This is a genomic window from Streptomyces sp. NPDC104381 (assembly GCF_055583745.1).
The window spans coordinates 756,944-872,286 of the sequence record NZ_JBVJNK010000004.1; the positions used below are offsets into that span (position 1 = coordinate 756,944).

Consider the following 115,343-nt stretch of genomic DNA (forward strand, 5'->3'; position numbering starts at 1 on the left):
TGTCCCGCGAGGCGTGACCCAAGAGGTTCTGGACCATGAACCACGGATCGCCGTAGAGCAGACGGAAATCCCTGCGTTCCTCAGGCGTCAGCCCGTAGCGCTGATCCATCAGATGGTTCAGGACAACGAGCATGAACAGGGCGAAAGAGTGCCGTGCGGCATGCGGGGTCGCGTAGGGCGCGAAGACCTGGTGCGGGTCCTTCCGCAGGTGCTCAGGCGGGGTGAGTATTCGCTCGCAGCGTTCGTTGGCCGTGCGGAAGACGCTCTCCCACGAAGGGGGCTGAAAGGGCAGACCCCGCTCGTTCAGCCAGAGCCACAACGGCTCAGGACCATGCGGGCCTTCCTCGAACAACAGCATCCTCTCCTGCCAGGTCAGCAGGTTGAGTTCCCGTTCCCCGATCACGCCCCTCTGGTCGCACCAACGGACCTTCGGCTTCAAGCCGCGGGTCACCTCCAGCAGCATCCACATTTCGGGGAGGCGGTCGTAGCGGCCGGCCTTCTGGGCCTTCCGCACTGCCCAGGCCCGCGACGACGCGACGTACGACTCCACGTCCCCGATCGCCTCGGAGGCCACGTAGTACATCCGCTGCTTCTTCGATCGCGTCACCTCGGAGGCCACCTTCCCCCGGTAGTAGCGGCCCCCGCCCAGCCTCCGCTTCGGAACCTCGAAGGTCAGCAGCGATCCGCCCTCACCCAGCCGCAAGCCCGAGGAGACAAGTGTCCGCACGAACGCGACGTTGCGGTCCTCCAGCCGACCCACCCAGCCCGGCTCTACTGCCCCCTCCCGGGTGTGCCCCCGCAGCCCGACGTCGATCCACCGCCTCCAGGCCCGCGGCGTCAGCCAGTGCACGTTGCTCGACCGGGCGTCATCAGCCCTCTGCTCGGGGACCATCACGGTCTCCCCGTTCCGCCCGACCACCTGCTTCATGAGCACCGGATTCCGGGTCAGGTAGCCCGCCTTCTTCGCCCACGAGTACAAACTCATGATCGCGGACAACTCCCGGTCCCACTTCGATCCGCCGATGCGGTCCGGATTCGTCGGAGCGAAGCGGCGCCAGTCCTCGTAATCCTCCAGATCCTTCGACGTGACCTCCGGCCACGTCTTCCCTCGGGCCCACAACGCGGTCAACAGCAGGGCAATATCCGTCGAGTAATTCCTCTTCGTCTCCGCCGTGTACCTGCTAAAAGGACGCGACTGCACGTACAGAGACAGCAACGGATCCACCTGAAAATCCGGGGACAAGAAGATCGGGTCGCCAGCCCGTATCCCCACCGCGTCCTCACGCGTCGGCAGATCCTCCCATCCGCCCAGCACGGCCTTGCGTACACCACCTCGTACCGCGTCCCGCGGCACCCAGAACACACGCCAACCCACTCGACGACACACCCCTCTTGATCGGCTTCAACATGCTGATCAAACAGGGAACTGAGCAATTCCGGGGCCGAGTGGCCGCAGAAGAAGCTCACGGTGGGGCTGTCGCCGGCCTCCGTGCCCAAAGGCGGATCGGGTTTCGACCTCGCTGTGGCGTGTGCGGTTCTCGGTGCGGCGGAGCGGATCGACCCGGCCTCCATCGCCGATGTGGTGATGATCGGGGAGCTCGGCCTCGACGGCAGGGTGCGCCCGGTGCGCGGGGTGCTGCCCGCGGTGCTCGCGGCGGCGGAGGCCGGATACCGGCAGGTCGTCGTCCCGGAACAGACCGCAGGGGAGGCGGCACTCGTGCCGGGCGTCTCCGTCCTCGGCGTACGGAGCCTGCGCCAGCTGATCGCGGTCCTCGGCGACGAACCCGTTCCCGAGGAGCCGCCCGCCGACCGGGGCCGCCCGGACTCGATGCTCGCCGGACTCATGGTGCCAGGAGCGGGCCTCGGCACGGGACTGGCCTCCCTGTCGGCCGACGGCACGGCACACCGGCCCGACCTGGCCGATGTCGCGGGTCAGGAGCGGGCGCGCAGGGCCCTGGAGGTGGCTGCGGCGGGCGGACACCACCTCCTGCTGTCCGGGCCGCCCGGGGCCGGGAAGACGATGCTGGCCGAGCGGATCACGGCGATCCTGCCACCGCTCTCACGACAGGAATCCCTCGAAGTGACGGCGGTGCACTCGGTCGCCGGCATCCTCCCCCCGGGTGAACCCCTGATCAGCAGAGCGCCGTACTGCGCCCCGCACCACTCGGCGACGATGCAGTCGCTCGTGGGCGGGGGAAACGGCCTCCCGAGGCCGGGAGCGGTGTCCCTGGCGCACCGGGGCGTCCTCTTCCTCGACGAGGCGCCCGAGTTCTCCGGGCGAGCCCTCGACGCGCTGCGCCAGCCCCTGGAGTCCGGACATGTGGTGGTCGCCCGCGCGGCCGGCGTCGTCCGGCTGCCCGCGCGCTTCCTGATGGTGCTGGCCGCGAACCCCTGCCCGTGCGGACGGCACACCCTGGCCGGTGCCGGCTGCGAATGCCCGCCCTCGGCGGTGCGCCGCTACCAGGCGAGGCTGTCGGGGCCGCTGCTCGACCGCGTGGATCTGCGCGTCGAGGTCGAGCCCGTCGGACGGGCGGACCTGATGGGCAGCGGGGGTCGCGGGGAGTCGTCGGCCGTGGTGGCCGCGCGGGTGCGGGAGGCCAGGGAGCGGGCCGCCGGGCGGCTCACGGGCACCCCCTGGACCACCAACAGCGAGGTCCCCGGGCACGAGCTGCGGACCAGGCTGGTCGCGGCGCCCGGCGCCCTGATGGCGGCCGAACGGGACATGGAGCGGGGCGTCCTCACCGCCCGGGGCCTCGACCGGGTCCTGCGTGTGGCGTGGACCGTCGCCGACCTGAGGGGTGCGGACCGTCCGGACGCCTCGGACATCGCGGTCGCGCTGGAGCTGCGTACGGGCATCCAGCGGGGGGTTCCGATGCAGGCGGGCGCCCTGTGAGCGCCCCGCCCGCCCACGGTGAGCGGGAGCGGCTGGCGCGTGCCGCCCTGACCAGGGTGTTCGAGCCCGGGGACGAGCGCGCCGGCCGCTGGATCCGCGAGGTCGGGCCCGTCGAGCTGATGCGGCGCCTCACCGGCGCGGACTGCCCGGCCCGGGTGCTCAAAGGGATGACGGCGACCCGGCTCGCCGGCTACCGCCTCCGGGCGTCGAGCGCAGCCCCGGGGAAGGACCTGGCGGACGTGGCCGCGATGGGAGGGCGTTTCGTCTGCCCGGGGGACCGGGAATGGCCCAGCCAGCTCGACGACCTGGGTGACGCGCGGCCGATCGGGCTCTGGGTGCGCGGCCGCTCCGACCTGCGGCTCTGGGCGCTGCGCTCGGTCGCCCTGGTCGGCGCCAGGGCGTGCACGCCTTACGGGGCGCACATGGCGGCGACACTCGCAGCGGGGCTCGCCGAGCGGGGCTGGGTCGTGGTCTCCGGCGCGGCGTTCGGGGTGGACGGGGCGGCCCATCGCGGGGCGCTGGCCGCAGGAGGGGCGACCATGGCGGTGCTGGCCTGCGGGGTGGACGTGGCCTATCCCCGGGGACACGCCGGGCTGATCGGCCGCATCGTGGAACAGGGCATGGTCCTGGGCGAGCTGCCGCCCTCGGACCACCCGACGCGCAGCAGGTTCATCCTGCGGAACAGGGTGATCGCGGCGCTCACGCGGGGCACCGTCGTGGTGGAGGCCGAGTACCGCAGCGGCTCCCTGGTCACCGCGAGAAACGCGCAACGGCTGGGCCGCTTCACGATGGGCGTGCCGGGCCCCGCCACCAGCGGTCTCTCCGCCGGGGTCCATGAACTCCTGCGCGGTGAGGGCGTCCTGGTCACCGATGCCGCCGAGATCACCGAACTGGTGGGGGAGATCGGCGAGATCGCCCCGGCCAGAAGCGGCCCCGTCCTGCCCCGGGACCACCTCGACGCCGCCTCCGCCCGGGTGCTGGAGGCACTGCCCGGGACCGGTGCCATGGACGGGCGCGACGTGGCCCGGAGCGCCGGGGCGTCGATGGACGAAGCACTCGGGCGGTTGTACGAACTCCACTCACTGGGGTTCGTCGAACGCGAGGGCGACAGATGGCGGTTGACGCCGGGACCCACACGCAATGGGGGCGTGCGGCGAGGCGGTACTTGACCCGGAGCATTCGGGTGAAAAGGTGATGCAGATGACTTCGGCAGTACCCGGACGGGCCCACGGGGGGCTGTGCGAGCGATGACGACCCGCGTCGTCGGGCCCGTCCGACAGCGGCAGAACGACGAGAGATGTGGAAGGCGATCGCACCGCACGGTTCCCTTGTCCTGAGCGCACCGCAACGCCTCCGTCACGCTACGCTCACAAGGATTCCGCCCCAGAGACACGTCCCAGCACTTCACAGCAGAACGGCTCAAGGCACCACATGCCCCAGCACACCTCCGGGTCTGACCGCGCGGCAGTACCACCGGCTGCGCGTGGCACTGTGCGTCCTCCCGCGCCCTCCTCGCTCGACGAGTTGTGGCGTTCGTACAAGACCACCGGCGACGAGAGGCTGAGGGAGCAGCTGATCCTGCACTACTCGCCGCTGGTGAAGTACGTCGCCGGCCGGGTCAGCGTGGGACTGCCGTCCAACGTGGAGCAGGCGGACTTCGTCTCGTCCGGGGTGTTCGGGCTGATCGACGCCATCGAGAAGTTCGACATCGAGCGGGCCATCAAGTTCGAGACCTACGCGATCACCAGGATCCGCGGCGCCATGATCGACGAACTCCGGGCGCTGGACTGGATTCCGCGGTCCGTGCGGCAGAAGGCGCGCAACGTCGAGCGGGCCTACGCCACGCTGGAGGCGCAGCTGCGGCGCACGCCGTCGGAGGCGGAGGTCGCCGCGGAGATGGGCGTCGCCCTGGAGGAACTGCACGCAGTTTTCAGCCAGTTGTCGCTGGCCAACGTGGTGGCCCTGGAGGAACTGCTGCACGTCGGCGGCGAGGGCGGCGACCGGCTCAGCCTGATGGACACCCTCGAGGACACCGCGGCCGACAACCCGGTCGAGGTCGCCGAGGACCGCGAGCTCAGACGGCTGCTCGCCCGCGCCATCAACACCCTCCCCGAGCGGGAGAAGACGGTGGTCACGCTCTACTACTACGAAGGCCTCACCCTCGCCGAGATCGGCAACGTCCTCGGGGTCACGGAGAGCAGGGTCAGCCAGATCCACACCAAGTCGGTGCTGCAGCTCCGCGCCAAGCTGGCCGACGCCGGACGCTGAGCCCGGGCGGCTTCGGCCACCGGTCCCGGACGCGGACCTCCCCTCCGGGCGGCCCCGCCGTAGAGTGGAGGCGTGCCCAGGATTCGAGCGGCCTCCGTGGCCGAGCACCGGACCATGCAGCGCGGCGCCCTCCTGGACGCCGCACGCTCCTTGCTGTCCGAGGGCGGTACGGAGGCGCTGACCTTCCCCGCCCTCGCCGAGCGCACGGGCCTCGCCAGGTCCTCCGTGTACGAGTACTTCCGCTCCCGCGCGGCCGTGGTCGAGGAGCTCTGCGCCGTCGACTTCCCCGTCTGGGCCGCCGAGGTCGAGAGCGCGATGGAGCGGGCCGGCACACCCGAGGCCAAGATCGAGGCCTATGTACGACGGCAGCTCGATCTGGTCGGGGACCGGCGCCACCGCGCGGTCGTGGCGATCTCCGCGAGCGAACTGGACGCGGGCGCCCGGGAGAAGATCCGTGCCGCGCACGGAGGTCTGATCGCCATGATCGTCGAGGCGCTCGCCGACCTGGGGCACACCGAGCCGAGGCTCGCGGCCATGCTCCTGCAGGGCTCCGTCGACGCCGCGGTGCGCAGGATCGAGCTGGGCGCGGCCGAGGAGCCGGGCATCGTGGCGGACACCGCCGTGGCCATGGTCCTGCGCGGCGTACGGGGCTGAGCCGAATCCCCGCCCGCCCCCGGGAGCGGCACGCCGAACACCGGCAGCAGCCTGGCGGGGCCCCGTCGCAGCAGTGACGGAGGCAGCAGCGTCAGCGGATCCAGATAGACGTCCCCGCGCCGCAGCCCCCAGTGCAGACAGCCGGAGGCGCAGTGGGACGGCTCCGGGCCGACCACCCCCACCACCTGCCCGGCGGCCACCTCGTCGCCGGCCGAGACCCGCGCCCGCACCGGTTCGTACGTGAAGCGCAGCGGCGGCTCCCCGCTCCCGGCCACATCGACGGAGACCACCCCGCGCCCCGCCACCGGCCCCGCGAAGGCGACCCGGCCCGGGGCGGCGGCCCGCACCGGGGTGCCCGGCGGGGCCGCGAGGTCGACCCCCCGGTGGCCGGGACCGTACGGACCGGCGGGCGGCTCCCAGCCCCGTACGCCCAGGGGCCGGCCGGCGAGCGGCCAGGCACGGCCGTCGGCGGGCGGGGCTCCCTCCGCGGCCCGTGCGGAGGCGGGCCACAGCAGGACCAGCAGGACCGCCGCCACGGGCGCGGCCAGCAGCGGCCAGAGGACCGCGGGCCCCGGTGAGGCCGGCAGGGCGGCCACATACACCGCCCGCCTCCGGGGCGGCGGCGGAGCGGCCGGTGAGCGCCCCGGACAGGGCGGCCGGGCCGGACGGGCGGCACGGGAGCGGACAGCGGTTCTTCCAGGTGAGCGGCGCATGACGCAACGATCTCCCGGAGCCCCGATCCGCGGGGATCATGGACCGGATCTGTGGACGACCGACCGGTTGTGGACATCGCCGTCACCCCGCACCCGGCGGGTCCCGTACACTTCTTCTGGCGATCCGGGTCACCGGGTCGACTTCGCACGCCCCTCCACCCCCTCTCTGCGGACGGTGGCCGCGCCTCTCGGTCCCTTGTGGCACGGCGCGTCGGGGCGTCAGGCGCGACAGCAATCCTGCGGTCGCGACAACCGAGTACCTCAAGGAGTACGGCCATGGCCGTCGTCACGATGCGGGAGCTGCTGGAAAGCGGCGTCCACTTCGGTCACCAGACCCGTCGCTGGAACCCGAAGATGAAGCGCTTCATCTTCACCGAGCGCAACGGCATCTACATCATCGACCTGCTCCAGTCGCTGTCGTACATCGACCGCGCCTACGAGTTCGTCAAGGAGACCGTCGCCCACGGCGGCTCCATCATGTTCGTCGGTACCAAGAAGCAGGCGCAGGAGGCCATCGCCGAGCAGGCGACGCGCGTCGGCATGCCCTACGTCAACCAGCGTTGGCTCGGCGGCATGCTCACCAACTTCTCCACCGTCTACAAGCGCCTTCAGCGTCTGAAGGAGCTCGAGCTCATCGACTTCGAGGACGTGGCCGCCTCCGGCCTCACCAAGAAGGAGCTCCTGGTCCTCTCCCGCGAGAAGGCCAAGCTGGAGAAGACCCTCGGTGGTATCCGCGAGATGCAGAAGGTGCCGAGCGCCGTCTGGATCGTCGACACCAAGAAGGAGCACATCGCCGTCGGTGAGGCGCGCAAGCTCCACATCCCGGTCGTCGCGATCCTCGACACCAACTGCGACCCCGACGAGGTCGACTACAAGATCCCGGGCAACGACGACGCGATCCGCTCCGTCACCCTGCTCACCCGCGTGATCGCCGACGCCGTCGCCGAGGGCCTCATCGCCCGCTCCGGTGCCGCCACCGGTGACTCGAAGCCGGGCGAGAAGGCCGCCGGCGAGCCCCTCGCCGAGTGGGAGCGTGACCTGCTCGCCGGCGACAAGAAGGCCGACGCCGAGGTCCAGTCCTCCGTCGAGACCGAGAAGGACGCCGCCGAGGACGCCAAGCCGGCCGCCGTCGCCGAGGAGCAGGCCGAGGCTCCCGCCGCCGAGGCCCCGGCCGCGGACGAGCAGGCCTGACACCCGTCAGTCACGGCTGAATGACGGCGGGGGCCGGTGCACCGGCACCGCCCCCGCCGTTCACCCGTAGATCTTTCAGACTTCGAGAGAGAAACAGACTCATGGCGAACTACACCGCCGCTGACGTCAAGAAGCTCCGCGAGCTCACCGGCGCCGGCATGATGGACTGCAAGAAGGCGCTCGACGAGGCCGACGGCAACGTCGACGCCGCCGTCGAGGCGCTCCGCATCAAGGGCCAGAAGGGCGTCGCCAAGCGCGAGGGCCGTTCCGCCGAGAACGGCGCCGTCGTCTCCCTCGTCTCCGAGGACAAGACGACCGGCGTCCTGGTCGAGCTGAAGTGCGAGACGGACTTCGTCGCCAAGGGTGACAAGTTCCAGGCCGTCGCCAACACGCTCGCCGCCCACGTCGCCGCGACCTCCCCGGCCGACATCGAGGCGCTCCTCTCCTCCGAGATCGAGCCCGGCAAGACCGTGCAGGCGTACGTCGACGAGGCCAACGCCAACCTCGGCGAGAAGATCGTCCTGGACCGCTTCGCGCAGTTCAAGGGCGCCTTCGTCTCCGTGTACATGCACCGCACCATGCCCGACCTGCCCCCGCAGATCGGCGTGATGGTCGAGCTGGACAAGGCCGACGCCGAGCTGGCCAAGGGCCTCGCGCAGCACATCGCCGCCTTCGCCCCGAAGTACCTGTCCCGCGAGGACGTCCCCGCCGAGGTCGTCGAGGCCGAGCGCCGCGTCGCCGAGGAGACCACGCGCGCCGAGGGCAAGCCGGAGGCCGCGCTCCCGAAGATCGTCGAGGGTCGCGTCAACGGCTTCTTCAAGGAGGCCACCCTCCTCGGCCAGCCGTACGCGCTGGACAACAAGAAGTCCGTCCAGAAGGTCCTGGACGAGGCCGGTGTCACCCTGAAGCGCTTCACGCGTATCAAGGTCGGCATCTGAGTCCGTCCGCGAACAACGGTGGACCCCGATAGGGTCTGGTGCAGTCGTAGGCCGCACTCAGCCGGACGACCGCAGATCTGACGAGGAGGCCATTGCCGCTGAGGGACGACAGACCCACCGGCAATGGCCTTCTTCGTATGTGCACGAGGAGAATCTCCATGAACAAGGGCGCGGACGCCCCACAGGGTGACCACAAGCGCGACGACGGCACGATTTCCGGCCGCTTCATGCTGAAGCTGTCCGGCGAGGCCTTCGCCGGCGGCGGAGGTCTGGGAGTCGACCCCGACGTCGTGCACGCCATCGCCCGCGAGATCGCGGCGGTCGTACGCGACGGAGCGGAGATCGCGGTCGTCATCGGCGGCGGCAACTTCTTCCGTGGCGCCGAGCTCCAGCAGCGCGGCATGGACCGGGCGCGGTCCGACTACATGGGCATGCTCGGCACCGTCATGAACTGCCTGGCGCTGCAGGACTTCCTGGAGAAGGAGGGCATCGACTCGCGCGTCCAGACCGCCATCACCATGGGCCAGGTCGCGGAGCCGTACATCCCGCTCCGTGCCGTGCGGCACCTGGAGAAGGGGCGCGTCGTGATCTTCGGTGCCGGTATGGGGATGCCGTACTTCTCCACCGACACGACCGCGGCCCAGCGCGCCCTGGAGATCGACGCCGAGGCGCTGCTGATGGGGAAGAACGGCGTGGACGGGGTCTACGACTCCGACCCGAAGGCCAACCCCGACGCGGTGAAGTTCGACGCCCTGGAGTACGGCGAGGTGATCTCGCGGGACCTCAAGGTCGCCGACGCCACCGCCATCACGCTCTGCCGTGACAACCAGCTCCCCATCCTCGTCTTCGAGCTGACCACGGAGGGCAATATCGCCCGCGCGGTGAAGGGTGAGAAGATCGGCACGCTGGTGAGCGACCGGAGCACCCGGGCCTGACGGCCCAGAAGACGCAGGATCCGCAGGACCCGACGATGCCGGGTCCGCTCAAGACACGCAGGAGCACGTGGTGATCGAAGAAATCCTCCTCGAGGCCGAGGAGAAGATGGAGAAGGCCGTCGTGGTCGCGAAAGAGGACTTCGCCGCCATCCGTACCGGCCGTGCGCATCCGGCGATGTTCAACAAGATCGTCGCCGACTACTACGGCGCGCTGACCCCGATCAACCAGCTCGCCTCGTTCTCGGTCCCCGAGCCGCGGATGGCCGTGGTGACCCCGTTCGACAAGACCGCGCTGCGCAACATCGAGCAGGCGATCCGCGACTCCGACCTCGGCGTCAACCCGAGCAACGACGGCAACATCATCCGTGTGACGTTCCCGGAGCTCACGCAGGACCGTCGCAAGGAGTACATCAAGGTCGCCAAGACCAAGGCCGAGGACTCCAAGATCTCGATCCGCTCCATCCGCCGCAAGGCCAAGGAGTCGCTCGACAAGCTGGTCAAGGACAAGGAGTCCGGCGAGGACGAGGTCCGCCGCGCCGAGAAGGAGCTCGACGACACCACCGCGAAGTACGTCGCGCAGGTGGACGAGCTGCTCAAGCACAAGGAAGCCGAGCTGCTCGAAGTCTGATGAACGACTCTTCCCGGGGGGCCCCGCAGGGAGCCGGTTACTGGAGCGCGCCCGAGATGGGGGGCGCTCCGGCGGGTCCTGCCCACGATGTGCACGGCGCCCAGCAGACTCGGCCCATGCCCATCGTGCCGGACGTTCCCGACGCAGGTAGAGACGCTGACGACCGCGATGACCGGAACGGGGACGCCGCGCGCGTCAGCGGCCCCCTGTTCCGTGACGAGAAGCCGCAGGAGCCCATGTCCACCCCGCTGCCCTCCCCGCCGCCCAAGAAGCGCGCGGGGCGTGACCTGCGCGCCGCCATAGGGGTCGGTGTCGGTCTCGGCGCCCTCGTCGTCGGCTCCCTGTTCATCGTGAAGGCCGTCTTCGTCGGTGTGGTCGTGCTGGCGGTGGTGGTGGGGCTCTGGGAGCTCACCTCCCGCCTCAAGGAGCGCAAGGGCATCAACGCTCCCCTCGTCCCGCTCGCCGTCGGCGGCGCCGCGATGGTGGTCGCCGGCTACGTGCGGGAGGCGGAGGGCGCCTGGGTCGCCATGGCGCTCACGGCCCTCGCGGTGCTCGTGTGGCGGATGACGGAGCCCCCCGAGGGCTACCTCAAGGACGTCACGGCGGGTGTCTTCGCCGTGTTCTACGTGCCGTTCCTGGCGACGTTCGTCGCGATGATGCTCACCGCGGACGACGGCGCCTGGCGCGTGCTGACGTTCCTCCTGCTGACCGTGGTCAGCGACACCGGGGCGTACGCCGTCGGCTGGCGCTTCGGCACGCACAAGCTGGCACCCCGCATCAGCCCCGGGAAGACCCGCGAGGGTCTGTTCGGAGCCGTCGGCTTCGCGATGGTGGCCGGTGCCCTGTGCATGGAGTTCCTGATCGACGACGGGAGCTGGTGGCAGGGCCTGCTGATGGGCCTGGCCGTCGCCGCCAGCGCCACGCTGGGGGATCTCGGTGAGTCCATGATCAAGCGTGACCTGGGGATCAAGGACATGGGCACGCTGCTCCCCGGCCACGGCGGCATCATGGACCGGCTCGACTCGCTGCTGCCGAGCGCCCCGGTCGTATGGCTGCTGCTGGTGCTGTTCGTGGGATCCGGCTGAGCCGGCCGGAGACTTCGCGCGTCGCGCGGTCGCACTGATGGGGCCCGCCGTCCACCGGACGGCGGGCCCCATCAGTGTGCTCGGAGGGTTGGACCACGGCCCGGGTGACTGCTTCCGGCTCCCGGCGGTGGGTCGGCCCCCGCGGGGTACCCGGGAGGGACAGGCATACCCCGTCACTCCGAGGAGGCTGGTGGCCGTGCGCGCGTGGAAACTCTGGCTGGACCGTAGTCTCACCGCGCAAGCGGTGCTGATCTTCGTCCTGGGGGTGGCAGGCAACGCCCTGTTACGCCGGGACGGGCAAGTCGGCTGGTGGGTGATCCAGACAGCGATCTTCACCGCCGTCGCCGTGGGCATCGTGGCGGCTCAGCGCCGCAGGGTCGGCCGAGCGGCCGGCGTCGGCCCCCGGGGGATCGCCGAGCTCAACCGGCAGATCCGGTACGGCGAGGTGCCGAGCGATCCGGAGACGCGGGCGACCATGCGGAAACTGGTCGCCGAGCAGCTGGGGAAGATGGAGCGGGGCGGCCGGTGGCTGCCGTACTGGCTGGCCTGCATGGGCCTGATCGCGGCAGGCATGCTCGCACTCGGAATCGTCACCGGCTCCCCCGTGTTCCCGGTGATCTTCGCGGTCGGCGTGGCCGTGTTCTGTGCCTGGATCCTCTGGATGCGCCGCCGCGCACTGGAGCGCCACCGCCACATGAGGTCCGCCCTGCAGAGCCACGGCTGACAGGGGTATGCCGTGGGGCGTCCACCGTGGTCTCGGTCACGGTTCCCGTGCGGCCGGGCCGTCGGAGGCCCGCCGACCACGGCCGACGCCGGCGTCCCAGCCCCCTGCGTGCCGCCCGGTCCCTCGGCGGACCTGAGGACCACGGCGTGTCTGCGACACTGGATGAACCATGCCTAAGCCCGGAGAACTCACTTTCGTCGCGCCCCGTGGAGCCAAGCGGCCGCCGCGGCACCTCGCCGACCTCACACCCGACGAGCGCAAGGAAGCAGTCGCCGCGACCGGCGAGAAGCCCTTCCGTGCCAAGCAGCTGTCGCAGCACTACTTCTCGCGGTACGCGCACGACCCGGCGGAGTGGACCAACATTCCGTCCGCGTCGCGGGAGAAGCTCGCCGAGGCGATGTTCCCCGACCTGATGTCGGTGATGCGTCACATCAGCTGCGACGACGACACCACCCGCAAGACGCTCTGGAAGCTGCACGACGGCACGCTCGTCGAGTCCGTGCTCATGCGGTACCCGGACCGGGTGACCATGTGCATCTCGTCCCAGGCGGGCTGCGGGATGAACTGCCCGTTCTGTGCGACCGGGCAGGCGGGGCTCGACCGTAATCTGTCGACCGCCGAGATCGTGCACCAGATCGTGGACGGCATGCGGGCCCTGCGCGACGGGGAGGTCCCGGGCGGGCCCGCGCGGCTGTCCAACATCGTCTTCATGGGCATGGGCGAGCCGCTGGCCAACTACAAGCGCGTCGTCGGGGCGATCCGCCGGCTGACGGACCCCGAGCCGGACGGCCTCGGGCTCTCGCAGCGCGGGATCACCGTGTCCACCGTCGGCCTGGTGCCGGCGATGCTGCGCTTCGCCGACGAGGGCTTCAAGTGCCGCCTCGCGGTGTCGCTGCACGCCCCGGACGACGAGCTGCGCGACACTCTCGTGCCCGTGAACACCCGCTGGAGGGTCCGTGAGGTCCTCGACGCCGCGTGGGAGTACGCCGAGAAGTCGGGCCGCCGCATCTCCATCGAGTACGCGCTCATCCGCGACATCAACGACCAGGCCTGGCGAGGTGACCGACTGGGCCGGCTGCTCAAGGGCAAGCGGGTGCACGTCAACCTCATCCCGCTGAACCCGACGCCCGGCTCCAAGTGGACCGCCTCGCGGCCCGAGGACGAGAAGGCGTTCGTCGAGGCGATCGCCGCCCATGGCGTGCCGGTCACCGTCCGGGACACCCGTGGCCAGGAGATCGACGGGGCCTGCGGGCAGCTGGCGGCCGCCGAGCGCTGAGACGGCCCCGGCGGGAGGGCGTGATCCGGCCGGTCCGGTGTGATCCGGCCGGTGTAGCCTGGCCGGGAAATCAACTTCATATTCCGACAGGGGAGCGCCACAGCGCTGAGAGTGCGGCACCGAGGACAGGTCGGCCGCAGACCCTCTGAACCTCGCCCGGGTCATTCCGGGTAGGAAGTTCGGACCTTACTCAAGCTGTTGCGCCCTGCCCGCTCGCCGAGCGGGCAGGGCCGCGTCTCTTCCTGGTCACCTCCAGGAGGAATTCACCATGAACACCACGACGAAGTACGCGGCGACGGCGCTCGCCGCCGCGCTGGGCGTCACCGCGCTCGCGGGCTGCGGCGGCTCCGACGACCAGGCGTCCGGCGACACGGGCGCCGGCTCCAAGACCGTCACCCTCGTCAGCCACGACTCGTTCAACGCCTCGGACGCGGTCCTGAAGGCGTTCACCGAGCAGACCGGCTACAAGGTCAAGGTGCTCAAGAGCGGTGACGCCGGAGCGGCGCTCAACCAGGAGATCCTGACCAAGGGCTCCCCTCGCGGCGACGTGTTCTTCGGCGCCGACAACACCCTGCTCTCCCGCGCCCTGGACAACGGCCTGTTCACGCCGTACAAGGCCAAGGGACTGGACCGGGTCGCGGCCGACACCCAGCTCGACGCCGACAAGCACCGGGTCACGCCCGTCGACACCGGTGACATCTGCGTCAACTACGACAAGAAGTACTTCGCCGACAAGAAGCTCGACCCGCCGAAGACCTTCGACGACCTGCTGAAGCCCGCGTACAAGAACCTCCTGGTCACCGAGAACGCCGCGACCTCGTCGCCCGGCCTCGGCTTCCTCCTCGGGACGGTCGCCGACCAGGGCGAGAGCGGCTACCAGGACTACTGGAAGAAGCTGAAGGACAACGGGGTCAAGGTCGTCGACGGCTGGGAGCAGGCCTACAACGAGGAGTTCTCCGGCTCCGCGGGCGGGAAGAAGGCCAACGCCGACCGGCCGCTCGTCGTCTCGTACGCCTCCAGCCCGCCCGTCGAGGTGCTGTACGCCGACCCGCAGCCCACCGAGGCCCCGACCGGCGTCGCCACCGGCACCTGCTTCCGCCAGATCGAGTTCGCCGGGCTGCTGGACGGCGCGAAGAACGAGGCCGGGGGCAAGGCGCTGCTGGACTTCCTGATCAGCAAGCAGTTCCAGGAGGACGTGCCGCTGAACATGTTCGTGAACCCGGTGGCGAAGGACGCGAAGCTGCCGGAGCTCTTCACGAAGTTCGGCGCGGTCGTCGACAAGCCGGCGACCGTCTCCCCGGAGAAGATCGCCAAGAACCGTGAGCAGTGGGTCCAGTCATGGTCCTCGCTCGTCGTGAAGTAGTCGCGCGGTCCCCGTGGAGGGGGAACGCGGTGCGGCTCGGTCTCATGGCCGTGCCCGTCGCGTTCTTCGCGCTGTTCTTCGCCTACCCGGTCGTCGCGATCGTCGGCCGGGGGCTGAAGGCGGACGGCGACTGGCAGTTCGGCCGGATCGGCACGGTGCTGAGCCGGCCGGACGTCCTCGACGTCCTCTGGTTCACGACCTGGCAGGCCCTCGCCTCGACCGCGCTCACCCTGCTGATCGCACTGCCCGGCGCCTATGTCTTCGCCCGCTTCGACTTCCCCGGCAAGCAGCTGCTTCGGGCCGTCGTGACCGTGCCGTTCGTCCTGCCGACCGTCGTGGTGGGCACGGCGTTCCTGGCGCTGCTGGGACGCGGCGGGTTCCTGGACGACCTCTGGGGGGTCAGGCTCGACACCACGGTGTGGGCGATCCTGCTCGCCCATGTCTTCTTCAACTACGCGGTCGTCGTACGCACCGTCGGCGGCCTGTGGTCCCAGCTCGACCCCCGCCAGGAGGAGGCCGCCCGGGTCCTCGGGGCCGGCCGGTTCGCCGCTTGGCGGCGCGTGACCCTGCCCGCACTGGCCCCGGCCGTCGCCGCGGCGGCCCTGATGGTCTTCCTCTTCACCTTCACCTCCTTCGGGGTCGTCCAGATCCTCGGCGGCCCGGCCTACGCCACGCTGGAGGTGGAGATCTACCGGCAGACCGCCCAGCTGCTGGACCTGTCCACGGCCGCCGTGCTCACCCTGGTGCAGTTCGCGGCGGTCGGCGGGATCCTCGCCGTCCACGCCTGGACCGTACGGCGGCGGGAGACGGCCCTGCGGCTCGTCGACCCGTCGCAGACCGCCCGGCCGCCCCGGGGAGCGGGGCAGCGGGCGCTGCTCGGCGGGGTGCTGCTGACCGTCCTGCTGCTGATCGTCGTGCCGCTCGGCGTACTGGTGGAACGGTCGCTGGACACCTCCGGCGGCTACGGCTTCGGCTTCTACCGCGCGTTGCAGTCGGCCGACGCGAGCGGCTCCACCTTCCTGGTGCCTCCGCTGGACGCCATCGGGAACTCCCTGCGCTACGCGCTGGTCGCGACCCTGATCGCCCTCGTGATCGGCGGTCTCGCCGCGGCGGCCCTGACGAGGAAGGCCGGACGGCTGGTCCGGGGCTTCGACGCCCTGCTGATGCTGCCGCTCGGAGTGTCCGCCGTCACCGTGGGCTTCGGCTTCCTCATCACGCTCGACAAGCCGCCGCTGGACCTGCGTACGTCCTGGATCCTCGTGCCGCTCGCCCAGGCGCTGGTGGGCGTCCCCTTCGTCGTACGGACCATGCTGCCCGTCCTGCGCGCGGTGGACGACCGGCTGCGGGAGGCCGCCGCCGTGCTCGGCGCGTCGCCGCTGCGGGCCTGGCGCGAGGTCGATCTGCCGCTGGTGCGGCGGGCGGTGCTGGTGGCCGCCGGGTTCGCCTTCGCCGTGTCGCTCGGTGAGTTCGGCGCGACCGTGTTCATCGCGCGCCCCGACAACCCCACCCTGCCGGTGGCCGTCGCCCGGCTGCTCGGGCGCTCCGGAGAGCTCAACTACGGCCAGGCGATGGCCCTCAGCACGATCCTCATGCTCACCTGCGCGGTGTCGCTGCTCGTGCTCGAACGTATCCGCACCGACCGATCCGGGGAGTTCTAGAGATGCTGGCAGTGGAGGCGGCGACAGTCCGGTTCGGGAAGCGGGCCGCGCTGGACGCGGTGGACCTGGAGGTCGCGGACCACGAGATCGTCTGCGTGCTGGGGCCGAGCGGCAGCGGCAAGTCGACGCTGCTGCGGGCCGTGGCCGGGTTGCAGCACCTGGACGCCGGGCGGGTGTTCCTCGACGGCGTCGACCAGGCGCCGCTGCCCGTGCACCGGCGCGGGCTCGGCCTGATGTTCCAGGACCACCAGCTCTTCCCGCACCGGGACGTCGCCGCCAACGTCGCCTTCGGACTGCGGATGCACGGTGTTCCCCGCGCCGAGCGCGACCGCAGGGCGGACGAACTCCTGGACCTGGTCGGCCTCCCCGGGGCCGGCCGGCGGGCCGTCGCGGCCCTGTCCGGCGGCGAACAGCAGCGCGTGGCACTCGCCCGTGCCCTGGCGCCCCGGCCCAAGCTGCTGATGCTGGACGAACCGCTGGGCCAGCTCGACCGGAGCCTGCGCGAACGGCTCGTCGTGGAACTGCGCACCCTCTTCGGCCGCCTGGGCACCACGGTGCTCGCCGTCACCCACGACCAGGGAGAGGCCTTCGCCCTCGCCGACCGGGTCGTGGTCATGCGGGACGGAAGGATCGCCCAGGCCGGCACCCCGCTGGAGGTCTGGCAGCGGCCCGCGTCGGCGTTCGTCGCCCGCTTCCTCGGCTTCGACAACCTGGTGGACACCACGGTCACGGGCACGGCCGCCGACACCGTCTGGGGCAAGGTCCCGGTGCCCGAGGACTCGCCCCAGGGCGAGCGCGAACTGCTCGTGCGGCCGGGCGGCGTGATCATCGGTGGCCCGAAGGACGGCCTGCGCTGCACGGTCGGCGTACGCACCTTCCGCGGCCACCACGTCACCGTCACCCTGCACCCCGACGACGGGCCGCCCCTGGAGGCGGAGTGCGCCCTGCGGGACACCCCGGAGGAAGGGGCCGTCGTGGGCGTGACCTTCGACCCGGCGGAGACGGTGGTCATCCCCCGGTAGGGCTCTCAGCGGCGGTGATTCTCCCGGCCCGCGACCACCAGCCCCAGCTCGTACGCGAGGATCACCGCCTGCGCCCTGTCGCGGAGCCCCATCTTCGCGAAGAGCCGGTTGATGTGCGTCTTGACCGTGTGGTCCGTGATGGCGAGACGATCGGCGATGCCGGCGTTCGACAGGCCACGGGCGATGAGGACGAGCACCTCCGCCTCCCGCGCGGTGAGCCCCTCCACACCGGGGTGCGGCTCCGTGCCGGGCCTCTGCCGTACGAACTCCGCTATCAGCCGTCGTGTGATCTCGGGGGCCAGCAGCGCGCGGCCGTCCGCCACGACCCGCACGGCGTGCAGCAGCTCCGGGAACGTGGCGTCCTTCAGCAGGAAGCCGCCCGCTCCCGCGGCGAGCGCGTCGTACACGTACTCGTCGAGGCCGAACGTCGTCAGCATCAGGGCCTTGGTGGCGCCGCCCGACGCCCCGACGATCTCGCGCGCCGCCTCGATGCCGTTCACCCGGGGCATCCTGATGTCCAGCAGCACCAGGTCCGGGGCGAGTTCGGCGGCCCTGCGGATGGCCTCGGCACCGTCCTCCGCCTCGGCGACCACCTCGATGTCGGGCTGCGTGCCGAGCAGCCCGACGAATCCGGTCCGTACGACCGCCTGGTCGTCGGCGACGAGCACTCTGATCACCACGGGAGCTCCGCCTCCACGAGAAAGCCGCCGGCCGGGCCCCGCCCCGCCGTGAGTCTGCCGCCCAGCAGAGCGGCCCGTTCCCCCATGCCCACCAGGCCGTGACCGCGGCTGTCCGTCCCGCCGTCGGGCGGCCCGGGCCCGTCATCGGCGACACGGACGCACAGAACGCCGGGCCGGTGGTCGATCTCCACCACCGTGTGCGCGCCGGCGGCATGACGGCGGGCGTTCGTCAGCGCTTCCTGGACGATCCGGTACGCCGACAGCTCCCAGGACGCCGGGACCGCCGCCCGCTCGCCGAGGACACGCAGATCGGCGGAGCCTCCCACCGCGCGGTGCTGCTCCACGAGCTCCTCCAGCCCGGCCAGCGACGGCTGGGGCGTCCGCAGCGCCGCCGCCCCGGACCCGGCCCGCAGCACACCGAGCAGCCGGCGCAGCTCCGCCATGGAGGAACGCGCGGTGCCGGCTATCTGCTGGAAGGCGTCCCGGGCCGGTCCGGGCAGATCCGGCGTCGTGTAGGTGGCGCTCTCGGCCTGCACCGCGATCATCGAGACCGAGTGGGCGATCATGTCGTGCAACTCGCGGGCGATGGCCGCCCTCTCCGCCTCCGCCGCCTGGCGGCGCTCCATCGTCAGGAGCCTGGACTGTGCGGCCGCCCGCTCGTGGCGGGTCTCCTCCCGGCTCCGTATCGCGTCCCCCATGCTGACCGCCCCCAGGACGATGACGGTCAGCACCAGCGTCTCCGCGTAGAGCCCCAGGGTGAACCGGTCGCTTCCCTGGAGCACCGGCAGACCCGGTGCCCCGTCACGGGCCCAGCGGTCGATGTGGACGAGATTGACGGTGAGCGAGGCGAGGGCCCCGCAGACCACCAGCAGGGCCGGGTGCTGCACCCGGTGGCGCCCCAGCGTGTAACTGCCCATCAGGGTGCCCGCGACCGTCGCGTAGGCCATGTTGCCGTCGGTCCCGAAGCTGAGCAGCGCCGCACCGACCGTCAGGAAACCGACGGCGGGGTGGGCGCGGCGCCACATCAGGGAGAGGGCGCAGACCAGCACCCCGAACGCCGTGACCGGCGAACCCGGTACGACCGTCAGCTCCACGGCGGCGAGCAGGGTGACGGCGCCACCCGTCACCCATGGATACGGGGGTGCGGCCGTCCAGCGGCGCAGCCGCCGCCGTGCTCGTCCGGTCAGGGTGGTTCCCCGATCCGCGGTCGTGGCGCTCATGGGGCAATTCTTCGGGAGGAGGGGGCGGTCGCGCATCGGAGCGGAGGTGGATATCGCGACGCGGTCTCATGCCACGGGTTGACGGAGAGGACCGGATCCTGGTGTGACGCCCCGTGAACAGGGCTTTCCTAGCCTCGAATCCATGGTCAGACCAGCAGGTGTCAGCGTGCTCGGCCGGCGTTCCGCCCGGGTGCGGACGGGAACGCCCCCGCCCCGGTGGTGGCGGGGAACGCGCCCGCTCCGGTGGGCGGGAGCCGGAGGCGACGCGCGGTGGTGGGCCCTCTGCGCGGTCGCGGCCCTCGGGCTCGCGGGCTTCTCCACGCTCGCTCCGCACCGGGTGTGGGGCGTCGCCGCGGCGGCCGGATACACGGCGGCGGCCTGGCTGTCGGCGCGCCGTGGCGCCCGGAGTCCCGTGCCGTACGCCGTGGCGGTGGCCGGTGCCGTCCTGCTGCCGCTGCTGGTCCTCCTCGGCACGGGCAGGGCGCAGCTGGAGGTCGACGTGATCAGGCGTTCCGCCGGCCTGCTGCTCGCCACCGGCAGCCCGTACCTCCCGCACCCGGAGGAGCCGGCGGACTTCAACCCGTACCTGCCGGGCATGTCCGTCTTCGGGATGCCCGACGCCCTGTCGGGAGGCAGCCCGTTCACCGACCCCCGGCTGTGGACGGGCGCGGCGTTCCTCGGCGCGCTGGCACTCTCAGTGCGCGGGCTGCCGCTCCTGTGGATCACCGCCTGCCCCCTCGTCGCGCTGCCGCTCGCCGTCGGCGGGGTCGACCTGCCGGCCGTCGGCCTGATGTGTCTGGGACTGGCGTCGGCGGGGCGCGGCGAGGGAGGCCGGGCGGGGCTCGCCCTCGGTCTGGCCGCCGCCCTCAAATGGACGGCGTGGCCCGCCCTGCCGGTGGCCCTGGCCCTGCTGGTCGTGCGGAACCGCCGGGCGGGGGAGCCGTCCGGCCCCGGGGCGCGCCCCGCGCTGCGGTGCGGCGCCACGGCGGTGACGACGGCGGCGGTGCTCGTCCTGCCGGCCGCGCTGAGCGACCCCCGGGCCTTCACCGCCCATGTCGTCGGCTTCCCCCTCGGCCTGACCGACGCCGTGTCCGCCGCGGCGAGCCCGCTCCCCGGGCACCTCCTCGCCGCGCACCTGCCCGGCGGCCGGGCCGTCGCTCTCGCCCTGCTCGCCGTGAGCGCGCTGGCCATGGCGGCCTCCCTGGTCGGGCGGCCACCGGCGAGTGCGCCGTCCGCCGCGCGCCGGCTCGCCCTCGGGCTGCTCCTGGCCATCGCGTTCATGCCCGCCAGCCGGTTCGGCTATCTCGTGTACCCGCTGGTCCTCGTGGTCCTGGCGGCCCACGGGGAGCCCGCCCCGCCGCGAAAGGTCCGCCCATGACCCGCACCCTCGTCGTCACCAACGACTTCCCGCCGCGCCAGGGAGGCATCGAGACGTTCGTCCACGCGATGACCGGCCGCTTCCCCGAGGGTTCCGTCGTCGTGTACACCTCCGCGGAGCCGGGATCCGCCGACCATGACGCGGCTCTGCCGTATCCCGTGATCCGGGATCCGTCCCGGACGCTGCTGCCGACCCCGCGCGTCGCGGCACGCGCGGTGGACCTCGCCCGGCGACACCACTGCGACCGCGTGTGGTTCGGGGCCGCCGCGCCACTCGGCCTGATGGCGGACCGGCTGCGCCAGGAGGCGGGAGTGCGCCGGATCGTCGCCACCACGCACGGCCACGAGGTGTGGTGGGCCAGGACACCGGGAGCCCGCGCGCTCCTGCGCCGGACCGGGGAACGGGCCGACACCGTCACCTATCTCGGCGAGGCCACGCGCGCCCCGATCGCCTCCGCGCTCGGACCGGCCGCCGCCCGCCGCATGGTGCGCCTCGTACCGGGCGTCGACAGCGGCGCGTTCCGTGCCGCGCCCGGCCACGGCCCCGATCCGGCGGGCATCAGGGCGCGTTACGGGCTGGGGGACCGGCCCGTGATCCTCTGCGCCGCCCGGCTCGTCCCCCGCAAGGGCCAGGACATGCTGATCCGCGCGCTGCCGGCGGTACGCCGTGCCGTGCCCGGCGCCGTGCTCCTGCTGGTCGGCGACGGTCCCCATCTGCACTCCCTGCGCCGCCTGGCCGAGGCCACCGGGGAGGAGGGCGCCGTCGTCCTGGCGGGCGGGCAGCCGCACACCGCCATGCCCGGGTTCTTCGCCGCGGCCGACGTCTTCGCGATGCCGTGCCGCACCAGACGCGCCGGCCTGGAGGTGGAGGGGCTCGGCATCGTCTTCCTGGAGGCGGCCGCGGCCGGACTCCCCGTCCTCGCCGGGGACTCGGGCGGCGCGCCCGACGCCGTACGCGACGGGGAGACCGGCCACCTCGTCGACGGCCGGGACGTGTCCGCGATCGCCGCCCTGCTCGTCGGACTGCTGAGCGACCGCGCGGGCGCCGCCGCCATGGGGGAGCGGGGGCGGCAGTGGGTCCGTACGGAGTGGGGGTGGGACCGTACGTACGACCGGCTGGCGGCGCTTCTCGGGGCGTGATCCCCTGGACACGGAGACCTGGGAAGGGGAAGGGACCATGACGCAGCCGGCCCGCGAGGGCATCGACATCACCCGCGTCGTCGCGGCACCGAGGGAACGGGTCTTCGAGGCCTGGACGGACCCCGAGGACTTCGCCGCCTGGTACGGCGGCGACGCGGACGTACCGCTCGACCGGGTGTCGATGGATGTCACGCCCGGCGGCGAGTGGAGCCTGGTCATCGTGGTGCCCGGAGCGGAGATGCCCTTCCACGGCGTCTACCAGGAGGTGTCGGCCCCCGAGCGGCTCGTGTTCACCCTCAAGGACCGGAGCGCGCCCGCCGACACCGAGGGCGAGACGGTCACGGTCACCCTCACCGAGAAGAGCCGGAAGTCGACCGAGATGGTCTTCCGGCAGCGGGGCGGCAATCTCACCCCCGAGCAGTACGCCGCGGCCGAGGACGGCTGGGAGGCGTTCTTCGACGCCCTCGATGCCCGGCTCGCCTCCCCCTGACCCCCCGGAAGCTGGGTGTCAGCCCGTCAGCCGGGCGAGCGCGCCGGCCGCCTCCTCCACCGTGTCGACGAGCGCGATACGGGACTCCATCGCCCGGCCCGCCGCGAGCGCGTTGAGCAGCGGCCAGGCGGGCAGCTTCTCCGTCCAGTGCGCACGGTTCACCAGGACCATCGGGGTGGGCGCCGACCGCGACTCGTAGTAGTTGGGCGTCGCGTTGTCGAAGATCTCCTGCACGGTCCCGGCGGCACCGGGAAGGAAGATCACCCCGGCGGTCGAGCGGGCCAGCAGCCCGTCCTCGCGCACGGCGTTCGCGAAGTACTTGGCGATGTGGTCCGCGAAGGCGTTCGGCGGCTCGTGGCCGTAGAACCAGGTCGGGATCGCCACCGAGGAGCCTCCCTCGGGCCAGCGCTCCCGCACGGCGAAGGCGGCCTGCGCCCAGTCGGTGACCGACGGGCTGAACGAGGGTGCCGCGGCGAGGAGTTCGCAGGCCTTGACCAGCATGGCGTCGGAGTGCGGCGCCGCGTACGCCCCGAGGTTGGCCGCCTCCATGGCCCCGGGGCCGCCGCCCGTCGCCACGGTCAGGCCGCCGCGCGCCAGCTCCCTGCCGAGCGCGGCGGCGCCGGCGTACTCCTCCGTGCCGCGGGCCATCGCGTGACCGCCCATCACGCCCACCACCCGGGCCCCGACGAGGTGTTCGTCCAGCGCGTCGGAGACCGCGTCGTCGTGGAGCGCCCGCAGCATCGAGGCGAAGACGTCGCCGTTCGTCTTGGTCAGCTGGAACCAGTCGTACGCCCGTGCGTCAGGGGTCGCCTCGTAACCGCCCTCGGCCAGACCCTCGTACAGGGCGTCGGGGGTGTACAGCAGCCCGCGGTACGGGTCGAAGGGGAGGCCGGGGACCGGCGGGAAGACGAAGGCCCCGTCCGCGCGTATCTTCGCGTCGGCACGGGGCTCCATCCGGCAGCCCAGGAAGACGGCGCCCCGGGTGTCGGTCGTGAGCAGGGCGTCGGCCCGGTCCGTCAGGTCGACGGACTGGATCCGGTGACCGGCCAGGGTCCCGGCGGCGACCGCCTCGTCGAATGCGGTGAGCGTCTCGATCTCGACGCCGGGTGCGTACGTGTTCTCGTCCGGATTCTCCACGCCGCCATGCTACGGACCGCCCCCGCGAACGAGGCCACCCCGTCGGGGACTGGATCGCCCCGGTAGGGGTGTCACCCCGTCAGAGGCAGCGCCGCCAGCTCCGCGATCGCCCAGGTCAGTGGGGCGAAGACGGCCAGCAGCACCAGTGCCCGCAGGGCGGCGGCGATGCGGAGCGAGGAGGCCGGGGCACCGAGCCGCAGCAGGGTCCCGGCCGTACGGGCGCGGGCCTGCCTGGCCTCCAGCGCGGTGGTCAGCAGCGTCGCCGTGGTGCAGCCGAGGACGAGCACGGCGCCGAGTGCGGTGAGCGGGCCGAAGGGGCGGTCCCCGCCGGTCCAGAGCGCGGTGGCCGCGATCACCCCGGACAGCACCGCGCAGACGATGCCCAGCGGGCGGCCGATCCGGCACGCCTCGTCCATCAGGACCCGGCCGGCCAGCAGCCGTACGGCTCCCGGACGCACAGCCTGGAGCAGCCGCCCGCACAGATGGGTGAGGCCGGGCCCCGCCATGGCCAGGCCGATCGCGGTGAGGGTCCAGCCCGCGAGGACGGCCGCGGGGGTGGAGTCGAGCCGGCCCGGCAGCGGGAACGGGTTGCCCGCCGAGCCCCGGCTGGCGTACGCCTCGACCGCGAGTCCGGCGGCGGTGAGCGCGACTCCCCAGGGAAGCCCCTTGGGCACCGGGGCGGGCGCGAGGTCGTCCTCGTCCGCCTGGGCCTCGGAGGGCGCGACCGGCCTGGAGCGCAGCGCCAGCCCGCCGGCCGCCGACGCGGCGAGCGGCACCACGGCCAGCAGCGTGAGCGCCGCGGCGAGGGGCAGCGGGGTGCCGGCGCCCAGGAACTCGGCCGCGCCGCCGTCGAACGGCAGACCGGTCAGATCGCCGCGCAGGTGCAGGAAGAAGAGCAGCGCCACCACCGAGCCGAGCGTGGTGGAGACCGCCGTGGAGATCGCCGCCAGCAGCGCGAGACGGGCGGGCCCGAGCCCGGCGGCGAAGAGACCGGGGCGCGGCCTGGTGCTCGGATCCGTACGCGCGACCGCCACCGCGAACTGGACGGTCGCGGCGAGCGGAACGGCGCACCACAGCAGCCGCAGCACGGAACCCGAGGCGTGCGCCGGATGCCCGGCGGCATACCCGAGGGTGCACAGGAGCAGGAAGCCCACCCCCGCCGACGCGGCGGCGAGGGCCAGACGCCGCACCAGGACCAGGGGATGGGAGCCGCGGGTCAGACGGAGAGCGAGCACGCCGAGCGGCCTTCCGTATCGGGCGCGGCGGGCAGGGAGACGGTGGTGACGCGGCGGCCGTCCAGCAGGCTGACCACACGGTCGGCGAGCGCGGCCACCTCCGCGTCATGGGTGGCGAGCACCACGGTGATCCCGTGGGACCGCGCCGCGGTGGTGAGGGTGCGCAGCAGCTGGGCGCGCTCGGCGTGGTGCAGCGAGGCGGTCGGTTCGTCCGCGAAGATCACGGACGGCGAGGCGGCCAGCGCCCGCGCGACGGAGATCCGCTGACGCTGAGACTGGAGCAGGGCGTGCGGTCTCTTCTTGGCGAGCGGACCGATGTCCAGCCGCTCCAGCCACTCGGTGGCCGCCTTCTTCGCCGCCCGGTGCGAGACACCCCGCAGCAGCAGCGGCAGGGCGGCGTTCTCCCAGGTGCTGAGCTCCGGCACGAGCTGCGGCTCCGCCGCGATCCAGCCGAACCTGTCCCGGCGGAGCTGCTCGCGCAGCCGGGGGCCCATGGTGTGCACGGGCACGCTGTTGAACCAGACCTCGCCCTGCTGGGGGACCAGCTGGCCGGAGAGGCAGTGCAGCAGCGTCGTCTTACCGCTGCCACGGGGGCCGGCCACGGCGAGGATCTCGCCGTCGCGGATCCCGAGGGAGACACCGCCGAGCCCCGGCGATCCGTTGTGGGAGTGGTGCAGGGAACGTGCCCAGATCACATCGTTGTCGGGCGGGGCCACCATGGCGTACACCTCGGTTCGGATCAGTTCTCCTGTCCCCCGTACGGGGGACGAATACAACGAACGAAAGGCCGATCGGTCACTCGGCACGCTAGGCAGCCGGACCGGGGTGTCGGGACAGTACGCGGCCCGGATACCCCTGTTCTCACTCGAACGGGTGTATCCGGGCCGCGTATGCCCTATGAAATGACTGCCGGGGGCGTCTGTCGGTGGCAGCCGGTGGCGTCGGTCAGAGCTTCGCCCAGGCCTCCGTCAGGACACCGCGCAGGATGCCCTCGATCTCGTCGAACGTCGACCGGTCGGAGATCAGCGGGGGCGCGAGCTGGATCACCGGGTCGCCGCGGTCGTCGGCCCGGCAGTACAGGCCGTTCTCGAACAGCGCCTTGGAGAGGAAGCCGTACAGGACGCGCTCGGTCTCCTCGTCGGTGAAGGTCTCCTTGGTGGCCTTGTCCTTCACCAGCTCGATGCCGTAGAAGAAGCCGTTGCCGCGGACGTCGCCGACGATCGGCAGGTCGTGCAGCTTCTGCAGCGTCGTCAGGAACGCGTTCTCGTTGTCGAGGACGTGCTGGTTGAGGCCCTCGCGCTCGAAGATGTCGAGGTTGGCGAGACCGACCGCGGCGGAGACGGGGTGGCCGCCGAAGGTGTAGCCGTGCAGGAAGGTGTTGTCGCCCTCGTAGAACGGCTCGGCCAGCCGGTCGGAGATGATGCAGGCGCCGATGGGGGAGTAGCCCGAGGTCATGCCCTTGGCGCAGGTGATCATGTCCGGGACGTAGCCGAACTTGTCGCAGGCGAACATCGTGCCGAGGCGGCCGAACGCGCAGATGACCTCGTCGGAGACGAGCAGCACGTCGTACCGGTCGCAGATCTCACGCACCCGCTGGAAGTAGCCGGGCGGCGGCGGGAAGCAGCCGCCGGCGTTCTGCACGGGCTCCAGGAAGACCGCGGCGACGGTGTCCGGGCCCTCGAAGAGGATCTGCTGCTCGATCTGGTCGGCGGCCCAGCGGCCGAAGGCCTCCGGGTCGTCGCCGAAGAGCGGGGCGCGGTAGATGTTGGTGTTCGGCACCTTGTGCGCGCCGGGGACCAGCGGCTCGAACGGCGCCTTCAGCGCGGGCAGGCCGGTGATCGACAGGGCTCCCTGCGGGGTGCCGTGATAGGCCACGGCCCGCGAGATGACCTTGTACTTGGTCGGCTTGCCCTTGAGCTTGAAGTACTGCTTGGCCAGCTTCCAGGCCGTCTCCACGGCCTCGCCGCCGCCGGTGGTGAAGAAGACCTTGTTGAGGTCGCCCGGGGCGTGGCCGGCGAGGCGCTCCGCGAGTTCGACGGCCTTGGGGTGGGCGTAGGACCACACCGGGAAGAAGGCCAGCTCCTGCGCCTGCTTGTACGCCGTCTCGGCGAGCTCGTGGCGGCCGTGCCCGGCGTTGACGACGAACAGGCCGGAGAGGCCGTCGAGGTAGCGCTTGCCCTTGTCGTCGTAGATGTAGGTGCCCTCGCCACGCACGATGGTGGGAACGGGCGCGTTCTCGTAGTCCGACATGCGGGTGAAGTGCATCCACAGGTGGTCGTACGCGGTTCGGCTGAGGTCCTTGCTCACGGCTATCGGGTTCCCCACATGTAGGTCTGCTTCTTGAGCTTGAGGTAGACGAAGCTCTCGGTGGAGCGCACACCGGGTATCGCCCGGATGCGTTTGTTGATCGTCTCCAGCAGGTGGTCGTCGTCCTCGCAGACGATCTCCACCATGAGGTCGAAGGAGCCCGCGGTCATCACCACGTACTCGCACTCGGCCATGGCCGACAGGGCCTCGGCCACGGGGTCGAGGTCGCCCTCGACGTTGATGCCGACCATGGCCTGCCGCCGCAGCCCCACGGTGAGCGGGTCCGTGACGGCGACGATCTGCATGACGCCCTGGTCGAGCAGCTTCTGCACGCGCTGGCGTACGGCGGCTTCGGACAGGCCCACGGCCTTGCCGATCGCGGCGTACGGCCGGCGTCCGTCCTCCTGGAGCTGCTCGATGATTGCGAGGGAGACGGCATCGACCGCTGGGGACGATCCGTTCCCGGTCCTGGAGTCTGCGCTGCGACTGGCCACACCTCCACTCTGCACCGCGCCTCCTCCGTCTGGCAAGCCCGAATCGATGAAATTCGTTGTCTGGGAGCCCGTATCTCACTGAATCCGAAGTTCACGGCGGGTGGGTATGTCGAAAGCGTCACCCAACGGTCTAGTCTGGAAGTCTCACCCATCGGACAGCCGACAGGAGGGGTGGTTGTGACCACCGAGGTGCGCCGTCTGCGCAACTACATCAACGGAGAGTTCCGGGACGCCGCGGACGGGCGGACCATCGATGTGGTCAACCCGGTGACGGAAGAGGTCTACGCGACCTCGCCGCTCTCCGGAGGGGCCGACGTCGATGCCGCCATGGAGGCCGCGGCCGCGGCCTTCCCGGCCTGGCGTGACGTGACGCCCGCCGAGCGCCAGAAGGCCCTGCTGAAGATCGCGGACGCCTTCGAGGAGCGGGCTGAGGACCTGATCGCCGCCGAATCGGAGAACACCGGCAAGCCGCTCGGGCTGACCCGGAGCGAAGAGATCCCGCCGATGGTGGACCAGATCCGCTTCTTCGCGGGCGCCGCCCGGCTGCTCGAGGGCCGTTCGGCCGGCGAGTACATGGAGGGCCTCACCTCCATCGTGCGGCGCGAGCCGGTGGGCGTCTGCGCCCAGGTCGCGCCGTGGAACTACCCGATGATGATGGCCGTGTGGAAGTTCGCCCCGGCGCTCGCCGCGGGCAACACCGTCGTCATCAAGCCGTCCGACACCACGCCGGCGTCGACGGTCCTGATGGCCGAGATCATCGGCCAGATCCTGCCCAAGGGCGTCTTCAACGTCCTGTGCGGCGACCGGGACACCGGTCGCGCCATGGTCGAGCACCCGGTCCCGGCGATGGCCTCCATCACCGGCTCGGTACGGGCCGGCATGCAGGTCGCCGAGTCCGCGGCCAAGGACGTCAAGCGCGTCCACCTGGAGCTCGGCGGCAAGGCGCCCGTCGTGGTCTTCGAGGACGCCGACATCGCCAAGACGGTCTCGGGCGTCTCCGAGGCGGGCTTCTTCAACGCGGGCCAGGACTGTACGGCCGCCACCCGCGTCCTGGTCCACGAGTCGATCCACGACGAGTTCGTCACCGCGCTCGCCAAGGCCGCCGCCGACACCAGGACCGGGCAGCCGGACGACGAGGACGTGGCGTACGGCCCGCTCAACAACGCCAACCAGCTGAAGCAGGTCAGCGGCTTCATCGAGCGCCTCCCCGCCCACGCCAAGGTCGAGGCGGGCGGCCACCGGGTCGGCGACAAGGGCTACTTCTACGCCCCGACCGTCGTCTCCGGTCTGAAGCAGGATGACGAGATCATCCAGCACGAGGTCTTCGGACCCGTCATCACCGTCCAGTCGTTCACCGACGAGGCCCAGGCCGTCGCGTACGCCAACGGCGTCGAGTACGCCCTGGCCTCCTCGGTCTGGACCCAGAACCACTCCCGCGCCATGCGCATGTCCAAGAACCTCGACTTCGGCTGCGTGTGGATCAACACCCACATCCCGCTCGTCGCCGAGATGCCGCACGGCGGGTTCAAGAAGTCCGGCTACGGCAAGGACCTCTCCGCGTACGGCTTCGAGGACTACACCCGGATCAAGCACGTCATGACGTCGCTGGACGACTGACCGGCGCGCAGGCGGGATCGCGGCCCCGGGCCCGCCCGGGGCCGTTCCGCGTTCCCGGGCGCCGTCCGCCCGTGTTCCGCCATGGACATGGTGTGCGGGCCCGGCCGCCCTCGCTGGACGGTTGGTCCATTGCCCGCCGTGGCGGCGGACGGCCATGCTGCGCGGGTGCGCTCGATTCCGGACCACCTCATGTCCCGTCGTTCCCTGCTGCGTGCCCTCGGCGCCGGATCGGCCGGTGCCGCGCTGGCCGGCTGCGGCGTGCCCGCCGCCTATGTGGAGCCCGGCGACCGCTCGGGCCCCGACCGCTCGGACAGCGACCGCTCGCTGCACTTCGCCAACTGGCCCCTCTACATCGACACGGACGACGAGGACGAGTCGAAGCGGCCCACTCTCGACGCGTTCTCCCGGCGGACCGGGATCTCCGTGACGTACACCGAGGAGATCAACGACAACGACGAGTTCTTCGGGAAGATCAGCCCGGCGCTGATGAACCATCAGCCGACGGGCCGGGACCTCGTGGTCATCAGCGACTGGATGGCCGCCCGGTTCGTACGGCTGGGCTGGGTGCAGGAGATGGACCGCTCGCGCCAGCCCCATGTCGCCGCGAACCTGGACCCCCAGCTGCGTTCCCCCGCGTTCGACGAGGGGCGGCTGTACAGCGTGCCCTGGCAGTCCGGGATCACCGGTATCGCGTACAACCGGGCGAAGCTGGGCCGGGAGATCCGGCACACGAGCGAGCTCTGGGCCGACGACCTGCGGGGCAGGGTGACCCTGCTGTCAGGGCTCGACGAGGCCTTCGCCCTGCTGATGCAGGGCAACGGCGCCGACATCACCCGCTGGACCGCCGACGACTTCCACGAGATGTGCGAGCAGGTGGCACGGCATGTGAGATCCCGTCATATCCGCCGCTTCACCGGCAACGACTACATCAAGGACCTGGCCAACGGTGATGTGCTCGCCTGCCAGGCCTACTCGGGGGACGTCATCCAGCTCCAGGCCGACAACCCGGGCATCGAGTTCGTGGTGCCCGAGGAAGGCGCCGAGCTCTGGTCCGAGTCGCTCATGATCCCCGACCTCGCGGACCACAAGCGCAACGCGGAGAAGCTCGTCGACCACTACTACGAGCCCGAGGTGGCGGCCGAACTGGCCACCTGGGTCAACTATGTCTGCCCGGTCCCCGCCGCCCGCGAGATCCTGGCCTCCTCCAAGGACGAGGAGACCGCCGCACTGGCCGAGGACCCCTTGATCTTCCCGGACGACGCGATGCGCCAACGCCTGGCCATCGCCCGGGACATCACCTCCGAGGAGCGCACCGGGTTCGCGAAGAAGTGGAACTCCATCGTCGGTCTCTGAGCGTCGGCCGGACGCCCGCACCCCACTTTTTGAACGCGTTCATGACCGGCGTACGCTGCGTCCATGAGCGAGCGAGCCCTGTTGCGGCGCATACGCGTGTGGTTGGTCGTCTTCATCGTCTGTCTGGTGCTCAGCGGGCTCACCGCCTTCCCGCTGGTCACCGAACTCCACTGGGCCGAGGCCCTGTTGACCTCCTCCGCCTCTCCCGTCCCCGAACACCTGCCGGCCCTGGCGGAGTGGATCACCCGGGTGCGGACCGGCCTCGACGAGGCCGATGCCTCCTATCCCTTCGTGCTGTACGGCACCGACTGGCTGGCCTTCGCACACCTCGTCATCGCGGTCGCCTTCTACGGTCCCTACCGCGACCCGGTCCGCAACATCTGGGTCATCGAGTTCGGCATGATCGCGTGCGCCGGGATCATCCCGCTCGCCCTGATCTGCGGGCCGATCCGCGACATCCCCTTCTGGTGGACGGTCATCGACATGTCCTTCGGTGTCTTCGGCGTCATCCCGCTGCTCGTCGTCCACCGCATGATCAAGCGCCTGGAGACGGCCGCCGTGCCGGCGTGAGGCTCAGCCGGCCGACGGGGCCCCGAAGGCGGCGACCACGACGGCCGTCGCCGTGGCGTTCATGTCCTGGCCCTTCGCGTCGGTGGAGTTGACGCTGTACACCAGCGTTCTGGAGAGATCACGGGTGGCCGCCACGAGCGAGTTGTAGCCCCAGCGGCCGCCCGACTTCCCCCAGACCTCACGCCCGCCCAGGGTCTGCACACTCAGCCCCGCGCTGAACTGGGCGGGCTTCCCCGTCCCGTACGTGCGCACCGAGGGGTCCGGCAGCGTGAACATCTCCTCCAGCAGGGGCCCGCGCACGACCTTGCCCGTGAAGAGCGCCCGGGTGAAGCGCTCCAGATCCGCCGTGGTGGAGACGATGTCCCCGGCGGCCCAGGTGTCGGTCACGCCCCACACGGTCACGTCCCGCAGCTCCTTGCCGCCGTCCGGGGCGGTGAAGACCTGGTAGCCGCGGTTGTGCGGTCCCCGGATGCCCGTCTCCGCGCCGGGGAACGACGTGGAGCGCAGGCCCAGCGGGCGCAGGATGCGCTCGCCCACCTGGTGCGCGTAGGTATCGCCCGTCACCTTCTCCACGAGCAGCCCCAGCAGGGTGTAGTTGATGTTGAGGTAGTGCTGGCTCCGGCCGGGGGTGAACTCAGGGGCCTGAGCCATGGCCGAGGCGGCCATCTCGCGCGGTGTGTGCAGGTCGAAGCGGTGGGCGTACACCTCCTCCAGGGTGGTGCCGGGCATCGGCGCCGCCGGTATCCCGCTGGTGTGGTCGAGCAACTGCCGGACGGTGACCGCTCCGTACGCCGCGGGGACCAGGTCCGGAAGGTAGTGCCTGGCCGTGCGGTCGAGCTCCAGCTTCCGCTCCCCGGCCAGCTGCAGGACCGTGGCGGCCGTGAACACCTTGGTCACCGATCCCGCCCGGAAGCGGGCCGACGGGTCGGCCGGACGCCTCGAGACCAGATCGTGCACGCCGGAGCTCCCGTGCCAGCTGCCGCCGGTGCCGCCGACCCGTACGAGCGCGGCGGTCGCGTCGTCGGAGGGCAGCCCGGAGATCGCCGCGCGCAGGGCGGCGGCGTCGGCGGCGGGGACCGGGCGGGTGCGTGCGTCGGTCGCGTGCGCCGGGGCCGCGGTGCCGTTCGCCAGGGCGGCCGGAGCGGCGGGGCCGGCGGCGATGCCCAGGACCAGGGCCGCGGCCAGGAGCGTGCGGGCGTGCGTGTTCATGGGATGCCTCCGGGAGGGATGAAGTCCGTAACCGCTCTACGGCTCCATCCTGTTGATCCGGAGGCCCGAACGGATCACCCGAGCGAGGGGTCGTGCGGGGGAGTCCGCCTCACCCGCGCGGGGGAGACGGCGGCGGTCCCTCCCCCGGGCGAGGGAGCGACCAGTCCCGTCTCGTACGCGCAGATGACGGCCTGGATACGGTCCCGGAGGCCCAGCTTGGACAGGACGTTGCCCACATGGGTCTTCACCGTGTGCTCGCTGACCACGAGGGCCGCGGCGATCTCCGCGTTGGACAGCCCCCGCGCCAGATGCAGAAGGATCTCCCGCTCCCGGGCGGTCAGCACGTCCAGCAGGGCCGGCTCCCGCGCGGGCCGGGTGGCCACGGGGCGTGAGGTGTACTCGGCGATGAGCCGGCGGGCCACCGAGGGCGCGACCAGGGAGTCCCCGGCGGCCACCACCCGTACCGCGTGCACCAGATCGTCCCGCCGCACGTCCTTCAGCAGGAATCCGCTCGCGCCCGCGTGGAGCGCCTCGTAGACGTACTCGTCCGAGTCGAAGGTGGTCAGCATCACCGTGCGGCAGTCGGTGCCGGCACCGATCGCCCGGCAGGCCTCGATGCCGTCCATGACAGGCATCCTGATGTCCAGCAGGGCCACATCGGGCCGCAGCGCGCGCACCGCGCGGAGAGCCTGCGCGCCGTCCGCCGCCTCGGCGAGGACCTCGATGTCCGGCTGCGCGTCCAGGATCATCGCGAAGCCGCTGCGCACCAGCTCCTGGTCGTCGGCCACCACCACACGGATCGTCAACTCCCCACCCCCTTACGGGAGATTACAAGGGGGAAGGTGGCGAGCACCTGGAATCCACGGCCACCGGGGCCCGCGCCGGCCGTGGCCCGCCCGCCGTGTGCGGCGGCCCGCTCCCTGATGCCGACCAGCCCCAGCCCGGTGGCGCCGACGGGCCCCCGGCCGTCGTCCGTCACGGTGACGGTCAGTTCATCGGGGGCGTGGGCCAGTTCGACCGTCACACGGCTCGCGCGAGCGTGTCTGACGACGTTCGTCAGCGCCTCCTGCACGATCCGGTAGACCGTGGCCCCGGTGTCCGCGGGGAGCGTCCGAGCGGCTCCGGTCACCGTGTACGTGACCTCGATGCCGCCGGACCGCACCCGTTCCAGCAGGGCCGGCAGCTCCGCCACCGAGGGCAGCGGAGCACGGGGCGACGGCACGTCCTGCGGGCCGTCCTCCCGCAGCACCCCCAGCATCCGGCGCAGCTGCACCATCGCGTCCCTGCCGGTCTCCGAGATCGCGTCGAAGGCCGCCTCCGCGCGGTCCGGCGCCGAGCGCACGGCCACCGGGCCGGCCTCCGCCTGCACGACCATCAGGCTCACCGCGTGGGAGAGGATGTCGTGCATCTCGCGGGCGATCCTGGCCCGTTCCCGCGCCGCCGCCCGCTCGGCCTCGATCCGGTGGGTCAGCTCCAGTTGGCGCGCCCGGTCCTCCACGGCCCGGACGTACGCCTTGCGGGTGTCGGTGAACCGCCCGAAGGCGTACGCGGCGGCGAACACGAAGAGCGAGAACAGCAGCTCCCTCGCCTCGCCCGTGTTCCACGCCACCGAGGGGAACACCGCCGCCGCCACCAGCACGGCGACCACCAGCCGCCGCCGGGCGGAGGACAGCTCGGCCACCGTGTAGAACGCCACCAGCCCGGTGTACGGCAGCGGCTGTCCCGGACCGTCCACGGTGAACCTGTAGAGCGCGCCCGCCGCGAGCACCGCCAGCAGTACGGCCACCGGTGCCCGACGGCGGGCCACCAGCGGCAGCACGGTCAGGGTCGTCAGCCCGTACGCCGTCCAGGTGGCCGGCGGCAGACCGGCCGAGCGGGGCACCACGAACGGCATGGTCACCGCGGCCTGCACCAGCAGCGCCACGCCGATGTCGGCGGCCAGCGCCGTGCGCGGGAACCCTCGCGTCCCGGGCCAGGATCCGGGCATCAGGGCTTCCGGCCCACAGCTCCGAACTGGGCGACCTCGGGGATCCGCCCCGCGGCGCCCGCCCGCCAGCGTGAACAGGAGACGATGCCCGGCTCCAGGAGGTCCAGCCCGTCCAGGAACGACGCGAACTCGGCACGGCTGCGGGCGGTGATCGGCGGGGTGGCGTTCTCGTTCCAGAAGCGCATCGCCGCCTCGTTGCCCTCGCCGCCCAGCTCCAGCGTGGGATGGGTGAGCACCAGATGGCTGCCGGGCGGCAGGGCGTCCATCAGCGTGGTCACGATGCCCCGCGCCTCGCCCGTGTCCAGCACGAAGTTCAGGATGCCCAGCATCATCACCGCGACCGGGCGCCGGAGGTCGAGGGTGTGCCCGGCGGCGCGCAGGATCCGCTCCGGGTCCCGGGCGTCCGCGTCGATGTACTCGGTGGCGCCCTCGGGCGAACTGCTGAGCAGGGAGCGTGCGTGCGCCAGGACGATCGGGTCGTTGTCGACGTAGACGACGCGTGCGTCGGGCGCGGTGTGCTGGGCCACCTCGTGGGTGTTGTCCACGGTCGGCAACCCGGTGCCTATGTCCAGGAACTGGCCGACCCCCGCGTCACCGGCCAGATGCCGCACCACCCGCCCCAGGAACGCCCGGTCGGCGCGGGCCACCTCGCCGATGCTCGGATACAGGCCGGTCACCCGGTCGCCCACCTGCCGGTCCACGGGGTAGTTGTCGCGGCCGCCCAGCCAGTGGTTCCACACCCGGGCGTTGTGGGCGATGTCGGCACGGACACGGGAGGGCACGGTGCGGGGGCCGGGCTCGGTCACATCTGCTCCAGGGATCACGGGCGGTACGGACCGCCCATGATGCCGGACCGATCAAGAGGGGCCAGGGGAAGGGGAGTTCGCCAACTGGTGCCGTAGGGCGTCGATCCGGTTGGTGGTGATCGAGTCGGCGCCGTACGCGATCAGCCGTCGCATGGTGCGCCGGGTGTCCGCCGTCCAGGTGGAGACCAGCAGCCCGTCGGAGTGGACGCGGTCGGCCAGTTCGCGGCTGAGCAGCCCGAAGCGGTAGTTCAGCCAGCGCGGCCGCACCGCGTCGAGCAGGACGGGGCGGGGAGGGGCGAGCGTGGTCCAGGTCAGCGCGATCTCGGCGGACGGATCGGCCGCGCGCACCTTCAGCATCGCGTGGGAGTCCGCGCAGTAGTACACGCGCTCCTGCGCCCCGCACTCCCGCACCACCCCGACGGTCTCCCGTACGGACGTGCCGGTCGCGCCGGGCAGGTCGATCATGACCCGGCGGCCGCCGGCGGCGGACAGCGCCTCACGCAGGGTGGGCACACCGCCGCCGGTCCTCTCCCGCAACTCCTGGTGGTCCAGCCGGTCGAGGCGGACGTCATGGCCCCACAGCCGCTCCAGCGTGGAGTCGTGGAGCAGCACGGGCACCCTGTCCCGGGTGAGGCGGACGTCGATCTCGACGGCGTCCGCCCCCCGTTCCACGGCGGAGCGGATCGAGGGGAGCGTGTTCTCGCGGGCACGGTAGGGATCGCCGCGGTGCGCCACGGCGGTGACAGTGGTGGTCATGGGGCCATTGTGTCCGCCCGGGTTCACCGGCCGGGGGCCTCCAGCCAGTTCGTCGTGTACGTGTCGATCTCGGCGGCCAGCGTCCGCTTGCCGGCCGGGTCCAGGAAGGAGGCCTCCACGGCGTTCTTCGCCAGATCGGCTACTCCGCGCTCGTCCAGGCCGAGCAGCCGGGCCGCCACCCCGTACTCGTTGTTGAGGTCGGTGCCGAACATGGGCGGGTCGTCGCTGTTGACCGTGACGAGCACGCCGGCCTCGACCATCTCCTTCATCGGGTGCTGGTCGAGGTCCGCTACCGCCCGGGTGGCGATGTTGGACGTGGGGCAGACCTCCAGGGCGATGCGGTGCTCGGCGAGGTGGGCCAGCAGCTCCGGATCCTGGGTGGAGCTGGTGCCGTGGCCGATGCGCTCGGCGCGCAGCGCGGTGAGCGCGTCCCAGACGGTCCCCGGGCCCGTGGTCTCCCCGGCGTGCGGGACGGAGTGCAGGCCCGCGGCGATCGCCCGGTCGAAGTAGGGCTTGAACTGCGGACGGTCCACCCCGATCTCGGGCCCGCCCAGGCCGAAGGAGACGAGCCCCTCGGGACGCAGGTCGACGGCGAGCCGGGTCGTCTCCTCGGCGGCCTCCAGGCCGGCCTCGCCCGGGATGTCGAAGCACCAGCGCAGGACGGTGCCCAGCTCGGCCTCGGCCGCCTTGCGGGCGTCCTCGATGGCCTCCATGAAGCCCTGCTCCGGGATCCCCCGGCGGGTCGAGCTGAACGGGGTCACGGTCAGCTCCGCGTACCGGATGTTCTGCCGGGCCATGTCCCGGGCGACCTCGAAGGTCAGCAGCCGGACGTCCTCAGGGGTGCGGATCAGGTCCACCACCGAGAGATAGACGTCGATGAAGTGCCCGAAGTCGGTGAAGGTGAAGAAGTCCGACAGCGCCTCCGGATCCGTGGGGACCTTGGAGTCGGGGTGGTGGGCCGCCAGCTCGGCCACGATGCGCGGGGAGGCCGAACCGACGTGGTGGACGTGGAGCTCTGCCTTGGGCAGCCCCGCGATGAAGGGGTGCAGATCGTTCATCGGATACTCCCGGATCTCTGGTGTCAGGCCGGGTGCACCGGCTGCACCGATCATCGTAGGCGGGGCCCTGCGGCCCGGAGCCGGGCCGTAGCATGGCGGGACCACGATGGGGGAGGCCCATGTCAGACAACACACAGCAGCCCGGGGACGAGGGCGCGCGGCGCGACCCCTGGGCTCCGCCGGACAGCAGGGTCGAGCTGGGCAAGCAGCAGCCCGCGGACGCGGTTCCGCCCGCCGTGCACGACCAGCCCACGGTCACCGCGATGCCGGGCGCCGACCCGTCCACCGGGCCCATACCGAGCCAGGCCGGATCCTTCGGACCGCAGCAGCCCCCCGTGCCCGCACCGCCGGTCGGGCCGAACGGTCCCGGGGAGCCCGGCCAGTACGGCTACCCGGCCGCTCCGGCCGCGCCCTCGGCGGCGTACGGCTACCCGGGATACCCCGGTTACGGCGGCCAGCCGGGCTGGGGCCCCGCGCCCTCCAACGGGCTGGGTATCGCGGCGATGGTCCTCGGCATCATCGCCGTGGTCGGCTTCTGCATGTGGGGACTGGGCATCGTCCTCGGCATCCTGGCCCTGATCTTCGGCATCATCGGCCGCGGCCGCGCCAAGCGGGGCGAGGCGACCAACGGCGGCATGGCGCTCGCCGGGATCATCCTGGGCTCGGTCTCGATCGTCATCAGCGCGATCTTCCTCGGATTCCTGATCTGGGCCGTCGCCAACGACGAGTCGGGCAGCACCTACGACTACGACGACCCCTACTCCTCGTCGCTGGTCGTCGGCGCCTCCCGCTGACCCCTCGGTGACCGGCCGCCCGTGGCCGGGACGGGGGCACGCGCTCCCGGCCCGGCCACGCGCCGTCACCCCGTGCGCAGGCGCGTGCGCGCCTCCATGAGCGCGAAGCCCAGCAGATTCAGCCCACGCCAGGACGCGGGGTCCGCGGTCCGCGGATCGTCCTTGGCGAGTCCGATGCCCCATATCCGGTCCAGCGGGCTGGCCTCGACGAGCACACGCTCCCCGGTGCCCAGCAAGTACGCACGCAGCGCCGGGTCCTGGCCGAACTTGTGCACGCTGCCCTCGACGACCAGGCCGAACCGCTCCCGCGTCCATACGGCGTCGTCGAAGCCCCTGACGAGCCGGCCCACCTTCTTCGCCGCTGCCGGAGTGCGCGCCGCCACCGCCCCGGCCTCCGCCTCCGCGTCCCCGAAGAGCCGCGCCTTGCCGGCCATCATCCAGTGCTCGGCCGAGGCGTAGGTCACCGCGCCGACCGTGAACGGCGCCGGCCACCACTGACTGAGGCAGCTCTCCCCGAGCCTGCCGTCCGGCCGGGGCCGATGTCCCCAGAACGGCAGGTACTTCACGTGCTCCCCGCGTGCCGCGCGCGCCAGGAGGGCGTCCATGTGTTGCTGTCCCATGGCAGCCGAGTCTGGCATCCGCCACTGACAGCCGGTACAGGGATTTCCGTACGCACGAGACACATCGTCGACAGATTCCGTCGCGTAACCAAAAGGAAACAACGGAATCACTTGTTGGCGGAGGTCCCCTCTGTCAGGATCGGCACTCAATTCGACAAGAAGCTACGCCGCCCCTGGTCACGGGGGCAGCGGAGGAGAACGTCATGGGCAACGGTTTCCAGGCGCAGGACCGCTTCGCCGCGGGCGCGCAGTACATCGGCGGCCGGCTGCGCCCCGGCACATCGGGACGCCACCAGGACGTGGTGGACCCCGCGACGGGTGCCACGGTCCTGCGCTACGAGCTCGCGGGGCCCGACGACGTCGACGCCGCCGTGGCCGCCGCCCGCGAGGCGTTCCCCGGCTGGTCCGGGCGTTCCCCGGCCGAACGCTCCGAGGCGCTGCACCGCTTCGCCGCCGTACTCGCCGATCAGGCCGACGACCTCGCGTACGCCGAATCCCTCCAGTGCGGCAAGCCGCTCAAGCTCTCCACCGAGTTCGACGTCCCCGGTACGGTCGACAACGCCTCGTTCTTCGCCGGGGCGGCCCGCCACCTCGAAGGGAAGGCCGCCGCCGAGTACAGCGGCGACCACACCTCCTGCGTACGCCGCGAGGCGCTCGGCGTCATCGGCTCGATCGCGCCCTGGAACTACCCGCTCCAGATGGCCGCCTGGAAGATCCTCCCGGCGATCGCGGCGGGCAACACCATCGTGCTGAAGCCGGCCGAGATCACGCCGCTGACCTCCCTGATGTTCGCGCAGGCCGCCACCGAGGCCGGCATCCCCGACGGCGTGATCAACATCGTCTCCGGCGCCGGACGGGACGCCGGCGAGCACCTCGTGAGCCACCCGGACGTCGTGATGACCTCCTTCACCGGCTCCACCGCCGTCGGCAAGCGGGTCGCCGCGCTCGCCACGGCCACCGTCAAGCGCCTGCACCTGGAACTCGGCGGCAAGGCGCCCTTCCTCGTGTTCGACGACGCCGATCTCGACGCCGCGGTCCACGGAGCGGTCGCCGGAGCCCTCATCAACACCGGTCAGGACTGCACGGCCGCCACCCGCGCCTACGTCCAGCGCCCCCTGTACGACGCGTTCGTGAGCGGGGTCGCCGCCCTGATGGAGAGCGTGCGGCTCGGCGCCCCGTTCGCCGCATCCACGGACCTGGGGCCGCTGATCAGCCATCAGCAGCGCGACCGCGTCGCCGGATTCGTCGACCGCGCCCGCGCCTACGCCACCGTCGTCACCGGCGGTGAGGCCCCCGGCGGCGAACTCGCCGACGGTGCCTACTACCGGCCGACCCTCATCACGGACGCCGCCCAGGACAGCGAGATCGTCAGCGCGGAGATCTTCGGCCCCGTCCTGGTGGTCCTGCCCTTCGACACCGACGACGAGGGCATCCGCCTCGCCAACGACACCCCGTACGGACTGGCCGCCTCCGCCTGGAGCACCGGGCTGTACCGGGCCAACCGCGCCACCCGGGAGCTCAGGGCGGGCTGCGTGTGGATCAACGACCACATCCCGATCATCAGCGAGATGCCGCACGGCGGATACCGGGCCAGCGGCTTCGGCAAGGACATGTCGTCGTACTCCTTCGAGGAGTACACGCAGGTCAAGCACGTCATGTACGACAACACCGCGGTGGCCAGGAAGGACTGGCACCGCACCGTCTTCGGGGACCGATAGCAGCGGCCGGCGGCCCCACCCACCCGGAAGGGCATACGCGTATGGAGCAGTACGAGCCCGAACCTCTCTCCGCACCACAGCTGGCCGCCCTGCGGCGCAGCCTCAGGGACGGCAGGGGCGCCCTCACCCGCCGTTCGCTTCTCCGGGCGTCGGGCACGGGAGCCCTCGCGCTCGGCGGCCTCGGGGTGCTGAGCGCGTGCGGCATCCCGCCGGCCGCGCGGGCGGGGGAGGCCTCGGCCTCCGACGACCACTCGGCGGCGGAGAAGGAGGTCGACTTCTCCAACTGGACCGAGTACATGGACGTCAGCGAGGACGAGAAGAGCCGTCCGACCCTGGACGACTTCACGCGACGCACCGGAATCAAGGTCAAGTACACCGAGGACATCAACGACAACGTCGAGTTCTTCGGGAAGATCAAGCCGCAGCTCGCCGCCGGCCAGGACACCGGCCGCGACCTCATCATCGTCACGGACTGGCTGGCGGCCCGGATCATCCGGCTCGGCTGGGCGCAGAAGCTCGACCACGCGAACCTCCCGCACGCCTTCGCCAACCTCTCCGCACAGTTCCGCAGGCCCGACTGGGACCCGGGACGCGCCTACTCCTATCCGTGGACCGGCATCCCGACCGTCATCGCCTACAACGAGAAGGCGACCGGCGGCCGGAAGGTCGACTCCGTCACCCAGCTGCTCGACGATCCCAAGCTCAAGGGCAAGGTCTCCTTCCTCTCCGAGATGCGCGACTCGGTCGGCATGACGCTCCTCGACATGGGCAAGGACCCCGGATCCTTCACCGACGCCGACTTCGACACGGCGATCGGGCGGATGCAGAAGGGCGTCGACACCAAGCAGATACGCCGCTTCACCGGCAACGACTACACCGCTGACCTGAGCAAGGGCGACATCGCGGCCTGTGTGGCCTGGGCGGGCGACATCATCCAGCTCCAGGCCGACAACCCGGCGATCAAGTTCTCGATCCCGGCCGCCGGCTACATCACGTCGAGCGACAACATGCTGATCCCGGCGGGGGCACGGCACAAGACGAACGCCGAGAAGCTCATGGACCACTACTACGAGCCCCCGGTGGCGGCCCGCCTCGCCGCCTACATCAACTACGTCTGCCCGGTGGACGGGGTCGCCGGTGAACTCGCCAAGATCGACGCGTCGATGGCATCCAACACGCTGATCCTCCCCGACAAGGCGATGGCCGCGAAGTCGCGGGCCTTCCGCTCCCTCAGCCCCGACGAGGAGACGGCGTACGAGGAGAAGTTCGCCAAGCTCATCGGCGCCTGAACGGCCCGTCCCCCTCCCGATCTCCCCCGACACCACTGGGACCGCGACCCATGACACAGCAGCAGACAGAGGGCGGCGACGTCCGTCTCACCGGGATCAGCAAGACCTACGGCTCCTTCACCGCAGTGCACCCGCTCGACCTGACCGTCCCGCAGGGCTCCTTCTTCGCGCTGCTCGGCGCGTCCGGCTGCGGCAAGACCACCACCCTGCGCATGATCGCCGGGCTGGAGGAGGCCACCACGGGCACCGTCTCGCTCGGCGGCCGCGACATCACGGACCTGCCCCCGTACAAACGGCCCGTCAACACCGTCTTCCAGAGCTACGCGCTCTTCCCGCACCTCGACGTCAGCGAGAACATCGCCTTCGGACTGCGACGGCGCGGCATCAAGTCCGTGAAGAAGCAGGTCGGGGAGATGCTGGACCTCGTCCAGCTCGGTGACTTCGCCCGGCGCAAGCCGCACCAGCTCTCCGGCGGCCAGCAGCAGCGCGTCGCCGTGGCCCGCGCGCTCATCAACCACCCGCAGGTCCTCCTCCTCGACGAGCCGCTGGGCGCCCTCGACCTCAAGCTGCGCCGCCAGATGCAGCTCGAACTCAAGCGGATCCAGACCGAGGTCGGCATCACGTTCGTCCACGTCACCCACGACCAGGAGGAGGCCATGACCATGGCCGACACCGTCGCGGTGATGAACGGCGGACGGGTCGAACAGCTCGGTGCCCCCGCCGACCTGTACGAGAACCCCCGGACCACCTTCGTGGCGAACTTCCTCGGCACCTCCAACCTCATCGAGGGCGAGATCGTCTCCACGGGCACGGACGTCGTCGTCTCGGCCGGCGGCGGGAAGCTCAGTCTGCCCGGCGGACGCTGTCCCTCCCCGGCGGAGAACGGGGGCAAGCTGCTCGTCGGCGTCCGGCCCGAGAAGATCTCCCTGACCCACACCGACGACGCCGCCGCGATACCCGACGGCCGCAACCGGGTCACCGGCCGCATCACCGACTCCAGCTTCATCGGCGTCTCCACGCAGTACGTCGTCGAGAGCCCCGCCGGCACGGCGCTCCAGGTCTACGAGCAGAACATCGAGCGCGACGGACGGCTCGTCCCCGGCGCCGACGTCGTCCTGCACTGGAACCCGGAGCACACCTTCGGGCTCGACGCCGCCCAGTCCATCGACGCGGGCGTCGCGGAAGGCATGGAGGACGCGGCGTGAGCGCGAGCGGGACCGGAGGAGGAAGCGGCGTCGGCGCGGGCGAGCCCCGTGGAGGCGGTGTAGGCGTGGCCGAGGCGCCACCGGTGCGCCCCGAGGAGGCCGAGGTCCGCAAGCCGTCCACCCGCAGGCGGCTCGTCCCCTACTGGCTGCTGCTCCCCGGCATCCTGTGGCTGCTCGTCTTCTTCGCGCTGCCGATGGTCTACCAGGCGTCGACCTCGGTGCAGACCGGATCGCTGGAGAAGGGCTTCGAGGTCACCTGGCACGTCCGCACGTACTGGGACGCCCTGGCCGACTACTACCCGCAGTTCATCCGCTCGCTGCTCTACGCAGGCACCGCCACACTCCTGTGCCTGCTGCTCGGCTACCCGCTCGCGTACCTGATCGCCTTCAAGGCGGGCCGCTGGCGCAACCTGGTGCTCGTGCTGGTCATCGCGCCGTTCTTCACCAGCTTCCTGATCCGGACGCTGGCCTGGAAGACGATCCTCGCGGACGGCGGCGCGGTCGTCGACGTGCTGCACACCCTGCACGTCCTGGACGTCACCTCCTGGCTCGGCTGGACCGAGAACAACCGGGTCCTGGCCACCCCCATGGCCGTCGTCTGCGGTCTGACGTACAACTTCCTCCCGTTCATGATCCTTCCGCTCTACACCTCGTTGGAGCGCATCGACGGCCGGCTGCACGAGGCCGCGGGCGATCTGTACGCCACACCCGCCACCACCTTCCGCACGGTGACCCTGCCGCTGTCCATGCCCGGAGTCGTCTCGGGCACCCTGCTGACGTTCATCCCCGCCAGCGGCGACTACGTCAACGCCGAACTCCTCGGCTCCACCGACACCAAGATGGTCGGCAGCGTCATCCAGACCCAGTTCCTGCGGGTCCTGGACTACCCGACGGCCGCCGCGCTCTCGTTCATCCTCATGGCGGTCGTCCTGCTCGTGGTCACCGTCTACATCCGCCGCTCCGGGACGGAGGACCTGGTCTGATGTCGGTACTCCGTACGCTCCGCAGGAACCTGGTCGTGATCGCGGGTCTGCTGACCCTGGCCTACATGATCCTGCCCAACGTCGTGGTGATGGTCTTCTCCTTCAACCGGCCCAAGGGACGCTTCAACTACGCCTGGCAGGAGTTCTCCCTCGACGCCTGGAAGGACCCCTGCGGCGTCGCCGACCTCTGCGGCTCGCTCTCCCTGTCGCTGCGGATCGCCGTCTGGGCGACCGTCGGCGCGACCGTGCTCGGCACGATGATCGCCTTCGCGCTGGTCCGCTACCGCTTCCGGGCGCGCGGCGCGATCAACTCGCTGATCTTCCTGCCGATGGCGATGCCCGAGGTCGTCATGGCGGCCTCGCTGCTCACGCTCTTCCTCAACATGGGCGCCGAACTCGGCTTCTGGACCGTCCTCATCGCCCACATCATGTTCTGCCTCAGCTTCGTGGTGACCGCCGTCAAGGCCCGGGTGATGTCGATGGACCCGAGGCTGGAGGAGGCAGCCCGCGACCTGTACGCGGGACCCTTCCAGACCTTCGTCCGGGTGACCCTCCCGATCGCCGCCCCGGGAATAGCCGCGGGGGCGCTGCTCGCCTTCGCGCTCTCCTTCGACGATTTCATCATCACCAATTTCAACGCGGGTTCCACGGTGACGTTCCCCATGTTCGTCTGGGGATCGGCGCAGCGTGGAACACCAGTACAGATCAACGTGATAGGCACGGCCATGTTCGTCATCGCCGTCACGATGGTGCTCGCCGGACAGTTCATCGCGAACCGGCGTAAGAGCAATGCGGGAAAGTAGAATCCGAAGGAGTTGGAAGCCATGGCCCCGGATGCCATGCGTAAGGCCGCACGATCACTCTCCGACGCCCGCCCCCTGGCCTACTGGCTGGACGATCCGGGAAAGCCGGGGGCCCTCCCCTCGCTGACCCGCGAGGAACGCTGCGATCTCCTGGTCGTCGGCGGCGGCTACAGCGGCCTGTGGACCGCTCTGATCGCCAAGGAACGCGACCCCGGGCGCGATGTCGTCCTCATCGAGGGCCACGAGGTGGGCTGGGCCGCCTCGGGCCGCAACGGCGGATTCTGCGCGGCCTCGCTCACCCACGGCCTGGCCAACGGCCTGGAGCGCTGGCCGGACGAGATCGGGAAACTGGAGGAGCTGGGCGCGCGGAACCTCGACGCCATCGAGGAGGCCGTCGCCCGCCACTCCCTCGACTGCGACTTCGAGCGCACCGGTGAGATCGACGTCGCCACGCAGCCCCACCAGCTGGAGGAGCTGCGGGAATGGCACCGCAGGACCGACGACCTCGGCCTCGGCGGGCTGGAATTCCTGGACCGCGACCGCATGCGCGCCGAAGTCGACTCGCCGACCTTCCTGGGCGGGCTGCTGGACCGGCACGGCGTCGCCATGCTGCACCCGGCGAAGCTCGCCTGGGGCCTGAAGGAGGCGTTGCTCGGCCTCGGCGTACGGATCTACGAGAACACCCGGGGCCTCGAACTCGTCCGGTCGGGCGCGGGCATGGCCGTGCGCACCCCGTACGGCAGGGTGTTCGCCCGCGACGTCGCCCTCGGGACGAACATCTTCCCGTCGCTGGTGAGGCGGGTGCGCCCGTACACGGTCCCGGTGTACGACTACGCCCTGATGACGGAGCCGCTGAGCGCGGACCAGCTCGCCTCGATCGGCTGGCGGAATCGTCAGGGACTGGGGGACAGTGCCAATCAGTTCCACTATTTCCGGCTCTCCTCCGACAACCGGATCCTGTGGGGCGGATACGACGCCGTATATCCGTACGGCGGCCGGCTGAATTCCGCGCTGGATCAGCGCCCGGAGACCTTCCTGAAACTCGCCGGGCAGTTCTTCGAGTGTTTTCCGCAGCTTTCCGGGGTGCGTTTCAGTCACGCCTGGGGCGGTGCGATCGACACCTGTTCGCGTTTCTCCGCATTCTTCGGTACGGCCCATCGTGGCCGGGTCGCGTACGCCGCCGGGTACACCGGTCTCGGCGTGGGGGCCACACGCTTCGGCGCGGAGGTCATGCTCGACCTGCTCGGCGGCCGGGAGACGGAGCGGACCGCGCTCGGCATGGTCCGCTCCAAGCCGATGCCCTTCCCGCCCGAGCCGTTCGCCTGGACCGGCATCGCGCTCACCAAGAGGTCCCTGGCCCGCGCGGACAGCCACGGCGGCCGCCGCGACCTCTGGCTGCGGACCATGGACCGGCTGGGTCTCGGCTTCGACAGCTGAACGCGGGCGGGGTGACCCACCTCACCACGGATCGGTGGCCGAACCCGCGTCATGATCCGGGCCCGGCCCTCTCTCTCCCGTACACGCACCGGCAGGACCCTGCCGGTGACCACGGGGAGAGGGAGGCAGTCCATGACCCGCACGGGGGCGGAAGCCGCGGTCGCTTGGCTCGTGTCGGTGGCGCCGGATCCGAGGGCCTGCCGACGGGAATGGGAGCGTGATCCCCAGGGGATGGCGCTCCTTCCCGCCGGGAAACGCTGGGACGTCCTGGTCGTCCCGGGGGAGCTGGGCTATCCCACGCTCGATGTGCTGACCCGGCTCCTCGACAGGCCGGGCCCCGTCCTCGCGGACTTCGGCGAGTCCCGGATGGGCTTCTTCGTGCCCCCGGGGACGGCGGCCCGCTGGGTCGGGACGGGGATCCGCGGGGTCGGTGCCGGGGCGTGGATCGTCGTCCCCCGGCCCGGCGGCACCGTGGGCGGCGTGCGATGGCTGATCCCGCCGGACGGCTCGGGCACGCTCACCGACGCGACCCTCCTGGAGCTCGCCCTGCACGAGGCCGCGGCGGCCAGGGGTACGCGTGAGGGCGGGGGGTGAGGCGCCGCCAGAGGTCTTGACAACCTGATTGGTCTGGACCATGTTGTGCACCACTCAATTCCCCCCTGCACGGAGGCTGTTGTGGAACGCACCGGATCCAGACCACCCGCCCGCCTCTCCCGGTCAGTGGCGGTCCTCTCGGCCGCCCTGCTCGCCGCCGGTGCCCTGGCCGCCACGGCACCGGCCGCCGGGGCGGCCGACGCCGACCTGGCACGCAACGGGGGATTCGAGGCGGGACTGGACGGCTGGAGCTGTACCGGCGGCAGCGGCACGGCCGTCAGCACGCCCGTGCACAGCGGGACCTCGGCGCTGAAGGCGACACCGGCGGGCAGCGACAACGCCCGCTGCTCCCAGACCGTCACGGTGAAGCCCGACTCCGCCTACACGCTGAGCGCGTGGGTGCGGGGCGACTACGTCTACCTCGGGGCGTCCGGCACCGGGACGACGGACGTCTCCACCTGGACCCAGTCCGCCGGGGCGTACAAGCAGCTCACCACCAGCTTCAGGACCGGCCCCTCGACCACGTCGGTGACGGTGTACACGCACGGCTGGTACGGCACCCCCGCCTACTACGCCGACGACCTCACCCTGACCGGACCCGGCGGCGACCCGGTCGCCGTCCCCGCCGCCCCCACCGGGCTGCGGGCCGGCACGGCCACCGCGTCCTCCGTCCCGCTGTCCTGGACCGCGTCCGCCGGAGCCACCGGCTACCGGGTCTACCGCGGCGGTACGAAGGTCCTGGACACCACCGGCACCTCGGCCACCGTGACCGGGCTCTCCGCGTCGTCCGCGTACAGCTTCCAGGTCAGCGCCGTCAACGCGGCGGGGGAGTCGGCGAAGTCGGCGGCCGTGAGCGCCACCACGGCGGCCACGGGCGGCGGCGGGGGCGGCGACGCCGGCCTCCCGGCCCACGCCCTGGTCGGCTATCTGCACTCCAGCTTCGCCAACGGCTCCGGCTACACGCGGATGGCCGACGTCCCCGACTCGTGGGACGTCATCAACCTCGCCTTCGGCGAGCCGACGTCCGTGACCTCCGGCGACATCCGCTTCTCGCTCTGCCCCGTCGCGGAGTGCCCGGGCGTGGAGACCGAGGCGGAGTTCAAGGCCGCCATCAAGGCCAAGCAGGCCGCCGGCAAGAAGGTCCTGATCTCCATCGGCGGCCAGAACGGGCAGGTGCAGCTGGCCTCCACCGCCGCCCGCGACACCTTCGTCTCCTCCGTCAGCAAGATCATCGACACCTACGGGCTCGACGGCCTGGACATCGACTTCGAGGGCCACTCCCTCTCGCTCGCCACGGGTGACACCGACTTCCGCAGCCCCACGACCCCGGTGATCGTGAACCTGATCTCCGCCGTGAAGACCCTCAAGGCCAAGTACGGCGACGACTTCGTCCTCACCATGGCCCCCGAGACCTTCTTCGTGCAGCTCGGCTACCAGTACTACGGCTCCGGCCCCTGGGGCGGCCAGGACCCGCGCGCCGGTGCCTATCTGCCCGTCATCCACGCCCTGCGTGACGACCTCACCCTGCTGCACGTCCAGGACTACAACTCGGGCTCGATCATGGGTCTGGACAACCAGTACCACTCCATGGGCGGCGCCGACTTCCACATCGCCATGACCGACATGCTGCTCACCGGCTTCCCCGTCGCGGGCGACCAGACCAAGGTCTTCCCCGCCCTCCGTCCCGAGCAGGTCGCCTTCGGTCTCCCGGCCTCCACGCAGGCGGGCAACGGACACACCTCACCGGCCGAGGTCACCAAGGCGCTGAACTGCCTGACGAAGAAGACCGACTGCGGCAGCTACCAGACGCACGGCACCTGGTCCGGACTGCGCGGGCTGATGACCTGGTCGATCAACTGGGACCGCTTCAACAACTGGGAGTTCTCGAAGAACTTCGACGCCTACTTCGGCGGCTGACCGCTCCTCGTGCCCGCCCGCAGGGCGAGCAGCAGCACCCCGCTCAGGCACCAGCCGGCCACCACGTCCAGCGGCCAGTGGTAGCCGCGCAGCACCAGACCGACGCTCGTCGCCGCCGTCAGCAGGACGGCGGCGACGAGCGTCATCCATGACCGCCTGAGATACGGCGCCAGCAGCAGCGCCGCGGCCCCGTAGGCCACCATCGCCGTGGTGGTGTGTCCCGACGGGTAGTAGCCCGTCGCCTCCGTCAGCGGTCCCTGACGGTCCGTCCACAGCTTGAGCGGGACGACGAGCGCCGGAACGGCGGCCATGGTCAGGACGGCGTACACCGCCGATCGCCTGGCCCCCCGGAACCACGCGACGAGGACCGCGCAGGCCAGCACGGGAACGGCGACCTGCATGTTGCCGAGATCGGCGAACAGGTCCGCGAGCGACGCGGGGCCGCGCCCCGCCAGCTCCAGGCCGAGCCGCTCGTCGGGATCCAGCAGCGGGCCGTCGGCCAGCACCTGCCAGGTGATCACGAGGAAGAGCGCCAGCAGCGCACCGGCCACGGGAACGAGAAGAACCGGCCACCGGGGAACAGGGGGGATTGTTCCGAGGTGGCCGGTCGGATCGGTTTGCCGCGCGCCCCGGGGGGTGTGGGGCGAGCGGCCATCCGATCGGTGAGGAGTCCCGGAGCGCGAAGCCCCAGCGGTGTGCGCGATGGCACGGCCGGTACGACGCTGGGGGAGCGCCGGCCCGGCATCACCCGCAGTCCCCTGCGGGCGGGGTGTTTCTCTCATCTGGGAAAACCGTACGTCAGAGGAAGGAGGCACCGGAAGGCACAACGGTATCCCGCCATCGCCCCCGCACACCTTCTTCACACGCCCTCACCCGGGAGCCGGTTCCCGCCGTCGTGGAGGGCGCCCGGCGCCCGGGTGATTCGTACGTGTCAGAGCCGCGTGAACGCCTGCTCGATGATGTCCAGGCCCTCGTTCAGCAGGTCCTCGCCGATGACGAGCGGCGGCAGGAAGCGCAGGACGTTGCCGTAGGTGCCACAGGTCAGCACCAGCAGCCCCTCGGCGTGGCAGGCCTTGGCGAGCGCTCCGGCGGCGGCCGCGTCGGGCTCCTTGGTGCCCGGCTTCACCAGCTCGATCGCGATCATCGCGCCGCGGCCGCGGATGTCCCCGATGGCGTCCCCGTTCGGCAGCTTCGACTGCATCTCGGCGAGGCGGCCCTTCATGGCCTCCTCGATGCGCTTCGCCTTCCCGTTCAGGTCCAGCTCGCGCATCGTCTCGATGGCGCCGAGCGCACCCGCGCAGGCCACCGGGTTGCCGCCGTACGTCCCGCCGAGGCCGCCGGCGTGGGCGGCGTCCATGATCTCGGCGCGGCCGGTCACCGCGGAGAGCGGCAGACCGCCCGCGATGCCCTTGGCCGTGGTGATCAGGTCCGGGACGATGCCCTCGTCCTCGCAGGCGAACCACTGGCCGGTGCGGCAGAAGCCGGACTGGATCTCGTCCGCGACGAAGACAATGCCGTTGTCCTTCGCGAACCGCGCGATCGCCGGCAGGAAGCCCTTGGCCGGCTCGATGAAACCGCCCTCGCCGAGGACCGGCTCGATGATGATCGCGGCGACGTTCTCCGCGCCGATCTGCTTGGTGATCTCGTCGATGGCCTGCGCGGACGCCTCGGCGCCGGCGTTCTCGGCACCGGTCGGCCAGCGGTAGCCGTACGCCACCGGCACGCGGTAGACCTCGGGCGCGAACGGACCGAAGCCCTGCTTGTACGGCATGTTCTTCGCCGTCATGCCCATCGTGAGGTTGGTGCGGCCGTGGTAGCCGTGGTCGAAGACGACCACCGCGGTGCGCTTGGTGTACGAACGGGCGATCTTGACGGCGTTCTCGACGGCCTCGGCGCCCGAGTTGAACAGCGCCGACTTCTTGGCGTGGTCGCCCGGCGTCAGCTCGGCGAGCTGCTCACAGACCTCGACGTACCCCTCGTACGGCGTGACCATGAAACAGGTGTGGGTGAAGTCGGCGAGCTGCGCCGACGCACGGCGCACGACCGCCTCGGCCGAGGCGCCCACCGAGGTCACGGCGATGCCGGAACCGAAGTCGATCAGCCGGTTGCCGTCCACGTCCTCGATGATTCCGCCGCCCGCCCGGGCGGTGAAGACCGGCAGCGTGGAACCCACACCTGCGGCGACCGCCGCGACACGGCGGGCCTGCAGCTCCGCCGACTTCGGGCCGGGGATGGCGGTGACGAGGCGGCGCTCCTGCGGGATGTCGGACATGCGGGGCTCCTGGGGGTGTTTCGGACGCTTCTGTTTCTGCAGGCTAGGGGCGGGTGCGGGCAGCGGTCATGCTCCGATCGGGAGTGATGGGGGCGTGTCCTTGTCCGTGGCGGACAGGTGGCCGGGACGGGACGCCGGACGGCTCCCCGCCGGGCCGTACGGCCGCATGGCTGAACTCCCCGCGCACGGGCACTAGATTGGCCGGTGCAGAAGGCGGACCTGGCTGGTCAGGGGGCAGCGGTTCATGGACACCGAAGGCACGTACGACGCACGGGGCACGGGCGCGGACCGGGTGCCCCGGCCCGCGGGCCCGCCGGCCGCGGCACCGCCGCCCCCCCCGTACGCCCCGCACCAGCGGCGCCCGCCGGCGGCGGACGCCGGGGTCGAGGAGTGGCTGCGCACCCCGCGCCCCGTCCGGGAACCGGGCGTGTGGCGCTACGGGCACGTCCCGCGCCCGCCCGAGAAGCCCGAAGGGGTCTCCGACCGCTCGCTGCTGGTCGGGGTGCTCATCTCGCTGCTCAGCGGACTGCTCCTGTGGTCCCTCTGGCGCAACGGGTACATCCCGTACCGGCTCGTCCCGCTGAAGCTGTTCACCCCGGGCGACTGGTGGTACGCCGGTACGTTCGGCGGGCCCCGGACCATCGAGGGCGCCGACGCCCTCACCGTCTACGAGGCCGTCCTCTTCGGGCTCCTGGTCTACGGCTGCGGGCGCCTGGGCAACTGGTCCGAGATCTTCCGGCGTCACGTCGCCGGCCGGGGACAGCCCTTCCTGGGGCTGGCCACCGCCGCCGGAGGGGCCCTGGCCGAGCTCCTCGTGTGGAAGGACGCCGTGCCGCTCGTCCGGCCCGTCCTGATCCTCGTCGCCTCGGTCGCGGGCGGCGAGATCTACCAGAGCCAGACCGTCGTCAACGTGATCTACGCGCTGATCGCCCTCGGCGTGCTCTGGCCGTTCGCCCGCCTCGGCCACTGGCGCGCACTGCTCGCGGACCGGCTCGGGAAGAGCGCCTCCCGCGCGCCCCAGGCCCCCTCCGCGCCCCCGGAGGCCCCCGGCCCCGAGCAGTGGCCCGAGCTCCGCGCCACCGGGCTGACGGACGCCGCCGAGGCCCTCACCGCCGCAGTGCGCACCGGCCGCATGAACGACGTCGACGTCGCCCGTCTGCGCCACGCCTGGTCCGTCGGCCGGGCAGACCCGGAGCGCCGGGCGGCGCTCACGGAGGCCGTCCTGCGCACCGGAGGCGCCGCCGCGCTCCACCCCTCGGGCGCCCGCGACCTGCCGCACCGCACGGCCCAACACGACCTGCTGACCGGACAGGTCCGGATCGGCAGCTGCGCCGACGACCCCCACAACCCGTACGCCCGGCGCGGTTCGGGGCTCGCCCTGGAACCCGCGCTGCTGGGCACCTCGCTGCTGGCGGTCGGCCCGCCGGGAGCGGGGAAGTCCGCCCGGCTGGTACGGCCGGTCGTCGAGTCCCTCGCCCTCCAGGCACTCGCCGGCCGGGCCGCGGTGCTCGCCGTCGGCGGCGCGGGCGGCGAGCTCGGCCCGGACGACGCGTTCGACGTGGTGGTGCGCATCGGAGACCCGGCCTCCGCCCACGACTTCGACCTCTACGGAGGGACGACCGACCCCGACGAGGCCGCGAGCGTGCTCGCCGAGGGGCTGGTCGGCGACGTGACCCACCTGGACAGCAGGCGCGCCGCCACCGTGCTCGCCCAGCTGATCGGCCCCTACCGCACCGTCCACGGTCACTTCCCCGGCGTGCCCGTCCTGCGGGAACTCCTGGACGGCGACCTCGCCGCGATCGACGCGCTCCGGGAGGCGCTCGCCGCCGGCGGCCACCAGGCCATGCTGCGCGAGCTGGACGCCCGCACCCGGCAGAAGGGCGGAGCCGGGGACCCCGGGCCGGTGCTCGCCGACCGGATCGCGCTCCTCGACCGTCCCGCCTTCGCGCCGTTCTTCGCCACCGGCGCGGGGGCCCGGCCCTTCTCGCTGCGGTCCCTGGAGCACCTGCCGCTCCGGGTCAGGATCGACCTGCCGGAGCGGGCGCACGCCGAGGCGTCGCGGCTGCTCACCCGGCTCGTCCTCGCCCAGTTCACGGCGATCGCCGCCGCCCGCGCCGACCGGTCGCTCTTCGTCTGCCTGGTCCTGGACGACGCCACGCACACCGTCACCCCGGAGACCGTCCGGGGCGTCCGCCGGCTGCGGTCGGTCAACGCCGGCGCGCTCCTGACCCTGCGCACCGTCGACGACGTCCCCGAGGGCCTGCACACCGCGCTGCTCGGCGCGGTCGGCTGTTGCATGGCCTTCAGCGGGGTCACCACCTGGGACGGCAAGCGCTTCGCCGAGGCCTGGGGCAAGGAGTGGGTGGAGACCCGCGAGGTCGCCCAGCACGCGGTCTTCGCCGACCAGCCGTTCACCCGCGCCCTGCACGGGCTGCGCAAGCTCGTCACCGGCAAGGCCGTGACCAGGGACGCCGTGACCGTGCGGCGCGTCGAGCGGGAGCGCTGGTCCGCGTCCGAGCTGGCGTACCAGCTGCCGGCGGGCCACGCGGTCCTGTCGCTGACGACGGTGGACGGCGAGCACGCCCCCCCGCTCCTGGTCGAGCTGAGTGGCTGACCGCGAGGTTACGGGGACCCTGCCGCCCTGGCAGAATTGACCCCGGCCGCCTGTACGGGGCGGCGCATTCGAGCCGTTCACGCGGGGCGGCCCCACCAGGGCGTCCGCACGGGCGGCGCCATCGACTCCGGAGGTCCGGCGGTCCCATGCCTCCCACTCTCGCCTCGCTCGTCCAGCACTCGGCGCTCAAGCTCACCGTCCGGGCCGGGGCCGACCGGCTCGGCACGCCCGTGCGCTGGGCGCACGCCAGCGAGCTGGCCGACCCCGTCCCGTACATGGACGGCGGCGAACTGCTCCTCGTCACCGCGACCAACCTCGACGCCCGGGACCCGGCGACGATGCGCCGGTACGTACAGCGGCTGGCCGGCGCCGGGGTCGCGGGGCTCGGCTTCGCCGTCGGTGTCACGTACGACGAGATCCCGCCGGCGCTGGTGGACGCGGCCGAGGAGGTTGGCCTGCCGCTCCTGGAGGTGCCCAGACGCACGCCCTTCCTCGCCATCAGCAAGGCGGTGTCCGCGGCCATCGCCGCCGACCAGTACCGCTCGGTCACGGCCGGCTTCGACGCCCAGCGGGAGCTGACCCGCGCCGCCGTCGCCGGGGACGGCCCCGCCGGGCTGCTCACCCGCCTCGCCGCACACATCGACGGATGGGCCGCCCTGTACGACTCCTCGGGCGCCGTCGTCGCCGCCGCGCCCGACTGGGCCGCCCGCCGCGCCGCCCGGCTCACCCCCGAGGTGGAACGGCTGCGGGACCGCTCCGCCCCGGCCAGCGTGGTCGTCGGGGACAGCGAGGGGGACGACCGGGTCGAGCTCCAGTCGCTGGGCACCGGCCGCCGCAGCCGCGGCGCGCTGGCCGTCGGCACGGGGGCGGCGCTCGGCACGGCCGAGCGCTACGCGGTGCACTCCGCGGTGGCTCTGCTGACCCTCACCACGGCCCGCTCCCGCGCGCTCCACGGCGCGGAGCAGCGCCTCGGCGCCGCGATCCTGCGCATGCTGCTGGCGGGGGAGTCCGACCACGCCCGGGCCGTCGCCGGCGATCTGTACGGCGGGCTGCTCGACGCCCCCTTCCGGCTCCTGATCGCCGAGTCGGCGGTGCCCGCCGGGACGGACCTGCTCGCCGAGTCGATGGAGGCCGCCGCCTCCCGGTCCGGCGAGAGCCTGCTGATGGTCCCCGAGGGCGAACGCCTCGTGGTGCTGGCCGCGGACGGCGGCGAGGCGGCCCGGGCGGGCGCCGCCCATGCCCGGGCCGCGGACGACCGGCCGGCGCGCGAGACGGGTGAGGGCGACGCCGACGTGGTCGTCGGCATGTCGGCGCCGTCCGGCCCGATCGCCGTCTCCGCCGCGTACAAACAGGCCGAACAGGCCCTCTCCGTCGCGCGCCGCCGGGGCAGGACCATGGTCGAGCACGAGGAGCTCGCGGCCGGCTCCGTCCTGCCGCTCCTCGCCGACGACGCCGTACGGGCCTTCGCCGACGGGATGCTGCGGCCGCTCCAGGAACACGACGCGAAGGGGCGCGGTGACCTGGTGGCCTCCCTGCGGGCCTGGCTCTCCCGGCACGGCCAGTGGGACGCCGCCGCCGCGGACCTGGGCGTCCACCGCCACACCCTGCGGTACCGGATGCGCCGGGTCGAGGAGATCCTGGGCCGCTCGCTGGACGACCCGGACGTCCGGATGGAGCTCTGGCTGGCCCTCAAGGCGACGGCCGCCTCCTCGGGGACGCAGTAGCCCGTCCGGCTGCGACAATCCGGCGTACCCGGCCACCGCTCCACTCCACGGTGGACAAGCCTCATCCGCGCCGGATCGCCCTACGGTGGGGCCGGAGGGCGCCCTCGCGCGCCCGGCGAACGTCGTACACCACCCCCCGAAGGGCCGGAACCGCCATGACTTCCACCCACGCCTTCTGGCTGGCAGGCCGCCCGGCCACCGGCGAGGACAGCTTCGACGTCACCAACCCCTGGGACGGCCGCACCGTCGGCACGGTCGCCGTGCCGACCGACGCCCAGGTCGAGGAGGCCGTGGCGGCCGCGTACGCCGTGCGCGAGGAGTTCGCGGCGACCCCGGCGCACGTACGGGCCGCCGCCCTCGACCACGTCGTACGCCGCCTCACCGAGCGCACCGAGGAGATCGCCCAGCTGATCTCCGCCGAGAACGGCAAGCCGATCAAGTGGGCCCGCGGCGAGGTCGGCCGCGCCGTCTCCGTCTTCCGGTTCGCCGCCGAGGAGGCCCGCCGCTTCAACGGGGGCGAGGCCCAGCGGCTGGACACGGACGCCGGCGGGACCGGCCGTCTCGGACTGACCCGGCGCTTCCCGCGCGGCCCCGTCCTCGGTATCGCGCCCTTCAACTTCCCGCTCAACCTGAGCGCCCACAAGGTCGCCCCGGCCATCGCCGTCGGCGCCCCGATCATCCTGAAGCCGGCTCCGGCCACCCCGATCTCGTCCCTGATCCTGGGCGAGCTGCTGGCCGAGACGGACCTCCCGGCCGGCTCCTGGTCGGTGCTGACCGTGCCCAACGACAAGATGCCCGCCCTGGTCCAGGACGAGCGGCTGCCGGTGATCTCCTTCACGGGCTCAGGCCCGGTCGGCTACGCGATCATGGAGTCGGTGCCGCGCAAGCACTGCACCCTGGAGCTGGGCGGCAACGGCGCCGCGATCGTCCTCGCCGACTGGTCCTCCGACGAGGACCTGGACCGGGCCGCGGGCCGCATCGCGACCTTCTCCAACTACCAGGGCGGCCAGTCCTGCATCTCGGTGCAGCGCGTGATCGCCGACGCCTCGGTGTACGACCGGCTCGTCCCGAAGATCGTGGCCGCCGTCGAGGCCCTGGTGACCGGCGACCCCTCCGACGCGGCCACCGACGTCGGCCCGCTGGTCAGCGAGGACGCCGCCCGCCGCGTCGAGTCCTGGGTCGACGAGGCCGTCGGCGCCGGAGCCACCCTGCTGACCGGCGGCAAGCGCGACGGCGCCACGTACGCCCCGACGGTCCTCGCCGACCTCCCCGCCACCACGACGATCGCCTGCGAGGAGGTCTTCGGGCCGGTCCTGTACGTCCAGAGGACCGAGGGCGAGGCGGAGGCCTTCGCCGCCGCCAACGACTCCAAGTACGGGCTGCAGGCGGGCGTCTTCACCCACGACCTCCAGACCGCCTTCCGCGCGCACCGCGCCCTGGAGGTGGGCGGCGTGGTCATCGGCGACGTGCCCTCCTACCGCGCCGACCAGATGCCGTACGGCGGCGCCAAGCAGTCCGGGGTGGGCCGCGAGGGCGTGCGCTACGCCATGGACGACTACACCTACGAGCGGGTGCTGGTCCTCACCGGCCTGGCCCTGTAGCCCGGACACCCGCGACGGACCGGCCGGAGCCCGCTGTGCGGGGGCTCCGGCCGTTTCCGTACCCGCCGGGAGCCTCCCGCAGGGTGGTGGGGGCGACGCAGATCGGGTAGATACGGACGAGTGGTACCGATCGGCACGCGTACGGCCCGACCCCTACCCCGACTCGCGGCGAGGTGAGCTCCTCATGTCCGCCCCATCCGACATCCCCCAGGCCCCCAAGGTCACCGAGCGCGAAGCGCGGCAGGTGGCCGAGGCCGCCCGTGAACAGGACTGGCGCAAGCCCAGCTTCGCCAAGGAACTCTTCCTCGGACGCTTCCGGCTGGACCTGATCCACCCCCACCCCCTGCCGGCCCCCGACGACGTACGGCGCGGCGAGGCCTTCCTCGCCCGGCTGCGCGAGTTCTGCGAGACGCACGTCGACGGCGCCCTGATCGAGCGCGAGGCCAGGATCCCCGACGAGGTCATCGACGGCCTCAAGGAGCTCGGCGCCCTCGGCATGAAGATCGAGACCAGGTACGGCGGTCTCGGGCTGACCCAGGTCTACTACAACAAGGCGCTCGCGCTGGCCGGTTCGGCGAGCCCTTCCATCGGCGCGCTGCTCTCCGCCCACCAGTCGATCGGCGTACCGCAGCCGCTGAAGATGTTCGGCACCCAGGAGCAGAAGGACACCTTCCTGCCGCGCCTCGCGCGGACGGACATCTCCGCCTTCCTCCTCACCGAACCCGACGTCGGCTCCGACCCGGCACGCCTGGCGACCACGGCCGTGCCCGAAGGTGAGAACTACGTCCTGGACGGGGTGAAGCTCTGGACGACCAACGGCGTCGTCGCCGACCTGCTCGTCGTCATGGCGCGCGTGCCGGAGTCCGAGGGCCACAAGGGCGGTATCACCGCCTTCGTCGTCGAGGCCGATTCCCCGGGCATCACCGTGGAGCACCGCAACTCCTTCATGGGGCTGCGCGGCATCGAGAACGGCGTCACCCGCTTCCACCAGGTCCGGGTGCCGGCGGCCAACCGCATCGGCCCCGAGGGCGCGGGACTCAAGATCGCCCTCACCACGCTCAACACCGGCCGCCTCTCGCTGCCCGCCATGTGCGTCGGCGTCGGGAAGTGGTCCCTGAAGATCGCCCGGGAGTGGTCGGCGGTCCGCGAGCAGTGGGGCAGGCCCGTCGCCCGGCACGAGGCGGTGGGCTCGAAGATCTCCTTCATCGCGGCCACCACCTTCGCCCTGGAAGCGGTCGTGGACCTCTCCTCGCAGATGGCCGACGAGAGCCGCAACGACATCCGCATCGAGGCCGCGCTCGCCAAGCTGTACGGCTCCGAGATGGGCTGGCTGATCTCCGACGAGCTCGTCCAGATCCGCGGCGGACGCGGCTTCGAGACCGCCGCCTCGCTCGCCGCCCGAGGCGAACGCGCCGTCCCCGCCGAGCAGATGCTCCGCGACATGCGGATCAACCGGATCTTCGAGGGCTCCACGGAGATCATGCACCTGCTCATCGCCCGTGAGGCCGTCGACGCCCACCTCAAGGTCGCGGGCGACATCATCGACCCCGACAAGGCACTCGGCGACAAGGCGAGGGCGGGTGCCAACGCCGCCGGGTTCTACGCACGCTGGCTCCCCAAGCTGGTCAGCGGGCCCGGGCAACTGCCCAACTCCTACGGAGAGTTCCGGGTCCCCGGCCACCCCGACCTCTCCGCCCACCTGCGGTACGTCGAGCGCGCGTCCCGCAAGCTGGCCCGCTCCACCTTCTACGCGATGTCCCGCTGGCAGGGCCGCATGGAGACCAAGCAGGGCTTCCTCGGCCGGATCGTCGACATCGGCGCCGAACTCTTCGCGATGAGCGCCGCGTGCGTCCGCGCCGAGCACCTGCGGGCGGACGACGACCACGGCCGCGAGGCGTACCAGCTCGCCGACGTGTTCTGCCGGCAGTCCCGCATCCGGGTGGAGGAGCTCTTCAACCGGCTGTGGTCCAACACCGACGACATCGACAGGCGCGTCGTCGACGGAGTCCTCTCCGGGACCTACACCTGGCTGGAGGAGGGGGTCATCGACCCCAGCGGCGACGGTCCCTGGATCGCCGACGCCACCCCCGGCCCGGCCACCGGGGAGAACGTCCACCGCCCCATCCGCTGAACCCGGCACCTCCCGCGGGGCGCGTCCACTGCCTGGACGCGCCCCGCGGGCACGCCCGCCACAAGGCAAAATGGACGCCCGTGACCGTCATCGACATCCCCGGCTCCAAGTCCGTCACCGCCCGCGCGCTGTTCCTCGCCGCCGCCGCGGACGGCACCACCACCCTCCTGCGGCCCCTGCACTCGGACGACACCGAGGGGTTCACCGAGGGACTGACCCGCCTCGGTTACGGGGTCAGCCGCGAGCCGGACCGATGGCACATCGAGGGCCGCCCCTCGGGACCCGCCACGAAGGACGCCGACGTCCACTGCCGCGACGGGGCGACCACCGCGCGGTTCCTGCCCACGCTCGCCGCCGCCGCGGCCTCCGGCACGTACCGCTTCGACGCCTCCGCGCAGATGCGCCGCCGCCCCCTCGCACCCCTCACCGAGGCACTCCGCGCCCTCGGCGTCGACCTGCGCCACGAGGGGGCGGAGGGCCACCACCCGCTCACCGTCGAGGCGTCCGGCGTCAAGGGCGGCGAACTGACCCTCGACGCGGGGGAGTCGTCCCAGTACCTCACCGCCCTGCTGATGCTCGGACCGCTCACCGCCGAAGGCCTGCGGATCGACGTCACGGAGCTGGTCTCGGCGCCGTACATCGAGATCACCCTCGCGATGATGCGCAGCTTCGGCGTCGAGGTCGTCCGGGAGGGGAACACCTTCACCGTCCCGCCCGGCGGCTACCGCGCCACCACGTACGCCGTCGAGCCCGACGCCTCCACCGCCTCGTACTTCTTCGCCGCCGCGGCCCTCACCGGCCGCGAGGTCACCGTCCCCGGGCTGGGCACCGGCGCGCTCCAGGGCGACCTGCGCTTCACCGACGTGCTGCGCCGGATGGGCGCCGAGGTCACCACCACGGCGGATTCCACCACCGTCCGCTCCGACGGCCGGCTCTCCGGTCTCACGGTCAACATGCGTGACATCTCCGACACCATGCCGACCCTCGCCGCCATCGCGCCGTACGCCACCTCGCCCGTCCGGATCGAGGACGTCGCCAACACCCGGGTGAAGGAGTGCGACCGGCTGGAGGCCTGCGCGGAGAACCTCCGGAGGATGGGGATCACCGTGCACACCGGGCCCGACCTGATCGAGATCCACCCCGGCACCCCGCGGCCCACCGAGATCGTCACCCACGGCGACCACCGCATCGTGATGTCCTTCGCCGTCGCGGGACTGCGCACGCCCGGCATGAGCTACGACGACCCCGGCTGCGTACGGAAGACGTTCCCCCGGTTCCACGAGGAGTTCGCCGGCTTCGTGGCGAGGACCGCACAGCCCTGAGAACCGCGCCGAAAAGCCCGTGCGCCCCGCGGGGAGGCGCACTACGGTCGCCCGCATGATGTCCCGCGACGCCGTCCTGTCCGTCCTCGCGCTGCTGCGCGGGGCCGGAGCCGATGTGGTCATCGCCGGAGGGTGGGGAGTCGACGCCCTGCTCGGTGAGGAGACCCGTGTCCACCGCGACCTCGACCTCCTGCACCGGCGTGAGCAGGAGGGCGCCGTCGTGGCGGCGCTGGAGGCCGCCGGCTACACCGAGACCCTGGACCTGCGCCCCGTCCGCTTCGTGCTGAGCCACCCCACCGGGCTCGACATCGACCTGCACCCGCTGGAGTTCGCCGCCGACGGGTCGGCCGTCCAGTCCTCGCCCGACCCCGCGGAGCCCTTCCGCTACCCGGCGGCCTGCTTCGTCACGGGCACCATCGGCACGGCCACGGTGCGCTGCGTCTCCGCCGAGCGGCAGGCGCTGTTCCACCGGGGCTACGAACCGGCCGGCCACGATGTGGCGGACATGCGGCGGCTGCGGGAGAAGTTCGGCATCGATACGCACTTCTGACCCCCGGATGCCGCACAATCGAGCCTCGGCCGCGAGCGGGACACGGATCCCGGCGGGTCAACACGAGACAGGGGCAGGGATGTTCGGGGTGTACGGGGCGGGCGGCCGGCGGGGCGTCGTGGCGGCGGGATGCGTGGTGGCGGCCCTCATGGGCCTCACCGGATGCGGTGGCGGGGACGAAGGCGACGGCAAGGGCGGCGCCGGGAAGAGCCCCGCCCCCTCGCGCCCGGCGGCGGCGTCCGGGGCGCTCACCGAGGCGGAGCTCACCGCCGCGGCCCTCACCGACGGGGAGCGGGCCGGTGACCTGACCGCGTCCGAGTACACCCTGGACGGGCCGCTCGGGGACGCCTACACCGCCGACCCCGTCGTCTGCCAGCCGCTCGTCAGCCTCGCCGGTGACGTCAGCGGCCACGCGCCGGTCGCCCAGGTGCAGCGCAAGGCCGACAAGCCCGAGGAGATGCTCGGGGTCACCGTGGACATCACCCTGCGCTCGTACGCCGGGGACGAGGCCACCGAGGTCATGGCGTCACTGGCACGGGCCGGCCGGGAGTGCGCCGGGGGCCTCACGGAGGAACGGGCCGTCGCCCGCGCCCGGTACGAGAAGGTCGAACCCGCGGATCCGCCCGCCTTCGCCGACGAGGCCGACGAGGCGAAGGCCTTCCGCTTCACCGTCCTCGACGTGAAGGGGAAGCTGAAGCTGTACGAGTACCTCACCGTCCTGCGCTCCGGCTCCACCACCCTCGCCTTCCGCGGCGAGATCCTCGGAACCCAGGACATCGGCGGGGTCCCCGAGGACGTCATGGCCGCCCAGTGGAAGAAATTCCGTGCCGCGCGGGCCTGAGGCGCGCGCCGACAGGGGCGCGCTGTCACGACACACAGCGGATGCGGCAACAATGGGGGCCATGAGCGACAGCCCCGCACCCCTCGCCGATCCTCATCTCGTCTTCGACGCCACGGACGGCCGCCGGGATCTGGTGATCCTCGGCTCCACCGGGTCCATCGGTACCCAGGCCATCGACCTGGTCCTGCGCAACCCCGCACGCTTCCGCGTCACCGCGCTCTCCGCCGCGGGCGGCAGGGTCGAGCTCCTCGCCGAGCAGGCGCGGCAGCTGCGCGTGCGCACGGTCGCGGTGGCCGACGGGGACAAGGTGCCGGCGCTCACCGAGGCGCTGCGGAAGGTCTACGGGGCGGGCGAGCCGCTCCCCGAGATCCTGGCCGGCCCCGACGCCGCCACGGACCTCGCCGCGAGCGACTGCCACACCGTGCTCAACGGGATCACCGGCTCGATCGGCCTCGCCCCCACGCTCGCCGCGCTGAAGGCGGGCCGCACGCTCGCCCTGGCGAACAAGGAGTCGCTGATCGTCGGCGGCCCGCTGGTGAAGGCGCTGGCGGCCCCCGGCCAGATCATCCCGGTCGACTCCGAGCACGCCGCGCTCTTCCAGGCCCTCGCCGCCGGCAAGCGCGCCGACGTACGCAAGCTCGTCGTGACCGCGTCCGGCGGCCCGTTCCGCGGGCGTACGCGCGCCGAGCTCGCCGACGTCACGCGGGAGCAGGCCCTGGCGCACCCGACCTGGGCCATGGGACCGGTCATCACGGTCAACTCCGCGACCCTGGTCAACAAGGGGCTGGAGGTCATCGAGGCGCACCTGCTCTACGACATCCCGTTCGACCGGATCGAGGTCGTGGTCCACCCCCAGTCGTACGTGCACTCGATGGTGGAGTTCACCGACGGCTCGACCCTCGCGCAGGCCACCCCGCCCGACATGGGCGGCCCCATCGCCATCGGTCTCGGCTGGCCCGAGCGGGTCCCGGACGCGGCCCCCGCGTTCGACTGGACGAAGGCCTCCAGCTGGGAGTTCTTCCCGCTCGACACCGAGGCGTTCCCGTCCGTCGGGCTCGCCCGGCACGTGGGCGGCCTGGGCGGCACGGCCCCCGCCGTGTTCAACGCGGCCAACGAGGAGTGCGTGGACGCCTTCCTCGCGGGACGGCTGCCCTTCAACGGCATCATGGATACGGTCACAGCCGTGGTCGCCGAACACGGCACCCCCGCCACGGGAACTTCACTGACGGTCGCGGACGTCCTGGAAGCGGAGACCTGGGCCCGGTCCAGGGCCCGCGAACTCTCGGCGGCAGCGACAGCGGAGGCGCACGTATGAGCACGACGACGATCCTGATGACGATCCTCGGTATCGCCGTCTTCGCCGTGGGGCTGCTGTTCTCGATCGCCTGGCACGAGCTGGGCCACCTCTCGACGGCCAAGCTCTTCGGCATCAGGGTGCCGCAGTACATGGTCGGCTTCGGCCCGACCATCTGGTCGCGCAGGAAGGGCGACACCGAGTACGGCATCAAGGCCATCCCCGCGGGCGGCTACATCCGCATGATCGGCATGTTCCCGCCGGGACCCGACGGCCGGATCGAGGCGCGCTCCACCTCACCGTGGCGCGGCATGATCGAGGACGCCAGGTCGGCCGCCTTCGAGGAGCTGGAGCCGGGCGACGAGACGCGCCTCTTCTACACGCGCAAGCCGTGGAAGCGCGTCATCGTGATGTTCGCCGGACCCTTCATGAACCTGGTCCTGGCCGTCGCGATCTTCATGGGCGTGGCCATGACCTTCGGCTTCCAGACCCAGACCACCGAGGTCGCGGGCGTCCAGCAGTGCGTGATCGACCAGAGCGAGGACCGCGACTCCTGCAAGGCGTCCGACCCGGTCTCGCCCGCCAAGGCGGCGGGCCTGGAGAAGGGCGACACGATCGTCGCCTTCAACGGCCGGAAGATCGACGACTGGGCCACCCTCTCGGACCGGATCCGGCAGACGATCGGCCCGGCCACGATCACCGTGGAGCGCGACGGCCAGGAGCAGACCCTGAGCGCCGTGCTCAAGAAGAACGCCGTCGCCAAGAAGGACGCCGACGGCGAGGTCGTGACCGGAGAGTTCGTCGAGGCCGGCTACCTCGGCTTCGCCGCGAAGACGGAGATCCTCCCGCTGTCCTTCGGCGACTCGGTCGTCCGCATGGGCGACATGATCGAGAACGGTGTCGACTCGATCATCGCGCTGCCCTCCAAGATCCCCGACCTGTGGAACGCGGCGTTCGGCGACGGCGAGCGCGCCGACGACTCACCGGTCGGTGTGGTCGGCGCGGCCCGGATCGGCGGCGAGGTGATGAACCTCGACGTCCCGGCCCAGAACCAGATCGCGATGATGCTGTTCCTGCTGGCCGGCTTCAACCTCTCGCTGTTCCTGTTCAACATGCTGCCGCTGCTCCCGCTGGACGGCGGGCACATCGCGGGCGCGCTCTGGGAGGCCCTGCGCCGCAATCTGGCCAAGGTCTTCAGGCGGCCCGACCCCGGCCCGTTCGACGTGGCGAAGCTCATGCCCGTCGCCTACGTGGTCGCGGGGATCTTCATCTGCTTCACGCTGTTGGTGCTGGTCGCCGACATCGTGAACCCGGTGAAGATCACCTGACGCCTCACACGTCCCAGAGGTGGCGGCCGGTCACACGGGTGGTGTACGGCCGCCGCCCATCCGGAGGTTCGTCGGCACGGGTGCGCCCCGTTCCCGTCCGGTGCCGTAACCTCGAAGCCTGGAGCCCGCCGTTCTCGGGACCTCGATCCACACTGATCCACACCTTGGGGATGCTCAGCGCATGACTGCGATTTCTCTCGGAATGCCGGCCGTTCCGACCAAGCTCGCCGACCGACGGGTCAGCCGCCAGATCCAGGTCGGCTCGGTGGCGGTCGGCGGGGACGCACCGGTGTCGGTGCAGTCGATGACGACGACGCGTACGTCGGACATCGGTGCGACGCTGCAGCAGATCGCGGAGCTGACGGCGTCGGGCTGTCAGATCGTGCGGGTGGCGTGCCCGACCCAGGACGACGCGGACGCGCTCGCGACGATCGCGAGGAAATCGCAGATCCCGGTGATCGCGGACATCCACTTCCAGCCGAAGTACGTCTTCGCGGCCATCGACGCGGGCTGCGCGGCGGTCCGGGTGAACCCGGGCAACATCAAGCAGTTCGACGACAAGGTCAAGGAGATCGCGAAGGCCGCGGGCGACGCGGGCACCCCGATCCGTATCGGGGTGAACGCGGGCTCGCTGGACGCGCGGCTGCTGAAGAAGTACGGCAAGGCCACGCCGGAGGCGCTGGTGGAGTCGGCGCTGTGGGAGGCGTCGCTGTTCGAGGAGCACGGCTTCCGCGACATCAAGATCTCGGTGAAGCACAACGACCCGGTCGTGATGGTGAACGCCTACCGTCAGCTGGCCGCGCAGTCGGACTACCCGCTGCACCTGGGTGTGACCGAGGCCGGTCCGGCGTTCCAGGGCACCATCAAGTCCGCCGTGGCCTTCGGCGCGCTGCTCTCCGAGGGCATCGGGGACACCATCCGGGTCTCGCTGTCGGCTCCGCCGGCGGAGGAGGTCAAGGTGGGCCTGCAGATCCTGGAGGCGCTGAACCTGAAGCAGCGGCGTCTGGAGATCGTCTCGTGCCCGTCGTGCGGGCGTGCGCAGGTCGACGTGTACAAGCTCGCCGACCAGGTCAGCGCGGGTCTGGAGGGCATGGAGGTCCCGCTGCGGGTCGCGGTGATGGGCTGTGTCGTCAACGGTCCGGGTGAGGCCCGTGAGGCCGACCTGGGTGTGGCGTCGGGCAACGGCAAGGGCCAGATCTTCGTGAAGGGCGAGGTCATCAAGACCGTCCCGGAGTCGAAGATCGTCGAGACCCTCATCGAGGAAGCCATGAAGATCGCCGAGCAGATGGAGAAGGACGGGATCGCCTCGGGCGAACCCCAGGTCTCGATCGCCGGCTGACCTCCCGCCGCAGCTGTATCCGTGCCCCGCAGGCCCTGTCCTGCGGGGCACAGCCGCGTTCCGCCGCCCCCCGGCCTTCTGCTCCGGGGCAGCACCCCACAGCCGTGTCGGTTACAGTGCGGACATCGAGTAGACCGTTTGGTGAGGCCCCAGTGTTGACGCAGACCACTACCCGGGTCCTCGACCCCGGCGAGCTCCCCGCCGCGCTCGCCATCCTGGAGAGCGCCCCCGTCGAGAACGCCTTCGTCACGTCCCGCGTCCAGATCGCCGGGCTCGATCCCTGGCGGCTCGGCGGCGAGATGTGGGGCTGGTACGCCGACGGCCGGCTGCGCTCCCTCTGCTACTCCGGGGCCAACCTCGTACCCATCTGCGCCACCCCCGAGGCCGTCAGGGCCTTCGCCGACCGCGCCCGGCGGGCCGGCCGCCGCTGCTCCTCGATCGTCGGCCCCGCAGGCCCCACGGCCCAGCTCTGGCGCCTCCTCGAACCGAGCTGGGGTCCCGCCAGGGAGGTGCGGCCCAACCAGCCGCTCATGGTCACCGACCGCCCCTCGGCCGACGTGGCGCCCGACCCGCTCGTGCGCCGGGTCCGCAAGGAGGAGATGGACGTCCTCATGCCGGCCTGCGTCGCCATGTTCACCGAGGAGGTCGGCGTCTCCCCGCTGGCCGGCGACGGCGGACTCCTCTACCAGGCGCGGGTCGCCGAGCTGATCACCACCGGCCGGTCCTTCGCACGCATAGAGGACGGCAAGGTCCTCTTCAAGGCCGAGATCGGCGCCGCCACCCCCCACGCCTGCCAGATCCAGGGAGTCTGGGTCGCCCCCGAGGCCCGCGGCCGCGGCCTCTCCGAGACGGGCATGGCCGCCGTCCTGCGCCAGGCGCTCAGCGATGTGGCACCCGTCGTCAGCCTCTACGTGAACGACTACAACACCCCCGCGCGCAGGGCCTACAGCCGCGTCGGCTTCCGCGAGACGGGCGCCTTCATGAGCGTGCTGTTCTGAGACCGTCCGAGCGCGCTGTTCTGGCCGGACGGCACGGCCAGTAGGGTTCCCCGCATGGCAGCAGCAATCCCCGCGTCCCCCCGGGGCTCCGGGACCCCCGACATCGTGGTCGGACCGCTCGACCTCGCCGACCGCGTGGACGAGGCCCTCGCCGTGCAGGCCCTCGCCTTCGGCCTCAGCCAGGACGAGATCGACGTACGCCGCCACATCGTCCTGCGGCACCTCGACGACCCCCGGGCACGCGCCCTCGGCGCCACCGCCGCCGACGGACGGCTCGTCGGATTCGTCTACGGACTGCCGAACAGCCGGACGCACTGGTGGTCCACCGTCGTCGAGCCCTACCTCCGCGCCACCGGCTCCGACGGCTGGCTCGACGACTCGTTCGTGATCACCGAACTCCACGTCCACCCGGGGTTCCAGCAGCGCGGCATCGGCCGCAGCCTGATCACCACCATCACGGACGCCGTCGGCCTGCCCCGGTCCATCCTCTCCGCGATCGACACCGAGAGCCCGGCCCGCGGCCTCTACCGCGCTCTGGGCTACCAGGACCTGGCCCGCCAGGTGCTCTTCCCCAGCGCCCCCAAGCCGTACGCGGTGATGGGCGCGCCCCTCCCGCTGCGCCGGGGCTGAGACCGGCCCGCCCACGAATCGATTTCCGCCCGCGCGGGCCCCCCGGCTAACCTCGGGCTCACCACCCTTCCGAGCAGGAGTTCATCATGGCCCAGGTCCAGCGCATGTCCCGATTGATGATCAAGACACTGCGCGACGACCCGGCGGACGCCGAGACGCTCAACCACAAGCTCCTCGTCCGCGCCGGTTACGTACGCCGCACCGCGGCCGGCATCTGGTCGTGGCTGCCGCTCGGCAAGAAGGTCCTGGAGAACATCACCCGCGTCGTCCGCGAGGAGATGGACGCCATCGGCGGCCAGGAGGTCCTGCTCCCCGCGCTGCTGCCCAAGGAGCCGTACGAGGCGAGCGGCCGGTACGACGAGTACGGCGACCTGCTCTTCCGCCTCAAGGACCGCAAGGGCGCCGACTACCTCCTCGGCCCCACCCACGAGGAGATCTTCACCCAGGTCGTCAAGGACATGTGCTCGTCCTACAAGGACCTGCCCGTGATCCTCTACCAGATCCAGACCAAGTACCGCGACGAGGCCCGTCCCCGCGCCGGTGTGCTGCGCGGCCGCGAGTTCCAGATGAAGGACTCGTACTCCTTCGACACCACGGACGAGGGCCTGGCCGAGGCCTACCAGCTGCACCGTGCCGCGTACATCCGGATCTTCGAGCGCCTCGGCCTCGACCACCGCATCGTCTCCGCCGTCTCCGGCGCCATGGGCGGCTCCGCCTCCGAGGAGTTCCTCGCCCCCGCGCCCGCCGGTGAGGACACCTTCGTCGACTGCCCGAACTGCGACTACGCCGCCAACACGGAGGCCGTGACGTACAAGGTCACGACCGTCGCCGACGGTTCGCAGGTCCCCGCCGTCGAGGAGCTGGACACCCCGGACACCCCGACCATCGAGAGCCTCGCCGCCCACCTCGGCGTCGAGGCGTCCGCCACCCTGAAGAACCTCCTGGTCAAGGTCGACGGCGAGATCGTGGCCGTGGGTGTGCCCGGCGACCGTGAGGTCGACCTCGGCAAGCTGGGCGAGCACCTCGCCCCCGCCGTCGTCGAGCTGGTCACCGCCGAGGACTTCGTGGGCCGTCCCGACCTGGTGCGCGGCTACGTCGGCCCGCAGGGTCTGGAGAAGGTCCGCTACATCGCCGACCCGCGTGTCGCCGCCGGCACCGCCTGGATCACGGGTGCCAACAAGGAGGGCACGCACGCGAGGAACGTCGTCGTGGGCCGCGACTTCGAGGTCGACGACCACCTCGACGTCGTCGTCGTCGAGGCGGGCGACCCCTGCCCCAAGTGCGGCACCGGCCTCCAGGTGGACCGCGCCATCGAGATCGGCCACATCTTCCAGCTCGGCCGGAAGTACGCCGACATCTTCTCCCTCGACGTCCTCGGCCAGCAGGGCAAGCCGGTCCGCGTGACCATGGGCTCGTACGGCATCGGCGTCTCCCGCGCGGTGGCCGCCCTCGCCGAGCAGACCGCCGACGACAAGGGCCTGTGCTGGCCCCGTGAGATCGCCCCGGCCGACGTGCACGTCGTCGCCGCCGGCAAGGCGCTCCAGACCGAACTGGCCCTCGACGTCTCGGAGAAGCTCGGTGCCGCGGGGCTGCGCGTCCTGGTCGACGACCGCGCGGGCGTCTCGCCCGGCGTGAAGTTCACCGACTCCGAGCTCATCGGCGTCCCGAAGATCCTTGTCGCGGGCCGCCGTTCGGCCGAAGGCGTCCTGGAGCTGAAGGACCGCCGCACGGGCGAGCGCGAGGAGCTCACCGTCGACGAGGCGATCGCCCGCCTGGTCGCCCAGGACTGAGCCGGCCGGCAGCACGAGGGAGGGCCCCGCGCACCGCGCGGGGCCCTCCCTCGTCATGTGCGGCCGGCTACAGCCAGGCCGCGAACTCCAGCGACATCTCGCCGTCCTGGGTGCGCCCCGCCGTCAGCGCGCGGGTGCCGGACTCGACGGCCCGGAACAGCGTCCAGCCGCGCAGCCGCGCCTGGTCGACGTCCAGCGACTCGGCGAGCTTCTTGACCCGGCGGCGGGCCGTCGCCGCCCCGCCGGGCGAGGCGATCAGGTCCTCGACCCGGTCCCGCACCAGCCGCGCCAGGTCGTACGCCCGCTCGCCGGTCAGCGGCTCGGGACCGACCGCCAGCCAGGGGGCGCGCTCACCCGCCAGGACCTTGCTCTGCCGGAAGTTGCCGTGCAGCAGGAAGAGTTCGGCGGAGTTCCGGACCAGCTCCTCGCGGGCGGCGAGGGCCGCCGAGACGAGCGGTTCGAGCGCGGGGTCCCGGGAGGCGGCGGCCCGCATCGGCTCCAGCTGACGGGCGGTGCGCTCACCGACCGTCTCGAAGGCGTGGTCCGCAGGCGGCTCGACCCACAGCCGCCGCACCGTGCCCGCGGCCTCCAGCAGGGCCTTCGCCTCGGGCAGCGAGCGCAGGGACACCTCGTGGTGCAGCCGCTCCAGCAGGAGGGAGTCCTCGGGCACCGCCGTGCCGTCCGGGGCGTCCAGGAGCTCGACCGCCCCCCAGCCCTTCCAGTGCGCCAGCGCGGCCCTCTCCAGGGCGGGGGCGGCCCCGGGAGGCGCGATCTTCAGCACGGCGGGCGTGCCGTCCGCCCGGTGCACCAGCAGGACGAGGCCGGTGCGCCCGCCGGGGGCGCACACCCGGTCCAGGGCGACCGAGTGCGCGGAGAGCGCCTCGTCGGTCAGTCCGGGGAGCCGCCCGAGCCACTCGGCTGCGGCCGCGTCCCCGTACGTCTCGCCGAGCGCTCGCACCAGACGCTGCGGCGGTTCGAAACCCATACGTGCCTTGTTCCCTTTCAGAGCGTGCTCACGTGCTCAGTGCGTGACACCCGTGGCCCCTGCCTCCGCCGTGTTCTCCGGCGGGGCGGCCTTCTCGGTGAGCCCAGGAAAGGCTACGCCGGTGCCACGCCAGCGCACCGCACGCACCGCGGCCTCCCGCAGCGCGCCCGCGGCGTACTGCCGCAGTGGCCCCCGGGCGGCCCGTACGAGATCCGAGTACACGCCGGCCACCCGGTCCTCCAGGACCGAGGCGAGCCGCATCGCGGTCGCCGGGTCCCGCACCGCGAAGGGCAGGGTGTACGCCGCCCGGGCCGCCACCGGCGTACCGCCCAGGTCGCGCACGGTGCGGGCGAGGGCGTCCCGGCGGGCCCGGTGGGCGTCGCAGGCGGCCGTCGCGTCGGCACGGCGGCCGTCCGCCAGCCTGCCGCCCAGGGCCCCGTAGCCGTACACGGCGGCGTGCTCGGCGGCGAGCGCTGCCTGTGCGGCGCGCAGCGCCTCCGCCGTGTCGCTCGTTCCGGCCTCCTGGGTCATGCCGGGATCTCCTTGGCCAGTTCCGTCAGCAGATAGGCGTGGGCCGCGCCGGCGGCGGCGATCGAGGCCAGCAGCCTGGCCAGTTCGGGTTCGGCGGTCAGCAGGGCCGTGGCGCGGCCGTCCGCCACCCGGCGCTCCTCGGCGGCCAGTTCCTTCAGGGCCGCCCGCGCGTCCGTGGCGGCGGCGGGAGGCGTGGGGGAGGGGGAGCCGCCCGACGCCTTCGCGCGGCCGCCCAGCGCCGCCAGATGCTCCCGCACGGCGGCACCCATCGGCGCGAGCCCGGGTTCCGTCACCGGGTGGGCGGCCGCGAGCTGTTCGTACCGGGTGAGCAGCGAGGCGCTGTCACGGGCGGCCGACGCGCGCAGCGCCGTCGCCGCCCGGAGCGAGGCGGCCCCGGCGTCCGCGCTCCCGGTCGCCGTCGACGTCTCCGGCCCGTCCCCGCAGCCGGTCAGTACCGCACCCAGGGCGAAGGCTCCCGTGGCGGTGAGCGCACTCCTGCGCGTCGTCCCCGTGCGGCGCACTTGTCTCCTTCAGCCTGGTATTTGACACTTTCTGACCTGAAGTGATCACCGGATGTGAGCGTACCCGCGGCGGAGCGGGAGGCGGACGGCAACACCCCTGCGGACCGGATACCCTTTGACCTGACACGCGACGATCCCCACAACAGCACACGCGGCCGAGGAGTCACCCGGATGAGCACCACCCAGAGCGACAGGCTGCGCGAACTGCTGGAGCCGCTCGTCAGCGCCAAGGGCCTGGACCTCGAGGAGATCGAGGTGTCCCGGGCGGGCCGCCGCCGGGTGCTGAGGGTCATCGTGGATTCCGAGGACGGCGTGGAGCTCGACGCCTGCGCGGAACTCAGCCGCTCCCTCTCCGAGACGCTGGACGAGACCGACGCCATGGGAGAGGGCGAGTACGTCCTCGAAGTGAGCTCTCCGGGCGCGGACCGCCCGTTGACAGAGCACCGCCACTACGTACGCGCCACCGGCCGGCTGGCCAGACTCACCCTGGGTGAGGGCGGCGAACTGGTGGCCCGCATCCTCGCGGTGGACGACGAGGGACTCGATCTCGAAGTGCCGGGCGTCAAGGGCCGCAAGCCCACGTCGCGCCGCGTCGCCTTCGACGAGATCGCCAGGGCGCGCGTGGAGATCGAATTCAACCGCAAGGACAAGAAGGAAGAGGAGGCGTAGCCGTGGACATCGATGTGAAGCTTCTGAAGGGCTTGGCGCAGGACAAGGAGATCCCCTTCGACGTGCTCGTCGGGGCGATCGAGTCGGCCCTCCTCATCGCGTACCACCGCACCGAGGGCAGCCACCGCCGCGCACGCGTCGAGCTGGACGCCGGCGGCCACGTCACGGTGTGGGCGAAGGACGACCCGGCCGAGCTGGAGGAGGGCCAGGAGCCCAAGGAGTTCGACGACACGCCGTCCGGCTTCGGCCGTATCGCCGCGACCACCGCCAAGCAGGTCATCCTGCAGCGGCTGCGCGACGCCGAGGACGACAGGACGTTCGGCGAGTACGCGGGCCACGAGGGCGACGTCGTCACGGGCCTGGTCCAGCAGGGCAAGGACCCGAAGAACGTCCTGGTCGACATCGGCAAGCTGGAAGCCATCCTGCCGGTGCAGGAGCAGGTGCCGGGCGAGGAGTACACCCACGGCCTGCGGCTGCGCACGTACGTCGTACGCGTGGCCAAGGGCGTGCGCGGTCCCTCCGTGACGCTCTCGCGCACCCACCCGAACCTCGTGAAGAAGCTCTTCGCGCTGGAGGTTCCGGAGATCGCGGACGGGTCGGTCGTCATCGAGGCCATCGCCCGCGAGGCGGGGCACCGCACCAAGATCGCCGTACGCTCCACCCGGGCCGGCCTCAACCCGAAGGGCGCCTGCATCGGCCCGATGGGCAGCCGTGTGCGCAATGTCATGGCCGAGCTGCACGGCGAGAAGATCGACATCGTGGACTGGTCGGACGACCCCGCCGAGATGGTCGCCAACGCGCTGTCACCCGCGCGGGTGAGCAAGGTCGAGGTCGTGGACCTCGGGACGCGCTCCGCCCGGGTGACCGTGCCCGACTACCAGCTGTCGCTGGCGATCGGCAAGGAGGGGCAGAACGCCCGCCTGGCCGCCCGCCTCACCGGCTGGCGCATCGACATCCGTCCGGACACGGAGACCGACGAGGAGCGCGACGTCGCCGACCGTGAGCGCGCCGAGCGCGCCCGGGAGCGTTCCGAGCGCGGCTGACCCCCGGTCCGCGTCCGTGGCCCGCTCCGCGCGGGCCCCGGACCGGCCCGGAAGGAATAGATCCAGGCGCCCTGCCGCTGAGATCACGACAACATCCGTTCGATTTTTGCCCCCAAGGGGTGAGGTCGGTGCGGGGAGGTAGACTTAAACGTGTCTGGCCGGACGCACGCCCGCGCTTGCCCCGAGCGAACCTGTGTGGGATGCCGGGAGCGAGCGGCCAAGAGCGAGCTGCTGCGCATCGTGGTGGACGAGGGAGAAGTGGTCCCTGATCCACGCGGTACGCTGCCCGGCCGGGGTGCGTACGTACACCCCGCCTCTGTCTGTCTCGACCTGGCGGTCCGCCGCCGGGCATTCCCCCGGGCCTTCAAGGCCAAGGGGCCGTTCGACTCCGCCGCACTGCAGCGGTTCGTCGAGCGGGTGACACCGTAAGAAAGTGAACGGCACGGGTCCCCGTGCGGTCAGGTACCTCGCGAGTTGGAAGTAGGTCGAGATTGCGATGAGCACTCGATGAGTACGCGATGAGTACGCCCATGAAGTAGCGACGGTCCGGCGGTAACCCGGACCTAAAAGGAGCGAAGTGGCTAAGGTCCGGGTATACGAACTCGCCAAGGAGTTCGGCGTGGAGAGCAAGGTCGTCATGGCCAAGCTCCAAGAACTCGGTGAATTCGTCCGTTCGGCGTCCTCGACGATCGAGGCGCCGGTTGTACGCAAATTGACTGACGCACTGCAGGGTCCCGGCGGCAACGCCGGCAAGTCCGCAGCGAAGCCTGGCGCGCCTCGTAAGGCCGCCCCCGCAAAGCCCGCGGCGCCTTCTCCGGCCGCCGCGGCACGTCCTGCTGCCCCGAAGCCCGGCGCCCCGGCCCCCAAGCCGGCCGCCGCCGAGACTCCGGCGAGCAGCACCCCCGCGGCACCTTCCGCGCCGTCCGGCGGACCCCGTCCGGGTCCCCGGCCCGCGCCGAAGCCCGCCCCGGTCACTCCGGTGCCCGCCGCGGAGTTCTCGGCTCCGGCTCCGGCCCAGCAGCCGGCCGCGCCGCAGCAGGCCCCGCGTCCCTCGGGTGCCACCCCCGGCCCGCGTCCCGCCAGCCCCGCCCGCCCGGCTCCGTCCGGCGGTCAGCGTGACGGCGGCCAGCGTGACGGCGGCCGTGGCGGCGAGCGTGGCGGAGACCGCCCCGCACGTCCCGCGGGCCAGGGCGCCCCGCGTCCCGGCGCACGTCCGGCGGGTCCCCGTCCGGGCAACAACCCGTTCACCTCCGGCGGCTCGACGGGCATGGCCCGTCCGCAGTCGCCCCGTCCCGGCGGCGCCCCGCGTCCCGGTGGCGGTCAGGAGCGCCCCGGCGCCCCGCGTCCGCAGGGCGGCCCCGGCGGCGCCCCGCGCCCCCAGGGTCAGGGCGGCGCACGCCCGAGCCCGGGCGGCATGCCGCGCCCGCAGGCTCCCCGTCCCGGCGGCGCCCCCGGCGCCGGCGGTAACCGTCCGAACCCGGGCATGATGCCGCAGCGTCCCGCTGCCGGCCCGCGTCCCGGTGGTGGCCCCGGCGGTGGCCGTGGTCCCGGTGGCGGCGGTGGCCGTCCCGGTGGTGGCGGTCGTCCCGGTGGCGGCGGCTTCGCCGGCCGTCCGGCCGGTCCCGGTGGTGGCGGCGGCGGTTTCGCCGGCCGTCCCGGTGGTCCCGGCGGCGGTGGCGGCGCGGGCCGTCCCGGTGGTGGCGGTGGCTTCGGCGGCCGTCCCGGCTTCGGTGGACGTCCCGGCGGCCCGGGTGCCCGTGGTGGCACACAGGGTGCGTTCGGCCGTCCCGGTGGTCCCGCGCGTCGTGGTCGCAAGTCGAAGCGTCAGAGGCGCCAGGAGTACGAGGCCATGCAGGCCCCGTCGGTGGGCGGCGTCATGCTGCCTCGCGGCAACGGGCAGGCCGTCCGGCTGTCGCGCGGTGCGTCGCTGACCGACTTCGCGGAGAAGATCAACGCCAACCCGGCGTCGCTCGTCGCCGTGATGATGAACCTCGGCGAGATGGTCACCGCCACGCAGTCGGTCTCCGACGAGACGCTGAAGCTCCTCGCCGAGGAGATGAACTACGTCCTGGAGATCGTCAGCCCGGAGGAGGAGGACCGCGAGCTGCTCGAGTCCTTCGACATCGAGTTCGGCGAGGACGAGGGCGGCGAAGAGGCCCTGGTCTCCCGTCCGCCGGTCGTGACCGTCATGGGTCACGTCGACCACGGTAAGACCCGGCTGCTGGACGCGATCCGCAAGACGAACGTCGTCGCGGGCGAGGCCGGCGGTATCACGCAGCACATCGGTGCGTACCAGGTCTCCTCCGAGGTCAACGGCGAGGACCGCCGTATCACCTTCATCGACACCCCGGGTCACGAGGCGTTCACCGCCATGCGTGCCCGTGGTGCGAAGTCCACCGACATCGCGATCCTCGTGGTGGCGGCGAACGACGGTGTGATGCCCCAGACGATCGAGGCGCTGAACCACGCCAAGGCGGCCGAGGTGCCGATCGTGGTCGCGGTCAACAAGATCGACGTCGAGGGTGCCGACCCGACCAAGGTGCGCGGTCAGCTCACCGAGTTCGGGCTGGTGGCCGAGGAGTACGGCGGCGACACGATGTTCGTCGACATCTCCGCCAAGCAGGGCCTCAACATCGAGGCACTGCTGGAGGCCGTCGTCCTCACCGCCGACGCCTCGCTCGACCTGCGGGCCAACCCGGAGCAGGACGCGCAGGGTATTGCGATCGAGTCCCACCTCGACCGCGGCCGCGGTGCCGTCTCGACCGTCCTCGTCCAGCGCGGAACGCTGCGCATCGGCGACACGATGGTCGTCGGCGACGCGTACGGCCGTGTCCGGGCGATGCTCGACGACAACGGCAACAACGTCCAGGAAGCGGGTCCCTCGACCCCCGTCCTGGTCCTGGGTCTCACCAACGTCCCGGGTGCCGGCGACAACTTCCTGGTGGTCGACGAGGACCGTACGGCCCGTCAGATCGCCGAGAAGCGTGCCGCCCGCGAGCGCAACGCCAACTTCGCCCGCAAGGGTGTCCGGTTCTCCCTGGAGAACCTGGACGAGGCGCTCAAGGCCGGTCTGGTCCAGGAGCTCAACCTCATCATCAAGGGCGACGCGTCCGGTTCGGTGGAGGCCCTCGAGTCCTCGCTGCTCCAGCTCGACGTCGGTGAAGAGGTCGACATCCGGGTCCTGCACCGCGGTGTGGGTGCGGTCACCGAGTCGGACATCAACCTGGCGACGGGTTCCGACGCCATCGTGATCGGCTTCAACGTGCGCGCCGCGGGGCGTGCCGAGCAGATGGCCGAGCGCGAGGGCGTGGACGTCCGGTACTACTCGGTCATCTACCAGGCGATCGAAGAGATCGAAGCGGCCCTCAAGGGCATGCTCAAGCCGGAGTACGAAGAGGTCGAGCTCGGCACGGCGGAGATCCGCGAGATCTTCCGCTCGTCCAAGCTGGGCAACATCGCCGGTGTGCTGGTCCGCTCCGGCGAGGTCAAGCGCAACACCAAGGCGCGCCTGCTGCGCGATGGCAAGGTCATCGCGGAGAACCTCAACATCTCCGGTCTGCGCCGCTTCAAGGACGACGTCACCGAGATCCGCGAAGGCTTCGAGGGTGGTATCAACCTCGGTAACTTCAACGACATCAAGATCGACGACGTCATCGCGACGTACGAGATGCGCGAGAAGCCGCGAGGCTGATCAACGGGGATTCCCGGGGGGTGACCCCCGGGTTCTCCCCCACGGTCGGGGCCGGTCGACGGGTCGTATTTCCGTCGATCGGCCCCGGCCGTTCCGTGTACGGTTCGGGTGTCTCCGCCGAGTGACGGCGGGACGTGGCTGTGCCAGCCCGGAGGGCGACCTCCGGGCCCCCGAACCCGAACCGGCGGGACATCCGGACATACATGTATGTGGGGACGCTGTCCTTCGATCTGCTCCTCGGCGACGTACGGTCGTTGAAGGAGAAACGCTCCATCGTCCGCCCGATCGTCGCCGAGATCCACCGCAAGTTCGCGGTGAGCGTCGCGGAGACGGGCGGCCAGGACCTCTACCGCAGGGCCGAGATCGGTCTTGCCGTGGTCTCCGGGGACACCGGACACCTCACAGACGTACTCGACCGGTGCGAGCGCATGATCGCGGGCCGGCCGGAAGTGGAGCTGCTGTCCGTACGGCGGCGGCTGCACAACGACGAAGACGATTGAGCACGTTCAAGAAGGAGACGGACCAGTGGCCGACAACGCGCGGGCGAAGAAGCTGGCGGACCTCATCCAGGTGGTGGTCGCCGAGAAACTGCAGCGCGGTATCAAGGACCCGCGTCTGGGCACGCACGTGACCATCACGGACACCCGTGTCACCGGCGACCTGCGGGAGGCCACGGTCTTCTACACGGTCTACGGCGACGACGAGGAGCGGGCCAGCGCGGCCGCGGGCCTGGAGAGCGCCAAGGGCATCCTGCGCTCGGCGGTCGGTGCGGCGGCGGGGACGAAGTTCACCCCGACGCTGGCGTTCGTGGCGGACGCCCTGCCGGACAACGCCAAGGCGATCGAGGACCTGCTCGACCGGGCACGCGCCTCGGACGCCAAGGTCCGTGAGGCGTCCTCCGGAGCGAAGTACGCCGGTGACGCCGACCCGTACCGCAAGCCGGAGGACGAGTCCGCCGAGAACGACGAGGACTCGCCTTCCGCATGACGCAGAACAAGCACGACAAGCAGGACAAGCAGAGGACGCCGGACGGCCTTGTCATCGTCGACAAGCCGTCCGGCTTCACTTCGCACGACGTCGTCGCGAAGATGCGCGGCATCGCCCGCACCCGGCGGGTCGGCCACGCCGGCACGCTGGACCCGATGGCGACCGGTGTCCTCGTGCTCGGTGTCGAGAGGGCGACCAAGCTCCTCGGTCACCTCGCACTGACCGAGAAGGAGTACCTCGGCACGATCCGGCTCGGCCAGGACACCGTCACCGACGACGCGGAGGGCGAGATCACCTCGTCCACCGACGCCTCCGGGGTGACCCGCGAGGGCATCGACGCCGGGGTCGCCGCGCTGACCGGCGCGATCATGCAGGTGCCGTCCAAGGTCAGCGCCATCAAGATCGACGGCAAGCGCTCCTACGCGCGGGTGCGCGGCGGCGAGGAGTTCGAGATCCCGGCCCGCCCGGTGACCGTCTCGTCCTTCCAGGTCCACGACGTCCGCGAGGCGGTCGCCGAGGACGGCACCCCGGTCGTCGACCTGGTCGTCTCCGTCGTGTGCTCCTCGGGTACGTACATCCGCGCCCTGGCCCGGGACCTCGGTGCCGGGCTCGGCGTCGGCGGGCATCTGACCGCGCTGCGGCGCACCCGCGTCGGACCCTACGGCCTGGACGCGGCGCGCACGCTCGACCAGCACCAGGAGGAGCTGACCGTGATGCCGGTCGCCGAGGCCGCCGCCTCCGCCTTCCCGCGCTGGGACGTGGACGAGAAGCGCGCCAAGCTGCTGCTCAACGGCGTACGGCTCGACATGCCGGCCTGTCCTCCGGGGCCGGTGGGGGTCTTCGGGCCCGACGGCACGTTCCTCGTGCTCGTCGAGGAGCAGAACGGCAAGGCCAGGAGCCTCGCCGTCTTCGCCTGACGACCAGGACCCCGGGCCCGGGATTCCGGCCCGTCGTGGAGCGGGCAGCCCCCCTGTCGCGTGCCCGCTCCACGATCCCCCTCCCGCGACCATCCCTGTCCACGCGAACCCGCCGATTCACCCCAATGGACGGGCGCTCGGAGTGACAGGGGGGTGCGAGGGGGGCGCTTTCGCCCCGCGCGTTTCCGGTGCCGATCATCGGGGACCTACCGTCGGACCATGGGCAGCGGGGACCGGTCGAAACTTGTGCGGATCTGCGATCAGGCCGGCCGGCCGCGGGGGACCGGCTTCGTCGCGGACGACCGGGGCACGGTCGTCACCGGTCATCAGGCCGTCGCACGCCCCGGGCCCCTGACGCTGCACTCCCCGGACGGCCGCACGTGTTCCGTGGGCTCCGACGACATCACCGAGCTGCCCGCACTGGGCCTCGCCCTGCTGCGCACCGGCGGCCCCGGGACCCTGGAGGTGGATCCGCTCCCCATCGCCGTGCGGGCGGAGATCGGCACGGGCACCTACGTGCGGATCGCCGCCCACGGCTGGCGCGAGGCACGGGTGCTCGGGACGACCCCCGCGACGTACTCCGAGGGCGGGCGGGAGCACCCCGTGGGGGAGGCGCTGGAGCTCGCCCTCGGCACGGACGGGCGCGACGCCCTGCGCTCCGGCGGTGCCGCCGTCGGGGGCCCGGTGACGGACCCGCGCACCGGAGCCGTCCTGGGGGTGCTCTCGACGGCGCTGAGCGCCGGGCGCGAGACCGCGGGGCTCGCGCTGCCGCTCGCGGTCCAGGACGCCCCGGAACCGCTGGCCGAGGTCCTCCGGCGCAACGCGAGCGGCGTCCCGGGGTACGGCCATGACCTCAACCTCGCCGGGGCGCTCCAGCTGACCGCCACCTCGCTCGGCCACGCCGGCGGACGGCCCTGCGGCACCGAGGCCGTCGAGCGCCCCGGCGTCAGCGCGGAGTTCACCGCCTTCGAGACCGGTACGGGCCCGGTGCTCGGCCTGGTCGGCGCCCCCGGGACCGGCCGCACCACCGAGCTCGCCGCCCTGGCCGCCCGCCGGGCCCGCGGGCCCGTGCCCGCCCTGACGCTCTGGCTGCGCGGCGCCGACCTCCTGGCCGAGGACACCTCGGTCACCGAGGCGATGACCAGGGCGCTGCGGCGCTCCGGGCGGATCATCACCGCCGCCGGGGCCCGGGGAGACATGGAGACCGCCACCCCCGAGCGGGTGGCGGACCTCGCCGCGGCCTCCGGGATCCCGCTCCTCGTCGTCGTGGACGGCCCGGAGGAGATGCCGCCCCTGCTGGCCCACCGGCTCGCCGGATGGGCCCGGGCGACCGCGCGGTGGCTGCGGGCCCACGAGGTGCGGATGGTCGTCGCCTGCCGCCCCGAGCACTGGGAGACCGCCGGCGCGCTGTACCCCCCGGGCACCCTGCACCGCCCGGAGCGGCCCGCCGGAGGCCTGCCGCCCGCGGTCAGGCTCGGCGACCTCACCGCGGAACAGGCCGAGCGGGCGGCGGAGCGCTACGACATCCCGCCCGGTGCGATCGCGCCCGGCCACGACCGGCACCCCCTCACCCTGAGCCTGCTCGCCGAGGTACGGGCGGCGCTGCCCCCCGACGTCCCCGGCAGGCCCGGCACGGAGGAGGTCTTCGCCGCCCATCTGGACCTCACCTGCCTCCGGATCGCCGTACGGATCGGGGCCCAGGCCGAACCCCGGCTCCGGGGGGCTGCGGTCCGTCGGCTGGCGGCGAAGGTGGCCGGCCAGGTCCACGAGGCGGCCAGACGCTGCCTCGGGCCCGGGCAGGGCGAGCTGGACCGGGCCGCGTTCGAGGAGCTCTTCCCCTGGCGTACGGGCTGGGCCTCGGCCGTACTCACCGAGGGCCTGCTGGTCCCGGCCGGCGCGGGATACCGCTTCGGCCACGAGGAGCTGGGCGACTGGGTGCAGGGCGCGCACCTCGACCTGGACGCGGCGCTGCACTCCCTGGTCCACCGCTGGCACGCGGACGGGGCCTGTGCCGACCCCGCACCGGCCCCACAGGATCCGGTGGAGCCCCGCAACCTTCCGGTGCCGCGCCACCGCATCGGCCCCGTCCTCCAGGCGATGCTCCTGCTGGAGCGGCGGCAGGGGCACGCCGCGCTGGCCCATCGGATGGCGGACCTGATCGAGGCGATGGACCGTCTGTCGGCCGCCCCCGGTACGGAGGCGCGGTTCACCGACGCCGCCTGGTGGGCGGCGCACCTGCTCAGGGAGAGCCTGCTCCGGGTGGCCGACGCCCGGCCCTGCCTCGGGGTGCTGCGGGTGCTCGCCGGACGGATCACCCGGCGTTCACTGTCGGGCGGCGGCCCGGCGGCGCTGGGGCCCTACGCCGAGTTCGGCCCGTGGTTCTGGCGCCGGGTCCGGCTGCCCGAGGACGACCGGATCGACCTTCTGCGCCGCCTCCTGCCCGCCGACGGCGCCCCCCGCGCGGACGGCGGTGAACGGTATCTGGACGCCGTCTCCCGCCGTCTGGCCGCCCACCCCAGGACCGTCCAGGCGCTCCTGTGCCGCTGGTTCACCGACGAGAGCCCGCTGCCCGCCGAGAAGGGCCTGCCGATGCGGCTCACCGTGGCCGCCGCCGCGCAGGCACTGCTGTACGCCCGCCGGGACCTCGCCGTCGACGATCTGACCGAGGCGCTCGTCGACACCGTCCACCCGCGCGCCGCCGAACTGCTCACCACCCTCGCCGAGGACGAGCCCGCCGCCCTCTGCCGGGCCGTCGACCGGTGGGCGCGTGACGACGAGCGGCCCGCACGACGCGCCGCAGCCGCCGTCCACGCCTCGCTCACCGCCGCCCGCGCCACCCTCCCGGCCGCCGACCGCGCCGTGCTGCGGGGCGCCGCGCTGACCCTGCTGGCCCGGCCCGACGACACCGCCCTGCACGCCCAGGCGCTCACCGTCCTCGTACGGGACCCGGGCACCGGGGGCCGCTATCTGCCGCAGGCCCTGCGCCTCTTCGCCGCCGGAGACCCCCGCCTCCCGCTGGCCCTGCTCACCGAGGTGTTCCCCGAGCACCCCGAGCCGGTGCTCGCCGCGCTGCGCGCCCGCCTCTCGCTGCCCGGCGGGACGGCCGGCACCGTGCTGCGGGAGCTGGCCTCCCTGGACACCCCGGCGCTGGCGCTGCACGCCCCCGGTCTTGTCCGCCACTACGTCGAGAGCCACAGCGGTCCCGGCGGGGACGCCGGGGCGCGGACCGCCGCCTATCTGGACCTCCGGCTGGAGCACAGCCCCGCCGCACGGGCGCTCCTGCTGCCCTTCATGACCGGGCTGCTGCGGGGCCGGCCCGTGCCGCCGCCCGTCCGCGCGGCGCTGGCCCGGGTGCTCGCCGGCCCCGGAAGCGCCGCTTCCCGGCCGCTGCGGGGGGAGCTGCTGGAGGTGCTCCTGGAGTTCGAGCAGGAGACGGGGAGGGACCCGGAGGTACTGGAAGCCCTGCTGCGGGCGGCCGCGGAGGGTTCCGGCCGCCGCCCCGAGGCCCGTACGCGCGCCCTGGTGCACCGCACCGGGACGCTCCTCGCCCGGACGCCCGAGGGCGCGGCCCGTTTCGACCGCGGCTTGGCCGAGCTCGCCCGGGACGTGCCCGGATTCGCCGCCCTGGTCACCCGGTGGCTGACGGACGCCCCGCAGGAGTGGGCCGCCGTCGTCGGCCCCGGAGCCCGGCGGACCATGGAGGAACTGGACGGTTCGCGGCCCGCGATCCCCATGCCGATGCAGGCCGCGGGACGTGGGCATGGCAGTCTTAGACCTGCGTAATGGACATACACACGTACACAGGTTCGGGCGAGGAGCGGTCACAGTGCACTGCTGGCGTGGCTTGGAGGACATCCCTGAGGGCTGGGGACGCAGTGTCGTCACCATCGGCTCCTACGACGGGGTGCACCGCGGACACCAGCTGATCATCGGCCGTGCCGTGGAGCGGGCGCGCGAGCTCGGGGTGCCCTCTGTCGTCGTCACCTTCGACCCGCACCCCAGCGAGGTCGTCCGTCCCGGCACCCACCCGCCGCTGCTCGCACCCCATCACCGGCGTGCCGAGCTGATGGCCGGACTGGGTGTCGACGCGGTGCTGATCCTGCCGTTCACCGCCGAGTTCTCGCAGCTCTCGCCCGCGGACTTCGTCGCGAAGGTGCTGGTCGACAAGCTGCACGCGAAGCTGGTCATCGAGGGCCCGAACTTCCGCTTCGGGCACCGGGCGGCGGGCAACGTCACCTTCCTCGCCGAGCTCGGCCCGACGTACGACTTCCAGGTCGAGGTCATCGACCTCTACGTCAGCGGGGACGCGGGCGGCGGCGAGCCGTTCTCCTCCACGCTCACCCGCCGGCTGATCGCCGAGGGCGACGTCGAAGGGGCCGCGGAGATCCTCGGCCGCCCGCACCGCGTGGAGGGTGTCGTGGTGCGCGGCGCCCAGCGCGGGCGCGAGCTCGGCTTCCCCACGGCGAACGTGGAGACCCTGCCGCACACCGCGATCCCCGCCGACGGCGTCTACGCCGGCTGGCTCACCGTGAACGGCGAGGCGATGCCCGCCGCGATCTCCGTGGGCACGAACCCGCAGTTCGACGGCACCGAGCGGACCGTCGAGGCGTACGCGATCGACCGCGTCGGGCTCGACCTGTACGGGCTGCACGTGGCGGTCGACTTCCTCGCCTACGTACGCGGCATGCTGAAGTTCGAGTCGATCGACGACCTGCTCGTGGCGATGGCCGCCGATGTGAAGCGGTCCAGCGAGCTGATCGCGGCGTACGAACGGGCCTGACGCCGTCCTGTGGTGCGCGCGTCCGCGCCGGGGCATGGTCGGGGGCAGGAGCCGTCGAGCCGGGAGGACGCCTCGCATGCGTGAACTGCTGTCGGACCTGCGCGACTGGCACACCGCGGGTACGCCCTTCGCCCTGGCCACCGTCGTCGGCGTGCGGGGCAGCGCGCCACGGGCACCCGGCGCCGTGATGGCGGTGAGCGCCACGGGAGCGGTCGCGGGCAGCGTCTCCGGAGGGTGCGTCGAGAGCGACGTCCACGAGATCGCCACCGAGACGCTCACCACCGGCCGGACCCTGCTGAGGTCCTACGGCATCAGCGACGACGAGGCCTTCGGCGTCGGGCTGACCTGCGGCGGGACGATCGAGGTCCTCGTCCGGCCGTACGTCGATGAGGGCGACCGGGACGCACTGCGGGAGCTCCTCGACACCATCGCCGCGGGGGAACCCGTCGCGCTCGCCACCGTGGTGTCCGGAGCGGCACCGGCCGGCGCCCACCGGACGGTCCTGGCCGGCCGTGCCGCCGGATCGCTCGGCGACGAGGGGCTCGACGCGGCCGCCACCGACGACGCACGGGGCCTGCTCGCCCAGGGGGTCACCGGCACCACCCGCTACGGCGCGCACGGCGAGCGCCGGATGCAGGACGTCACCGTCTTCGTCCAGACGTACGCCCCCGCGCCCCGCATGCTCGTCTTCGGCGCCATCGACCACGCGGCGGCCACCGCGCGGATCGGGTCCTTCCTCGGGTACCGGGTGACGGTCTGCGACGCCCGCCCGGCCTTCGCCACCCGGGAGCGCTTCCCCACGGCCGACGAGGTCGTCTGCGCCTGGCCGCACACCTATCTGGAGTCGGTCACGGTGGACGCCCGCACCGTCATCTGCGTCCTCACCCACGACCCGAAGTTCGACGTGCCGCTGCTCGCCGCCGCACTGCGCACGCCCGCCGCGTACATCGGCGCGATGGGCAGCAGACGCACCCACGCCGACCGGACCGCCCGGCTCCGGGAGGCGGGCGTGGGCGAGGCGGATCTGGCCCGCCTCGCCTCACCCGTGGGCCTGGACCTCGGAGCCCGTACGCCGGAGGAGACCGCCGTCTCCATCGCCGCGGAGATCGTGCAGCACCGCTGGGGCGGCACGGGACGCCCCCTGGGAGAGCTGGCGGGCGCCATCCACCACGTCCGGGAGCCCGGGTCCTAGGACACGGCCTTCGCCGCGGCCGCCCAGTGGCAGGCGACCTGGGTCAGGCCGCCGCCCTCGAGCACCGGCAGATCCTTCGTGCGGCACGCGTCCGCGACGCCCGCGCGCTCCGCCTCGCCCGAGGCGAGGACCTGGCACCGGGCATGGAAGCGGCAGCCCGACGGGACGTTCGAGGGGTCCGGCGGCTCGCCCGTCAGCAGCACCGGTTCACCGTCCGCCTCCGGCAGCACGGACAGCAGCGCCCGGGTGTACGGGTGCTGGGGGGCGGTGAGGATCTGCTCGACGTCGCCCGTCTCCACGATCCGGCCGAGATACATCACCGCCACCCGGTCCGCGATGTTCCACGCCAGCCCCAGATCGTGGGTCACCACCAGTGCGGACAGGCCCAGTTCGTCCCGGAGCCGCAGCAGCAGGGCCAGGATCTCGCCGCGCACCGAGGCGTCCAGCGACGCCACGGGCTCGTCCGCGACGATCAGCTCGGGCTCCAGGACCAGGGCGCCCGCGATCACGACGCGCTGGCGCTGACCACCGGAGAGCTCGTGCGGATACCGCAGGAAGAACCGCTCCGGAGGCCGCAGCCCGGCCCGCGCCAGCGCCCCGGAGACCGCCTCCCGCTCGTCGCCCGCGTAACCGTGGATGCGCAGGCCCTCCGCCACCGCGTCGTACACCGTGTGACGGGGGTTCAGGGAGCCGCTGGGGTCCTGGAGGACCAGCTGCACCCGCTTGCGGTACGCCTTGAGCGCCCGGCCCGCGTAGTCCAGGGGCTCGCCGCCGAAGGTGACACGGCCGGCCGTGGGCGGTACCAGGCCCAGCAGCGACCGGGCCAGCGTCGTCTTCCCGCAGCCCGACTCGCCGACCAGGGCGACGATCTCACCGGGACGGATGTCGAGGTCGACCCCGTCGACCGCCCGCGCCGTCGCCGCCCCGCGCCGGCCGGGGAACGCGACCTCCAGCGCCTGGGCGCTCAGCAGCGGAGCCTGGGTGGTGGTCGTCATGAGGTGCTCCTTGCTTCCTCGGTACCGCCGTGCGGTCCGGGCGTCGCGGTGGCTTCCGGCTCCACCAGCACACAGGCCGCCCGCCGGGACGGGCCGGCCGGCCGCAGCTCCTGGTCCTCGGTGGCGCAGGACTCCAGCGCCGCCGGGCAGCGCGGATGGAACGTACAGCCGGAGGGCAGCGCCGACGGGTCAGGGGGATCACCCGGCAGGCCGCGCGGTGCGTGCCGGGAGGCGAGGTCGCCGATGCGCGGGAAGGCGGCCGACAGGGCGCTGCTGTACGGGTGACGGGCGTGCTCGTAGACCTTCTTGGCGGGACCCTCCTCGACGACCCGGCCCGCGTACATCACCGACAGCCGGTCGCAGGTGTCGGAGAGCACCGCCAGATCGTGGCTGATCATGATCAGACCGAGGTCCTGGTCGCTGACGAGCTGTTCGATCAGCCGCAGGATCTGCGCCTGGATCATCACGTCCAGGGCCGTGGTGGGCTCGTCCGCGATGATCAGCCGAGGGTCGCAGGCCAGCGCCATCGCGATCATCACGCGCTGACGCTGACCGCCGGACAGCTCGTGCGGATACGCGTCCGCCCGCGCGGCCGGGAGACCCACCTGCTCCAGCAGCTCGCCGGCGCGCCTGCGGGCGGCCGCCGGGGTCCCCTTGCCGTGCAGCAGGATCGGTTCTGCGATCTGGTCGCCGATGCGGTGCACGGCGTTCAGCGAGTGCATCGCGCCCTGGAAGACGATCGACGCCCCCGCCCAGCGCACGGCGCGCAGCCGCCCCCACTTCATGGTGAGGACGTCCTCACCGTCCAGCAGGATCTGCCCGCTGAGGGTCGCCGAGGCGGGCAGCAGCCGCAGCAGCGCCAGCGCCAGCGTCGACTTCCCGCAGCCGGACTCCCCGGCGATGCCGAGCTTCTGGCCCGCCTCGACCCGTAGGTCGACACCTCGTACGGCGGGGACGGCCGAAGCCCCCGACCCGTAGGTGACATGCAGATTCCGGACGTCGAGCAACGGCTGCCCGGTCTCCGGCTTCGGAACGCTCTCGGTCTTCACGGCGGTCAACGGGACACCCCCAGCTTGGGGTTGAGCACGGACTCGATGGTACGGCCGCACAGCGTGAACGCGAGGGCGACGACCGCGATGGCGAGTCCGGGCGGAGCGAGGTACCACCAGTTGCCGGAGCTGACCGCCCCGGCCTCACGGGCGTCCTGGAGCAGCCCGCCCCAGGAGACGATCGTGGGATCGCCGAGCCCGAGGAAGGCGAGGGTCGCCTCGGTGAGGATGGCGGTGGAGATCACCAGTGTCGTCTGCGCGAGCACCAGCGGCATGACGTTGGGCAGCACATGGCGGGACATGATGTGGCCGTGCCCGCCCCCGAGCGCCTTGGAGCGCTCGATGTACGGACGTGACTCCACGGACAGCGTCTGCGCCCGGACGAGCCGCGCGGTCGTCGGCCACGTCGTCACGCCGATCGCCAGGACCGTCGTCCAGAGCGACCGCGAGAGCACGGTGGCCAGCGCGATGGCCAGCACCAGCGTCGGCATCACCAGGAACCAGTCCGTGATCCGCATGACGACGTTGCCGTACCAGCCCTTGAAGTGCCCCGCGGTGATGCCCACCAGGGTCCCGATGGCCACCGAGAGGAACGCCGCGAGCAGACCCACGGTCAGGGAGACCCGCGTCCCCCACACCAGGAGGGCGAGCAGGCTGCGGCCGAACTGGTCGGTGCCGAGGGGGAACTCGGCGCTGGGCGACTCCAGCGCGCTGCCCGGCGCGCTGGTGACGCTCTGCGAGTCCGCGCCGACCAGCAGCGGGGCCGCCAGCGTCGTCAGGGCGATCAGCGCCAGCACGGCGAGGCCGGCGAGGCCCGCCCGGTGGGCGCGGTACTGCCGCCAGAAGCGGCCCGCCGCCTGGCGCCGGCGGGCCCAGGCCAGTGCGCGCGGCCCGGTGGCCGGCGCGGTGTCGGTCGTCGTCGTCATCGGCCCACCCGGGGATCGAGGAGCGGATAGATCACATCGGCCAGCGTGTTCATGAGGATCACCGCGGCGGCGAAGACGAAGAAGAGCGCCTGTACCAGCGGCAGATCGGGCACGCTCAGCGCCTGGTAGAACAAGCCGCCCAGGCCGGGCCAGGAGAACACCGTCTCCACCAGGATGGCGCCGGCCACCGTGTTGCCCAGGTTCACGAAGAGGAGCGTCACCGTCGGCAGCATCGCGTTGGGGACGGCGTGCCGGCGGCGTACGAGGTCGTCGCGGAGCCCCTTCGCCCGGGCCGTCGTCAGATAGTCGCTGCCCATCTCGTCGAGCAGCGAGGAGCGCATCACCAGCAGGGTGCGCGCGTACTCGACGGCGACGAGGGTGATGACCGGCAGCACGAGGTGGTGCGCCACGTCGATGACGTACGCGAAACCGCTCTCGCTGCCGGACTCCATGCCACCGGTCGGGAAGAGACCCGGGACGGGCCCGATGCCGACCGACAGGGTGATGATCAGGAGCAGCCCGAGCCAGAACGAGGGCACCGAGTACAGCGTCAGCGCGAAGGCCGTGTGGAAGCGGTCGCCGGCCGAGCCGTTGCGCCAGGCGGACCTGGCGCCCAGCCAGATACCGATCGCCGTGTAGATCACGAACGCGGTGCCGGTGAGCAGCAGCGTCGCGGGAAGCGCCTCGGAGATCTTGTCCATGACGGGGGCGCGGAACTGGTACGACGTACCGAAGTCCCCGGTCAGGGCCTTGCCGCAGTACTCGGTGAACTGCTGCCAGAGCGGCAGGTCGAGGCCGAATTCCTTGCGCATCGCGGCGATCTGCTCGTTCGACACCTGACGGCCGCCGGTCATGTGCTTGACGGGGTCGCCGGGGATCAGACGGAACAGGAAGAAGCTGGTGACGAGCACGGCGAACAGCGAGACGGCCGCACCGGCCACCTTGCCCGCCGCATAGCGGAGGTACGCGGTCGTGCTGCGGGAGCGTGGACTGCGGGCCGACGGCCCGGCCGGAGCCGGGCCGTCGGTCTGCACAGCGTCCACGCCCGCCGCGCCCTTCACGAGCGCGGGAGTGCTTTCTGTGCTCATGGACTATTCACGGTCTTCCGCGGTGGAACGACGACGCATGGCGAACAGCAGCCCGCCACCGGCGAGGACGACTACAGCGATTCCGACACCGATGAGGACTCCGGTGGAGCTGCCGCTGTCGCCGGACGAACCGTCCGACGCACCGGCGGCCGGGACCGCCGACCACCAGCTCCAGTAACCGTCCTGACCGAAGATGTTGCCCCCGTCCGACGGCATGGTCGTGAGGGACTCGATCTGGTCGGTGCGGTAGGCCTCGACGGCATTCGGGTACGCCATGACATTCATGTATCCCGTGTCGTACAGCCGCGACTCCATCTGCTTCACGAGGTCGGCCCGTTTGGCGGGGTCGTATTCGGCCAGCTGCTTCGCGTAGAGCTCGTCGTACTGCTTGTCGCAGATGAAGTTGTCGGTCGCCGCCGTCTGCTTCGCCTTGGCCGGGAGCGCGGCGCAGGTGTGGATCGACATCACGAAGTCGGGGTCGGGGTTGACGGACCAGCCGTCGAAGGCGAGGTCGTACTCACCGGCGTACCAGGGGTCCGAGACGTTGTCCATGCAGTCGACCTTCAGACCGACGCCGAGCTCGCCCCACCACTCCTGGAGGTACTTGCCGATCGCCTTGTCGTTGGGGTCCGTGGCGTGGCACAGGATCCGGAAGTCGAGCGGCTTGCCGTCCTTGCCGGTCCGCTTGCCCGCGCTGTTCTTCCTGTAGCCCGCCTCGTCGAGCAGGGCGCCGGCCTTCGCCGGGTCGTAGGCGAGCTTCTGCTCGGCCGACGGCTTCCAGAAGTACGAGCCGTAGCGGGGCGGGATGTAGCCCTCCCCCTCCACGGCGTAGCCCTGGAAGACCTTGTCGATGATGGTCGAGCGGTCCACGGCCGTGAACAGGGCCTGGCGGACCTTCTGGTCCTGGAGCGCCGGGTGGCCGTCGCCGAACTTCTTGCCGTCCTTGGTCTGCGCGCCCGGGTTGACGGCCAGTGCGTAGAAGCGCCGGCCGGGGGCGTCGTTCACCTTGATGTCGTCGGTGCTCTTCAGCGACGCGGCCTGCGCGGGCGTCAGGCTCGGGCTTCCGGCGACGAAGGAGACTTCACCCTTTCGGAGGGCGGCGACCGCCGCGTCCTGGTCCTTGTAGTAGCGGAAGACGATCTCGTCGAACTTGGGCGCGCCCCGCCAGAAGTCCTTGTTCGCCTTCAGCTTCACATAGCTGTCGACCTTGTAGTCCGTCAGGATGAACGGCCCGTTGCCCACGATCGGGAACTTCGTGTCGTTGTTGAACTTCGAGAAGTCGCCGACCTTCTCCCAGATGTGCTTGGGGACGATGGGCACGTCCAGCGCCGTCATCGTGGCCTGAGGCTTCTTCAGCTCGATGACCAGCTTGTCCGGGCTGGGCGCCGTGACCTTCTTGAAGTTGGAGACGAAGCTGCCGTTCGAGGTCGCGGCGCCCTCGTCGGTCATCATCTTGTCGAAGGTCCACGCCGCGTCCTCGGCCGTGGCCTTCTCCCCGTCCGACCACTTCGAGTCGTCCCGGATGGTGTACGTCCACGTCAGCTTGTCCGCCGAGGACTCCCACTCGGTGGCGAGCCCGGGGATCGTGTGGCTGTCCTTGGCGTCGTAGTTGGTCAGGAAGTCGTACATCAGCCGGCTGATGCTCGTGGAGAGCAGCCGCTGCGCGAGGAAGGGGCTCAGGGAGTCGACGCTCTGCGCGACGGCGACCGTGAGCGTCGACTTGCCGTCGGCGGCGTGCGCCTCCTGCGGGGCGGTGCCGAGCGGGTTGCCGGGGACGACCGATCCGGCGGCCAGCGCCAAGGCGGCGGCTCCGGCGGCGAGAAGGACACGCAGACGACCGCGTGGGCGGGGGGAGCGTGGAGGGAATCTTGTGACCATGGACGTGGACCTCGCGTCATGTCTCGCATGGTGAAGGCGGGCAGATCTCTGGTTCGCCAGCTGGTGAAGCGAAGGTTTATCAGCGGCGGTCGAGTCGCGTCAACGGTCCGCCAAACCGCGTGTGGTCTGCGGGAATGCGATGAGGGCCCGCACCGGGTGAACGGTGCGAGCCCTCATTGGTTTAGACCTCTACTGCCTCACTGCTGAGGCGCCGGCGGCGGCTGCGGAGGGTGCTGCTGCCAGCCCGCGGGCGGAACGGGACCTTGCAGTTCGGGCTGTCCCGGCTGATGTGCCTGGCCATCGTGGTGCGCGGGCGGCTGAGGCGCCCCGGCCGGGGCGCCGCCGGGCTGCGCCGGGGCGGGCGGCGACTGCTGCCAGGCATTGCTCTGCGCACCCTGGCCGGGGTGCGGCGGGTAGCCCTGCTGAGGCGCGGCGGCCTGCTGCGGACCCCCGTAGGGCTGTTGCCCGCCGTACGGCTGCTGGGGCGGGTACGGCTGCTGCTGCGGCTGCCCGGGGTACGGCTGTCCGGGGTACGGCTGCTGCCCCGGGTAGGGCTGGCCGGGCTGGGGCGCGTACGGCTGCTGACCGGGCATCGGCTGACCCGGCGTCTGCTGCCCCGGCATGGGCGGGGCGAACTGCGGCGGCGGGTTGCTGCCGTCGGCCGTCCAGAGCCCCTGCTGCTGCTGGGCGCGCTGGAAGTCCTCCGCGACGAGCGCCGAGAGGTTGAAGTACGCCTCGCGGGTCTTCGGCCGCATCATGTCGAGGTCCACCTCGGCGCCCGCCGACAGGTGCTCGTCGAACGGTACGACCACGACGCCGCGGCAGCGGGTCTCGAAGTGCTGCACGATGTCGTCGACCTTGATCATCTTGCCGGTCTCACGGACACCTGAGATGACGGTCAGGGAGCGCTGCACCAGCTCCGCGTAGCCGTGCGCCGACAGCCAGTCCAGCGTCGTGGACGCGCTGGAGGCCCCGTCGACGGACGGCGTCGAGATGATGATCAGCTGGTCGGCGAGGTCCAGCACCCCGCGCATCGCGCTGTAGAGCAGGCCGGTGCCCGAGTCGGTGAGGATGATCGGGTACTGCTTGCCCAGGACGTCGATCGCCCGCCGGTAGTCCTCGTCGTTGAACGTCGTGGAGACCGCCGGGTCGACGTCGTTCGCGAGGATCTCCAGACCCGAGGGAGCCTGCGAGGTGAACCGGCGGATGTCCATGTACGAGTTGAGGTACGGGATCGCCTGGACCAGGTCGCGGATGGTGGCCCCGGTCTCGCGGCGCACCCGCCGGCCGAGCGTGCCCGCGTCCGGGTTGGCGTCGATGGCGAGGATCTTGTCCTGCCGCTCGGTGGCCAGGGTCGAGCCCAGCGCCGTGGTCGTCGTGGTCTTGCCGACACCGCCCTTGAGGCTGATGACCGCGATCCGGTAGCACGACAGCACCGGCGTACGGATCAGGTCAAGCTTGCGCTGCCGCTCGACCTCCTCCTTCTTCCCGCCCAGCTTGAAGCGGGAGGCGGCGGACGGCGTACGGCTGCTCTTGGCCTTCTGCTTGCCCCGGACCAGCCGGTCCGAGGACAGCTCCACGGCGGCCGTGTAACCGAGCGGCGCACCCGGTACGGAGCGCTCGCGCTGGTCGTGCGTGACCGGCGTCGGCCACGCGGACCCGGTGCGCGGGTCGACGGGCGGAGCCTGGGGCGCGGGCGGCTGGGGCTGGTAGGCCTCGGGCTGCTGCTGCTGCACCTGCGGAGCGGGCAGGTTCGGTGTGCCCTGGGGTGCCTGCTGGGGCGCCTGGGGAGGAAGCGGGACGCCCTGCGCCGGGAACTGCGGCTGCTGACCGGCCTGGGGGAACCCGTAACCGCCCTGCTGGGGGGCCTGGGGGAACCCGTAACCCCCCTGCGGCGCAGGCACGTCGGGGCGAACCGGCGGCTGGGGCGCGGGCGGGGAAGGCGGGGTCGGCTGTGCGGGCACCGACGGCTGTGCGGGCACCGACGGGGCCGGGGCCTGCGGGAAGCCGTAGCCGCCCGAGGCGTCGGCGGCCGGAGCGGGCGCGGGCTGCTGCGCGGGCCACTGCTGCGCGGGCTGCGGAGCGCTCGGCTGCGGTGCGGCGGGCTGGAAGGCGGGCGGCAGGGGCGGGAGGGCACCCTGCGGGGGCGGCGCGGGGGTCCACGGGGCGGGGACATTCGGCGCCACGGCACCCTGAGGCGCGTCGCCGGCCGGCGGGGTGTCCTCGCGAGCCGCGTCGGTCACGGCGGGGGCGGGCTCATGGGCAGAGCCCTGACTGCCCCGGGCGTCCGCCACGGGCCAGTCGTCGATCTCCGCTGCGGGGGCCGGCGTTGCGGGGGCCTGTGCGACGGGGTCCTTTGCCGCGTCCGCCTCGGCGGTGACTGCCCGGACGCCGTCGCCGTCGGACTCTCCGGACTTCCCGGACCGCTCGGACTGCTCGGACTGCTCGGACTCTTCCGAAGGCTCCGGGTCTTCGGAGGCGTCCGGGCCCTGGGGCTCGTCGGAGGGCTTCTCGCCCTCCGGGCCGGCCGGGGCCGTGCCGTCGTCCTCGGACGCGGAGGTGTCCGTGTCGGTGGCGGCGCCGGAAGCCTCGGGCTCGGCCCCGGCCTCCGCCTCGGCTTCGGCCTTGGCGGCCTCGCGCTCGGCGATCTCCTGCTTCAGCGCGGCCGGTGAGAAGCGCATGGTGGCGCCGCTCTCCACATCGCCACCGCCGAACGGGCCGGACGCGCCGCCCGCCGCGACGGACTCCTCGGGGCTCGGCGGGGGCGAAGCCGGCGCCGGTGCCGGGGGAGTGGGCTCGTACGAAGGCGAGGGCGGCTCCGACGACGCGGCCGGAGCCGCCTCGGACGGCGCTGCCGGAACCGGCGGCCAGCCGGGCTCGAAACCGCCGGACGACGGCAGCCCCGGTACGGACACCGGAGCCCCCTGCGGCGGCGGAGGCGGTGCCAGGTGCGAGCCCGCACCGCCCGAGGAGTCGCCCGGCGCGTTCTGCGTGTACCAGGCCGGCGGGGTGTAGTCGATGGTGAACTCACCCGTCATCTCGGCGGGATCCGCGTCGGACGACTCGTCGACGGGCGTGTTCCATCCCCCGCTGATCTCGTCCCGATCGCCGTTCACTTTGCCTCCTGGTGTGGTCGAGCACCCTTGTGCCGTGGTGGGTGGGGGCGACCGTTCCCGTTCTGGCCGGTCCGCCCGGCTCTCCCCCTTGCGACGCGCAGTGCCTGCCCGCAGGTTCCTCTGCCGCGCCCCCACCCACCCTAATCGCCATAGGGCGCACTACGGCAGGCCGTATCGCCCACGGCGACTGTCCCGTAGGTCACGCACGGCTCTCCCGTGCGGCGAGTGCCTCAGAAGGTGAAGTAACGGCTATTCGTCGCGTATCGGGAGGTGGACGGACAGAGAGGGCCGGACCGAGTGGAGGGCGGCCGGTCTCCGACGGAGCGTGGGGCGCGGCCGACCCGTCCCGGACGGAGCGAGAGGGCGGCAGTCCCCGACAGCCGCCCCCGCACCACGCCGCCCTCAGGGCCTTTCGTTCGGATCACGCAGGGCTCGCCCGATCCGAACGGAGGGCTTTACGTGAGGTCGAACTCCCCGTCCCGTGCTCCCAGCACGAACGCGCGCCACTCGGCCTCCGTGTAGCGCAGCACGGTCTCCGGGTCCAGCGACGAGCGCATGGCGATCGCACCTCCTGGGAGGTGGGCGATCTCGACCCGCTCCTCGACGTTCTCGGTACCGGGTGCGCTCAGCCACTCCACATCAGAGATGTCCAGAGCGTAGAGCTCGTCCTTTTCCTGCTGGGTGCCCATGCGCCCGTCCCTTCCGTTCCGTCGAATGTGTCGTTCCCCCGCCATGATCCTGAAAAGCGGCCGGTCCGGGGGCCGAACGGGAGAGGTTCAGTCCATCCTGCGAGCGGTGCCCAGCAGTCCGGTCTCCACATCCGTCGCGCTGGTCATCACCCAGTGGCGCTCACGGCCCGCCACCCAGAGGGTGACACCGTCGGCCAGCGTGGGCAGTGCCTCGCTCTCGGCACGCGCGAGCCCGAGTATCCGGCCGATCTGCTCCGCCTCGGCCGGCGACACCCGCTGCACGCCCACGAGCGTCGCCGCCCGCATCAACCGGGGGGCCACGGGGCTCAGATAGGGGAGCAGGGTCAGTACCGACTGCCACGGCGAGGACACCACCCGGCCGCGGGGCGGACGCATACCGCAGTCCCGCACCACCACGACCGGGCTGCCGACCGTGGCACCGGTCGGCGGCACCCGGCCCACATCATGGAGCGAGATGCACTCGAGACCGGCGCCCGCCGCCTGGGCCAGCGTGGTCCACGCCTGGGTACGGCCCGTCTCGACCGCCACCCGCGCACCCGTACCGGCCGCGCGCAGCGCCAGCACCTGCGCGGTCCACAGACCACCGATCAACAGGACGTCGTACGGCGCCGGCCGGTGGAACCCGATCATCTGCGGGCGGCCCTCGGCGTCGTCACCGATGATCACGCCGTCGTCGCCCACCGGCAACGACAGCGCACCCAGGTGGTCCGCCGCCAGGGTGTGACCGGCATGGCGCGGACCCAGCAGCCCCCGCCTCGGAGCGATGTTCTTCGTCACTGCGCGCCTCCCAGCGGGAGCGTGGCCAGGACACCCGGCAGCTGCTCGCGGTCCAGCCGTACGAGACCGACCTCCGCGTGCCGGGCCGCTTGCTCCAAAGTCCTTCGCACGCCGACCAGTTCGGTGTCGGAACCGCCGGTGATCCGGACGTGGCCCCGCACGGACACATGGCCCTGGTGCGTCCCGCGGCGGACCGTCAGGCTGAACGTCGTCGCGTACGCCGGTACCGAGGTCAGCAGGGCGACGAGCCGCGGCAGCGGAGTCGCTCCCCGGCCGAGCTCGGGCCAGCGGTCGACCGCGTACGTGGTGTGCCAACGGTCGTCGCAGCGCCAGACCCGCGTCGTCTCCGTCGTCCGCCGCTGAGGCGCCGCGTCAGGGCGCCCCGCACGCGCCGACAGGATGGGGTTCGCGCACGCGGACGTCGCCACAGCGGAGTTGAGCTCCTCCTGGTCCAGCACCGAGGCCCGGAAACCCGCGCCGGTGATGCGGCTCGCCACATGGTCCGCGACCCGCACCAGGCAGCGCTGAGCCCCTCCGATCCCGCCACCGCGGGCCTCCACGGCCTCCCGGCACAGCTCCGGATCGAGCTTCACCGCCACCCAGGTCATCCGCAGCGCGGGCGCCCCGGTCCTGTCCTGGAGAGGGGCGTACGAGAGCCGGGCCACCGACCGCTCCGGCAGATGCGGCGCCGGAGCGGGCCGTACCTGCTGCACGAGCTGCGCCGACTCCAGCACGATGTCGTCGACCGCGAGCGCGTCGCCCAGCAGCGACAACGGCAGCGCCCGGGCACCCATGGCCTGACGGAGCGACTCACCGCTCGCCTCGACCCGGACGACCGCGGTCAGGAACGTGCCGTCCCCGATCATGCCGACCGTGCGGCGGGCGCCGTCGACGTAGATGTACGGGGCGAACCCCGGCACGTTCTCCGCGACCGGGGCCAGCTGCGGCTCCGTCTCGGCGGGGGGCGCCGTCGCGGTCCGCCGGCGGCGGCGCAGGGACGACACGGTCGACAGCCAGTCCTGGACGGCCCGGCCCCGGCGGCGTACCACCGCGAGGAGGATCAGCAGACAGGCGATCACGCCGGCGGGGATCATCCACGCACCACCGAGCGCGGCGCCCACCACGGCGACGGCCAGGGCCGCTTCCACGAGCACCATCTGCCGCAGCGCGGGACCGACGCGGCCGGTCCTGGAGATCGAATGGAGCGTGGTCGCGGCGGGGGTGTCCGCCGAGCTGCGGGGGGCCGTGTCGTCAGGCCCGTTGCTGCGTTGCCGCCGGGAAGGGGAGGGCATTCGCCGAGTGGACCGCCTCGTGCGCTCGCCCGTCGCTGCAGCCATCGCCGCGTTGCCCCCTCGTGTCCGTATTCACCGTTTTTTTCACGGGCGTTGATCGGGCGATCACCCTACCTGAGCGGTGAGAGCCAAGTGCCAACAGGCATAGTAGGGGTCCCGGTCGACGGCAGCGGTCCACGGCGGGTGTGGGAACCTGGTCGCCCACTGGGGAGAAGGGGCAGCGCGCACATGGCATCACGGCGGGACGAACTCAATGCCTACACCTTCGCGAAGCGGAGGTTGGTCGCACAGTTCCTGCAGCCCCACCCGTCAGGCTCGGAGGAGGGGGCACCGCGCCCCCTGCGCGCGGTGGTGCCCGGAGCGATCGTCGGCGTGGTCGTCCTGGCGGTGTTCGGCGCCTGGGGGATGTTCAAGCCCGTGGCACCCCAGAAATGGGACACCCCGTACGAGAACGTCATCATCGCCAGCAAGTCCACCACCCGCTACGTGGTGTTGAAGACCGACGGCAAGACGCAGCTCCACCCCGTCCTGAACATGTCCAGCGCCAAGCTGCTCCTCGCCCCGGACAAGGGCCAGGTCGTCAACGTCAGCGAATCGGTCCTCGACAGCGGCAAGATCCCGCACGGCGCGACCCTCGGCATCCCGTACGCCCCGGACCGGCTGCCCGAGAAGTCCGAAGCCGGCGCCTCGAAGCGCTGGGCGGTCTGCGAGCGGCCCGGCGAGGGCGGCAGGGCCATCCAGAAGGCGGCGTTCGTCTTCGCCGAGCGGGAACAGGGGAAGACCGAGGGCGCGAACAAGCTGCACGGCGGCGAGCTGATGTACGTCGAGGGGCCCGGACCGGACAGGACCCGCTACATCGTCGACGCCACGGGCACCGCGTACGCGGTGAAGAACGACGAACTGCTGCTGCGCACCCTGGTCGGCCCGGACCGCACCCCCCAGCGGGTGTCCGCCGACTGGCTGGACACCCTGCACCAGGGCGACGCGGTCACCATCCCGGCCATCGACGGAAATCCCGGCACCGACGCGGGCGTTCCGGGGATCCTGCAGGACGAGGACAACAAGGTGGGAATGATCCTCGCCGCGGTCTCCGGCACCGGGACCCAGCAGTACGTGGTCCTCCCGGGCCGGGTCGCCCCGGTGTCCGACTTCGTCGCCAAACTCCTGCTCAGCAGTCGCGACCTCGTCGGCCTCGGCCAGGACGGCCAGGCGAAGCACGTCAGCGCCGGCGCGTTCGAGCCGGGCGAGGCGTTCGGGCAGGAGAAGAAGTGGCCCACGAGCAAGCCGGAGCCCGTCAACTCCGCGAGCACCGAGAGCGGAAGCCGTAACACCGTGTGCAACGTCCTGCGTTCGGTCTCCGACAAGGACGGCGCCAGCACCCTCAGCACCTGGGTCGGCACGGGCTTCCCCGCCACGCTCCCCACCGGGTCCAGCAGCGCCTACGTCACCCCCGGATCCGGGCAGCTCTTCCGTCAGTTCAAGGGATCCAGCCCCGAGTCCGGCCCCCTCTTCCTGGTGACCGACACCGGGCTGCGCTACGCGATGCAGTCCAACGGCGACAGCGTGGAGGACGACTCCGGGATCGGGGAGTCCGGCACGAAGGAGGAGAAGGCGCAGAGCCAGCAGGAAGCCCAGCAGGCACAGAACCACCTCGGGTACAAGGACGTCGACCCCGCGTCCGTACCCGCCGCCTGGTCCGCCTTTCTGCCGACCGGCCCCCGCCTGTCGACCGGCGCCGCCCGCCAGCCGCAGGGTTCGTGAGGAGCGACCACGTGACCACGGACCCCACTTCCTCCTTCTCCCTCTCCTCTCCTTCCTCCCGGGCGTGCCCGCGGCGGCTGTTGACGGCCGCGGCCGCCACCGCCGTACTCGTCGTCTCGCTGCCGGTGCTGCCGGCGGCCGCGGACGACTCCACCCAGTGCACCTTTCCCTCGAAGAAGTACGCGGGCCGTCCCTGGGCGCTCCAGCGCGTACTGATGGACGAACTGTGGGAGCAGTCCACCGGCAAGGGTGTCCGGGTGGCCGTCATCGACACCGGTATCGACGTCAAGAACCCGCAGCTCACGAAAGCCGTGGACGCCGGGAGCGGCAAGAACCTGCTGGACAAGAACCTCAAGGACGACAACGGCAACAAGATCGAGCGCGGCAAGGAGAACGGCACCACCGACGTGGTCGGCCACGGCACCAAGGTCGCCGGCATCATCGCCGCGCGTGAGGCGAAGGGCACCGGCTTCACCGGCCTCGCTCCCGACGCGACGGTCATCCCGATCCAGCAGAACGACGCCGAGGGCCACGGGACGGCGGAGACGCTGGCAGACGCCATCAACTACGCGGCCGGGCAGGGGAGGGCCGACATCATCAACATCTCCCAGGACACGGCCAACGCGGTGAAGCCCACGCCGCTGTTGGAACAGGCGGTGAACGCGGCCCTGGCCAAGGAGATCGTGGTGGTCGCCTCGGCGGGCAACGACGGGCTGGGCGGCAACATCAAGAAGACCTACCCGGCCTCGTACCCCGGCGTCCTGGCCGTCGCGGCTTCGGACCGTAACAACGAACGGGCGGCCTTCTCGCAGTCCGGTGACTTCGTGGGCGTCGCTGCCCCCGGCGTCGACATGATCTCCACGGTCCCCGGCGGCGGACACTGCGCCGACAACGGCACCAGCTTCTCGGCCCCGTACGTCGCGGGGGTCGCGGCGCTCATCAAGGCCAAGCACAAGGACTGGACGCAGGAGCAAATCGTCGCCCAGATCGAGCAGACGGCGGAACGCTCGATCGCGGGCCACGACCACCTGGTCGGCTGGGGCGTCGTCGACCCGGTGCGCGCCCTGACGGAGGACGAGAAGCCCATCGAGAAACCGGTGGCACACGAAGGTATGAGCAAGGGCAAGGCACCGGTTCCGGCCGCCATCCATCTGGGCGAAACCGCGGACGAGCGCAACGCCAGGCTCGCCACCTACGTCGTGGTGGGCGGAGCGGTCCTGGTGGCCGCCATCGCGGGCGCGGCAGTGACCGTACGCGACAGGCAGCGGCGGCAGGGCCGGCCCGGCGGAATGTGATGTCGTGGAAGTCACGTGATGGAGAAGACAGTTGGTCCTGTCAGTGCCATTGGCTAAAGTGATGTGATGGGGTCAGCGCTGTTCACGCGGGTGCGATAGCAACGCGAAACGGACTGAGCAAACGGGGAAACGGGGAAGGGCAGCAACGTGGCCAAGGGAAAAGGGGATCTCCGGAAGGGCGTAGGCGCCCTGGAGGAGTTCCAGAAGAAAGTGAACGCTTTGCTGGCGGACCTCGAGAGCTCACCGGCCGGCAAGTCGAAGGTCGCGGAACAGACGGTGTCGCGTAACGCATTCAGCGGCCACAACGCCTCTTTCGCGGAAGCGGACGGGCTCTACGCCCAATACAACCGTGTTCACGAATCCCTGGTCACCCTCTCGAAGTCCCTGGGCGAGCAGATCGAGTACCTGAGCCTCGGGGTGCATGCGGCGGCGGTCGGCTTCGACAACGTGGACGACGACACGCGGCGCCGCTTCTACGAGATCCAGGCGCACATGGACGCCGAGCGCGAGAAGGCGGCGCGGGCGGACGAGCCTGCCAAGCCTGAGAATGCTGACAAGCAGTATGACGGGGGGTGGGCAGCCGAATGAGCGAGCCGAAGACGCCTGAGACAGGTTCCGAGGAGCCGGAGCTGACTCCTGCGGAACAGCAGCAGGAGGACAAGGAACGCGTCGCGGGGCAGTTGGTCGTCACCGACGTGACCCGCCAGATGCAGGACGTGATGGAGGTGTTCGGCCTCGGCAGCGGCGGCTCCTCCGGCCGGACGTCCTTCGAGGGCCACGAGCTCAACGCGATGATCGACCTCATCGAGAACTCCAAGCCGGAGTACCTCGAAGAGGCGGGCAAAGCGCTCCTGAAGGCGCGTTCCGCGATGGAGACGGCGGCGGGCGAGCTTGAGGGCTTCATCGACCGTGTCGACTGGGAAGGCGAGTCCGGGACCGCTTTCAGTAACTGGGGCAAGGGCCTGGTCGCCCACGCCCGGAAGCTGGGTGCCTTCGCCGAGGTGGCCGGCACCCAGATCACCGTCGCGGGCACGGGTCTTGCTTCGGTCCGCAACTCCCTCCCGAAGCGCGACACCCGTCTGGTCCGCAAGACCCCTGACGAGGTCGAGGCGCCGAAGCAGATCGAGGGGAACGCGGAGTACGAGGCGGCCCTCAAGGTCGAGAAGGACCGCCAGGAAGCAATCAACCAGGCGAACCGGCTGGCGTCGTACTACGCGGTGTCGGAGGAGACGCTGGCGGCGCAGGAACCGCCGCGGTTCGAGAAGAAGCTCGATGTGGCGATGCCGCGGCCTTCGAAGGGAAGAGGTGATGGGCAGTCGGATTCCTCGTCGTCGGTTTCCGAGTCGCCCGGCGCCGTGGACTCCGGCGGCGCGTCGCGTCATGCAGTGATCGGCGGCCCCGGTTCCTCGTCGGGCGGCCAAGGCTTCGAGACGCCAGTGCCAGTGACGCCTGTCCCGGAAAGGGGCGTCTCGACAGAAATCGACAGTGTCGCCACTCCGCCGGCACCGGTGACCACCCCTAATGCGCCATCTCCCGTTCCAACTACGAGTCCTTCTACGTCTGGTGGAGGACCGAACCTCCCCATGGCGCCTGGCTTCATGAATCCCGTCACCAATAGTTCACGTGGCCCGCAGGGCACTACAAGCGCGCCCAGAACTGTTGGCCAGCCCGGTGGCGGTCGAACAACTGGCGGTCCTGCCGCAAATGGTCGGGCTGGGTCCCCGGTCGGGCGTCCATCGCCGATGAGCGGGGGCTCGGCCTCGGGAACCACCGGACGTGGGGGCGGTGGGGCGCAGTCCCCCACTGCCGGACGATCCGGTGTAACTGGTGGCAGGCCGACGTCGGTAGGCCATGCCGGTACGTCCGGAACGTCCAACCCGCGTGCGGGCCGGAGCGGCATCGTCGGGGGCACACCCCAGCGTTCCACGTCCGGGGCGGCCGGAGGCACACGTGGTACCCCTCGGGGAACGGTCATCGGAGCTGGCGGAGCGTCACGGCCGGGAGGTCCGGTCGGAGGGGTCGGACAGCGCGGCGTCGTGGGCAGTGGAAGCGGTAAGACCCCTCGTCCTGCGGGGCGGGGCACCCCCAGCACCAACGGAGTTGTCGGCACGCCCCGCGGTGGCCCCGCACGGCCCGGGGCGGGCGGGAAGGGCTTCACCGCAGGCGGTGCTGGTCTCGTGCGTGGTCCGGCAGGTCGGAAGGACTCCAGAGACGAGGACCAGGACGACGGTACGCCGCGTCCGGACTACCTGACCGAAGACAGAGAGACGTGGGAAGCCGGACGTCGTGGAGTCGCACCGCCGGTGATCGAGTAGGTACAGGGAAGGTTCGGAAGTCGGGATGACAGCAGGAATGAGCCAGACCCGAATGCGCCTCCCGCTGAGAGGGCGACTTCTCGGCGCGATGGCCGTGGCAACTGCGTGGAGCATCGGATTTGTAGGTGCTGCTCCGTCGGCGGTCGCTGCAGACGTACAGGCGGATCAGTGGTACCTCAAGCCCATGCAGGCCGAGGAGATGTGGAAGACCACCACGGGGGCAGGCATCAAAGTTGCTGTCATCGACACTGGCATCAACCCATCGACGCCGTCCTTGAAGGGGCAGGTCCTCAAAGGGCTCGATGCTACGGGTGCCGAAGGGGACGAAACTGACGACTATACCGGTCATGGCACAACGATGGCGGAGCTCATTGCCGGTACTGGGGAAGGCGGAGGCCTGAAGGGTCTTGCCCCTGGAGCGAAGATCATCCCCATGAGGGTCGCGGACACTGACTTCCAAAACTCCCATTCGGTCAATGCCTACGACTCTGCGGACTCAATCCGTGCCGCTGCTGATAGTGATGCCCAGATCATCAGCATGTCGTTCGGTAGCGAATTTAAAATGGATCGAGAAATTGAAGCGGTAAAATACGCTCAGAGTAAAGGGAAGCTATTCTTCGCTGCTGTTGGAAATGAGGCAAAGAAGGGTAACGCACCCATCTATCCGGCCGCTTACCCGGAAGTCGTCGGTGTCGGAGCGGCCGATAAGCAGGGTAAAGTTTCCGATACTTCCCAGTACGGCAACATCGTCGATATTGCCGCACCCGGTGACGATGTGCCTTTTTGGTGTGATGAGAAATTCGAACGTTATTGCCGAGGGGACGGCGGAACGAGTGCGGCCACGGCTATCACATCAGCTTCTGCTGCCTTGGTCTGGTCTGCTCACCCTGACTGGACCGCGAACCAAGTCCTCAACGTACTGTTCGATACGGCTGGCCGGGACTGGGAAAAGGGCACGCTCAGCAAGTACCTGGGTCACGGTCTGATTCGCCCTTCCATGAACATTCTGAAGGGTAAGGGCGATCCCGGCGCCCCGGACGTCAGCCCGCTCACCAACGAGAAGACGTCCGGCTCCGCAGGTTCGGCCGCTCCCTCCGCATCAGCTTCGTCACAGCCTGACGAGAAGGACAAGGCTGAGGACGCAACCATGGCAGGCTCCAGCACGGAGAAGGACGGCGACAGCCAACTGGGCTTGATCATCGGTGGGGTGGCCGTAGTACTCGTGCTCGGCGCAGGCGCTTTCGCGCTCGTTCGCAAGCGCCGTACGGCCTGACTGACCGTAGTTCCTCACACGCACCTTCCGGCGGAAACGCCGGACCGAATAAAGAGCACCAGGAAGGAAGCCAGCACCATGCCGGATCAGAAGCTTTCAGATGAAATGCTGCTCAAGCTCGAGGGCGAGCTCACCAAGCGGTTCGACTCCGTGAGGGGCCAGCTGAAGACGCTGCAGGCGACGATCGACAGCCTGGAAGGTGCCTGGAAGGGTATCGGCGCCAGCGCCTTCAACGTCAAGCAGGCTGACATCAACGTGAAGATGGGCAACATCGCCACGCGTCTCGTCAACTTCCAGGAAGCCATCAAGGCGGCCCGGACCATCTCCGGTAACACCGAAGACGAGATCAGGCAGGCACTCCAGGGCGTCGACGTCGTCCCCGGCCACTCGGGCGGTTCCGAGGCCAAAACGTCGGCCATCAACGCTCTCTGAGACTTGCCGTACCCCGTACCACGTACGGGCCATCACACCGCACTAGATTGAACTGGAGGACCGTATGCCGACCAACGACGGCACGATGGTTGTCACTTACTCGAGCCTGGAGCAGGCCGCCGGTGACATCGACCGGCAGAGCAGGCAGCTTCAGGAGGACCTTGCGGCGATCAAGCGCATGGTTGCCAACGTGTCCGAGCTCTGGGTGGGCGAGGCCAAGTCGGCGTACGACGCCGCACAGGCCGGCTGGGACCGTGACGCCACGGGGATCCACACCGCTCTGTCGGAGATCTCTCGCAAGGTGCGTGACGCCGGTACGTCGTACCACGCGGGTGACAAGCGGGCGCGGGCCAACTTCGAGTAGGTCTCGCCAGGCAACACAACACAGGTCAGGGTGGGCACGCACGGGAGGTGCCCACCCTGACCTTTGTCGTGGGCCCACACGGCCGGGGTGATCGAGTACGTACACGGAAGGTTCGAAAGTCAGGATGACAGCAGGAATGAGCCAGACCCGAAAACGTCGTGCATCTCTCGGATTGAGAATGCGCCTGCTCGGCACGATGGCTGTGGCCGCTGCCTGGAGTGTGGGATTCGTTGGAACCGCGCCCTCTGCGTTCGCTGTGGATGCGCAGTCGAAGCAGTGGTACCTCGAACCCATGCATGCTGAAGAGATGTGGAAAACAACCACAGGCGAGGGCATCAAGGTTGCTGTCATTGATACCGGTGTCAACCCTCGGACGCCATCCCTGAAGGGGCAGGTACTAAAAGGGTTTGATGCCACAGGGGCAGACGGCGATGAGTACGACGACTATGACGGCCACGGCACCACGATGGCCGAGTTGATCGCTGGGACGGGCGAGGGTGGGGGCCTGAAGGGCCTCGCCCCAGGCGCGAAAATTATGCCGATGCGGATCACTGATACGAAGTTTCAGAATGAGCATTCGGTGAACGCGGATGATACTGAAGACGCTATCCGTGCTGCGGCGGACAGTGATGCGCAGATCATCAGTATGTCTTTCGCTAGTGACTTCCCAGGTAGGGGAGAGCGCGAAGCTGTCGAGTACGCTGAGCGAAAAGGGAAGCTTTTCTTCGCGGGAGTTGGAAACAACGCCGAAGAGGGAAACAAGGAGCAGTACCCCGCTGCGTACCCACAGGTCGTCGGCGTTGCTGCAACTGACAGCAGCGGTAAAGCCTCAACGTACTCCCAGCACGGGGATAGCGTAAACATTGCAGCCCCGGGTGACGGAATTCCGGCCTGGTGCGATAAAAAGTTCCAGGGCTACTGTGAGTCGGAAGGCGGAACCAGCCAAGCGACAGCCATCACGTCAGCCGCTGCTGCCCTGATTTGGTCCGCCCACCCGGAGTGGACAGCGAACCAGGTCCTTAACGTTCTCTTTGACACGGCTGGGCGAGGAGACGACTGGGAAGAGGGAACGCTCAGCAACTACCTCGGCCACGGCATCATTCGTCCGGCTGTCAACATCCTCAGGGGCACAGGAGATCCTGGCGCCCCGGACATCAGTCCTCTCACCAATGAGAAGACCGCTGGCTCCCCAGCCTCACCTGCCGCATCAGGTTCGTCACAGCCTGAGAAGAAGGAGAAGGTGGAGGACGCCGCTGTGGCAGGCTCCAGCGCGGAGAAGGACGGCAGCAGCCAACTGGGGCTGATTCTCGGCGGAGTGGCCGTAGTGCTTGTGCTCGGCGGAGGCGCTTTCGCGTTGGTTCGTCGGCATCGTCGCGCCTGACCGAAATGACCGAGGCGCGCGGCTCGGCATGGGTCCAACGAATGGCATCCGAAATCGCTCGATGGCCTGCGTACAGAGCCCACCCCGGGTGGGTGATTCTGAGGTGGACCGCAGGTCTACAGGGCCCGTGCTGATACAGAATCCCTTGTACTGGTCGGACTGTGGACTGGGCGGGCGGCTGTCCGTGACCGGAAAGGCCGTCAGCGTTGTACCGGGCAGCACCACGGTCGGGTCCGGTGCTGAGCGGACACGGAAGAGCGGGCGGTGGGCCATGCGGGCAGGCGAAGGGGCCGGGGAGGCGGCCAACAACGAGCCCGAGTTGTCGGACAGCCTCAAGACGTTCGGGGCGGTGCTGAAGGCGTTACGGGAGGAAGCCCACCTCACCCAGGAGCAGTTCGCGCCGCTGGTGCAGCACTCGGCGGCGTACATCGCCAAGATCGAGCAGGGGAAGCGGTTCCCGCCCAGGGACCTGCTGGAGCGCTCGGAGGAGGTGTTGGGGGCGGCGGCTGCGCGTGTGCTCGCGGCGGCTGCGCGGAGCCTGACGCGAAAGGTTGGGCTGGCGTCGTGGTTCCGGCAGTGGGCGGGGATCGAGGAGGAGGCGATCACGCTCTGCGCGTACGAGTGCCGGGCGATCCCGGGGTTGTTGCAGCCGGAGGCGTATATCCGGGCGATCTTCGAACGACGGCTGCCGCCCCTGTCCGAGGAGCAGATCGAGCATCAGGTGGCCGCCCGGCTGGAGCGACAGCAACTCCTGACCGACAGGCCGAACACGGCATTCAGCTTCATCATTCAACAGGCTCTGCTGGAACGGCACATGGGCGGGCCCGACGTCGTTCGTCAGCTCTTGGAGCATCTGCTCGAGCAGAGTGTGCGGCGTAACGTCGAGATCCAGGTCATGCCCCTGCGTCAGTACGACCACGCCGGCATCGATGGCCTGATGTACCTGGCCGAGACCCGGGCGCACGAGTGGGTGGGCTACTCCGAGGGACAGCAGTCGAGCATTCTCATCACGTCACCGAAAGACGTGAGCGCCATGCTCCAGCGCTATGGCAAGCTGCGCTCGCAGGCCCTCGGCCGCGAAGCCACCGTAAGTCTGTTGGAGCAGATGCGAGGAGAACTATGAGCACGAGAGAGCCGGTCTGGCTCAAGAGCAGCTACAGCGGCAGTTCGGGCGACAACTGCGTCGAAGTGGCGGCACACCGGGCCACCGTTCTCATCCGGGACTCGAAATGTACGCAGAAGCGTCCGCTGAGCGTATCCCCGGCCGCCTGGTCGGCGTTCACGAAGCTTGCAGCCGGCTCAACGGTGTGAACGGGGGCACCGGGGCAGTCTCCTGACCTACTCCTTCGCTCGCCCCCCCGCCCCCCCCCGCTCGTCCGGCACGCCGGCCGTGCCGGACGAAACGATGACGAACCTGGGGTGACTAGTCCTTCACCAGCGTCCACCACCAGCCGATGCTGGCGATCGGAAGAGGCTGGTTCGCCTCCCGTTCCTGGAAGGGGGAAGCCGCGCTGCCGGCCGGCAGGTCGGCCGGGTCCTCCGGGTTGACGTAGCGGTTGGTGGTGAGGGACCAGTCGTAGTCGGCGCGGATCCAGGAGTCGCAGTCCGTGATCCAGCGGCGGAGTTCAGGGCCGGCGTCGCTCAGGATCTGGTCGCGGAGGCGCAGATAGAGGGCCATGGCGCGGGTGTGCATCATGGCGGTCTCGCTCACCGCTTCGTCGAGGGAGCATTTCCGCTCGTACGCGATCAGGTCGACGATGTTGCCGTAGCCGTCCTGGCTGCGTTGACGCTCCTTGTGGTACGAGACCAGGTCGTTGGACCAGCCGATGATCGAGGCGAAGACCTCGACGAACCCACGGACGTCGTGGCGCTCGTAGTCGGCCGCGGGGAGGTCGTATCCGTGGATGATCTCGCTGAGCGTCGAGAAGATCTTGACCCCGGAGGAGTCGAGCCGTACCGCCAGGTGGTCGGAGAGGGTGGGGATCCGCCCCTGGGCGCTGTTGGCGGCCATCCAGATCTGGCCCTGGAGGTAGGCACGGAAGCTCGCGGCCCAGCGCGCGGTCTGCACGGGTGTGGTCAGGCCGTCGAGCCGCAGCCGCAACTCGCGTAACGCGGCGCTGTAGTTGTCGTCGGCGGGTGCCGCCCAGGGGACGTCGACCACGCGCTGGAGCTTGGTGATGATGAGCAGGGTCGCGTCCGGGGAGGCTGCGACCGGCCCCTCGTCGCAGAACTCGTCGTCGAACGCGAAGAGCCACATCAGGAAGTCCGAGGTCCACTGCAACGCCCCGAGGCGTCCTGCGGGGGCGCCACGGCTGGTTATCTCGCCCACGGAGATCCGTGTCAGCCGTTCGCGTTGGGCTCGGTCGGAGTAGAGGCCGAATCGATCGAGCCAGGCGGCCGAGCGTTCGTCGATCTCACGCCAACTCGGGTGGATTCCGGAGGGGAGCGGAACCCACAGCTGAGGGATCTTCGGCGCTGGAGCTGGGGAGGTCATGTACCGCCCTTTCGCATGTACTTTTCAATGCCTCTGAGACCCGGAAGTTAGCAAGGTGTACGGGGAACGGGTACAGCCCTTTCCGGCCTGCTTGGCTCGTGGACGACCGTGCCGATCGGCCCCGGAACGGGCCCCTGGTAACGCCTTCGGCGCCTGTGAGGGGTGCGAAAGTGGTTGATCACGCATCGTTTGCTGTCGATCACCCCGGGCACACACTTGGCCCGAAAGTGCCTCTTGAAAGTTCAGGATTCACCGATTCACGGGTCGGCCATGGAGTTCTGGCCCCACCCCACCGGACCGGACCGCACCTGCGGTCACACGGACACGTCTCGTCGCGCGTCAGCGGCCGTGTGTCGGTCGACGGCCCAGACGAGGAGCGCACAGAGGGCGAAGGCGGCGCCGAGAGAGCTGGATCCGGCCCACCCTGCGACGGAGTACACCGCGGTGGTGCCGGTCGCTCCGACGGCTGAGCCGAGGGAGTAGAAGAGCATGTAGCCGCCGATGGCGCTGCTCGTCCGGTGCGAGTACGCGGATGTGAGCAGGTGCTGGTTGTTGACGTGCACCGCCTGCACCGCGAAGTCGAGGGCGATCACGCCGACGACGACCGGCCAGAGCGACCAGGACGCTTGCCCGGTCGCCAGCCATGAAGCGGCCAGGAGGGCGAGTGCGCCGCCCGTGACGGCGGCGGTGCGGCCGGCGTCGGCGCCCTTGCCGGCTCGGGAGGCGCCCAGTGCCCCGGCGAGCCCGGCGATCCCGAAGAGGCCGATCTGGGCCGGGCTCAGATGCCACGGCCCGGCTGCGAGCGGCAGGGCCAGGCCGCTCCACAGCGTGCCGAAGGAGGCGAACAGGAAGAACGCGATCAGTCCACGTGAGACGAACAGGCGCTCACGGAACATACGGCCCAGCGCTATCAGCACCGCGCCGTACGTGGTCCGGACGTCGCGGGGGTCGGGCGGCAGGAGCCTCAGCACGCAGCAGGTGAGCGCGACGAGGAGCACGGCGATCGCCACGTAGACGCTTCGCCATCCCCAGAGGGCGGCGAGAGTGCCGGCGAGCACGCGCGCTCCGAGGATGCCGATGATGACACCGGAGGTCACGGCTCCGAGTGTGCGGCCGCGTTCCGCTGCCGTGGACAGGTCGGCGGCGAAGGCGACCGTGGTCTGGACGACGACCGCGAACAAACCGGCGAGGGCCAGACCGGCAAGCAGGAGCCAGAGCTGGGCGGCGACGGCGGCCAAGGCCATGCCGGCCGCGGCGAGGAGAAGGTGCCCGGCGATGAGCTTGCGGCGGTCGAACATGTCCCCCAGCGGAACGAGGAGGGCCAGGCCGATCAGATAGCCGAGCTGCCCCGCGGTGACGATCCACCCCAAGTCGGCTTCCGGCACGCCCAGGTCGCCACCGATCTGGGCCAGCACGGGCTGCGCCACATAGATCGTCGCGACCGCGACCGCGCAGATCACGGCGAACAGCGTCCTCCGGCCAGACGTGAGACTCACCGGCACACCCCCAATCAGTAGCACAATGCAACCAAAATGAAGGTACGGCAGAATGGTTTCGATTCGCAACCCTTGAGGAGGAGTGATGACTCGCACGGCGCCCGGTGACGAGGGGACGTCCTGGACCGATCCCGCCTGCCCCGTCGCACGCACGCTCGACCTGGTCGGGGACCGATGGAGCCTGCTGATCGTCCGCGACGCGATGGACGGGGCGCGCGCGTTCACCGACTTCCAGCAGCGCACCGGAATCGCGCGGAACATCCTCACCGACCGCCTGCGACGCCTGATCGAACGAGGAATCCTCGAGCGGCAGACCGCCCCGACAGGGCGACGACAGAATTACGTCCTCACGGAGGCGGGCCGGGACCTCTTCACCGTCATCGTGGCCGCGCGTCAGTGGGGCGAACGCCACGCCTTCGCACCGACGGAAACGCACTCACTTCTCGTCGACGGAAGCGGTCTCCCGCTCCCGGAACTGCGTCCCACCGACGCGCAGGGCAGGCCCGTGGACGTCGAGACGACCTCTGTGCTGCACGAGCGCTGACCGCAGGGAGCGGGGGAGTGAACCCGGCCGACGAGGGGCGTCAGCACGCGCCCTTGCGGCTCGTCACGGCGAAGTCGTAGATCGGAACGGTCACGGTGCCGGGGTTGCCCGCGATCCCCGGAGGTTCGTAGTCCCCGCCCTTCGAGCGCGTACGTACGACGTGCACGCAGAAGGCCGCGTCCGCACCGGCGGCCGTGACCGTGTAGTCGGCGTCGGAGGCTCGGTTCGCGGCCGCGGCGCCGGCGTCCACGCCGCTCTGCGGTGCGCCGCCGCCACCGTTCTCGACGACCTCGTCCTCGATCATCGTCGCGAACTCCTCGTCGAAGCCGCCGTCCTCGCCGTAGATGTCGCCGAAGCGCGAGGCGCCGTTCAACTCCTCCGTTGCCTGGCCGACCGCACTGGACAGCTCGTCGTCGCTCCACTCCGCGTCAGCGACCACGGCCATGAACTGAAACGCGGAGAAGATGCCGATCCCCGCCATCCCGAAGAGGGCGACACGCGCCACGACGAAGGCGGAATCGGGCAGCTCCGGCGCCGAAGGACTGAGCGACCGGCGCCACCGGCGGACCCGGTCCGCCTTGACGCAGCCCATGACCACGAGGCCGGCGGCCAGCACAAGAAGAAGCGCGCTCATCGCTGTGGGAGCCTCACTGTTCTCACCGAGGACCGTTCCGGACCGTTCTCACCCAGGACCTCTGGGCCGTTCTCACCGGGGCGGGCGGTCACAGCGGCGTACCGCCGACCGTCACCGCCCGCCCCGGTACCGCGTGGGTTCTACCGGTCCCCGTCCATGAGCCCCGACTGCACCAGCGGGTTCCCGCGGCGGCGGGTGACGAACACGCCGCGCCCCGGAGGCATCGGGCGCGGTCGTACGTTGCCGAGGATGTCGCCCTCGATGGGGTCGCCCGAGAGCATCAGGCCCTGTGCGCCCAGTTCCAGGATGCGCTGCAGGAACGGCTCGTACAGGGCGCGGCCCGCGCCCGCCGTGCTGCGGGCGATGATGAACCGCACGCCGACGTCACGCGAGAACGGCAGCATCTCCGTGAGCTTCGACAGCGGGTTGCCGCTGGACGTCGAGACCAGGTCGTAGTCGTCGACGACCACGTACACGTCCGGGCCGCTCCACCAGCTGCGGTCACGCAACTCCTGGGCCGTGACGTCCGGCGAGGGCGTACGGCGCTTCATCAGGTCGTACAGCGCGTCCATGTGGTGCTCCATGTTGTTGGACATGGGCACGTACTCGGCCAGGTGGGTCGCCGGGGTGACGTCCAGCAGCGCTCGGCGGTTGTCGATGACGAAGAACTTCGCGGCGTTCCCCTCGTACCGCTCCGTCAGCTGCTTGATGAGCAGACGCAGCAGGTTGGACTTGCCGGACTCGCTCTCGCCGAACACCAGGAAGAACGGGTCCCGCTCGAAGTCGAGGAAGACCGGCTCCAGGTTGTTCTCGTCGATGCCGAACGCGATGCCCCGCTCCGGCCGCGCGTAGCCCGCGGGCAGGTCGTGGACCGGGAGTTCGCGGGGCAGCAGCCGGACCGCCGGGGCGGGCGCCGCGGTCCAGTGCCGGGCGACCTCCTGGTTCATCGCGGCCGTGGCCTCGGACAGGTCGCTGTCGGAGTTGATGCCGTCGATCCGCGGCACCGCGGCCATGAAGTGCAGCTTCTCCGGGGTGAGACCCCGCCCGGGGACCCCGGCCGGCACGTTGACCGCGGCCTTGCGGTCCAGCTCCGAGTCCATGACGTCACCGAGCCGCAGCTCCAGCCGGTTCATCAGGTGGTCCTTGAGGTTGGCCCGGACCTCCATGGAACGCGACGCCGTGACGATCAGGTGGATGCCGTAACCGAGACCCCGCTGCGCGATGTCGATGGCCGCCGCTTCCAGGGCCTCGTAGTCCGTGCGGAAGTTGCCCCAGCCGTCGATGAGCAGGAAGACGTCCCCCCACGGCTGGTCGGTCACCGAGATCTCGCCCCGCGCCCGCAGCCTGCGGAACGTGGCGATGGAGTCGATGCCGGCGCTGCGGAAGTACTCCTCGCGGCGCGCCATGATCCCGTACACCTCGGAGACCGTACGGCGCACCCGCTCGGGGTCGAGGCGGGACGCGATCCCGCCGACGTGCGGCAGACCGGAGACCGAGGCCATGCCGCCGCCACCGAAGTCCAGCCCGTAGAACTGGACCTCCTGCGGGGTGTGGGTGAGGGCGAAGCCCGCGATGAGCGTGCGCAGCAGCGTGGACTTGCCCGACTGCGGGCCGCCAGTGATCTGCATGTGGCCCGCCGCACCGGAGAAGTCCCGGTAGAGCGTGTCGCGGCGCTGCTCGTACGGCTTGTCCACCACACCCAGCGGTACGACGAGACGGCCCGAGCCCTCGAACCCGGGCTGGGTCAGCCCACGGCCCTCCACCGCGGAGAGCCCGGGAAGGAGCTCGTCCAGCGACGGCGGATTGTCCAGCGGAGGCAGCCACACCTGGTGCGCGGAGGCTCCCCGGCCCTCCAGCCGGCGCACGATCACGTCGAGCACCGTGTCGGCCAGCGCGTCGTCCTCGGCCTTACGGGCCTCGGGCACCCCCGGCCGCTCCGTCGGCTGCACATAGCGGACGGGCACCGGAGCCGCGGTGAACACCACGGGCCTGCGGTCCACCGGCAGCGGACCGGAGGACACCACGGGCTGGGCACCGGAGCGGTACACCCCGGAGACGTACGCGGCCTTGAAGCGCACCATCTCGTCCGTGCCGTACTTCAGATAACCCGAACCGGGCACGTTGGGCAGGTGGTACGCGTCGGGCACGCCCAGCGCGGCACGGGACTCGCCCGCCGAGAACGTACGCAGGCCGATCCGGTACGACAGATAGGTCTCCAGGCCGCGCAGCCGCCCCTCCTCGAGGCGCTGCGAGGCCAGCAGCAGGTGGACGCCCAGCGAACGGCCGATACGACCGATCTGCACGAACATCTCGATGAAGTCCGGCTTGGCGGTGAGCAGCTCGCTGAACTCGTCGATGACCAGGACGAGGGAGGGGATGGGCTGCAGCGGGGCGCCCGCGGCCCGGGCCTTCTCGTAGTCGTGGATGTTGGCGTAGTTGCCCGCGTCGCGCAGCATCTCCTGGCGGCGGTTGAGCTCACCGCTGATGGAGTCGCCCATGCGGTCCACGAGCGTCAGGTCGTCCGCGAGGTTGGTGATGACCGCCGCGACGTGCGGCATCTGCGCCATGCCGGCGAAGGTCGCACCGCCCTTGAAGTCCGCGAGGACGAAGTTCAGCGTCTCCGAGGTGTGGGTGACGGCCAGACCCAGCACGAGCGTGCGGAGCAGCTCGGACTTGCCGGAACCGGTGGCGCCGACGCACAGGCCGTGCGGCCCCATGCCCTCCTGCGCCGCCTCCTTGAGGTCCAGCATCACGGGGGCGCCGTCCTCGCCCACGCCGATCGGCACCCGGAGCCGCTCCGCCTGCGAGCGGGGCCGCCACGTCCGGCTGACGTCGACCGAGGCCGCGTCCCCCAGATTCAGCAGATCGGTGAACTCCAGATTGGCGAGCAGCGGTTCGTCGTCGTCCCCGCCGGAAGCCACGTGCAGGGGGGCCAGCTGCCGTGCCAGGGCCTCCGCGGCCTCGTGGCTCAGCAGGTCGGGGAGGCCGTCGTACACGAGGCCGTTGCCCGACTCCAGCTGAAGCGACTTCGGGTCCACCACGATGGAGAGGCCGCCGCGGGCCCCGGTGAACTGGCCCGTGACGATCTCGACGACCGACACGCCCTGGAGGCCCTCCGCCGACGCGAGCGCCGACGTCGCCGGCACGGACTCGCCGTCGAGCACGACGACGATGTGCGGCTGGTCCAGGAGCGGCTGTCCGCCGGGCTGGAAGCGGGGCCGGCCGTCGAGGCGGCCCGCGAGCATGTCCTCCAGCTCCGCGACGCCCGTGGTGATCAGGCGGCGGCTGCCGGCCCCGTCGGTGGAGCCCTGGACCTGGACGTGCGGGAGCCACTTGGTCCACTCCCAGCGGGGAGCGGCGTCCCGGCCGGTCGCGACGGCGATGATCAGATCCTCGGGGGAGTGCAGCGAGGCGAGCGCCCCGACCATCGCGCGGGCGGTGGCACGGGCGGACTCCGCCTCGCCGCTGATCGTCAGGTGGTAGAAGGCACGGAGCGAGACCGCCATCGGCAGCCCGTCCAGCGTGCTGTGGGTCGTCAGGAACTGCTGCATCGCCCCGGCCGTCAGCGGCTCCAGCTCGTCGACCGGAGCCGTGTCGGGGACGACGAGCGGGGTGGCGAGCTCCTGGCTGCCCAGGCCGATGCGTACGTGCGCGAAGTCGGCGTCACCGACGCGGCGCTCCCACACCCGGCTGCCCTCGGCGACGAGCGCCCACAGCTGCTCCGGGGACGGGTGGAGGTAGAACTGCGCGTCGCGCTGCTGCCGGGCGGTCCTCAGCACGGCGCGCCGGGTCTGGGTCAGGTACTTCAGGTAGTCGCGTCGCATGTCCGCGAGCTGGCCCTGGGTGCCGCGCCGGAAGCGGATGATCATCGAGATGGCCATGGCGACCGTCGACGCGATCATGACCATGCCCATGATCCGCATGATCGGGTTCGGCGTCATGAAGAAGAAGACGACGGAACCACCCATGCCGAGCATCGGCAGCAGCTGCATCATCACCCCCTCCTGCTGCCCGCGGGGCAGCTCGGGCGGAGGTTGCAACTGCACCTGCTCGCCCGGAACTTCGGAGGGGAGGGCCCGCGGTGGGCGCTTGACGACAATCTGGCTCACAGCTCACCAATTCCCTTGCCGGACGGAACTGTTCCTATCGGCGCCCCCGTGGCGACGGGTTCCGTCCGCGGGAGGATCCTACTGGCGGCCCCGGTGACCCGAGGGCGGTAGGGTGTCGCGACGCGTGTACGCATCCGCTAACTACCGCAAAAAAATGGGTCATTCGGGACGCTGCTGGAGCCCGTGACCCAGGGGGTGCGTCACACAGGAGATCCAGGACAGGCATGAGGGGGAACAGCACGTGACTATGACGGCCCAAACGGCGGCCACCGGATCCGGTCGGCCGGGTCCCGGAGTTCCGGCCGGCAACGGAACCGGCTTCTGCCGGGTCACGGTCGTCGCGCCCGACAGCCGCGTCGACGTGGCGCTGCCCGAGGACATCCCCGTCGCCGACCTCTACCCGGAGATCCTCCGGCTGTCCGGGCAGAGCCCCACCCAGGGCGCGCCCGTCGGCTACCACCTGGTGCGCCGGGACGGCACGGTGCTCGACAGCGGGCGTACGCTCGCCGGCCAGCGCATCCTCGACGGCGAGCTGCTGTCCCTCCGCCCCTTCTCGGAGTCGCTGCCGCCCGCGGTCTTCGACGACGTCTCCGACGCGGTGGCCTCCGCCGTCGCCAAGGACCGCACGCTCTGGGGCGACACCCTCATGCGCTCCGCCGGCCTCTTCGGCGGGTCGGTCCTGCTGGTCCTGCTCGGCTTCGTGCTGTGGACCTCCGACGTCCGGCACGACATGCACGGCCTGCCGGGCATCCTGGCGGCCGTCGCCGCGCTGCTCCTCCTCGCGCTGGCGTGCGTCCGCGCGCGCGTCTACGCGGACCGCGGTTCGTCCATCGCGCTCGGGATCGGCGCACTGACCAGCTCCGCCGTCGGCGGCGCCGGGCTCCTGCCGCTCAGCGCGGGCCAGGGCGTCGGCAGGCTCCAGTTCCTCCTCGCCTGCGCCGCCGTCCTGGTGGTCTCGGTGATCCTCATGATCGCCGCCCCCGAGGGCGACGGGACCTTCGTCGCGTTCGTGTTCGCCTCCGCCATCGGCGTACTCGTGACCTTCATCGCGATCATGACCGGCATGGAGCCGGCCGAGACCGCCGCCGTGTGCGCGCCCCTGTCCGTGGGCCTCCTCGGCTTCCTGCCCGGCCTCTCCACCCGCTTCGCCCGCCTCCCGATCGGCTTCGAGCCGCCCCGCACCACCACCGGTGACTACGGGACGACCGACCCGGCCCCGCAGGGCCCGGTCGACGCCGACCGCATCGCCGCCCAGGCGCGGCGCGGCCACGAACTGCTCCTCGGCCTGGTCGGCGGATGCGCGCTGGTCGCCGTGGGCGCCGCCGCCGTGCTCGGCTTCTCGGACGGCGTCTGGGGTCAGCTGCTGGCGCTCGCCACCGGGGCCGCCATGCTCATGCGCGCCCACCTGTTCCGCTACACGGCCCAGGTCGGCTGCGCCCTGGGCGCGGGCCTCGCCGCGCTCGTGCTCCTCGGCCTCGGGCTGTCGCTCAACCCGCCGGCCGAGCTGTTCCTGGACGCCT

The 115,343-nt window shown here is 71.4% G+C and carries 96 protein-coding genes and 2 pseudogenes (2 of these 98 running past the window's edge); 64 read left to right on the plus strand and 34 right to left on the minus strand.

The window, feature by feature from the left end; all coding sequences use genetic code 11:
• Positions 1 to 1,363: the 5' portion of a site-specific integrase gene (locus tag ACZ607_RS17215; protein ID WP_469735484.1), read on the minus strand. It extends 188 nt beyond the left edge of the window; 1,363 of the gene's 1,551 nt are visible here — the first part of the coding sequence; the start codon lies at positions 1,361 to 1,363; its stop codon lies beyond the left edge, outside the window.
• A gap of 69 nt (positions 1,364 to 1,432) precedes the next feature.
• Here ACZ607_RS17215 and ACZ607_RS17220 point away from each other — a divergent pair.
• From ACZ607_RS17220 to ACZ607_RS17235, 4 genes and pseudogenes are all read left to right on the plus strand, one after another.
• Positions 1,433 to 2,893: pseudogene (locus ACZ607_RS17220) on the plus strand (YifB family Mg chelatase-like AAA ATPase); the annotation flags it as partial.
• Positions 2,890 to 4,062, plus strand: a complete 1,173-nt coding sequence (gene dprA / locus ACZ607_RS17225) for a DNA-processing protein DprA (RefSeq protein WP_469735485.1) — start codon at positions 2,890 to 2,892, stop codon at positions 4,060 to 4,062. The pseudogene ACZ607_RS17220 and the gene dprA, both read left to right, overlap by 4 nt.
• Positions 4,063 to 4,324: 262 nt before the next feature.
• On the plus strand, positions 4,325 to 5,161 hold the full coding sequence (gene whiG, locus ACZ607_RS17230) for an RNA polymerase sigma factor WhiG (RefSeq protein ID WP_033304072.1): 837 nt from the start codon (positions 4,325 to 4,327) through the stop codon (positions 5,159 to 5,161).
• A 96-nt stretch (positions 5,162 to 5,257) separates the two neighbouring features.
• Positions 5,258 to 5,815: a TetR/AcrR family transcriptional regulator gene (locus ACZ607_RS17235; RefSeq protein WP_469735598.1), complete on the plus strand. Its 558-nt coding sequence runs from the start codon at positions 5,258 to 5,260 to the stop codon at positions 5,813 to 5,815.
• Between the two features lie 20 nt (positions 5,816 to 5,835).
• Here the strand turns inward: ACZ607_RS17235 and ACZ607_RS17240 are convergent.
• Positions 5,836 to 6,528, minus strand: a pseudogene (locus tag ACZ607_RS17240) (peptidoglycan DD-metalloendopeptidase family protein); the annotation flags it as partial.
• 276 nt (positions 6,529 to 6,804) lie between these two features.
• Between ACZ607_RS17240 and rpsB the strand changes: the two are divergent.
• The 10 genes from rpsB to ACZ607_RS17290 all read left to right on the plus strand — a co-directional run bounded on the left by rpsB (position 6,805) and on the right by ACZ607_RS17290 (position 17,348).
• Positions 6,805 to 7,719: a 30S ribosomal protein S2 gene (gene rpsB / locus ACZ607_RS17245; RefSeq protein ID WP_469735486.1), complete on the plus strand. Its 915-nt coding sequence runs from the start codon at positions 6,805 to 6,807 to the stop codon at positions 7,717 to 7,719.
• 101 nt (positions 7,720 to 7,820) lie between these two features.
• Positions 7,821 to 8,657 (plus strand): translation elongation factor Ts, encoded by an 837-nt coding sequence (gene tsf / locus ACZ607_RS17250; RefSeq protein WP_469735487.1) that lies wholly within the window; start codon positions 7,821 to 7,823, stop codon positions 8,655 to 8,657.
• A 158-nt stretch (positions 8,658 to 8,815) separates the two neighbouring features.
• Positions 8,816 to 9,592: a UMP kinase gene (gene pyrH, locus ACZ607_RS17255; protein WP_469735488.1), complete on the plus strand. Its 777-nt coding sequence runs from the start codon at positions 8,816 to 8,818 to the stop codon at positions 9,590 to 9,592.
• 70 nt (positions 9,593 to 9,662) lie between these two features.
• On the plus strand, positions 9,663 to 10,220 hold the full coding sequence (gene frr, locus ACZ607_RS17260; RefSeq protein WP_031100531.1) for a ribosome recycling factor: 558 nt from the start codon (positions 9,663 to 9,665) through the stop codon (positions 10,218 to 10,220).
• Entirely contained in the window at positions 10,220 to 11,305 is a 1,086-nt protein-coding gene (locus tag ACZ607_RS17265; protein WP_469735489.1) for a phosphatidate cytidylyltransferase, read from the plus strand. The genes frr and ACZ607_RS17265 overlap by 1 nt, the downstream gene beginning before the upstream one ends.
• A 196-nt stretch (positions 11,306 to 11,501) precedes the next feature.
• Positions 11,502 to 12,029 (plus strand): hypothetical protein, encoded by a 528-nt coding sequence (locus tag ACZ607_RS17270; protein WP_469735490.1) that lies wholly within the window; start codon positions 11,502 to 11,504, stop codon positions 12,027 to 12,029.
• Positions 12,030 to 12,198: 169 nt separating this feature from the next.
• Entirely contained in the window at positions 12,199 to 13,305 is a 1,107-nt protein-coding gene (rlmN, locus tag ACZ607_RS17275) for a dual-specificity RNA methyltransferase RlmN (RefSeq protein WP_469735491.1), read from the plus strand.
• Positions 13,306 to 13,573: 268 nt separating this feature from the next.
• Positions 13,574 to 14,668: a thiamine ABC transporter substrate-binding protein gene (locus ACZ607_RS17280; protein WP_469735492.1), complete on the plus strand. Its 1,095-nt coding sequence runs from the start codon at positions 13,574 to 13,576 to the stop codon at positions 14,666 to 14,668.
• Between the two features lie 44 nt (positions 14,669 to 14,712).
• Positions 14,713 to 16,326, plus strand: coding sequence for an ABC transporter permease (locus ACZ607_RS17285; RefSeq protein WP_469735599.1), 1,614 nt, complete (start codon positions 14,713 to 14,715; stop codon positions 16,324 to 16,326).
• A gap of 2 nt (positions 16,327 to 16,328) precedes the next feature.
• On the plus strand, positions 16,329 to 17,348 hold the full coding sequence (locus ACZ607_RS17290; RefSeq protein ID WP_469735493.1) for an ABC transporter ATP-binding protein: 1,020 nt from the start codon (positions 16,329 to 16,331) through the stop codon (positions 17,346 to 17,348).
• Positions 17,349 to 17,353: 5 nt separating this feature from the next.
• On the opposite strand, the gene ACZ607_RS17295 is transcribed toward ACZ607_RS17290, so the two are convergent.
• Together ACZ607_RS17295 and ACZ607_RS17300 are read right to left on the minus strand one after the other, a co-directional pair.
• Complete coding sequence (locus tag ACZ607_RS17295; RefSeq protein ID WP_469735494.1) at positions 17,354 to 18,028, minus strand: response regulator; 675 nt, start codon at positions 18,026 to 18,028, stop codon at positions 17,354 to 17,356.
• On the minus strand, positions 18,022 to 19,248 hold the full coding sequence (locus ACZ607_RS17300) for a sensor histidine kinase (protein ID WP_469735495.1): 1,227 nt from the start codon (positions 19,246 to 19,248) through the stop codon (positions 18,022 to 18,024). Before ACZ607_RS17300 ends, ACZ607_RS17295 begins: the two co-directional genes overlap by 7 nt.
• Positions 19,249 to 19,390: 142 nt before the next feature.
• On the opposite strand from ACZ607_RS17300, the gene ACZ607_RS17305 reads away from it, so the two are divergent.
• From ACZ607_RS17305 to ACZ607_RS17315, 3 genes are read left to right on the plus strand one after another with little or no spacing between them, the layout of a single operon-like run.
• Positions 19,391 to 20,626 carry a glycosyltransferase 87 family protein gene (locus ACZ607_RS17305; RefSeq protein WP_469735496.1) on the plus strand — a complete coding sequence of 412 codons (1,236 nt, stop codon included), beginning with the start codon at positions 19,391 to 19,393 and terminating at the stop codon, positions 20,624 to 20,626.
• Positions 20,623 to 21,765, plus strand: coding sequence for a glycosyltransferase family 4 protein (locus ACZ607_RS17310; RefSeq protein WP_469735497.1), 1,143 nt, complete (start codon positions 20,623 to 20,625; stop codon positions 21,763 to 21,765). The genes ACZ607_RS17305 and ACZ607_RS17310 overlap by 4 nt, the downstream gene beginning before the upstream one ends.
• A 37-nt stretch (positions 21,766 to 21,802) precedes the next feature.
• Positions 21,803 to 22,255, plus strand: a complete 453-nt coding sequence (locus ACZ607_RS17315) for an SRPBCC family protein (protein WP_469735498.1) — start codon at positions 21,803 to 21,805, stop codon at positions 22,253 to 22,255.
• 18 nt (positions 22,256 to 22,273) lie between these two features.
• On the opposite strand, the gene ACZ607_RS17320 is transcribed toward ACZ607_RS17315, so the two are convergent.
• The 5 genes from ACZ607_RS17320 to ACZ607_RS17340 form a co-directional block, all read right to left on the minus strand.
• On the minus strand, positions 22,274 to 23,392 hold the full coding sequence (locus tag ACZ607_RS17320; protein ID WP_469735499.1) for an LOG family protein: 1,119 nt from the start codon (positions 23,390 to 23,392) through the stop codon (positions 22,274 to 22,276).
• 71 nt (positions 23,393 to 23,463) lie between these two features.
• Positions 23,464 to 24,627, minus strand: coding sequence for a hypothetical protein (locus tag ACZ607_RS17325; RefSeq protein WP_469735500.1), 1,164 nt, complete (start codon positions 24,625 to 24,627; stop codon positions 23,464 to 23,466).
• Positions 24,609 to 25,346 (minus strand): ABC transporter ATP-binding protein, encoded by a 738-nt coding sequence (locus tag ACZ607_RS17330; RefSeq protein WP_469735501.1) that lies wholly within the window; start codon positions 25,344 to 25,346, stop codon positions 24,609 to 24,611. The genes ACZ607_RS17325 and ACZ607_RS17330 overlap by 19 nt, the downstream gene beginning before the upstream one ends.
• Before the next feature lie 226 nt (positions 25,347 to 25,572).
• Entirely contained in the window at positions 25,573 to 26,952 is a 1,380-nt protein-coding gene (locus tag ACZ607_RS17335) for an aspartate aminotransferase family protein (RefSeq protein ID WP_469735502.1), read from the minus strand.
• The gene (locus tag ACZ607_RS17340) at positions 26,937 to 27,428 is read right to left on the minus strand and encodes an Lrp/AsnC family transcriptional regulator (protein WP_187281839.1); all 492 of its coding nucleotides are present in this window, start codon (positions 27,426 to 27,428) and stop codon (positions 26,937 to 26,939) included. The genes ACZ607_RS17335 and ACZ607_RS17340 overlap by 16 nt, the downstream gene beginning before the upstream one ends.
• Before the next feature lie 177 nt (positions 27,429 to 27,605).
• Here ACZ607_RS17340 and ACZ607_RS17345 point away from each other — a divergent pair, with 177 nt between their 5' ends.
• The 3 genes from ACZ607_RS17345 to ACZ607_RS17355 all read left to right on the plus strand — a co-directional run bounded on the left by ACZ607_RS17345 (position 27,606) and on the right by ACZ607_RS17355 (position 30,968).
• Positions 27,606 to 29,045, plus strand: coding sequence for a gamma-aminobutyraldehyde dehydrogenase (locus ACZ607_RS17345; protein ID WP_469735503.1), 1,440 nt, complete (start codon positions 27,606 to 27,608; stop codon positions 29,043 to 29,045).
• Positions 29,046 to 29,234: 189 nt separating this feature from the next.
• Complete coding sequence (locus ACZ607_RS17350; protein ID WP_469735504.1) at positions 29,235 to 30,398, plus strand: polyamine ABC transporter substrate-binding protein; 1,164 nt, start codon at positions 29,235 to 29,237, stop codon at positions 30,396 to 30,398.
• A gap of 63 nt (positions 30,399 to 30,461) precedes the next feature.
• Entirely contained in the window at positions 30,462 to 30,968 is a 507-nt protein-coding gene (locus ACZ607_RS17355; protein WP_469735505.1) for a hypothetical protein, read from the plus strand.
• A gap of 3 nt (positions 30,969 to 30,971) precedes the next feature.
• On the opposite strand, the gene ACZ607_RS17360 is transcribed toward ACZ607_RS17355, so the two are convergent.
• The 6 genes from ACZ607_RS17360 to ACZ607_RS17385 all read right to left on the minus strand — a co-directional run bounded on the left by ACZ607_RS17360 (position 30,972) and on the right by ACZ607_RS17385 (position 36,784).
• Positions 30,972 to 32,177: a serine hydrolase domain-containing protein gene (locus ACZ607_RS17360; RefSeq protein ID WP_469735506.1), complete on the minus strand. Its 1,206-nt coding sequence runs from the start codon at positions 32,175 to 32,177 to the stop codon at positions 30,972 to 30,974.
• A 74-nt stretch (positions 32,178 to 32,251) separates the two neighbouring features.
• Positions 32,252 to 32,983, minus strand: a complete 732-nt coding sequence (locus tag ACZ607_RS17365; protein WP_469735507.1) for a response regulator — start codon at positions 32,981 to 32,983, stop codon at positions 32,252 to 32,254.
• On the minus strand, positions 32,980 to 34,164 hold the full coding sequence (locus ACZ607_RS17370; RefSeq protein ID WP_469735508.1) for a sensor histidine kinase: 1,185 nt from the start codon (positions 34,162 to 34,164) through the stop codon (positions 32,980 to 32,982). The genes ACZ607_RS17365 and ACZ607_RS17370 overlap by 4 nt, the downstream gene beginning before the upstream one ends.
• Positions 34,164 to 34,970, minus strand: a complete 807-nt coding sequence (locus tag ACZ607_RS17375) for an SAM-dependent methyltransferase (protein WP_469735509.1) — start codon at positions 34,968 to 34,970, stop codon at positions 34,164 to 34,166. Before ACZ607_RS17375 ends, ACZ607_RS17370 begins: the two co-directional genes overlap by 1 nt.
• Before the next feature lie 51 nt (positions 34,971 to 35,021).
• A complete protein-coding gene (locus ACZ607_RS17380) occupies positions 35,022 to 35,726 on the minus strand; it encodes a glycerophosphodiester phosphodiesterase (RefSeq protein WP_469735510.1) in 705 nt (234 codons plus the stop codon).
• Between the two features lie 23 nt (positions 35,727 to 35,749).
• Positions 35,750 to 36,784 (minus strand): adenosine deaminase, encoded by a 1,035-nt coding sequence (locus ACZ607_RS17385; protein WP_469735511.1) that lies wholly within the window; start codon positions 36,782 to 36,784, stop codon positions 35,750 to 35,752.
• Between the two features lie 119 nt (positions 36,785 to 36,903).
• Between ACZ607_RS17385 and ACZ607_RS17390 the strand changes: the two genes are divergently transcribed.
• A complete protein-coding gene (locus tag ACZ607_RS17390; protein WP_469735512.1) occupies positions 36,904 to 37,578 on the plus strand; it encodes a DUF4190 domain-containing protein in 675 nt (224 codons plus the stop codon).
• Between the two features lie 65 nt (positions 37,579 to 37,643).
• Here ACZ607_RS17390 and ACZ607_RS17395 read toward each other — a convergent pair whose 3' ends face one another.
• Entirely contained in the window at positions 37,644 to 38,183 is a 540-nt protein-coding gene (locus tag ACZ607_RS17395; protein ID WP_469735600.1) for an NADAR family protein, read from the minus strand.
• A gap of 218 nt (positions 38,184 to 38,401) precedes the next feature.
• On the opposite strand from ACZ607_RS17395, the gene ACZ607_RS17400 reads away from it, so the two are divergent.
• From ACZ607_RS17400 to ACZ607_RS17435, 8 genes are all read left to right on the plus strand, one after another.
• Complete coding sequence (locus ACZ607_RS17400) at positions 38,402 to 39,916, plus strand: gamma-aminobutyraldehyde dehydrogenase (protein ID WP_469735513.1); 1,515 nt, start codon at positions 38,402 to 38,404, stop codon at positions 39,914 to 39,916.
• A 41-nt stretch (positions 39,917 to 39,957) separates the two neighbouring features.
• Positions 39,958 to 41,205 (plus strand): polyamine ABC transporter substrate-binding protein, encoded by a 1,248-nt coding sequence (locus tag ACZ607_RS17405; RefSeq protein ID WP_469735514.1) that lies wholly within the window; start codon positions 39,958 to 39,960, stop codon positions 41,203 to 41,205.
• Positions 41,206 to 41,255: 50 nt separating this feature from the next.
• A complete protein-coding gene (locus ACZ607_RS17410; protein ID WP_469735515.1) occupies positions 41,256 to 42,410 on the plus strand; it encodes an ABC transporter ATP-binding protein in 1,155 nt (384 codons plus the stop codon).
• Positions 42,411 to 42,475: 65 nt separating this feature from the next.
• Positions 42,476 to 43,393 (plus strand): ABC transporter permease, encoded by a 918-nt coding sequence (locus ACZ607_RS17415; protein ID WP_469735516.1) that lies wholly within the window; start codon positions 42,476 to 42,478, stop codon positions 43,391 to 43,393.
• Positions 43,393 to 44,196: an ABC transporter permease gene (locus tag ACZ607_RS17420; RefSeq protein ID WP_469735517.1), complete on the plus strand. Its 804-nt coding sequence runs from the start codon at positions 43,393 to 43,395 to the stop codon at positions 44,194 to 44,196. Before ACZ607_RS17415 ends, ACZ607_RS17420 begins: the two co-directional genes overlap by 1 nt.
• A 21-nt stretch (positions 44,197 to 44,217) precedes the next feature.
• Positions 44,218 to 45,633 (plus strand): NAD(P)/FAD-dependent oxidoreductase, encoded by a 1,416-nt coding sequence (locus ACZ607_RS17425; protein ID WP_469735518.1) that lies wholly within the window; start codon positions 44,218 to 44,220, stop codon positions 45,631 to 45,633.
• Between the two features lie 132 nt (positions 45,634 to 45,765).
• Positions 45,766 to 46,227: a hypothetical protein gene (locus ACZ607_RS17430; RefSeq protein ID WP_469735519.1), complete on the plus strand. Its 462-nt coding sequence runs from the start codon at positions 45,766 to 45,768 to the stop codon at positions 46,225 to 46,227.
• Between the two features lie 81 nt (positions 46,228 to 46,308).
• Positions 46,309 to 48,144: a chitinase gene (locus tag ACZ607_RS17435; protein ID WP_469735520.1), complete on the plus strand. Its 1,836-nt coding sequence runs from the start codon at positions 46,309 to 46,311 to the stop codon at positions 48,142 to 48,144.
• On the opposite strand, the gene ACZ607_RS17440 is transcribed toward ACZ607_RS17435, so the two are convergent.
• Both ACZ607_RS17440 and gabT read right to left on the minus strand, forming a co-directional pair.
• A complete protein-coding gene (locus tag ACZ607_RS17440; RefSeq protein ID WP_469735521.1) occupies positions 48,129 to 48,695 on the minus strand; it encodes a phosphatase PAP2 family protein in 567 nt (188 codons plus the stop codon). The genes ACZ607_RS17435 and ACZ607_RS17440 overlap by 16 nt on opposite strands.
• A 380-nt stretch (positions 48,696 to 49,075) precedes the next feature.
• Entirely contained in the window at positions 49,076 to 50,416 is a 1,341-nt protein-coding gene (gene gabT, locus ACZ607_RS17445; protein WP_469735522.1) for a 4-aminobutyrate--2-oxoglutarate transaminase, read from the minus strand.
• Positions 50,417 to 50,660: 244 nt separating this feature from the next.
• Between gabT and ACZ607_RS17450 the strand changes: the two genes are divergently transcribed.
• From ACZ607_RS17450 to ACZ607_RS17510, 13 genes are all read left to right on the plus strand, one after another.
• Positions 50,661 to 53,030, plus strand: a complete 2,370-nt coding sequence (locus tag ACZ607_RS17450) for an ATP/GTP-binding protein (protein ID WP_469735523.1) — start codon at positions 50,661 to 50,663, stop codon at positions 53,028 to 53,030.
• Between the two features lie 146 nt (positions 53,031 to 53,176).
• Positions 53,177 to 54,754 carry a PucR family transcriptional regulator gene (locus ACZ607_RS17455; RefSeq protein WP_469735524.1) on the plus strand — a complete coding sequence of 526 codons (1,578 nt, stop codon included), beginning with the start codon at positions 53,177 to 53,179 and terminating at the stop codon, positions 54,752 to 54,754.
• A 155-nt stretch (positions 54,755 to 54,909) separates the two neighbouring features.
• Positions 54,910 to 56,355, plus strand: a complete 1,446-nt coding sequence (locus ACZ607_RS17460; RefSeq protein WP_469735525.1) for an aldehyde dehydrogenase family protein — start codon at positions 54,910 to 54,912, stop codon at positions 56,353 to 56,355.
• 184 nt (positions 56,356 to 56,539) lie between these two features.
• Positions 56,540 to 58,486, plus strand: coding sequence for an acyl-CoA dehydrogenase family protein (locus ACZ607_RS17465; RefSeq protein ID WP_469735526.1), 1,947 nt, complete (start codon positions 56,540 to 56,542; stop codon positions 58,484 to 58,486).
• Between the two features lie 80 nt (positions 58,487 to 58,566).
• Positions 58,567 to 59,808, plus strand: a complete 1,242-nt coding sequence (aroA, locus tag ACZ607_RS17470) for a 3-phosphoshikimate 1-carboxyvinyltransferase (RefSeq protein ID WP_469735527.1) — start codon at positions 58,567 to 58,569, stop codon at positions 59,806 to 59,808.
• A 55-nt stretch (positions 59,809 to 59,863) separates the two neighbouring features.
• The gene (locus ACZ607_RS17475; RefSeq protein ID WP_469735528.1) at positions 59,864 to 60,358 is read left to right on the plus strand and encodes a nucleotidyltransferase domain-containing protein; all 495 of its coding nucleotides are present in this window, start codon (positions 59,864 to 59,866) and stop codon (positions 60,356 to 60,358) included.
• A gap of 79 nt (positions 60,359 to 60,437) precedes the next feature.
• Complete coding sequence (locus tag ACZ607_RS17480) at positions 60,438 to 61,199, plus strand: hypothetical protein (protein WP_469735529.1); 762 nt, start codon at positions 60,438 to 60,440, stop codon at positions 61,197 to 61,199.
• Positions 61,200 to 61,260: 61 nt separating this feature from the next.
• On the plus strand, positions 61,261 to 62,514 hold the full coding sequence (dxr, locus tag ACZ607_RS17485; protein WP_469735530.1) for a 1-deoxy-D-xylulose-5-phosphate reductoisomerase: 1,254 nt from the start codon (positions 61,261 to 61,263) through the stop codon (positions 62,512 to 62,514).
• Positions 62,511 to 63,821, plus strand: a complete 1,311-nt coding sequence (locus tag ACZ607_RS17490; protein WP_469735531.1) for a M50 family metallopeptidase — start codon at positions 62,511 to 62,513, stop codon at positions 63,819 to 63,821. Before dxr ends, ACZ607_RS17490 begins: the two co-directional genes overlap by 4 nt.
• Before the next feature lie 181 nt (positions 63,822 to 64,002).
• Positions 64,003 to 65,160 (plus strand): flavodoxin-dependent (E)-4-hydroxy-3-methylbut-2-enyl-diphosphate synthase, encoded by a 1,158-nt coding sequence (ispG, locus tag ACZ607_RS17495; protein WP_129265737.1) that lies wholly within the window; start codon positions 64,003 to 64,005, stop codon positions 65,158 to 65,160.
• A gap of 152 nt (positions 65,161 to 65,312) precedes the next feature.
• Positions 65,313 to 66,158 (plus strand): GNAT family N-acetyltransferase, encoded by an 846-nt coding sequence (locus tag ACZ607_RS17500; RefSeq protein WP_469735532.1) that lies wholly within the window; start codon positions 65,313 to 65,315, stop codon positions 66,156 to 66,158.
• A gap of 54 nt (positions 66,159 to 66,212) precedes the next feature.
• Positions 66,213 to 66,788, plus strand: coding sequence for a GNAT family N-acetyltransferase (locus ACZ607_RS17505; RefSeq protein WP_382707991.1), 576 nt, complete (start codon positions 66,213 to 66,215; stop codon positions 66,786 to 66,788).
• Between the two features lie 86 nt (positions 66,789 to 66,874).
• Positions 66,875 to 68,578, plus strand: a complete 1,704-nt coding sequence (locus ACZ607_RS17510) for a proline--tRNA ligase (RefSeq protein WP_469735533.1) — start codon at positions 66,875 to 66,877, stop codon at positions 68,576 to 68,578.
• 67 nt (positions 68,579 to 68,645) lie between these two features.
• On the opposite strand, the gene ACZ607_RS17515 is transcribed toward ACZ607_RS17510, so the two are convergent.
• The 3 genes from ACZ607_RS17515 to ACZ607_RS17525 are packed head-to-tail and all read right to left on the minus strand — an operon-like array spanning position 68,646 to position 70,615.
• Complete coding sequence (locus tag ACZ607_RS17515; protein WP_469735534.1) at positions 68,646 to 69,563, minus strand: aminoglycoside phosphotransferase family protein; 918 nt, start codon at positions 69,561 to 69,563, stop codon at positions 68,646 to 68,648.
• A 36-nt stretch (positions 69,564 to 69,599) separates the two neighbouring features.
• Entirely contained in the window at positions 69,600 to 70,094 is a 495-nt protein-coding gene (locus ACZ607_RS17520) for a ferritin-like domain-containing protein (protein ID WP_469735535.1), read from the minus strand.
• A complete protein-coding gene (locus ACZ607_RS17525) occupies positions 70,091 to 70,615 on the minus strand; it encodes a hypothetical protein (RefSeq protein ID WP_469735536.1) in 525 nt (174 codons plus the stop codon). The genes ACZ607_RS17520 and ACZ607_RS17525 overlap by 4 nt, the downstream gene beginning before the upstream one ends.
• 171 nt (positions 70,616 to 70,786) lie before the next feature.
• On the opposite strand from ACZ607_RS17525, the gene rimP reads away from it, so the two are divergent.
• The 10 genes from rimP to ACZ607_RS17575 all read left to right on the plus strand — a co-directional run bounded on the left by rimP (position 70,787) and on the right by ACZ607_RS17575 (position 83,894).
• On the plus strand, positions 70,787 to 71,284 hold the full coding sequence (rimP, locus tag ACZ607_RS17530; protein ID WP_469735537.1) for a ribosome maturation factor RimP: 498 nt from the start codon (positions 70,787 to 70,789) through the stop codon (positions 71,282 to 71,284).
• 2 nt (positions 71,285 to 71,286) lie between these two features.
• A complete protein-coding gene (gene nusA / locus ACZ607_RS17535) occupies positions 71,287 to 72,327 on the plus strand; it encodes a transcription termination factor NusA (RefSeq protein WP_099177814.1) in 1,041 nt (346 codons plus the stop codon).
• Positions 72,328 to 72,477: 150 nt separating this feature from the next.
• Positions 72,478 to 72,756 carry a YlxR family protein gene (locus ACZ607_RS17540; RefSeq protein ID WP_014153747.1) on the plus strand — a complete coding sequence of 93 codons (279 nt, stop codon included), beginning with the start codon at positions 72,478 to 72,480 and terminating at the stop codon, positions 72,754 to 72,756.
• Between the two features lie 148 nt (positions 72,757 to 72,904).
• Complete coding sequence (gene infB, locus ACZ607_RS17545) at positions 72,905 to 76,018, plus strand: translation initiation factor IF-2 (protein ID WP_469735538.1); 3,114 nt, start codon at positions 72,905 to 72,907, stop codon at positions 76,016 to 76,018.
• 203 nt (positions 76,019 to 76,221) lie between these two features.
• Complete coding sequence (locus ACZ607_RS17550) at positions 76,222 to 76,518, plus strand: DUF503 domain-containing protein (protein ID WP_124274961.1); 297 nt, start codon at positions 76,222 to 76,224, stop codon at positions 76,516 to 76,518.
• Between the two features lie 25 nt (positions 76,519 to 76,543).
• Entirely contained in the window at positions 76,544 to 77,005 is a 462-nt protein-coding gene (rbfA, locus tag ACZ607_RS17555; RefSeq protein ID WP_099177817.1) for a 30S ribosome-binding factor RbfA, read from the plus strand.
• The gene (truB, locus tag ACZ607_RS17560; protein ID WP_469735539.1) at positions 77,002 to 77,922 is read left to right on the plus strand and encodes a tRNA pseudouridine(55) synthase TruB; all 921 of its coding nucleotides are present in this window, start codon (positions 77,002 to 77,004) and stop codon (positions 77,920 to 77,922) included. The genes rbfA and truB overlap by 4 nt, the downstream gene beginning before the upstream one ends.
• 219 nt (positions 77,923 to 78,141) lie before the next feature.
• A complete protein-coding gene (locus tag ACZ607_RS17565) occupies positions 78,142 to 81,705 on the plus strand; it encodes a serine protease (protein ID WP_469735540.1) in 3,564 nt (1,187 codons plus the stop codon).
• Positions 81,706 to 81,748: 43 nt separating this feature from the next.
• Positions 81,749 to 82,702, plus strand: a complete 954-nt coding sequence (locus ACZ607_RS17570) for a bifunctional riboflavin kinase/FAD synthetase (protein WP_129265759.1) — start codon at positions 81,749 to 81,751, stop codon at positions 82,700 to 82,702.
• 76 nt (positions 82,703 to 82,778) lie between these two features.
• Positions 82,779 to 83,894 carry an XdhC family protein gene (locus ACZ607_RS17575; RefSeq protein WP_469735541.1) on the plus strand — a complete coding sequence of 372 codons (1,116 nt, stop codon included), beginning with the start codon at positions 82,779 to 82,781 and terminating at the stop codon, positions 83,892 to 83,894.
• On the opposite strand, the gene ACZ607_RS17580 is transcribed toward ACZ607_RS17575, so the two are convergent.
• The 9 genes from ACZ607_RS17580 to eccE form a co-directional block, all read right to left on the minus strand.
• On the minus strand, positions 83,891 to 84,889 hold the full coding sequence (locus ACZ607_RS17580; RefSeq protein ID WP_469735542.1) for an oligopeptide/dipeptide ABC transporter ATP-binding protein: 999 nt from the start codon (positions 84,887 to 84,889) through the stop codon (positions 83,891 to 83,893). The genes ACZ607_RS17575 and ACZ607_RS17580 overlap by 4 nt on opposite strands.
• On the minus strand, positions 84,886 to 85,947 hold the full coding sequence (locus tag ACZ607_RS17585) for an ABC transporter ATP-binding protein (protein WP_469735543.1): 1,062 nt from the start codon (positions 85,945 to 85,947) through the stop codon (positions 84,886 to 84,888). Before ACZ607_RS17585 ends, ACZ607_RS17580 begins: the two co-directional genes overlap by 4 nt.
• The gene (locus tag ACZ607_RS17590) at positions 85,944 to 86,864 is read right to left on the minus strand and encodes an ABC transporter permease (RefSeq protein WP_469735544.1); all 921 of its coding nucleotides are present in this window, start codon (positions 86,862 to 86,864) and stop codon (positions 85,944 to 85,946) included. The genes ACZ607_RS17585 and ACZ607_RS17590 overlap by 4 nt, the downstream gene beginning before the upstream one ends.
• A complete protein-coding gene (locus tag ACZ607_RS17595) occupies positions 86,861 to 87,952 on the minus strand; it encodes an ABC transporter permease (RefSeq protein ID WP_469735545.1) in 1,092 nt (363 codons plus the stop codon). The genes ACZ607_RS17590 and ACZ607_RS17595 overlap by 4 nt, the downstream gene beginning before the upstream one ends.
• 3 nt (positions 87,953 to 87,955) lie before the next feature.
• Positions 87,956 to 89,830 carry an ABC transporter substrate-binding protein gene (locus ACZ607_RS17600; RefSeq protein ID WP_469735546.1) on the minus strand — a complete coding sequence of 625 codons (1,875 nt, stop codon included), beginning with the start codon at positions 89,828 to 89,830 and terminating at the stop codon, positions 87,956 to 87,958.
• Between the two features lie 197 nt (positions 89,831 to 90,027).
• Positions 90,028 to 92,946: an SCO5717 family growth-regulating ATPase gene (locus tag ACZ607_RS17605; protein WP_469735547.1), complete on the minus strand. Its 2,919-nt coding sequence runs from the start codon at positions 92,944 to 92,946 to the stop codon at positions 90,028 to 90,030.
• A 455-nt stretch (positions 92,947 to 93,401) separates the two neighbouring features.
• On the minus strand, positions 93,402 to 93,635 hold the full coding sequence (locus ACZ607_RS17610; RefSeq protein ID WP_469735548.1) for a DUF397 domain-containing protein: 234 nt from the start codon (positions 93,633 to 93,635) through the stop codon (positions 93,402 to 93,404).
• A gap of 87 nt (positions 93,636 to 93,722) precedes the next feature.
• Complete coding sequence (locus ACZ607_RS17615; RefSeq protein ID WP_099177829.1) at positions 93,723 to 94,433, minus strand: hypothetical protein; 711 nt, start codon at positions 94,431 to 94,433, stop codon at positions 93,723 to 93,725.
• The gene (eccE, locus tag ACZ607_RS17620; RefSeq protein WP_469735549.1) at positions 94,430 to 95,770 is read right to left on the minus strand and encodes a type VII secretion protein EccE; all 1,341 of its coding nucleotides are present in this window, start codon (positions 95,768 to 95,770) and stop codon (positions 94,430 to 94,432) included. The genes ACZ607_RS17615 and eccE overlap by 4 nt, the downstream gene beginning before the upstream one ends.
• Positions 95,771 to 95,953: 183 nt before the next feature.
• Between eccE and eccB the strand changes: the two genes are divergently transcribed.
• The 10 genes from eccB (at position 95,954) to ACZ607_RS17670 (ending at position 105,857) form a co-directional block, all read left to right on the plus strand.
• Positions 95,954 to 97,486 carry a type VII secretion protein EccB gene (gene eccB / locus ACZ607_RS17625; RefSeq protein ID WP_469735550.1) on the plus strand — a complete coding sequence of 511 codons (1,533 nt, stop codon included), beginning with the start codon at positions 95,954 to 95,956 and terminating at the stop codon, positions 97,484 to 97,486.
• 11 nt (positions 97,487 to 97,497) lie between these two features.
• Entirely contained in the window at positions 97,498 to 98,781 is a 1,284-nt protein-coding gene (gene mycP / locus ACZ607_RS17630; protein WP_469735551.1) for a type VII secretion-associated serine protease mycosin, read from the plus strand.
• Positions 98,782 to 98,928: 147 nt separating this feature from the next.
• The gene (locus ACZ607_RS17635; protein ID WP_469735552.1) at positions 98,929 to 99,369 is read left to right on the plus strand and encodes a hypothetical protein; all 441 of its coding nucleotides are present in this window, start codon (positions 98,929 to 98,931) and stop codon (positions 99,367 to 99,369) included.
• The gene (locus ACZ607_RS17640; RefSeq protein ID WP_469735553.1) at positions 99,366 to 101,096 is read left to right on the plus strand and encodes a hypothetical protein; all 1,731 of its coding nucleotides are present in this window, start codon (positions 99,366 to 99,368) and stop codon (positions 101,094 to 101,096) included. Before ACZ607_RS17635 ends, ACZ607_RS17640 begins: the two co-directional genes overlap by 4 nt.
• A gap of 25 nt (positions 101,097 to 101,121) precedes the next feature.
• Positions 101,122 to 102,369 (plus strand): S8 family serine peptidase, encoded by a 1,248-nt coding sequence (locus ACZ607_RS17645; protein ID WP_469735554.1) that lies wholly within the window; start codon positions 101,122 to 101,124, stop codon positions 102,367 to 102,369.
• A gap of 78 nt (positions 102,370 to 102,447) precedes the next feature.
• Complete coding sequence (locus ACZ607_RS17650; protein ID WP_469735555.1) at positions 102,448 to 102,801, plus strand: WXG100 family type VII secretion target; 354 nt, start codon at positions 102,448 to 102,450, stop codon at positions 102,799 to 102,801.
• Positions 102,802 to 102,865: 64 nt separating this feature from the next.
• Positions 102,866 to 103,165 carry a WXG100 family type VII secretion target gene (locus tag ACZ607_RS17655; RefSeq protein WP_099177837.1) on the plus strand — a complete coding sequence of 100 codons (300 nt, stop codon included), beginning with the start codon at positions 102,866 to 102,868 and terminating at the stop codon, positions 103,163 to 103,165.
• Positions 103,166 to 103,289: 124 nt separating this feature from the next.
• Positions 103,290 to 104,546, plus strand: a complete 1,257-nt coding sequence (locus tag ACZ607_RS17660; RefSeq protein ID WP_469735556.1) for a S8 family serine peptidase — start codon at positions 103,290 to 103,292, stop codon at positions 104,544 to 104,546.
• A 271-nt stretch (positions 104,547 to 104,817) separates the two neighbouring features.
• Complete coding sequence (locus tag ACZ607_RS17665) at positions 104,818 to 105,669, plus strand: helix-turn-helix domain-containing protein (protein WP_469735601.1); 852 nt, start codon at positions 104,818 to 104,820, stop codon at positions 105,667 to 105,669.
• On the plus strand, positions 105,666 to 105,857 hold the full coding sequence (locus tag ACZ607_RS17670) for a DUF397 domain-containing protein (protein ID WP_469735557.1): 192 nt from the start codon (positions 105,666 to 105,668) through the stop codon (positions 105,855 to 105,857). Before ACZ607_RS17665 ends, ACZ607_RS17670 begins: the two co-directional genes overlap by 4 nt.
• 112 nt (positions 105,858 to 105,969) lie before the next feature.
• On the opposite strand, the gene ACZ607_RS17675 is transcribed toward ACZ607_RS17670, so the two are convergent.
• Positions 105,970 to 107,040 carry a (+)-(1(10)E,4E,6S,7R)-germacradien-6-ol synthase gene (locus tag ACZ607_RS17675; protein WP_469735558.1) on the minus strand — a complete coding sequence of 357 codons (1,071 nt, stop codon included), beginning with the start codon at positions 107,038 to 107,040 and terminating at the stop codon, positions 105,970 to 105,972.
• Positions 107,041 to 107,354: 314 nt separating this feature from the next.
• On the minus strand, positions 107,355 to 108,536 hold the full coding sequence (locus ACZ607_RS17680) for an MFS transporter (protein WP_469735559.1): 1,182 nt from the start codon (positions 108,534 to 108,536) through the stop codon (positions 107,355 to 107,357).
• Positions 108,537 to 108,621: 85 nt separating this feature from the next.
• Between ACZ607_RS17680 and ACZ607_RS17685 the strand changes: the two genes are divergently transcribed.
• Positions 108,622 to 109,080 (plus strand): winged helix-turn-helix transcriptional regulator, encoded by a 459-nt coding sequence (locus ACZ607_RS17685; protein WP_469735560.1) that lies wholly within the window; start codon positions 108,622 to 108,624, stop codon positions 109,078 to 109,080.
• Between the two features lie 40 nt (positions 109,081 to 109,120).
• On the opposite strand, the gene ACZ607_RS17690 is transcribed toward ACZ607_RS17685, so the two are convergent.
• Both ACZ607_RS17690 and eccCa read right to left on the minus strand, forming a co-directional pair.
• A complete protein-coding gene (locus ACZ607_RS17690; RefSeq protein WP_469735561.1) occupies positions 109,121 to 109,714 on the minus strand; it encodes a hypothetical protein in 594 nt (197 codons plus the stop codon).
• Between the two features lie 140 nt (positions 109,715 to 109,854).
• A complete protein-coding gene (gene eccCa, locus ACZ607_RS17695) occupies positions 109,855 to 113,823 on the minus strand; it encodes a type VII secretion protein EccCa (RefSeq protein WP_469735562.1) in 3,969 nt (1,322 codons plus the stop codon).
• Positions 113,824 to 114,070: 247 nt separating this feature from the next.
• Here eccCa and eccD point away from each other — a divergent pair, with 247 nt between their 5' ends.
• Positions 114,071 to 115,343, plus strand: the 5' portion of a protein-coding gene (gene eccD, locus ACZ607_RS17700) for a type VII secretion integral membrane protein EccD (RefSeq protein WP_469735563.1). 230 nt of this gene lie beyond the right edge of the window; 1,273 of the gene's 1,503 nt are visible here — the first part of the coding sequence; its start codon is at positions 114,071 to 114,073; its stop codon lies beyond the right edge, outside the window.

Coding starts and splice junctions, on each gene's coding strand:
- whiG (WP_033304072.1), top strand. CDS start 4,325: ATGCCCCAGCACACCTCCGGGTCTGACCGCGCGGCAGTACCACCGGCT.
- rpsB (WP_469735486.1), top strand. CDS start 6,805: ATGGCCGTCGTCACGATGCGGGAGCTGCTGGAAAGCGGCGTCCACTTC.
- tsf (WP_469735487.1), top strand. CDS start 7,821: ATGGCGAACTACACCGCCGCTGACGTCAAGAAGCTCCGCGAGCTCACC.
- pyrH (WP_469735488.1), top strand. CDS start 8,816: ATGAACAAGGGCGCGGACGCCCCACAGGGTGACCACAAGCGCGACGAC.
- ACZ607_RS17265 (WP_469735489.1), top strand. CDS start 10,220: ATGAACGACTCTTCCCGGGGGGCCCCGCAGGGAGCCGGTTACTGGAGC.
- rlmN (WP_469735491.1), top strand. CDS start 12,199: ATGCCTAAGCCCGGAGAACTCACTTTCGTCGCGCCCCGTGGAGCCAAG.
- ACZ607_RS17280 (WP_469735492.1), top strand. CDS start 13,574: ATGAACACCACGACGAAGTACGCGGCGACGGCGCTCGCCGCCGCGCTG.
- ACZ607_RS17285 (WP_469735599.1), top strand. CDS start 14,713: ATGGCCGTGCCCGTCGCGTTCTTCGCGCTGTTCTTCGCCTACCCGGTC.
- ACZ607_RS17290 (WP_469735493.1), top strand. CDS start 16,329: ATGCTGGCAGTGGAGGCGGCGACAGTCCGGTTCGGGAAGCGGGCCGCG.
- ACZ607_RS17300 (WP_469735495.1), bottom strand. CDS start 19,248: ATGAGCGCCACGACCGCGGATCGGGGAACCACCCTGACCGGACGAGCA.
- ACZ607_RS17305 (WP_469735496.1), top strand. CDS start 19,391: ATGGTCAGACCAGCAGGTGTCAGCGTGCTCGGCCGGCGTTCCGCCCGG.
- ACZ607_RS17310 (WP_469735497.1), top strand. CDS start 20,623: ATGACCCGCACCCTCGTCGTCACCAACGACTTCCCGCCGCGCCAGGGA.
- ACZ607_RS17315 (WP_469735498.1), top strand. CDS start 21,803: ATGACGCAGCCGGCCCGCGAGGGCATCGACATCACCCGCGTCGTCGCG.
- ACZ607_RS17330 (WP_469735501.1), bottom strand. CDS start 25,346: ATGGTGGCCCCGCCCGACAACGATGTGATCTGGGCACGTTCCCTGCAC.
- ACZ607_RS17350 (WP_469735504.1), top strand. CDS start 29,235: ATGTCCCGTCGTTCCCTGCTGCGTGCCCTCGGCGCCGGATCGGCCGGT.
- ACZ607_RS17355 (WP_469735505.1), top strand. CDS start 30,462: ATGAGCGAGCGAGCCCTGTTGCGGCGCATACGCGTGTGGTTGGTCGTC.
- ACZ607_RS17360 (WP_469735506.1), bottom strand. CDS start 32,177: ATGAACACGCACGCCCGCACGCTCCTGGCCGCGGCCCTGGTCCTGGGC.
- ACZ607_RS17370 (WP_469735508.1), bottom strand. CDS start 34,164: ATGCCCGGATCCTGGCCCGGGACGCGAGGGTTCCCGCGCACGGCGCTG.
- ACZ607_RS17380 (WP_469735510.1), bottom strand. CDS start 35,726: ATGACCACCACTGTCACCGCCGTGGCGCACCGCGGCGATCCCTACCGT.
- ACZ607_RS17385 (WP_469735511.1), bottom strand. CDS start 36,784: ATGAACGATCTGCACCCCTTCATCGCGGGGCTGCCCAAGGCAGAGCTC.
- ACZ607_RS17390 (WP_469735512.1), top strand. CDS start 36,904: ATGTCAGACAACACACAGCAGCCCGGGGACGAGGGCGCGCGGCGCGAC.
- ACZ607_RS17395 (WP_469735600.1), bottom strand. CDS start 38,183: ATGGACGCCCTCCTGGCGCGCGCGGCACGCGGGGAGCACGTGAAGTAC.
- ACZ607_RS17400 (WP_469735513.1), top strand. CDS start 38,402: ATGGGCAACGGTTTCCAGGCGCAGGACCGCTTCGCCGCGGGCGCGCAG.
- ACZ607_RS17405 (WP_469735514.1), top strand. CDS start 39,958: ATGGAGCAGTACGAGCCCGAACCTCTCTCCGCACCACAGCTGGCCGCC.
- ACZ607_RS17410 (WP_469735515.1), top strand. CDS start 41,256: ATGACACAGCAGCAGACAGAGGGCGGCGACGTCCGTCTCACCGGGATC.
- ACZ607_RS17420 (WP_469735517.1), top strand. CDS start 43,393: ATGTCGGTACTCCGTACGCTCCGCAGGAACCTGGTCGTGATCGCGGGT.
- ACZ607_RS17425 (WP_469735518.1), top strand. CDS start 44,218: ATGGCCCCGGATGCCATGCGTAAGGCCGCACGATCACTCTCCGACGCC.
- ACZ607_RS17430 (WP_469735519.1), top strand. CDS start 45,766: ATGACCCGCACGGGGGCGGAAGCCGCGGTCGCTTGGCTCGTGTCGGTG.
- gabT (WP_469735522.1), bottom strand. CDS start 50,416: ATGTCCGACATCCCGCAGGAGCGCCGCCTCGTCACCGCCATCCCCGGC.
- ACZ607_RS17450 (WP_469735523.1), top strand. CDS start 50,661: ATGGACACCGAAGGCACGTACGACGCACGGGGCACGGGCGCGGACCGG.
- ACZ607_RS17455 (WP_469735524.1), top strand. CDS start 53,177: ATGCCTCCCACTCTCGCCTCGCTCGTCCAGCACTCGGCGCTCAAGCTC.
- ACZ607_RS17460 (WP_469735525.1), top strand. CDS start 54,910: ATGACTTCCACCCACGCCTTCTGGCTGGCAGGCCGCCCGGCCACCGGC.
- ACZ607_RS17465 (WP_469735526.1), top strand. CDS start 56,540: ATGTCCGCCCCATCCGACATCCCCCAGGCCCCCAAGGTCACCGAGCGC.
- ACZ607_RS17475 (WP_469735528.1), top strand. CDS start 59,864: ATGATGTCCCGCGACGCCGTCCTGTCCGTCCTCGCGCTGCTGCGCGGG.
- ACZ607_RS17480 (WP_469735529.1), top strand. CDS start 60,438: ATGTTCGGGGTGTACGGGGCGGGCGGCCGGCGGGGCGTCGTGGCGGCG.
- dxr (WP_469735530.1), top strand. CDS start 61,261: ATGAGCGACAGCCCCGCACCCCTCGCCGATCCTCATCTCGTCTTCGAC.
- ACZ607_RS17490 (WP_469735531.1), top strand. CDS start 62,511: ATGAGCACGACGACGATCCTGATGACGATCCTCGGTATCGCCGTCTTC.
- ispG (WP_129265737.1), top strand. CDS start 64,003: ATGACTGCGATTTCTCTCGGAATGCCGGCCGTTCCGACCAAGCTCGCC.
- ACZ607_RS17505 (WP_382707991.1), top strand. CDS start 66,213: ATGGCAGCAGCAATCCCCGCGTCCCCCCGGGGCTCCGGGACCCCCGAC.
- ACZ607_RS17510 (WP_469735533.1), top strand. CDS start 66,875: ATGGCCCAGGTCCAGCGCATGTCCCGATTGATGATCAAGACACTGCGC.
- ACZ607_RS17515 (WP_469735534.1), bottom strand. CDS start 69,563: ATGGGTTTCGAACCGCCGCAGCGTCTGGTGCGAGCGCTCGGCGAGACG.
- ACZ607_RS17520 (WP_469735535.1), bottom strand. CDS start 70,094: ATGACCCAGGAGGCCGGAACGAGCGACACGGCGGAGGCGCTGCGCGCC.
- rimP (WP_469735537.1), top strand. CDS start 70,787: ATGAGCACCACCCAGAGCGACAGGCTGCGCGAACTGCTGGAGCCGCTC.
- ACZ607_RS17550 (WP_124274961.1), top strand. CDS start 76,222: ATGTATGTGGGGACGCTGTCCTTCGATCTGCTCCTCGGCGACGTACGG.
- truB (WP_469735539.1), top strand. CDS start 77,002: ATGACGCAGAACAAGCACGACAAGCAGGACAAGCAGAGGACGCCGGAC.
- ACZ607_RS17565 (WP_469735540.1), top strand. CDS start 78,142: ATGGGCAGCGGGGACCGGTCGAAACTTGTGCGGATCTGCGATCAGGCC.
- ACZ607_RS17575 (WP_469735541.1), top strand. CDS start 82,779: ATGCGTGAACTGCTGTCGGACCTGCGCGACTGGCACACCGCGGGTACG.
- ACZ607_RS17580 (WP_469735542.1), bottom strand. CDS start 84,889: ATGACGACCACCACCCAGGCTCCGCTGCTGAGCGCCCAGGCGCTGGAG.
- ACZ607_RS17590 (WP_469735544.1), bottom strand. CDS start 86,864: ATGACGACGACGACCGACACCGCGCCGGCCACCGGGCCGCGCGCACTG.
- ACZ607_RS17595 (WP_469735545.1), bottom strand. CDS start 87,952: ATGAGCACAGAAAGCACTCCCGCGCTCGTGAAGGGCGCGGCGGGCGTG.
- ACZ607_RS17600 (WP_469735546.1), bottom strand. CDS start 89,830: ATGGTCACAAGATTCCCTCCACGCTCCCCCCGCCCACGCGGTCGTCTG.
- ACZ607_RS17610 (WP_469735548.1), bottom strand. CDS start 93,635: ATGGGCACCCAGCAGGAAAAGGACGAGCTCTACGCTCTGGACATCTCT.
- eccE (WP_469735549.1), bottom strand. CDS start 95,770: ATGGCTGCAGCGACGGGCGAGCGCACGAGGCGGTCCACTCGGCGAATG.
- eccB (WP_469735550.1), top strand. CDS start 95,954: ATGGCATCACGGCGGGACGAACTCAATGCCTACACCTTCGCGAAGCGG.
- ACZ607_RS17640 (WP_469735553.1), top strand. CDS start 99,366: ATGAGCGAGCCGAAGACGCCTGAGACAGGTTCCGAGGAGCCGGAGCTG.
- ACZ607_RS17645 (WP_469735554.1), top strand. CDS start 101,122: ATGACAGCAGGAATGAGCCAGACCCGAATGCGCCTCCCGCTGAGAGGG.
- ACZ607_RS17650 (WP_469735555.1), top strand. CDS start 102,448: ATGCCGGATCAGAAGCTTTCAGATGAAATGCTGCTCAAGCTCGAGGGC.
- ACZ607_RS17655 (WP_099177837.1), top strand. CDS start 102,866: ATGCCGACCAACGACGGCACGATGGTTGTCACTTACTCGAGCCTGGAG.
- ACZ607_RS17660 (WP_469735556.1), top strand. CDS start 103,290: ATGACAGCAGGAATGAGCCAGACCCGAAAACGTCGTGCATCTCTCGGA.
- ACZ607_RS17665 (WP_469735601.1), top strand. CDS start 104,818: ATGCGGGCAGGCGAAGGGGCCGGGGAGGCGGCCAACAACGAGCCCGAG.
- ACZ607_RS17670 (WP_469735557.1), top strand. CDS start 105,666: ATGAGCACGAGAGAGCCGGTCTGGCTCAAGAGCAGCTACAGCGGCAGT.
- ACZ607_RS17675 (WP_469735558.1), bottom strand. CDS start 107,040: ATGACCTCCCCAGCTCCAGCGCCGAAGATCCCTCAGCTGTGGGTTCCG.
- ACZ607_RS17685 (WP_469735560.1), top strand. CDS start 108,622: ATGACTCGCACGGCGCCCGGTGACGAGGGGACGTCCTGGACCGATCCC.
- ACZ607_RS17690 (WP_469735561.1), bottom strand. CDS start 109,714: ATGAGCGCGCTTCTTCTTGTGCTGGCCGCCGGCCTCGTGGTCATGGGC.